This window comes from Microbacterium luticocti DSM 19459, from assembly GCF_000422405.1.
Taxonomy (GTDB): domain Bacteria; phylum Actinomycetota; class Actinomycetes; order Actinomycetales; family Microbacteriaceae; genus Microbacterium; species Microbacterium luticocti.
In genome coordinates this window covers 226,424-338,351 of the sequence record NZ_AULS01000001.1, presented here as the reverse complement: position 1 = coordinate 338,351, position 111,928 = coordinate 226,424, and the positions used below count along the sequence as shown (strand labels likewise).

At 70.3% G+C, this 111,928-nt stretch carries 113 protein-coding genes, 4 tRNA genes and 1 other RNA gene (1 of these 118 only partly in view); 84 read left to right on the top strand and 34 right to left on the bottom strand.

All coding sequences use genetic code 11. The features are described 5' to 3' along the window. Positions 1-141: 141 nt before the first annotated feature. The 5 genes from H577_RS0101730 (at position 142) to H577_RS0101710 (ending at position 5,942) form a co-directional block, all read left to right on the top strand. Complete coding sequence (locus tag H577_RS0101730) at positions 142-1,053, top strand: hypothetical protein (RefSeq protein WP_029144486.1); 912 nt, start codon at positions 142-144, stop codon at positions 1,051-1,053. A gap of 165 nt (positions 1,054-1,218) precedes the next feature. Next, positions 1,219-1,785 carry a recombinase family protein gene (locus H577_RS0101725; protein ID WP_245570307.1) on the top strand — a complete coding sequence of 189 codons (567 nt, stop codon included), beginning with the start codon at positions 1,219-1,221 and terminating at the stop codon, positions 1,783-1,785. Continuing rightward, positions 1,782-4,994: a hypothetical protein gene (locus tag H577_RS16840; protein ID WP_051191592.1), complete on the top strand. Its 3,213-nt coding sequence runs from the start codon at positions 1,782-1,784 to the stop codon at positions 4,992-4,994. Before H577_RS0101725 ends, H577_RS16840 begins: the two co-directional genes overlap by 4 nt. Continuing rightward, positions 4,991-5,527: a DUF1643 domain-containing protein gene (locus tag H577_RS14720; protein WP_051191591.1), complete on the top strand. Its 537-nt coding sequence runs from the start codon at positions 4,991-4,993 to the stop codon at positions 5,525-5,527. Before H577_RS16840 ends, H577_RS14720 begins: the two co-directional genes overlap by 4 nt. Before the next feature lie 229 nt (positions 5,528-5,756). Next, entirely contained in the window at positions 5,757-5,942 is a 186-nt protein-coding gene (locus H577_RS0101710; protein WP_029144484.1) for a hypothetical protein, read from the top strand. Positions 5,943-6,146: 204 nt separating this feature from the next. On the opposite strand, the gene H577_RS0101705 is transcribed toward H577_RS0101710, so the two are convergent. Together H577_RS0101705 and H577_RS0101700 are read right to left on the bottom strand one after the other, a co-directional pair. Next, a complete protein-coding gene (locus H577_RS0101705; protein WP_051191589.1) occupies positions 6,147-6,674 on the bottom strand; it encodes a flavin reductase family protein in 528 nt (175 codons plus the stop codon). A 19-nt stretch (positions 6,675-6,693) separates the two neighbouring features. Next, positions 6,694-7,044 (bottom strand): carboxymuconolactone decarboxylase family protein, encoded by a 351-nt coding sequence (locus H577_RS0101700; RefSeq protein ID WP_029144482.1) that lies wholly within the window; start codon positions 7,042-7,044, stop codon positions 6,694-6,696. Positions 7,045-7,127: 83 nt separating this feature from the next. Here H577_RS0101700 and H577_RS0101695 point away from each other — a divergent pair, with 83 nt between their 5' ends. Then, on the top strand, positions 7,128-7,985 hold the full coding sequence (locus tag H577_RS0101695) for a carbon-nitrogen hydrolase family protein (protein ID WP_051191587.1): 858 nt from the start codon (positions 7,128-7,130) through the stop codon (positions 7,983-7,985). A gap of 21 nt (positions 7,986-8,006) precedes the next feature. On the opposite strand, the gene H577_RS0101690 is transcribed toward H577_RS0101695, so the two are convergent. Continuing rightward, a complete protein-coding gene (locus H577_RS0101690; protein ID WP_029144480.1) occupies positions 8,007-9,206 on the bottom strand; it encodes an aminotransferase class I/II-fold pyridoxal phosphate-dependent enzyme in 1,200 nt (399 codons plus the stop codon). A gap of 97 nt (positions 9,207-9,303) precedes the next feature. Between H577_RS0101690 and H577_RS0101685 the strand changes: the two genes are divergently transcribed. From H577_RS0101685 to H577_RS0101675, 3 genes are read left to right on the top strand one after another with little or no spacing between them, the layout of a single operon-like run. Beyond that, a complete protein-coding gene (locus tag H577_RS0101685; protein WP_029144479.1) occupies positions 9,304-11,025 on the top strand; it encodes a S1C family serine protease in 1,722 nt (573 codons plus the stop codon). A gap of 41 nt (positions 11,026-11,066) precedes the next feature. After that, positions 11,067-12,485, top strand: coding sequence for a CDP-glycerol glycerophosphotransferase family protein (locus tag H577_RS14715; protein ID WP_084515725.1), 1,419 nt, complete (start codon positions 11,067-11,069; stop codon positions 12,483-12,485). Further along, entirely contained in the window at positions 12,482-13,927 is a 1,446-nt protein-coding gene (locus H577_RS0101675) for a CDP-glycerol glycerophosphotransferase family protein (protein ID WP_029144478.1), read from the top strand. Before H577_RS14715 ends, H577_RS0101675 begins: the two co-directional genes overlap by 4 nt. 14 nt (positions 13,928-13,941) lie before the next feature. On the opposite strand, the gene H577_RS0101670 is transcribed toward H577_RS0101675, so the two are convergent. The 6 genes from H577_RS0101670 to H577_RS0101645 all read right to left on the bottom strand — a co-directional run bounded on the left by H577_RS0101670 (position 13,942) and on the right by H577_RS0101645 (position 19,111). Further along, entirely contained in the window at positions 13,942-14,964 is a 1,023-nt protein-coding gene (locus tag H577_RS0101670) for a glycosyltransferase family 2 protein (protein ID WP_051191657.1), read from the bottom strand. Between the two features lie 93 nt (positions 14,965-15,057). Then, positions 15,058-16,335, bottom strand: coding sequence for a DUF4192 family protein (locus H577_RS0101665; protein ID WP_029144476.1), 1,278 nt, complete (start codon positions 16,333-16,335; stop codon positions 15,058-15,060). 243 nt (positions 16,336-16,578) lie between these two features. Continuing rightward, positions 16,579-16,839: a hypothetical protein gene (locus H577_RS14710; protein ID WP_051191585.1), complete on the bottom strand. Its 261-nt coding sequence runs from the start codon at positions 16,837-16,839 to the stop codon at positions 16,579-16,581. Positions 16,840-16,886: 47 nt separating this feature from the next. After that, positions 16,887-17,186 carry a hypothetical protein gene (locus H577_RS0101655; RefSeq protein ID WP_029144475.1) on the bottom strand — a complete coding sequence of 100 codons (300 nt, stop codon included), beginning with the start codon at positions 17,184-17,186 and terminating at the stop codon, positions 16,887-16,889. 211 nt (positions 17,187-17,397) lie between these two features. After that, complete coding sequence (locus tag H577_RS14705; RefSeq protein ID WP_245570306.1) at positions 17,398-18,378, bottom strand: hypothetical protein; 981 nt, start codon at positions 18,376-18,378, stop codon at positions 17,398-17,400. A 40-nt stretch (positions 18,379-18,418) separates the two neighbouring features. Next, positions 18,419-19,111 carry a phosphocholine cytidylyltransferase family protein gene (locus tag H577_RS0101645; protein ID WP_029144474.1) on the bottom strand — a complete coding sequence of 231 codons (693 nt, stop codon included), beginning with the start codon at positions 19,109-19,111 and terminating at the stop codon, positions 18,419-18,421. A 189-nt stretch (positions 19,112-19,300) separates the two neighbouring features. Here H577_RS0101645 and H577_RS18010 point away from each other — a divergent pair, with 189 nt between their 5' ends. From H577_RS18010 to H577_RS0101630, 3 genes are read left to right on the top strand one after another with little or no spacing between them, the layout of a single operon-like run. Beyond that, on the top strand, positions 19,301-21,505 hold the full coding sequence (locus tag H577_RS18010; protein ID WP_245570305.1) for an ABC transporter ATP-binding protein: 2,205 nt from the start codon (positions 19,301-19,303) through the stop codon (positions 21,503-21,505). Continuing rightward, positions 21,481-23,049, top strand: coding sequence for a hypothetical protein (locus tag H577_RS0101635; RefSeq protein ID WP_029144473.1), 1,569 nt, complete (start codon positions 21,481-21,483; stop codon positions 23,047-23,049). The genes H577_RS18010 and H577_RS0101635 overlap by 25 nt, the downstream gene beginning before the upstream one ends. A 30-nt stretch (positions 23,050-23,079) precedes the next feature. Then, positions 23,080-23,346, top strand: a complete 267-nt coding sequence (locus H577_RS0101630) for a DUF3039 domain-containing protein (RefSeq protein WP_029144472.1) — start codon at positions 23,080-23,082, stop codon at positions 23,344-23,346. 15 nt (positions 23,347-23,361) lie between these two features. On the opposite strand, the gene H577_RS0101625 is transcribed toward H577_RS0101630, so the two are convergent. Beyond that, entirely contained in the window at positions 23,362-24,690 is a 1,329-nt protein-coding gene (locus H577_RS0101625) for a nicotinate phosphoribosyltransferase (RefSeq protein ID WP_036283266.1), read from the bottom strand. Positions 24,691-24,732: 42 nt separating this feature from the next. On the opposite strand from H577_RS0101625, the gene murI reads away from it, so the two are divergent. The 4 genes from murI to H577_RS0101605 all read left to right on the top strand — a co-directional run bounded on the left by murI (position 24,733) and on the right by H577_RS0101605 (position 27,942). Continuing rightward, positions 24,733-25,578, top strand: a complete 846-nt coding sequence (gene murI, locus H577_RS0101620) for a glutamate racemase (protein ID WP_029144470.1) — start codon at positions 24,733-24,735, stop codon at positions 25,576-25,578. Further along, positions 25,575-26,315 (top strand): ribonuclease PH, encoded by a 741-nt coding sequence (gene rph, locus H577_RS0101615; protein ID WP_029144469.1) that lies wholly within the window; start codon positions 25,575-25,577, stop codon positions 26,313-26,315. Before murI ends, rph begins: the two co-directional genes overlap by 4 nt. Continuing rightward, on the top strand, positions 26,312-26,908 hold the full coding sequence (gene rdgB / locus H577_RS0101610) for an RdgB/HAM1 family non-canonical purine NTP pyrophosphatase (RefSeq protein WP_029144468.1): 597 nt from the start codon (positions 26,312-26,314) through the stop codon (positions 26,906-26,908). The genes rph and rdgB overlap by 4 nt, the downstream gene beginning before the upstream one ends. 122 nt (positions 26,909-27,030) lie before the next feature. Further along, entirely contained in the window at positions 27,031-27,942 is a 912-nt protein-coding gene (locus H577_RS0101605; protein WP_029144467.1) for a cation diffusion facilitator family transporter, read from the top strand. Positions 27,943-27,972: 30 nt separating this feature from the next. Here H577_RS0101605 and H577_RS0101600 read toward each other — a convergent pair whose 3' ends face one another. Further along, a complete protein-coding gene (locus H577_RS0101600; protein WP_029144466.1) occupies positions 27,973-30,507 on the bottom strand; it encodes an ATP-dependent DNA ligase in 2,535 nt (844 codons plus the stop codon). 113 nt (positions 30,508-30,620) lie between these two features. Between H577_RS0101600 and ku the strand changes: the two genes are divergently transcribed. Further along, complete coding sequence (gene ku, locus H577_RS14695) at positions 30,621-31,460, top strand: non-homologous end joining protein Ku (RefSeq protein ID WP_051191583.1); 840 nt, start codon at positions 30,621-30,623, stop codon at positions 31,458-31,460. Positions 31,461-31,511: 51 nt separating this feature from the next. Here the strand turns inward: ku and H577_RS0101590 are convergent, their stop codons facing one another. Continuing rightward, on the bottom strand, positions 31,512-32,201 hold the full coding sequence (locus H577_RS0101590; protein WP_029144465.1) for a DedA family protein: 690 nt from the start codon (positions 32,199-32,201) through the stop codon (positions 31,512-31,514). A gap of 62 nt (positions 32,202-32,263) precedes the next feature. Then, a tRNA-Leu gene (locus H577_RS0101585) sits at positions 32,264-32,345 on the bottom strand. 183 nt (positions 32,346-32,528) lie between these two features. Between H577_RS0101585 and H577_RS0101580 the strand changes: the two genes are divergently transcribed. From H577_RS0101580 to H577_RS0101550, 7 genes are all read left to right on the top strand, one after another. Then, entirely contained in the window at positions 32,529-33,713 is a 1,185-nt protein-coding gene (locus tag H577_RS0101580) for a TadA family conjugal transfer-associated ATPase (RefSeq protein WP_029144464.1), read from the top strand. Continuing rightward, entirely contained in the window at positions 33,710-34,564 is an 855-nt protein-coding gene (locus H577_RS0101575) for a type II secretion system F family protein (RefSeq protein ID WP_029144463.1), read from the top strand. Before H577_RS0101580 ends, H577_RS0101575 begins: the two co-directional genes overlap by 4 nt. Next, positions 34,561-35,487 carry a type II secretion system F family protein gene (locus H577_RS0101570; protein ID WP_029144462.1) on the top strand — a complete coding sequence of 309 codons (927 nt, stop codon included), beginning with the start codon at positions 34,561-34,563 and terminating at the stop codon, positions 35,485-35,487. The genes H577_RS0101575 and H577_RS0101570 overlap by 4 nt, the downstream gene beginning before the upstream one ends. A 98-nt stretch (positions 35,488-35,585) precedes the next feature. Next, positions 35,586-35,798 carry a hypothetical protein gene (locus tag H577_RS0101565; protein WP_029144461.1) on the top strand — a complete coding sequence of 71 codons (213 nt, stop codon included), beginning with the start codon at positions 35,586-35,588 and terminating at the stop codon, positions 35,796-35,798. A 3-nt stretch (positions 35,799-35,801) separates the two neighbouring features. Further along, entirely contained in the window at positions 35,802-36,200 is a 399-nt protein-coding gene (locus tag H577_RS0101560) for a TadE/TadG family type IV pilus assembly protein (protein WP_036283263.1), read from the top strand. A 22-nt stretch (positions 36,201-36,222) separates the two neighbouring features. Next, on the top strand, positions 36,223-36,708 hold the full coding sequence (locus H577_RS0101555; protein ID WP_245570304.1) for a TadE/TadG family type IV pilus assembly protein: 486 nt from the start codon (positions 36,223-36,225) through the stop codon (positions 36,706-36,708). Continuing rightward, positions 36,708-37,229: a pilus assembly protein TadG-related protein gene (locus H577_RS0101550; protein WP_084515724.1), complete on the top strand. Its 522-nt coding sequence runs from the start codon at positions 36,708-36,710 to the stop codon at positions 37,227-37,229. The genes H577_RS0101555 and H577_RS0101550 overlap by 1 nt, the downstream gene beginning before the upstream one ends. A 133-nt stretch (positions 37,230-37,362) precedes the next feature. Here the strand turns inward: H577_RS0101550 and H577_RS0101545 are convergent, their stop codons facing one another. From H577_RS0101545 to H577_RS0101535, 3 genes are read right to left on the bottom strand one after another with little or no spacing between them, the layout of a single operon-like run. Further along, complete coding sequence (locus H577_RS0101545; RefSeq protein WP_029144457.1) at positions 37,363-37,731, bottom strand: DoxX family protein; 369 nt, start codon at positions 37,729-37,731, stop codon at positions 37,363-37,365. 44 nt (positions 37,732-37,775) lie between these two features. Then, complete coding sequence (locus H577_RS0101540) at positions 37,776-38,651, bottom strand: dioxygenase family protein (protein WP_029144456.1); 876 nt, start codon at positions 38,649-38,651, stop codon at positions 37,776-37,778. A 4-nt stretch (positions 38,652-38,655) separates the two neighbouring features. Next, positions 38,656-39,276, bottom strand: a complete 621-nt coding sequence (locus tag H577_RS0101535) for an NADPH-dependent F420 reductase (protein WP_029144455.1) — start codon at positions 39,274-39,276, stop codon at positions 38,656-38,658. A 92-nt stretch (positions 39,277-39,368) separates the two neighbouring features. Here H577_RS0101535 and H577_RS0101530 point away from each other — a divergent pair, with 92 nt between their 5' ends. Both H577_RS0101530 and H577_RS0101525 read left to right on the top strand, forming a co-directional pair. Next, complete coding sequence (locus H577_RS0101530; RefSeq protein ID WP_245570303.1) at positions 39,369-39,845, top strand: MarR family winged helix-turn-helix transcriptional regulator; 477 nt, start codon at positions 39,369-39,371, stop codon at positions 39,843-39,845. Between the two features lie 68 nt (positions 39,846-39,913). Then, positions 39,914-40,558 (top strand): GyrI-like domain-containing protein, encoded by a 645-nt coding sequence (locus H577_RS0101525; RefSeq protein WP_029144453.1) that lies wholly within the window; start codon positions 39,914-39,916, stop codon positions 40,556-40,558. A 41-nt stretch (positions 40,559-40,599) separates the two neighbouring features. Here H577_RS0101525 and H577_RS0101520 read toward each other — a convergent pair whose 3' ends face one another. Continuing rightward, entirely contained in the window at positions 40,600-41,826 is a 1,227-nt protein-coding gene (locus tag H577_RS0101520; RefSeq protein ID WP_051191655.1) for an MFS transporter, read from the bottom strand. Positions 41,827-41,908: 82 nt separating this feature from the next. On the opposite strand from H577_RS0101520, the gene prfB reads away from it, so the two are divergent. The 5 genes from prfB (at position 41,909) to smpB (ending at position 46,180) form a co-directional block, all read left to right on the top strand. Next, complete coding sequence (gene prfB, locus H577_RS0101515) at positions 41,909-43,021, top strand: peptide chain release factor 2 (RefSeq protein ID WP_029144451.1); 1,113 nt, start codon at positions 41,909-41,911, stop codon at positions 43,019-43,021. A gap of 66 nt (positions 43,022-43,087) precedes the next feature. Beyond that, complete coding sequence (ftsE, locus tag H577_RS0101510) at positions 43,088-44,155, top strand: cell division ATP-binding protein FtsE (protein ID WP_029144450.1); 1,068 nt, start codon at positions 43,088-43,090, stop codon at positions 44,153-44,155. Continuing rightward, positions 44,152-45,066 (top strand): permease-like cell division protein FtsX, encoded by a 915-nt coding sequence (gene ftsX, locus H577_RS0101505; RefSeq protein ID WP_029144449.1) that lies wholly within the window; start codon positions 44,152-44,154, stop codon positions 45,064-45,066. Before ftsE ends, ftsX begins: the two co-directional genes overlap by 4 nt. Positions 45,067-45,194: 128 nt before the next feature. Next, the gene (locus H577_RS0101500; RefSeq protein ID WP_029144448.1) at positions 45,195-45,572 is read left to right on the top strand and encodes a VOC family protein; all 378 of its coding nucleotides are present in this window, start codon (positions 45,195-45,197) and stop codon (positions 45,570-45,572) included. 131 nt (positions 45,573-45,703) lie between these two features. After that, entirely contained in the window at positions 45,704-46,180 is a 477-nt protein-coding gene (smpB, locus tag H577_RS0101495) for an SsrA-binding protein SmpB (protein ID WP_029144447.1), read from the top strand. A gap of 14 nt (positions 46,181-46,194) precedes the next feature. Here the strand turns inward: smpB and H577_RS0101490 are convergent, their stop codons facing one another. From H577_RS0101490 to H577_RS0101480, 3 genes are read right to left on the bottom strand one after another with little or no spacing between them, the layout of a single operon-like run. Next, positions 46,195-47,667, bottom strand: coding sequence for an MFS transporter (locus H577_RS0101490; RefSeq protein WP_029144446.1), 1,473 nt, complete (start codon positions 47,665-47,667; stop codon positions 46,195-46,197). Positions 47,668-47,723: 56 nt separating this feature from the next. Further along, positions 47,724-49,076 (bottom strand): M20/M25/M40 family metallo-hydrolase, encoded by a 1,353-nt coding sequence (locus tag H577_RS0101485; protein WP_051191582.1) that lies wholly within the window; start codon positions 49,074-49,076, stop codon positions 47,724-47,726. Next, on the bottom strand, positions 49,073-49,711 hold the full coding sequence (locus tag H577_RS0101480; protein WP_029144444.1) for an SIMPL domain-containing protein: 639 nt from the start codon (positions 49,709-49,711) through the stop codon (positions 49,073-49,075). The genes H577_RS0101485 and H577_RS0101480 overlap by 4 nt, the downstream gene beginning before the upstream one ends. Before the next feature lie 164 nt (positions 49,712-49,875). On the opposite strand from H577_RS0101480, the gene ssrA reads away from it, so the two are divergent. Beyond that, positions 49,876-50,245: a transfer-messenger RNA gene (gene ssrA, locus H577_RS17215) on the top strand. A 121-nt stretch (positions 50,246-50,366) separates the two neighbouring features. Here the strand turns inward: ssrA and H577_RS14690 are convergent. After that, positions 50,367-50,951: a site-specific integrase gene (locus H577_RS14690; protein WP_051191580.1), complete on the bottom strand. Its 585-nt coding sequence runs from the start codon at positions 50,949-50,951 to the stop codon at positions 50,367-50,369. Between the two features lie 147 nt (positions 50,952-51,098). Between H577_RS14690 and H577_RS18250 the strand changes: the two genes are divergently transcribed. From H577_RS18250 to H577_RS17895, 3 genes are all read left to right on the top strand, one after another. Further along, positions 51,099-51,383 carry an HNH endonuclease gene (locus H577_RS18250; RefSeq protein ID WP_051191578.1) on the top strand — a complete coding sequence of 95 codons (285 nt, stop codon included), beginning with the start codon at positions 51,099-51,101 and terminating at the stop codon, positions 51,381-51,383. Positions 51,384-51,427: 44 nt separating this feature from the next. Beyond that, complete coding sequence (locus H577_RS0101465) at positions 51,428-51,892, top strand: hypothetical protein (protein WP_029144443.1); 465 nt, start codon at positions 51,428-51,430, stop codon at positions 51,890-51,892. A gap of 86 nt (positions 51,893-51,978) precedes the next feature. Then, on the top strand, positions 51,979-52,404 hold the full coding sequence (locus H577_RS17895) for a hypothetical protein (protein ID WP_211217873.1): 426 nt from the start codon (positions 51,979-51,981) through the stop codon (positions 52,402-52,404). Here the strand turns inward: H577_RS17895 and H577_RS0101460 are convergent. Together H577_RS0101460 and H577_RS0101455 are read right to left on the bottom strand one after the other, a co-directional pair. Beyond that, entirely contained in the window at positions 52,344-52,910 is a 567-nt protein-coding gene (locus H577_RS0101460; RefSeq protein ID WP_051191576.1) for a hypothetical protein, read from the bottom strand. The genes H577_RS17895 and H577_RS0101460 overlap by 61 nt on opposite strands. Further along, the gene (locus H577_RS0101455; RefSeq protein WP_425411310.1) at positions 52,907-53,746 is read right to left on the bottom strand and encodes an inositol monophosphatase family protein; all 840 of its coding nucleotides are present in this window, start codon (positions 53,744-53,746) and stop codon (positions 52,907-52,909) included. Before H577_RS0101455 ends, H577_RS0101460 begins: the two co-directional genes overlap by 4 nt. Positions 53,747-53,839: 93 nt before the next feature. Between H577_RS0101455 and H577_RS0101450 the strand changes: the two genes are divergently transcribed. After that, positions 53,840-53,914 (top strand) — tRNA-Lys (locus tag H577_RS0101450). 179 nt (positions 53,915-54,093) lie between these two features. On the opposite strand, the gene H577_RS0101440 is transcribed toward H577_RS0101450, so the two are convergent. From H577_RS0101440 to H577_RS0101430, 3 genes are all read right to left on the bottom strand, one after another. Further along, a complete protein-coding gene (locus H577_RS0101440; protein WP_036283259.1) occupies positions 54,094-54,621 on the bottom strand; it encodes a hypothetical protein in 528 nt (175 codons plus the stop codon). 208 nt (positions 54,622-54,829) lie between these two features. Next, positions 54,830-56,059, bottom strand: a complete 1,230-nt coding sequence (locus H577_RS0101435; RefSeq protein ID WP_029144439.1) for an MFS transporter — start codon at positions 56,057-56,059, stop codon at positions 54,830-54,832. Continuing rightward, entirely contained in the window at positions 56,056-56,508 is a 453-nt protein-coding gene (locus H577_RS0101430) for a MarR family winged helix-turn-helix transcriptional regulator (protein WP_029144438.1), read from the bottom strand. The genes H577_RS0101435 and H577_RS0101430 overlap by 4 nt, the downstream gene beginning before the upstream one ends. 159 nt (positions 56,509-56,667) lie before the next feature. Here H577_RS0101430 and H577_RS0101425 point away from each other — a divergent pair, with 159 nt between their 5' ends. The 9 genes from H577_RS0101425 to H577_RS0101385 are packed head-to-tail and all read left to right on the top strand — an operon-like array spanning position 56,668 to position 65,288. Further along, complete coding sequence (locus H577_RS0101425) at positions 56,668-57,861, top strand: substrate-binding domain-containing protein (protein WP_029144437.1); 1,194 nt, start codon at positions 56,668-56,670, stop codon at positions 57,859-57,861. Between the two features lies 1 nt (position 57,862). Beyond that, complete coding sequence (locus tag H577_RS0101420) at positions 57,863-58,627, top strand: ABC transporter ATP-binding protein (RefSeq protein WP_029144436.1); 765 nt, start codon at positions 57,863-57,865, stop codon at positions 58,625-58,627. Beyond that, positions 58,624-59,379 (top strand): ABC transporter ATP-binding protein, encoded by a 756-nt coding sequence (locus H577_RS14680; protein ID WP_051191574.1) that lies wholly within the window; start codon positions 58,624-58,626, stop codon positions 59,377-59,379. The genes H577_RS0101420 and H577_RS14680 overlap by 4 nt, the downstream gene beginning before the upstream one ends. After that, the gene (locus tag H577_RS0101410) at positions 59,376-60,251 is read left to right on the top strand and encodes a branched-chain amino acid ABC transporter permease (RefSeq protein WP_029144435.1); all 876 of its coding nucleotides are present in this window, start codon (positions 59,376-59,378) and stop codon (positions 60,249-60,251) included. Before H577_RS14680 ends, H577_RS0101410 begins: the two co-directional genes overlap by 4 nt. Then, positions 60,248-61,393: a branched-chain amino acid ABC transporter permease gene (locus H577_RS0101405; protein ID WP_051191572.1), complete on the top strand. Its 1,146-nt coding sequence runs from the start codon at positions 60,248-60,250 to the stop codon at positions 61,391-61,393. The genes H577_RS0101410 and H577_RS0101405 overlap by 4 nt, the downstream gene beginning before the upstream one ends. Further along, on the top strand, positions 61,390-62,967 hold the full coding sequence (locus H577_RS0101400; RefSeq protein ID WP_029144433.1) for a class I adenylate-forming enzyme family protein: 1,578 nt from the start codon (positions 61,390-61,392) through the stop codon (positions 62,965-62,967). The genes H577_RS0101405 and H577_RS0101400 overlap by 4 nt, the downstream gene beginning before the upstream one ends. Then, entirely contained in the window at positions 62,951-63,631 is a 681-nt protein-coding gene (locus H577_RS0101395; RefSeq protein WP_051191571.1) for a TetR/AcrR family transcriptional regulator, read from the top strand. The genes H577_RS0101400 and H577_RS0101395 overlap by 17 nt, the downstream gene beginning before the upstream one ends. Then, entirely contained in the window at positions 63,628-64,380 is a 753-nt protein-coding gene (locus H577_RS0101390; protein WP_029144431.1) for a 3-hydroxybutyrate dehydrogenase, read from the top strand. Before H577_RS0101395 ends, H577_RS0101390 begins: the two co-directional genes overlap by 4 nt. Further along, on the top strand, positions 64,377-65,288 hold the full coding sequence (locus H577_RS0101385; RefSeq protein ID WP_342664738.1) for an alpha/beta hydrolase: 912 nt from the start codon (positions 64,377-64,379) through the stop codon (positions 65,286-65,288). Before H577_RS0101390 ends, H577_RS0101385 begins: the two co-directional genes overlap by 4 nt. A gap of 83 nt (positions 65,289-65,371) precedes the next feature. On the opposite strand, the gene H577_RS0101380 is transcribed toward H577_RS0101385, so the two are convergent. Then, positions 65,372-66,157 (bottom strand): IclR family transcriptional regulator, encoded by a 786-nt coding sequence (locus tag H577_RS0101380; protein ID WP_029144429.1) that lies wholly within the window; start codon positions 66,155-66,157, stop codon positions 65,372-65,374. Positions 66,158-66,274: 117 nt separating this feature from the next. Between H577_RS0101380 and H577_RS0101375 the strand changes: the two genes are divergently transcribed. Genes H577_RS0101375 through H577_RS0101365 form a run of 3 tightly spaced genes read left to right on the top strand, consistent with a single transcriptional unit; the run spans position 66,275 to position 68,890 of the window. Then, a complete protein-coding gene (locus H577_RS0101375) occupies positions 66,275-67,054 on the top strand; it encodes a CoA transferase subunit A (protein ID WP_029144428.1) in 780 nt (259 codons plus the stop codon). A gap of 1 nt (position 67,055) precedes the next feature. Beyond that, positions 67,056-67,709, top strand: a complete 654-nt coding sequence (locus H577_RS0101370) for a CoA transferase subunit B (protein ID WP_029144427.1) — start codon at positions 67,056-67,058, stop codon at positions 67,707-67,709. Then, positions 67,706-68,890 carry an acetyl-CoA C-acetyltransferase gene (locus H577_RS0101365; protein WP_029144426.1) on the top strand — a complete coding sequence of 395 codons (1,185 nt, stop codon included), beginning with the start codon at positions 67,706-67,708 and terminating at the stop codon, positions 68,888-68,890. Before H577_RS0101370 ends, H577_RS0101365 begins: the two co-directional genes overlap by 4 nt. A gap of 17 nt (positions 68,891-68,907) precedes the next feature. Here H577_RS0101365 and H577_RS0101360 read toward each other — a convergent pair whose 3' ends face one another. Then, positions 68,908-69,162, bottom strand: a complete 255-nt coding sequence (locus H577_RS0101360; RefSeq protein WP_029144425.1) for a hypothetical protein — start codon at positions 69,160-69,162, stop codon at positions 68,908-68,910. Positions 69,163-69,265: 103 nt separating this feature from the next. On the opposite strand from H577_RS0101360, the gene H577_RS0101355 reads away from it, so the two are divergent. From H577_RS0101355 to ilvC, 6 genes are all read left to right on the top strand, one after another. Continuing rightward, a complete protein-coding gene (locus H577_RS0101355) occupies positions 69,266-70,672 on the top strand; it encodes an alpha,alpha-trehalose-phosphate synthase (UDP-forming) (protein WP_029144424.1) in 1,407 nt (468 codons plus the stop codon). Next, positions 70,669-71,469, top strand: a complete 801-nt coding sequence (gene otsB, locus H577_RS0101350) for a trehalose-phosphatase (RefSeq protein ID WP_029144423.1) — start codon at positions 70,669-70,671, stop codon at positions 71,467-71,469. Before H577_RS0101355 ends, otsB begins: the two co-directional genes overlap by 4 nt. A gap of 91 nt (positions 71,470-71,560) precedes the next feature. After that, complete coding sequence (gene ilvD / locus H577_RS0101345; protein ID WP_029144422.1) at positions 71,561-73,267, top strand: dihydroxy-acid dehydratase; 1,707 nt, start codon at positions 71,561-71,563, stop codon at positions 73,265-73,267. 47 nt (positions 73,268-73,314) lie between these two features. Further along, the gene (locus H577_RS0101340) at positions 73,315-75,120 is read left to right on the top strand and encodes an acetolactate synthase large subunit (protein WP_029144421.1); all 1,806 of its coding nucleotides are present in this window, start codon (positions 73,315-73,317) and stop codon (positions 75,118-75,120) included. A gap of 10 nt (positions 75,121-75,130) precedes the next feature. Beyond that, a complete protein-coding gene (gene ilvN, locus H577_RS0101335; RefSeq protein WP_029144420.1) occupies positions 75,131-75,640 on the top strand; it encodes an acetolactate synthase small subunit in 510 nt (169 codons plus the stop codon). Between the two features lie 3 nt (positions 75,641-75,643). Next, entirely contained in the window at positions 75,644-76,741 is a 1,098-nt protein-coding gene (ilvC, locus tag H577_RS0101330; protein WP_281166844.1) for a ketol-acid reductoisomerase, read from the top strand. Positions 76,742-76,811: 70 nt separating this feature from the next. Here the strand turns inward: ilvC and H577_RS0101325 are convergent, their stop codons facing one another. Continuing rightward, positions 76,812-77,999, bottom strand: coding sequence for an ROK family transcriptional regulator (locus H577_RS0101325; protein ID WP_029144418.1), 1,188 nt, complete (start codon positions 77,997-77,999; stop codon positions 76,812-76,814). Between the two features lie 299 nt (positions 78,000-78,298). Between H577_RS0101325 and H577_RS0101320 the strand changes: the two genes are divergently transcribed. The 9 genes from H577_RS0101320 (at position 78,299) to serA (ending at position 86,774) form a co-directional block, all read left to right on the top strand. Beyond that, positions 78,299-79,243, top strand: a complete 945-nt coding sequence (locus H577_RS0101320; protein ID WP_029144417.1) for a glutamate ABC transporter substrate-binding protein — start codon at positions 78,299-78,301, stop codon at positions 79,241-79,243. A 58-nt stretch (positions 79,244-79,301) separates the two neighbouring features. Beyond that, positions 79,302-79,946 (top strand): amino acid ABC transporter permease, encoded by a 645-nt coding sequence (locus tag H577_RS0101315; protein WP_029144416.1) that lies wholly within the window; start codon positions 79,302-79,304, stop codon positions 79,944-79,946. Next, on the top strand, positions 79,943-80,830 hold the full coding sequence (locus H577_RS14675) for an amino acid ABC transporter permease (protein WP_051191568.1): 888 nt from the start codon (positions 79,943-79,945) through the stop codon (positions 80,828-80,830). The genes H577_RS0101315 and H577_RS14675 overlap by 4 nt, the downstream gene beginning before the upstream one ends. Then, positions 80,823-81,767, top strand: a complete 945-nt coding sequence (locus tag H577_RS0101305) for an ROK family protein (protein ID WP_036283432.1) — start codon at positions 80,823-80,825, stop codon at positions 81,765-81,767. The genes H577_RS14675 and H577_RS0101305 overlap by 8 nt, the downstream gene beginning before the upstream one ends. Further along, the gene (locus tag H577_RS0101300) at positions 81,764-83,335 is read left to right on the top strand and encodes a M81 family metallopeptidase (RefSeq protein ID WP_029144414.1); all 1,572 of its coding nucleotides are present in this window, start codon (positions 81,764-81,766) and stop codon (positions 83,333-83,335) included. The genes H577_RS0101305 and H577_RS0101300 overlap by 4 nt, the downstream gene beginning before the upstream one ends. A gap of 4 nt (positions 83,336-83,339) precedes the next feature. Next, entirely contained in the window at positions 83,340-84,128 is a 789-nt protein-coding gene (locus tag H577_RS0101295; RefSeq protein ID WP_051191567.1) for a copper homeostasis protein CutC, read from the top strand. Between the two features lie 10 nt (positions 84,129-84,138). Then, positions 84,139-84,702, top strand: coding sequence for a hypothetical protein (locus H577_RS0101290; protein ID WP_036283251.1), 564 nt, complete (start codon positions 84,139-84,141; stop codon positions 84,700-84,702). Then, entirely contained in the window at positions 84,699-85,043 is a 345-nt protein-coding gene (locus H577_RS0101285) for a hypothetical protein (RefSeq protein ID WP_029144411.1), read from the top strand. Before H577_RS0101290 ends, H577_RS0101285 begins: the two co-directional genes overlap by 4 nt. Before the next feature lie 126 nt (positions 85,044-85,169). Next, positions 85,170-86,774: a phosphoglycerate dehydrogenase gene (gene serA / locus H577_RS0101280; RefSeq protein WP_029144410.1), complete on the top strand. Its 1,605-nt coding sequence runs from the start codon at positions 85,170-85,172 to the stop codon at positions 86,772-86,774. Between the two features lie 18 nt (positions 86,775-86,792). Here serA and H577_RS0101275 read toward each other — a convergent pair whose 3' ends face one another. Then, complete coding sequence (locus H577_RS0101275; RefSeq protein WP_029144409.1) at positions 86,793-87,338, bottom strand: TetR/AcrR family transcriptional regulator; 546 nt, start codon at positions 87,336-87,338, stop codon at positions 86,793-86,795. 79 nt (positions 87,339-87,417) lie between these two features. On the opposite strand from H577_RS0101275, the gene H577_RS0101270 reads away from it, so the two are divergent. The 9 genes from H577_RS0101270 (at position 87,418) to H577_RS0101230 (ending at position 96,789) form a co-directional block, all read left to right on the top strand. Beyond that, entirely contained in the window at positions 87,418-88,956 is a 1,539-nt protein-coding gene (locus H577_RS0101270; RefSeq protein ID WP_029144408.1) for an MFS transporter, read from the top strand. A 16-nt stretch (positions 88,957-88,972) separates the two neighbouring features. Continuing rightward, entirely contained in the window at positions 88,973-90,025 is a 1,053-nt protein-coding gene (locus H577_RS0101265; protein ID WP_029144407.1) for a 3-isopropylmalate dehydrogenase, read from the top strand. Between the two features lie 44 nt (positions 90,026-90,069). After that, on the top strand, positions 90,070-91,161 hold the full coding sequence (locus H577_RS0101260; protein WP_029144406.1) for a branched-chain amino acid aminotransferase: 1,092 nt from the start codon (positions 90,070-90,072) through the stop codon (positions 91,159-91,161). 203 nt (positions 91,162-91,364) lie between these two features. Beyond that, complete coding sequence (locus H577_RS0101255; RefSeq protein ID WP_029144405.1) at positions 91,365-92,132, top strand: fumarylacetoacetate hydrolase family protein; 768 nt, start codon at positions 91,365-91,367, stop codon at positions 92,130-92,132. Positions 92,133-92,139: 7 nt separating this feature from the next. Continuing rightward, the gene (locus tag H577_RS0101250) at positions 92,140-93,399 is read left to right on the top strand and encodes an MFS transporter (protein WP_036283248.1); all 1,260 of its coding nucleotides are present in this window, start codon (positions 92,140-92,142) and stop codon (positions 93,397-93,399) included. Between the two features lie 12 nt (positions 93,400-93,411). Continuing rightward, positions 93,412-94,926, top strand: a complete 1,515-nt coding sequence (gene gltX, locus H577_RS0101245) for a glutamate--tRNA ligase (protein WP_029144403.1) — start codon at positions 93,412-93,414, stop codon at positions 94,924-94,926. 115 nt (positions 94,927-95,041) lie between these two features. After that, a tRNA-Gln gene (locus H577_RS0101240) sits at positions 95,042-95,113 on the top strand. A 225-nt stretch (positions 95,114-95,338) separates the two neighbouring features. Next, positions 95,339-95,872, top strand: coding sequence for a type IV toxin-antitoxin system AbiEi family antitoxin domain-containing protein (locus tag H577_RS0101235; protein ID WP_029144402.1), 534 nt, complete (start codon positions 95,339-95,341; stop codon positions 95,870-95,872). Beyond that, positions 95,869-96,789 carry a nucleotidyl transferase AbiEii/AbiGii toxin family protein gene (locus H577_RS0101230; protein ID WP_245570302.1) on the top strand — a complete coding sequence of 307 codons (921 nt, stop codon included), beginning with the start codon at positions 95,869-95,871 and terminating at the stop codon, positions 96,787-96,789. The genes H577_RS0101235 and H577_RS0101230 overlap by 4 nt, the downstream gene beginning before the upstream one ends. A gap of 84 nt (positions 96,790-96,873) precedes the next feature. Here the strand turns inward: H577_RS0101230 and H577_RS0101225 are convergent, their stop codons facing one another. Beyond that, positions 96,874-97,455 (bottom strand): type IV toxin-antitoxin system AbiEi family antitoxin domain-containing protein, encoded by a 582-nt coding sequence (locus tag H577_RS0101225; RefSeq protein WP_036283429.1) that lies wholly within the window; start codon positions 97,453-97,455, stop codon positions 96,874-96,876. Between the two features lie 489 nt (positions 97,456-97,944). Here H577_RS0101225 and H577_RS0101220 point away from each other — a divergent pair, with 489 nt between their 5' ends. Both H577_RS0101220 and H577_RS0101215 read left to right on the top strand, forming a co-directional pair. Continuing rightward, complete coding sequence (locus H577_RS0101220; protein ID WP_211217872.1) at positions 97,945-99,318, top strand: aspartate aminotransferase family protein; 1,374 nt, start codon at positions 97,945-97,947, stop codon at positions 99,316-99,318. Between the two features lie 37 nt (positions 99,319-99,355). Then, on the top strand, positions 99,356-99,631 hold the full coding sequence (locus tag H577_RS0101215; RefSeq protein ID WP_029144398.1) for a hypothetical protein: 276 nt from the start codon (positions 99,356-99,358) through the stop codon (positions 99,629-99,631). A 65-nt stretch (positions 99,632-99,696) separates the two neighbouring features. On the opposite strand, the gene H577_RS18150 is transcribed toward H577_RS0101215, so the two are convergent. Together H577_RS18150 and H577_RS0101205 are read right to left on the bottom strand one after the other, a co-directional pair. Beyond that, on the bottom strand, positions 99,697-101,769 hold the full coding sequence (locus H577_RS18150; RefSeq protein ID WP_051191563.1) for an ArnT family glycosyltransferase: 2,073 nt from the start codon (positions 101,767-101,769) through the stop codon (positions 99,697-99,699). Between the two features lie 87 nt (positions 101,770-101,856). Continuing rightward, positions 101,857-102,495, bottom strand: coding sequence for an MBL fold metallo-hydrolase (locus H577_RS0101205; RefSeq protein ID WP_029144397.1), 639 nt, complete (start codon positions 102,493-102,495; stop codon positions 101,857-101,859). 115 nt (positions 102,496-102,610) lie between these two features. On the opposite strand from H577_RS0101205, the gene H577_RS0101200 reads away from it, so the two are divergent. From H577_RS0101200 to H577_RS0101155, 9 genes are all read left to right on the top strand, one after another. After that, positions 102,611-102,686 (top strand) — tRNA-Glu (locus H577_RS0101200). Positions 102,687-102,996: 310 nt separating this feature from the next. Next, positions 102,997-103,650 (top strand): phosphatase PAP2 family protein, encoded by a 654-nt coding sequence (locus tag H577_RS14665; RefSeq protein ID WP_051191561.1) that lies wholly within the window; start codon positions 102,997-102,999, stop codon positions 103,648-103,650. Positions 103,651-103,783: 133 nt separating this feature from the next. After that, the gene (locus H577_RS0101185) at positions 103,784-104,782 is read left to right on the top strand and encodes a TerC/Alx family metal homeostasis membrane protein (protein WP_029144396.1); all 999 of its coding nucleotides are present in this window, start codon (positions 103,784-103,786) and stop codon (positions 104,780-104,782) included. Positions 104,783-104,947: 165 nt separating this feature from the next. Continuing rightward, positions 104,948-106,423: a 3-isopropylmalate dehydratase large subunit gene (gene leuC, locus H577_RS0101180; RefSeq protein ID WP_029144395.1), complete on the top strand. Its 1,476-nt coding sequence runs from the start codon at positions 104,948-104,950 to the stop codon at positions 106,421-106,423. Positions 106,424-106,426: 3 nt separating this feature from the next. Further along, positions 106,427-107,038 carry a 3-isopropylmalate dehydratase small subunit gene (leuD, locus tag H577_RS0101175; protein ID WP_029144394.1) on the top strand — a complete coding sequence of 204 codons (612 nt, stop codon included), beginning with the start codon at positions 106,427-106,429 and terminating at the stop codon, positions 107,036-107,038. A 24-nt stretch (positions 107,039-107,062) separates the two neighbouring features. Beyond that, complete coding sequence (gene murA / locus H577_RS0101170) at positions 107,063-108,427, top strand: UDP-N-acetylglucosamine 1-carboxyvinyltransferase (protein WP_051191560.1); 1,365 nt, start codon at positions 107,063-107,065, stop codon at positions 108,425-108,427. Between the two features lies 1 nt (position 108,428). Continuing rightward, positions 108,429-109,190: a lysophospholipid acyltransferase family protein gene (locus H577_RS0101165; RefSeq protein ID WP_029144392.1), complete on the top strand. Its 762-nt coding sequence runs from the start codon at positions 108,429-108,431 to the stop codon at positions 109,188-109,190. Further along, positions 109,180-110,322 carry an NAD(P)H-dependent glycerol-3-phosphate dehydrogenase gene (locus tag H577_RS0101160; protein ID WP_036283245.1) on the top strand — a complete coding sequence of 381 codons (1,143 nt, stop codon included), beginning with the start codon at positions 109,180-109,182 and terminating at the stop codon, positions 110,320-110,322. Before H577_RS0101165 ends, H577_RS0101160 begins: the two co-directional genes overlap by 11 nt. After that, entirely contained in the window at positions 110,222-111,307 is a 1,086-nt protein-coding gene (locus H577_RS0101155) for a D-alanine--D-alanine ligase family protein (protein ID WP_084515720.1), read from the top strand. The genes H577_RS0101160 and H577_RS0101155 overlap by 101 nt, the downstream gene beginning before the upstream one ends. Positions 111,308-111,310: 3 nt before the next feature. On the opposite strand, the gene H577_RS0101150 is transcribed toward H577_RS0101155, so the two are convergent. Next, positions 111,311-111,847, bottom strand: coding sequence for a DUF3515 family protein (locus tag H577_RS0101150; protein WP_029144389.1), 537 nt, complete (start codon positions 111,845-111,847; stop codon positions 111,311-111,313). Positions 111,848-111,912: 65 nt separating this feature from the next. Between H577_RS0101150 and thiL the strand changes: the two genes are divergently transcribed. Beyond that, positions 111,913-111,928 carry the beginning of a thiamine-phosphate kinase gene (gene thiL, locus H577_RS0101145; RefSeq protein ID WP_029144388.1) on the top strand. It continues 986 nt past the right edge of the window, so the window shows 16 of its 1,002 coding nt (coding positions 1-16); its start codon is at positions 111,913-111,915; its stop codon lies beyond the right edge, outside the window.

Genomic DNA, 111,928 nt, shown 5'->3' with positions numbered 1-111,928 from the left:
CCGCAGGAGACACGGCTAGGCTCGGGCTCAGTGTGAGGGTGGACGCGCCGCTGTTGCGGTGGTTGGGTCCTGATCACTGGTTATCTGGCTCGTAGGCTCGGTGCCGCCCGTTCGCGGGTTGGCGTGCACGATGATGGCTGTGTGAACCACCCCGCGATCACAGAGCCGGCCGAGGACGAAGAGCGGCTTCAGCTGGCTGCGCGCACCGCGCAGCGCATCATCACCCAGTGCCGGGCCCACGCGCAGACCGTGGTCGGAAAGCTTTCCGACCGGATCAAGAGCACATCCGTCAGCACTCCGTGCGGACAGGACGTCGCCGCAGGACGTGCGGGATCCCACCGGGTCGCTTTTCAAGAGCGTCTCGACATCCTGGAGTCGATGAGCAACGCCGTCGTCTCGTACCTGTGCGGTCTTGAAGTGCTTCTCAAGCACGAGACCTTGTATTCGCTGTCGACCGTCCCGATCCTTCGGTCTCTAGCTGAAGTCGCCGCGACGTGCCACTGGATGCTGGAACCAGGACTCACAGCCGACGATCGCGCCGCTCGCGGATACGCCTCACTGTTCCACACCGTGGAGCAGAACAGAGCGCTTGTGGAGGACTACGCCAAAGTTCGTGAGCAGCTGGTGGAGATCGTGACCGAGAGCGGCGGGAAGATCCAGCGACGCGTCCGTGACGGTGAGACTACCGAAGAGGTCGGCACGGTGCGGGTCGGACGCGCTCACGCCAAGACCGCCTTCAAGTACCACCACCGCCTCGAGCAGCAGATCCCGGCGATCAGCTCCATGTATTCAGGCATGTCGGCGATGATCCACGGGGAGACGGCCGCGCTCGGCCTTGCGTGGGACAGCGCCGATGTGCTGTTGCGCATGGTGGCGAAGGTCGCTCTGGAGTCGACGCGGGCGTGGTCTGAGGCAGTGAACACGTGGACCGGCACCGAGTACCAAGCGCCCTTCGTCAACGAGGCCGACGCGGCGAACATCATCAGATCGATGCCGCCGGAGCTGATCGCAGAGTTCGAAGCCGAGCTGCGTCAGGCGCAGGATGGCCGCTGACGCTGTTCAGAAATCGGTCGTCTGCTGAACATTCAGGAGGTGGTCGAAAAGACACGCCCAAGGTGGCCTCAAGTGTTCAAATACTCGTTCATAAACAGGTAGGCTCGGGAATGACAACTGAACACGTTTATTGAACGGAGAGCCGTCGTGGCCCTAGTAGGACTGGTGCGCGTCAGCACCCAGAAGCAGGAGACCCAGCGGCAGCACGACGCGCTGGACCCGATCTGCGTGAAGGTCTTCGAGGAGAAGGTCAGCGGGAAGCTGAAGATCGAGGACCGGCCGGGCCTCGAGGAGGCCCTGGGCTACATGCGCGAGGGCGACATGCTGACCGTGCAGGAGGTCGACCGGCTGGGCCGCAACCTGCTCGAAGGGCTGATCGTGCTCAACGACCTGTTCGAGCAGGGTAAGGCGGTGAAGGTGCTCGAAGGCATCGCGGCCGGCGAGCACACGGAGCGGACCTTCCTGCTCGACCTCGCCCTGGCGCTCGCGGAGGACCGCCGCCGAGACATCGTCAAGAAGACGAAGAACGGACTGGAGGCGGCCCGAGCCCGGGGGAAGGTCGGAGGACGGCCTCGCGTCGTCGACGACGACAAGCGCGCGGTGATCCTGACCCGCCGCGAGAAGGGGCAGTCGATCAGGGTCATCGCCGACGCCGTGGGCGTCTCCGTGGGCACCGTGAGCAGTGTGCTGAAAGACGCAGCGGTCACGGACGATGCGGAGGCCCAGCCATGAGCCTGACGACTGAGCTGCGCGAGGCGGGGTCGCCCATCCGCGCATACCTCGACGGGGTCTCGCCCGTTCTGGCAGCGACGCGCGGGAGCAGCAGCACCGCGCGGCAGATGGCCAGCGCTCTTGGCCTGGTCGACCTCACCAGCAAGCCGCTGATCGTGGCCCGCGACGATGCCGCGGACGGACGTCTGTCCGGGACGGCGTTCGACATCCGGACGCGGATCGAGCTCGGGGGTTTCCACCCGGCGGCCTCGACATCCGCCGCTGGTGTCGAAGCGCTGCCAGGCGTTGCGGCGCTGGTCGAGAATGGCGAGCATCGTGCGGCAGTGCTCGGCGAGGCGTTCCGCATCGGCGAGGAGCTTCTGCGGGATCCCGGCGACCCTTCCGACCTGACGAGGGCCTCGATCCTCCTCGCGTACTGCGAGCAGGTCTACAGGCGCGGTTCAGAGGCGCTGTCCGGGTCGCTCGGAGCGGCCTGCGACGCCGTGGAGGACGGGCTTGGGCTGGCGCGAGCGATCCCGCAATCGGCGGTTGACGACGTCGAAGCACTGCTGGAAGCGAGTCGTCCGCAGATCGACGCGTGGAGGGACCACGTCGCGGCCGGAACGCGCTTCGAGCCGAACCCGGGCTTCAGCGGGGCGAGGCTCCTGGGCGGGGCCGACGGCGACTGGATGATCGGCGGCACGCTCATCGACTGCAAGGTCTACAGCGAGCTGAGCGTCGCCAAGCTGCGCGACTTCCTCCGCCAGCTCCTCGGATACGTCATGCTCGACCTCGAAGACGCATGGGGCATCCGCGGGGTCGGCGTCTGGCTGCCGCGGCAGCAGACGCTGAAGACGTGGACGCTCGAGCAGCTGCTCGGCGGGGATCCTGAGGCGCTCCTGCCGAAGCTGCGCGAGGGCTTCGTCGGCGCGACCGCGCGCAACCAGATCGCCGTGCACGTTCCGGTGTCGGAGCGCCGCAAGCTGCAGCTCCTCGCCGACAATCGCCATACGCCGCACGCCATGCTCATGGCGCTGGCGGCGGGCGACGACACCGATCTCCGGTTCCGGGTCGGGCGCAACGCCTCGTCCCCGACGGACATCGTGAGGCGGCTCGCGCGAGACCGCTACGCCCGTGTGCGCGAAGGCGTCGCCATGAACACGGCAGCGCCAGCCGAGCTGCTGCAGCGGCTCGCTGAGGACAGCAGCGTGATGGTTCGCCGCGCGGTCGCCGCGAACCCGTCGTCGGGCAGTGCAGCGGCACGGTCGCAGACGCAGCTCGCAGGTCGCGCGGACGGCCAGGCTCCTGTCGGGCCGAAGGCGGGCGAGGTCGTGCTGCTCGACGAGCGCCCATCGTCCGAGATCGACATCCGCCGGGTCGAGATCAACCAGGATCGCGATCGGAACGGGACTCCGGGTGTCGTTCTCAACGCGATCCTCCTGGCGATGATGCACGGATCCGGAGACCGAGCGCTCGACAACTGCTTGCCCGAAGCGAGCCGGATCTGGTCCTGGAAGTCAGACAGATCCCTCCGCCTCCCGACGGGGGCATCGCAGGGCCTCCCCGTCGAGATCATCGCGGACCTGATGTCGGACCAGCGTCCCGCGTACGTGCGTCGGATCGCGGCAGGCTCGCTGCCCCTCGGGCACACGGCAGTCCGCCGCGAGCTCTTCGCCGACAACGATCCGGGCATCCGCTGGGATGCCCTCAAACGATCGATGGCCGATCCCGACCCGCTGCTCGGCGAAGTCCTCGCAGAGCTCGGCAGTTCTCGCGCTGCACGAATCGAGTTCGCCGCTGGAGGGCTCGAGCCCCACCAGCGCTGGCGCACGCCGACCGAGTACAGTGACCAGGTCGCACAGCTCGTCGCGCGCCATCCTGCGACACCGACCGAGGTGCTGGCCGATCTGGTCTCAGAGAAGTCACCTGAGGTGCTGCTCGCGTTGGTGAGCAACCCCGCCCTCGGCGAGGAGTCGATGGACGCACTGTGCAGGAAGATGATCAGCATGCGGGCTGGGGCCACGCGCGAGCTGTTCGCCGACTCGGCTTTGACGCCGGCCACGGTGCTCGAAGATCTGTCTGCGGACAAGAGGATCCACCTCCGCGCCGCTGTGGCAGGCAATCCTTCCGCTCCGCTGCACGTACTGTCGCAGCTGGCGCAGGACGAATCGGCCGATGTCCGCCTGGCGGTCATGACGAGCCCTCGGGCACCCAGAGAGCTTGCAGCTTCCATCGCGGAGGCGCTCGTGGCTTCTTCGAACGACCTCGCTCTGCACTCGGTCCTCGTCGAGGTGGAGCGAAGACCGGACCTGGCTGTGCCTGATGACCTGATGGAGGATGCGCTCGACCGCCTCTCGAAGAGCAGGGTCCGCGATCCCGACCTCAGGCGGTATGCGGCGAGGCATCGCCGCACAGGCGTCAGTGCGCTGGAACGCCTTGCGAACAGCAAGCACGCGAAGGTGAGGATCGCGGTTTCGACGAATCCGCGCACCCCATTGAGCGTCCTCGAAGCGCTGGCCCAGGACAAGGCGGCCTCTGTTCGCGCAAGCGTCGCGCGCAACGAGCTGCTCTCGCAGGACACGTTGAACGCTCTTCTCCTTGATGACGATCTGGACGTCCGGATCGCGGCGTATCGAGATCCGACTGCGGACGCAGGAGGGGACAACGCACGCGAATCTCGATCGTTGGGCGAGGTCATCGCAGCGCGGACTCCAACGCCGACGGTTGCAGAGCTGCAGGAGATGGCCGCGAACTCGAGAGCCGAAGTGCGCATCAGGGTCGCGTACAGCGAGCACGCCACGCCGGACATCCTGGCGTTCCTCGGAGGCGAGCGGCGCAGCGCGAAGGTCCGACGGGCCGTCGCCGCGCATCCGAAGACGCCGCCGGAGATCCTCGGATCGCTGGCGACGCGGGACGACGCCGACACGCTCATGTCGATAGCGTTCAATCCAGGCGCGCCGGCCGACGTGCTCGCCGACCTCGCCGGTCGCAGCGCCGAACTGGCGGTAATGGTGGCACTGAATCCGGACGCTCCGATCGAGGTGCTCGAAGCACTGGCGAACGACTCGGACCTGCTCGTCAGGTTCGTCGCGAGGGCTCAGATTGAGGAGCGCCTGCAAGAGGTCGGAGCAGGGGACCCTGATCAAGACCTTGGCATCGGGGATCTGCGAAGGGACCTGGGCATCCGCACGAACTCGCTAGTCGCTGAATCAAAGCGGGCAGAGTCGTGATCGAGTACCTCTTCGGCCACGAGCCCGACTTCTGGGAGCCGAACCCCGGCGTGCCGACGCACCGATTCGCCCTCGGCAGCGCGTCGCGGGCGAGCACAGGCGCGCCGCCGCTGATCGCGATCGGCATGAACCCCTCGCACGCCGCGGAGACGCAGGCCGACAGGACTGTGAACAGGCTCATTGAGGCGAGCGTGCGGCACGGGTACTCGGGCTGGATCATGCTGAACCTCTACCCAGAGCGCTCACCTAAGCCAAGCCAGCTCTCGCCATTCGACCCGGTGCTGTCCGCGCAGAACTGCGCAGCCATCGAGCAGGTAATACGGAGGCACGGCGCGGCCGAGGTGCTCGGCGCGTGGGGCGACATGCCGCACAAGACACTGAAGCGTGCGAAGCGCGACGTCCAGGCACTACTCGACCGCATGGACGTGCGGGTGTTTACGTGGGACCCGCTGACAAAGCAGGGCAATCCGCGGCACCCGAGCCCGCCAGGCAGGCCGTTGCCGATGCTCGGGCCGAAGGTCTACCTGAGCTGAGATCGAGCCTGCGCCGTCACGCCCGCTCGACGAAGCGGAGCACGGCGTGTGCGGGTAGTACGCGAGCCCATGGGCTTCGGTGCACGGGCTCGTGCCGCTGCATATCGGATGGGCCTTCAGGAGGATGTACTCCTCGAAGGTCGGGTACCTGTCGCTGCTGACGCGCAGGGCGCCGAGCTGCGTCCGACGACGAGCACGCGATCGGCTCGCCGCACGACGCTCGCAAGCCGTGGGGCGGGGCAACCGCAAAGAAGCCGCAAAGGAACTGTACCTTGAGCTGTTCAGGGAGCTGAAGGTCCCCGCGTTCGAGAACGAGCGGGCCCACCTGTGGCGCACCACGTTGCATTCGCTGTGCGGGAGCAACGTGCCCACGGCGGTGCTGGGCTCGCAGTTCGGCAACAGCGAGAAGATCTGAGCCGCGCACTAGACGGACGCCTCGGACCTGAGCTCCCTCGCTGATCAGGGGTTGAGCCGGTGGGCGTGAGAAGTGGACACAAGACTGGACACAAACGCGTCCGCTCAGCAATCCCGAAGGAGCCCGGCCGGGACCGGCCGGGGCGCTGGGGACCGTTGATATGATGCGGCAGCCCCCGCGCAGCGGCGTGTGTGCGGGCGTCGTTCAGCTCTGGTAGCGGCCGCGCCAGCGCACCAGCGGGCGTGCATCCCACGGCATCCGCTCGCTCATCGCGGTGACCTGCCCGACCACCAGCAGATGCGTCGCCGCCCGGTGCACGGCGTGCACCCGCAGGTCGAACCACGCCAGCGCCCCCTCGATCAGCGCCGGGCCGTGCGGGTCGCGGCGCAGGTGCGGCACCTGGTCGAGCAGCCCCACCAGGGGTGCGCCGGGCTCGCCGAGCCAGTCGGCGATGCGGCGCTGCCGGTCGGTGAGCAGACTCACCCCGAACCGCCCCGACGCGACGATCGCGTCGGCCACCCGCGACAGCTCGTACACGCTCACCAGCATCGTCGGCGGGTCGTACGACACCGACAGGTGGTCGGTGACGGTGACCGCGTGATCCCAGCGTCCGTCGTGCGCGGTCACCGCCGCCACCCCCTTCGCGGCCAGAGACGAGACCTGCTTGTACGCCTCTTGGTCGCCGAGGGTGGGGGTGGATGCCAGTACCCGCCCGATCGACGCGTCGTCCATGCCGGTGCCGCCTGGGAGCTCAGCCGTCGTGACGGTGGCCGTGCACCGCGTCCAACGCGTTCAGCGCGACCAGCGAGTGCGCGAAGGCACCGCCCGCGCGCATCTCGGCGGCGACCCAGATCGCCTCCATGATCTCTTCGTCGCTGGCGCCGGCGCGGGAGGCCTGCTTGGTGTGCCCGTCGATGCAGTACGGGCACTGCGTGACATGGGCGACCGCCACCGCGAGCAACTGCTTGGTCTTGGCGTCGAGCGCGCCGGGCGCGAACACCTGTGCGCTGAACGCCTCGAACGCCGCAGCGGTGTCGGGCACCAGCTCTGTGCGGCGACGAACCAGGTCGGGGGTGCGCTTCGGATACGGGGAATCGTTCATGTCGGTCCTTTCCGCGGCCTGTGGCCGCCTTCCCAGGCTATTGCCGGGTTGCCGGGTCGGGGCCGGGGCGCGAGGATGTGACCATGACCGATCGCGCCGACCCCGCAGCATCCGCCGCCCCGCCCGCCGAGGCGGAGTCGGACGGCGTGCCTGTGGGGGTGGTGCAGTTCGCGCCCACCGCCGAACCCGACGCGAACCTCGCCGAGATCGCCCGGCTGACCCGCCTCGCGGTGGGGCGGGGAGCACAGCTGATCGTGTTCCCCGAATACTCCAGCGCCTTCGTCGACCCCTTCGACGAGACCCTCGCCGCGCTCGCGCAACCGCTGGACGGTCCGTTCACCCGTGCGCTGACCGTCATCGCCGCCGAGCACGACGTGACACTGGTCGCGGGACTGCTCGAGCACGGCAACGACCCCGCCCGGGTGCGCAACACCGTCGTCGCCGTGGACGCCGGCGGGGTGCGTGCCACGTACCGCAAGCTGCACCTGTACGACGCGTTCGGGCAGCGCGAGTCGGACTGGGTCGAACCCGGCGAGCCCGGCTCACCCGAACTGTTCCGGGCCGGCGGGCTGACGTTCGGCATGCAGACCTGCTACGACCTGCGCTTTCCCGAGGTCACCCGCACCCTGGTCGACGCCGGAGCCGAGGCGGTGCTGGTGCCGGCGGAGTGGGTGCGCGGGCCGCTCAAAGAACACCACTGGCGTACCCTGCTGCAGGCGCGCGCGATCGAGAACACCGTCTACGTCGCCGGCGCCGACCACCCGCCGCCGCTGGGGGTCGGGCACTCGATGATCGTCGACCCGCAGGGTGTGTCAATCGCCGCGGTGGGCACCGGTACCGATGTCGCGGTGGCGCACCTGGACGGCGACGCCATCGACCGGGTGCGACGGGTGAACCCGTCCCTGGCGCTGCGCCGCTTCACGGTCACCCCGCGCGGGTGAGCCGATCGGGCCCGGGCGCGATCAGGCCAGCGCGCGCAGCCGCCGCGCCGCCTCGGCGATCACCTCGACCCGCTTGCACGCCGCGAACCGCACGAGGGTCGCATAGTCGCGGCGATGCGCGGCCGTCACGAACGCGGTCAGCGGGATGGCGACCACCCCGACACGCTCGGGCAGGGCACGGCAGAAGTCCGCGGCATCCCTCGCCCCGAGCCCTGCCGCATCGGCGAGGGTGAAGTACGAACCGGCCGCCGGCGACACGGCGAAACCGGCGTCACGCAGCCCGTCGGCGAGCAGGTCGCGCTTGGCGCGCAGGGTGTCGGCGATGCCGGTGAAGAACGCGTCGGGCAGGCGCAGCCCGGCGGCGATCGCGGGCTGGAACGGCGCGCCGCCTGCGTAGGTGAGGAACTGTTTGACCGCGAGCACCGCGTCGACCAGGTCGGCGGGGCCGGTCACCCAGCCGATCTTCCAGCCGGTGGTCGAGAACGTCTTGCCCGCCGACGAGATGCTCACCGTGCGCTCCCACGCCCCCGGCAGCGTCGCGATCGGTGTGTGCGGGCCGTCGAAGATCAGATGCTCGTACACCTCGTCGGTGACGATGAGTGCATCGTGCCGCTCGGCCAGCCGCACGATCTCGGCGCGGGTGGCAGCGTCCAGCACCGCACCGGTGGGGTTGTGCGGGTCGTTCACCAGGATCAGGCGGGTACGGTCGCCGACCGCGGCCCGCAGGTCGTCGAGGTCGGGTGCGAACGCCGGCGGGCGCAGCGGCACCGTGACCAGTCGGGCCCCCGACAGCGCGACACACGCGGCGTACGCGTCGTAGTACGGCTCGAACACCACGACCTCGTCGTCGGGCCCGTCGACCAGCGCCAGCAGCGTCGCGGCGAGCGCCTCGGTCGCTCCGGCGGTCACGAGCACGTTCCGCTGCGGGTCGGGCCGCAGCCCGTAGAAGCGGTGCTGGTGCTCGGCGATCGCCTCGCACAGTTCCGGGATGCCTCGGCCCGGCGGATACTGGTTGACCCCGTCGGCGATCGCCCGGCGTGCCGTCTCGAGCACGATGGCCGGCCCGTCCTCGTCGGGGAAGCCCTGACCGAGGTTGATCGCACCGGTGCGCACGGCCAGTGCGCTCATCTCGGCGAAGATCGTGGGCGCACTGCGCCCGTCTTCGCCGAGCAATCCGGCTCCTTCGGCCACTCGCCGCCACGCTCCCGCACGCTCTTGCACGCGATCCACGTTACCCGCATAGAGTCATCCCAATCTCGGCATAAGCAACGCACAGAAACGCCCGTCATGCTGGCACTGTCAGCCAGAAGGAGCACCCATGAGCGAGAACCAGGACCTTCGTCCCGAGAACATTCCCGCGGCCCCCGCCGCGCCCGACGCGGCGCCCGCACAGCCGGTGACGCCGGTGCCCGATGCAGCTGCCACCCAGAGCTCTCCCGCGGCTCCCGCCGCCGGGTCCCAGGACGCGGCCGCACCGGCCGACCGGAGTGTCTCGGGGCAGCAGCCCGCGTCGACACCGAGCACCCCCGCGGCGCCCGCCGTGCCCGCACAGCCCGTGCCCACGGCATCCACGTCCGCCGCACCGGCGTCACCCGCGCAGCCGGCGGCCCCCGCGGCCACGCCGGCGTCACCCGCACCCGCCGCGCACGCCGGCACCGGGGCGCCGGCCGCAGCCGCGGCAGCCACGCCCGGCGCACCGCAGACCCATCCCACGCTGCCGTACCCGGGAGCGGGCTTCGGTGTTCCGCCGCAGCCGACTGCGCCCACCCAGCCCGTACCGCCGATCGCCGGCAACGGCTCGGGCTTTGCGGCGGCGGGCGCCGCCACCGCGGCGACGGGCCAGAAGAAGTCCGGCGCCGGCAAGATCGCCGGGCTGCTCGTGGCGGCGGCGATCGTCGGCGGCGCGGCGGGCATCGGCGGCGCCTGGGCGGGCTCCGCGCTGTGGGGTCCGGTCGACGGCTCGTCGGCCTCGAGCCCGAGCGTGGTCACCGTCAACAACCCCGACAGCGTCAACGCCACCACGGCGATCGCGGCCAAGGTCGTGCCGAGCGTGGTCACCATCGACGTCTCGTCGGGCAGCGGCACCGGCGGCACCGGGTCGGGCGTCATCCTCAGCAAGGACGGCTACGTGCTCACCAACACGCACGTGGTCACCCTCGACGGCGAGACCGGCCACCCCACCATCTCGGTCACCACCAGCGACGGGCACATCTACCAGGCCCGCATCGTCGGCACCGACCCGGTGTACGACCTCGCCGTGATCAAGCTCGAGGGCGCGAGCGACCTCACACCGATCACATGGGGCGAGGCCGACAAGCTCAACGTCGGCGACCAGACCGTCGCCATCGGCGCGCCCCTCGGCCTGTCGAACACCGTGACGACCGGCATCGTGAGCGCTCTGAACCGCTCGATCGAGATCTCGTCGTCGGCCGCGCCCGAAGGGAGCGGCGGCGACGAGGGCGACGGCGGGCAGAACGGTGAGAGCCCGTTCTTCTTCGACTTCGGTCAGCAGCAGCAGAGCCCGCAGACCAAGGAGTCGATCAAGATCGCGGTCATCCAGACCGACGCGCCGATCAACCCGGGCAACTCGGGAGGAGCCTTGGTCGACGCCCAGGGGCGGCTGGTGGGCATCAACGTCGCCATCGCCTCGACCGGCTCGTCGTCGTCGGGCCAGAGCGGCTCGATCGGCGTCGGGTTCGCGATCCCGTCCGACGTGGCACACCGGGTCGCCGAAGAGATCATCAAGGACGGCAAGGCCACGCACGGACTGCTGGGGGCCACGGTCCGCGATGCGGCCGCCGTGCAGGGCGCGACCATCACCGGCGCCGAGATCGCCGACGTCACCGCCGACGGCGCGGCCGCCAAGGCGGGGCTGCGCCAGGGCGACATCGTCACCGCGTTCAACGGCACGCCGATCTCGGGTGCGGTCGACCTCACCGCCCAGGTGCGGGCGGCGGCGGCCGGCAGCAAGGCCACGGTCACCTACGTGCGAGACGGCGCCACCCACACCGTCGACGTCACCCTCGGCACCCTCAAGTAGGCGCTGCAAAACCGGACGCCACCCCGCGATAGGCTCGCGGGGTGGCGTCTTTCTCGTTCGGTGCGGGCAACGCGGCAAAGCTCCTCCGCATCCCGTTGTACGCCGCCGGGCGGCTGGCCACACTCGTGATCCCGCGCACCGCCGACGAGTGGGTCTTCGGTTGCGGCGTCGGCATCGGCGACGGTGCTCTGGCGATGTGGGACGAGGTGGCCGCACACGGCCACCGGGCCGTCTGGCTGGTGTCGGACGAGCGGGCCGCGCGCGACGCGGCAGCCCGCGGCATCCCGACTGTGCGCACCGGATCGCTGCGCGGCTTCTGGCGCACCGCCCGCGCGCGCGTCGCGGTCGTCACGCACGGGTTCGGTGACGTGAACCGCTACGCGATCGCGGGGGCGTTCATCGTGCAGCTGTGGCACGGCATCCCGCTCAAGCGCATCGGCATCGACTCACCCGAAACGGTGCAGCTGCCCGGACCGATGCGACGGATGCCGCCGGCCGCGCTGTTGCGCCGGCTGCTGGCCGTCGCCTACCGGCGCACGACGCGCCAGATCGACCTCATCCCCGCGGCATCCCACCTGGTGCGCGGGCGGCTGGAATCGGCCTTCTCGTTGCCGGACCGGTGCGTGCCGGTCACCGGCGAGCCGCGGGTGGACGTGCTCTCGCGCGGCGACGCCGCCACGCGCCGGCACCGCGCGCGGCACCGGATCGAGCAGGTCGTCGGCGAGGTCGGCGATCGGCGGCTCGTGCTGTACGCGCCGACGTGGCGCGACGGCGAGGCCGATCCGGCCGTGCCGGACCCGGACGAATGGCGGCGGATCGTCGCCGTGCTGGAGCGGCACGACGCGGTGCTGCTGGTGCGTTCGCACCCTCTCGGCGCGGGCGGGTACACGCCGCCGGTGGCCACGACGCGGGTGCGGGCGCTGGGCAGCGACCGCGTGGTCGACGCCACACCGTTGCTGTCGGGGATCGACGTGCTGGTGACCGACTATTCGTCGATGGCGTTCGATGCCGCGCTCGTGCCGGTGCCGGTGGTGTGGTTCGCGCCCGATCTTGAGTCGTACCTCGCCCGCCGCGGCATGTACGGCACCTACGCCGAGGTCGCCGGATCGGACTGGGCGACCGACTGGGCGGGCACGCTCCGGCAGCTGGACGCGGTGCTCGGCGACGACGCCGAACGCGCCATGCGGGTGCGGCAGGCCGCCGCGCTCGGCGCGCACGTGCATGCGTACGCCGACGGGTGTAACACTCAGCGGGTGTACCAGGCGGTGCAGGCGCGGCTGACCGGTGACCGCACGCGGCGGGATGCCACGGGGCGCACGCGGCGGGGTGCCACGGCCCGTGCGCGGCGGGATGCCGCCGGCCGTGCGCGACGGGATGCCGCGGGCCGTGCGCGTCGGGATGCCGCGGGCCGTGCGCGACGGGATGCCGCGGGCCGTGCGCGCCGGGGAGGACGGGGATGATCCAGGCACGGTTCCAGACGCAGCCGGCCCCCGCGCTCGTGCTGACCGGAACGGGGGCGAGACCTGCCGCGGTGCGGTTGGAGGGCCCGCGTGCACACACGGTCGCCCGGCTGCGCGGTCGCGGTCGCACCTGGACGGCGGTGGTGCCGCTGCAGGCGTCGCGGTGGGGCGGGCCGTTGCTGCCGGTGCCGACCGGTGCCTATCGTGTGCACATCGACGGCGAGCACGGCGCCGAGCCGCTCGACGCGCAACTGCCCGAGACGATGCTGGGTGGCCTACGCGCGCGGCTCGACGGTGACACCGTGCAGGTGGGGCCGCCGCTGGACCCCGCCTATGCGTCGGGGGAGGGACAGGCCGCGCTCGAGCGCCGCTACGTCAACCGCCGCACCGACCGGCTTGAGAACGCGGTGTTCTTCGAGAGCTTCTACGGGCGCAACGCCGGCGACAACCCGCGGGCGATCGACCGTGAGCTGGCGCGCCGCGCGCCCGACGTGCAGCGGTACTGGAGCGTGGTCGACCTGTCGGTCGCGGTGCCCGACGGCGCCATCCCGGTGGTCGAGGGCAGCCCGCAGTGGTGGCGCGCGCGAGGCGCGGCCCGGCTCCTGGTGGTCAACGACTGGTTGCGTCGGCGCTTCGAACGCCGACCGGGACAGCGGGTGGTGCAGACCTGGCACGGCACACCGCTGAAGCGTCTTGCGCTCCACCGCGGCTTCGCGCCGCGACGGGCCGTGGCGGTGGTGCGCGAGGCGCGGCGCTGGGACGTGCTGCTCGCGCAGAACCCGTACGCCGAGCACATCCTGCGCCGCGCCTACGCGTTCGGGCGACGGCCGATCTGGGTGGAGGGGTACCCGCGCAACGACCTTCTCGTGACCGGCGATGCGGCACCGGTGCGTGCGGCGCTGGGGATCGGGCCGCACGAGCGGGTGCTGCTGTACGCGCCGACGTGGCGCGACGACCGCGAGCGGATGGTCGACTTCCTCGACCTGACGATGCTGGCCGAGCGCACCGGCGCCGTCGTGCTGGTGCGCGGCCACTCCCGCACCCTGCTGCCGGGGGCGGACGCCGCGGGCCCGCGCGTGATCGACGTGACCGGGTACCCGGATGCCGCACCGCTGATGCTGGCCGCCGACGCACTGATCACCGACTATTCGTCGGTGATGTTCGATTTCGCCGTCACCGGCAAGCCGATGTATTTCCATGTGCCCGACCTGGAACGCTTCCGTGGTGAGCTGCGCGGGTTCTACTTCGACCTGGCGGCACACGCCCCCGGCCCGTTGGTGCGCACCGACGCCGAGTTGATCGCCGCGATCGACGCCGCGGACCAGACGCCCTATGCGCACAGGTACGCGGCGTGGCGCGCGCGGTTCACCGCGCGTGAGGACGGGCATGCCGCCGAGCGCGTGGTGAACCGCATCCTCGACCAGGGCTTCGTGACACGGTAGCGAGGTCCACGCGGCTAAGGCAGCGGTGTGTTCCGGTCGTCGACCCGGGAGGTGTCGACGGTGCCCGACGCCCCCGCCAGCAGCCCGGCGTAGAAGCCGGCGCCCCAGCACAGGTGCATGGTGGGAAGCACCGCGAGCGTCCACAGCCGGTCACGCCAGCCTCCGCCTCGCGGCGCTGAAGCCAGACCGAGCACGAGCAGCGCGTACGCGACGATCGGCAGGTACACCGCCGACGCGATCAGCGCGCCGACGCCCGTGAGCACGTGACCTGCCTGCAGGATGCCGATCAGCATGGCCAGCACGATGACGGCGACCAGCGCGGGCGGTGCGAAGAACCGCAGCGCATTGCGCCGACCGTAGCGGCGCACCAGTTCACCCCGCCACGCCCCGGTGGCGCGGAACTGGCGGGCAAGGCGCATCCAGCTCTCGCGCGGCCAGTACGTCACCGACAGGGCCGGGTCGAACCAGACGCGGTACCCGGCGCGACGGATCCGCAGGTTCAGTTCCCAGTCCTCGCCCCGGCGGATCGACTCGTCGAACATGCCCACCTCGTCGAGGACGGAGCGTCGCATGACGCCCAGGTACGCCGACTCGGCCGCTCCGGCGTGTGCGCCGCCGTGGTAGGCGGCACCGCCGAGACCGACCGGCGAGTTGTAGGCGCGGGCGACCGCGCGCTGGAACGGGGTGCGTCCGTCGGCGCGCATGACACCGCCGACGTTGGCTGCGCGGGTGCGGGCGAGGATCGTCAGGGCGGTGCGCGTATAGCCGTCCGACAGTTCGGAGTGGGCGTCCACGCGCACCACGGTGGGGTACCGGCTCGCACGGATGGCACGGTTCAGGCCGGTGGGGATGTCGACGTCGGGATTGTCGACCAGCACGATCCGCGGGTCTGTGGCCGCAAGCCGCCGTGCCAGCTCGGTGGTGCCGTCGACGGAGGGGCCGAGAGCGAGTACGAGCTCGGTGGGACCGTCGACGTCCTGGGTGAGCACGGTGCGCACCGCCTGCTCGAGGTAGGCCTGCTCGTTGAGCACCGGCATGACGAACGACACACCGGCGCCGGGCGGCGGTACCGGGGCGTCCCGGTGTCCTGCCGTGTCGTCCTGCACCAGTCGATCATGCCATGACCCGCCTCATCGCCGTGCCGCACGGCGGCGGGCACGCTCGGCCTTGTGCGCACGGCGGCGGGCCAGTGACGCGGCATCCGACCTGCTTCGGGCATCGCGGGTCGCGACGCGGTCGTTGTGCATGCGGAAGATCCATTCCGGCAGCCGACCGCCCCCGATCAGCATGCGTACGTTCTGCGCCATGCGGTGGTCGGGGTCGATGCGCAGCGCGGTGTCGATGTGGATACCGGCGGGCGTGCCTTCGCCGATCGCCCAGTGCAGCCACGCCAGCATGCACAGCAGGTCGGGGCGCAGGTCGACGCTCAGGTGCGCGACGACATGGCGGAGGATCTCGATCCCGCGGCGGATGCGGTCGACGTCGGGAACCTGATCGCCCAGACCGAGCAGCAGGGTGCCGGGCCCGTCGTGCAGCACGGCGGGGTCGGCGTCGATCGCGCATCGGACTTCGTCGTCCATGCTGCGCCCCGACTCGCGGCAGCGCTGGTGCCATCGGTCGGAATCGGCCCGCGCGCGCACGCCGATCTCGCGGCCGAACGCGATCTGCAGGGTCATCTCGTCGCGCCGCGCGGGCAGCATGGCCAGCGCGGCCAGCCCGGTCAGCTGCGGGAACGGGACGGCGTCGGGCTCGTGGGCGAGCAGCCGTTCGACGAGCTCGACGCCATCGGGCAGCTCGGCCGGCATCATCCGCCCGAACGCGTCGCTGCGCACACCGTCCACGAGCAGGTCTTCGACCGCCGCGACCAGACGGGCGGCAAGGGCCGGATCAGGGTCCGGGAGCACGGCGACGGCGCGGTGCGGGGCGAGCGCGCGGCCACCATCGGCTTGTGCGGCTTGGGCGGCGAGGGGATTGTCGTCGATGTCGCTCAGCGGATGACCGTCGAACGGTGCCTCGTCGTCGTACCAGCTGGCGTAGCCGTCGGCCGCGACGCACAGGGCGTCTTTCACCCGGAACCCCGCAGCCTCCAGTGCATCGCCCATCACGCGTACCGACTCGTCCCAGGCTGCGTAGGCGACGGGGAACGTGTCGCCGGTGTAGACCGCGATGGCCGCGCCGTCGCATTCGGTCAGGCGGCTGAGCATGCCGACGGCCACCGCGGCCAGTCCTTCGGCCCAGGCCTGGTCGTCGGGGCCCTGTAGGTCGAGCCGGATCACCGACATCGTCCGCTTGCCACGGAACGGGACGATGACCAGGCTCTCGCTCAGGGTGTGGCCGGCCAGGACCGGCAGGATCGCCAGCAGATCGGCGCTGGTGCGGGATCTCAGGATGGTGGGTTCTGTGCTCATGCCCCCATCGTGGTGGTGCCCGGTCGCGTCGTGGGGGCCGGGACCCGGATCCGTGGAGAACTCGCCACCGACCCCGGGCTGTGGAGGAGTCGGCGCCACCCCGCCTGCGCCGGGCGCGCATGGCGGCGCCGCACCGCCGGCGGGCCGGAATGACCCACGCGTCGGAACGTCAGGCTCGATCGGTCCGCAGCCCCACAGTCGGTCGGGCCCGCAGGCGGATCAGTCCTGCTCGTCTGTCTGAAGTCAGGCGTCCGTGTGAGATGAGGCGTCCGTCTGAGATGCGGCGTCCGTCTGGGATGCGGCGTCCGTCGGAGATGTGGCATCCGCGTGGGATGTGGCATCCGTCACCGGCACGTCGATCGTGATCGAGGTGCCGCCGGCGATGGCGAACGGGTCGACCGGCGTCGCCTCGAGCAGTTCGGCCTCGTTCCGCGGGCGCAACGGTTCGGACGGCAGCCCCGCCCATTCGATCGTGGATTCCGGGCGCGATGCGAAAAGACCCATGACGCCATTGTGCCTCGACCCGTCGGACGGTGGGGCCGACCGGCCGATCACATGCGGAACGCCCAGGTCAGCTCGGCACCGTCTTCGGGCCGGAACCACAACAGCCGCACGAGTGGGTGGGCGTCGTGCGCACAGACGCACAATTCAGCGGTCTCGCCCGGCAGCATCTGCCCCCAGTGCGCGATCGCGGCCACCCGACGCCGACCGGGCGGCCTCGCGTCGACGACCGCCTGGACGAAGTCGACGGGGTGCTGCCCGGTGTGGGTGACGAGCGCATGGGTGTCGTACAGGCGGTCGACCCGCCAGGGCAGGGCCGCCGCCCGGTCGCGGTGGTTGTCTCGGAGCATGGCGCACACGGTACGAGCCGGCGCCGACGCAGACGGGACGTGCCGGGCTGCGCAGGTCGGGCATTGTGGATGTCGACCCAGAGGCCGGATGTGGGGAGGAATCGGCGCGATCTACCACGGCGCCGGTGGGTCCTGCCGAACGAGCGCCCCGGACATGCAGGTCGGGCACACCGGCTCGCTCCGTCGGCGGACGGCGAGGATGCCCCGTGGATCAGCGCTCGTGTGCGCCGCCGCCGCCCGAGCCGCGGCCGATCGTGCCGGCGGCGGAGCGCGCGACGTTCACCGCCCCCACCACCGCGGTACCGGCCGCGCCGGCCACCGAGCGTCCCACAGCGGCCGCGCCGGTCACGGCCACTCCGGCCGCCCCGGTAACCGCTCCGCTCGCCCGGCGCAGCCCGTGGGCGACCGAGTGCTCGACGCGGCGCGCACCCGGACGCGGTTCGATCTCGGCCGGAAGGACGACAGGTGGCATCCCGAACGCCCGACGTGACCCGACGACGACGCGGCGGCCGAGGATGCCGTTGCCGACGCCGCCGATGGCCGCACCGACCCCGAACGGCATCGCCTTGCCGACCCACGACGCGCCGCCCACGGTGGCGAAACGACGGATGAACGCCGTCTTCAGCCTGTCGACGAGCGGTCCGACTGCGGCACGGGGGAGCGAGGTGGTGATCAGTTCGCCCCAGTACGCGCTGCGCGCCGGGCCCGTGCCGGTGGCCTGACGCGCCAGTTGCGTGACCAGCTGGACACCTTCGGTTCCCAGCATGAGCGTGAGCACCAGTGCACGGGCGCGGTCGGGGTTCTCGACGCGGATGCCGTGCACCTCGGCCATCGACTGGGCGAACAGTGCGGTGGCCTCCATGAACGCCACCGTCTCCACGCCCCCCAGTGCGAGGGTCACGCCGGTGGTCACCCCGGGAATCACCGCCGTCGCACCGACCGCGGCGCCCCCGGTGGCCACCGCCGCCAGGTAGCGGCGTTCCAGGATCCGTACGATCTGTGCGGCCGTGGCATCCGGATGCCGCAACCGGATGCTGCGCAGGTGCGCCAGCACCGCCGGGCGCTGGACGGCCAGTACCCGATCCAGCGCGCGGATCAACCGGGGGTGCTCGCTCGACCCCTCGGGCGGCAGCCCACCCGCCCACGGCGCATCGGCCGGGAGCGAGTCGATGCGGTGCACCTTCTTCGACATCAACGCCGATCCTAGATCGCGCAGGTGCGCGCCGGGGCGATCAGACGTACAGGTTCGCGCGCTCGAGGTCTTCGGCGAAGTCGACCTCGACGGCGAACAGGTCCGAGATGTCCAGGGGCAGCAGCTTCAAGCCGTCTTCGGCGATCGCCAGTTCGAGGCCCCGCTCGAAGTAGTCCTGGTCGCCGACCCGGTGCAGCTGACGGATCAGGGCCTTCTTGTCGGCGCGTGAGATGTAGTTGATGCCGACGGCCTCGCCGATACCGCCCTGGACGGTCTTCGACAGCTCGTGGATGCAGCCGTCGGCGGCGATCGTGTACTTGACCTCTTCGTCGCTGACCTTCGCGGTGTTGACCGTCACGAACGAGCGGTCCTGCTCGATCAGCGAGATCGCCCGGCCGAGGATGCGCGGGTCGAAGACGACGTCACCGTTCATCCACAGCACCCCGGACCGGCCGGTCGCCACGAGCGCTCGCAGCAGACTCTTGGACGTGTTGGTCTGGTCGTAGCGGTCGTTGTAGACGTAGTCGGCGTCCGGAAAGGCCTCGACGATCGTCTCGGCGCGGTAGCCGACGACCGTGGTGATGCGCACGTCGTCGCCGAACGCGGCATGGATGTTGTCGTGCTGCTGGCCCATGATCGTGCGGCCGTCGTTCAGTCGCGTGAGCGGCTTGGGCAGGCTCCGGCCGAGGCGGGAACCCATGCCGGCGGCGAGGATGACGGTCTGAAGTGCCACGATCAACTCCTGGAGGGTCTGTCTGGGGAATCCGGCGCAGGCCGGAAAGACACCTCGTCGTGCTCTGTTCATGGTAGCGAACGACCGCCGAACGGCCTGGGAAGGGCCGGTGACGTTGCGGTTTCGTGATCAAGCGCACGGGAACCTCACAGGAACACCCGTGGGGGATGCGCTTGATACCGTGGATCGGTGACAGCCTCACTGCCGCTTCCGCAGGACCCTCGCCACGGCGAGGAGGATGCCGTGAACGCCGCAGAGTCCAGCGGTCCGGTACCCGTGCCGCCCCGCCCCTCGGTGTCGGCGGCCGAGGCGGCGCGCAGGCTGCAGCAGGCGCATGCCGCATCGGGTGGCGACGCCGTCACGTCGGACGAGGATGCCACTGAGGGCGGGGCGGCTGGGCCGCGCACGAGCTCGAAGGGTTCCCGCACGCCGAGGGCGACGAAGGGTTCCCGACCGTCGTCCGCGCGCGGTGCGACAGCGCGCGGTGGCACAAAGGCCCCGAACACCAAGAGCGTCGGCGGCGCGGGCGCGACCAGCGGTGGCGCGAAGACGACCGGGGCGGGCGCGCAGAAGACCGGTGCCGCGGCGAAGACGACCGGTGCGGCGGCGAAGACGACCGGGGCGGCCGCGAAGGCGACCGGAGCGTCCGGTAAGACGGGTGGGGCTACCGGAGCTGCGGGGAAGGCGACCGGTGCGGCCGCGAAGAAGGCCGGTGCTGCGGGGAAGGCGGCCGGGGGCAAGCGCACCACCGCCGGCGCCGCACGGACGCCGAAGAAGCGCACGCCCGCGACATCCACGACGCAGCCCACGCCCGCAGTCGTGTCGGATGCCGCCGGCGAGCAGGACGAACTCAAGATCCCGCCGAAACCGCCGGCACCCGTTCCGATGCCCCCGCCGCTGCCGCCTCGGCCCGAGGACGCACCCGTCGCCGCCGAGCCGGACACCGTGACCTCCGATGCCTCCGATGAAGAAGGCTCCAGCAAGGCGGGAACGCAGATCTCAGGAACCACGCGTGAGACCACGGCGACCGGGACACCTGAGCGCTCCGAGGCGGTGACCAGTCAGTCGGCCGACTCGCTCACCGGCACCGCGTCCGAGTCCGGCGACCATGTCGCCGATGCCGAGGCTGCGCCCGTCGGCACGGATGACGGCCAGGTCGTGGCCGTCACAGCGAGTGAGCCGGATGCGTCCCCTCTCCCGTCGGCGACCGGCGGCACGGAAGTCGCCACAGGTGACGACGCGGAGCCCGAAGCATCCGTCGACGACGAGACCGCGGCATCGGTCGACGAGCAGTCCGCGGCAGCGCTCGTCGCCGACGAGCAGGCCGGAGCATCCGTTGAGGCGCAGCCCGAAGCATCCGGCGACGATGAGTCCAAGGTATCCGTCGACGACGAGTCCGCGGCGTCGGCCCACGCGCAGCCCGCAGCAGCGCCGGTTGCCGACGAGCAACCCGAAGCTCCCGTCGCCGACACGCAACCCGAAGCACCCGTCGCCGAGGAGCAATCCGAAGCACCCGTCGCCGAGGAGCAACCCGAAGCACCCGTCGCCGACGAGCAGGCCGAGGCATCCGTCGACGACGCGCAGGCCGAGGCATCCGTCGTCGACATCGGTGATGAAGCCGCGGCAGACAGCGCGCAGCCGGCCCTGGCGGTGCGCGGCCTGGTCAAGTCGTTCTCGGGTACGGCGGCGGTCGGCGGCATCGATCTGACCGTGCCGGCCGGTACCTTCTATGGTCTGGTCGGTCCCAACGGTGCGGGCAAGACCACCACGCTGTCGATGATCGCGGGGCTGCTGCGGCCCGACCAGGGCAGCATCCGCATCAACGGCATCGACGCCGCCGCACACCCCCGTGACGCGAAACGCCTCATCGGTGTGCTGCCCGACCGGCTGCGCACCTTCGACCGGCTCACCGGCCGGCAGCTGCTGTACTACTGCGGTGTGCTGCGCGGACTCGACCCCGCCCTCGTGCACACCCGCACCGCCGACCTCGCCCGCGCGTTCGACCTCGGCGACGCGCTCGGCCGCCGGGTGTCGGACTACTCCGCCGGCATGACCAAGAAGGTCATGCTGGCCGGCGCGATGATCCACTCGCCGCGGTTGCTCGTGCTCGACGAACCGTTCGAGGCCGTCGACCCGGTCTCGGCCGCGGTCATCCTCGACATCCTCGGCGCCTACGTCCGGCACGGTGGCACCGTCATCCTCTCCAGCCACGGCATGGAGATGATCGAACGGGTCTGCACGCGGGTCGCGGTGCTGGTGGGCGGGCAGGTGCTCGCCGAGGGTCCGGTCGACCAGGTACGCGGCGAGCTCACCCTCGAACAGCGTCTGGTGCAGCTGACCGGCGGACTGTCGGACGTGGAGGGCCTGGAGTGGTTGCACACGTTCTCGGGCTGAGGCTGCGCATGCTCGTCGCCGGGCTGTACGGCGACGCCCGCCAGGTCGCGCGTACGGCGCTGAAGCTCGTCGTCCTCGCCGCGGCGACGGCGATCGGATGCTGGGGCCTGCTGTCCGAACGCGGTGGCACGGCCGAGGTGGCCATGGTCGTCACCGTGCTCGGCGGCAGCGCACTCACGCTCGGTTTCGCCGCGGCCCCCCTGGTGGCGGGGACCGTCGACCCACTGGATGCGCGACGGTTCGCCGTCTTCGACATCCCCGCCGCACCGCTCGCCGGCGCCCTGGCGCTGGCCGGCGTGATCAGTGTGCCGGTCGCCGCGATCACCGCCCTCGCCGTGTGCGCCGTGGTGCTCTGGCAGGCACTCGGCGTCCCGTGGCCGCTTGCCGCCCTCGGCGCCGTGCTGGGAGTGCTCACCTGTGCGCTGCTGGCGCGGGTCTGCGCGGCGCTTGCCGCCCTGTTCCTGCGCGAGCGTCGATCCCGCGAGCTCACCGGGCTGTTCGTGCTCGCGATCCTCGTCGTCGTCGTGCCGGTCGGCGTGTTCCTCGCCTCGCTGCAGTGGGGCGGTGCCGTGCCGCAACAACTCGTGCAGGCGGCGCGCATCCTCGGCGACAGCCCGCTCGGCGCCGCCTGGGCGATCCCCGCACGCGCCGCCGACGGGCCCGGCGCGCTCGCCGCGTGCATCAGTATCGCCGTCGGCACGGTCGTCGCCCTGGCGGCCGGCTGGGCGGCACTCGTGCACCACGCGCTGCACAGCGTGGAACGCCCGGTCGTCGCCCGCGGAAGCGGTCGGCTCGGCTGGTTCGCCGTCACTCCGGGCACCCCCGGCGGTGCGATCGCGGCGCGCAGCCTTCTCTACTGGCTGGGCGACCGCCGCTACCTGGTCAACCTCCTGGTCATCCCGCTCGCCGGCCTTTTCGCCATGGTGCCGCTGCTGATCGTCGGGGTGCCGGTCTCGACGGTCGTGCTGTTGCCGGTGCCGATCATGGCCCTCTTCTTGGGATGGCTGCCGCACAACGATCTCGCGTACGACTCGACCGCCATCTGGTTGCACCTGGCCTCGGGCGTGCGCGGCATCTCGGACCGGATCGGCCGGCTGGTTCCGGTGACCGTGGTGGGGGTGCCGCTGTTGGCGGTCACCGTGCCGATCGCCATCGCCGTGCACGGGCGGTGGTCGCTGCTGCCGGCGCTGGTCGGAGTGTGCGCGAGCCTGTTCCTGTGCGGCCTGGGCCTGTCGAGCATCTCGTCGGCGCTCGCGCCCTACCCGGTCACCCGCCCCGGAGACAGTCCGTTCCGCCAGCCCGAGCGCTCGGGCGCACTGCCCGCTCTCGCCCAGGCGCTCGTGCTGCTGGGGACACTCGCGCTCTCGGCGCCGGCACTGGGGTGGGGCGTGCTCGCGTTCGCCTCCGACATCTCATACGCGCCGTTCGCGCTGTGGGGCGGGCTGGTCGTCGGGCTGCTCGTGCTCGCCGTCGGGGTGGCGGCCGGGTCGGCCGTGTTCGAGCGCCGCGGGCCGCGCCTGCTCGAGTTCGCCGAATCGGCCTGACCGACACGGCCCGCGATTACACTGGGCGAAATGAGCACCCCGATCGACCAGCCCGACAGCGGGGGAGTGGCGACCCTCGACCGCGAGCTCGAAGAGCTGCTGCGCGAAGAGCACATCGAGCCGGGCGACCACGAGCGCTTCTCGCACTACGTGAAGAAGGAGAAGATCCTCGAGTCGGCGCTCACCGGCAAGCCGGTGCGGGCGCTGTGCGGCAAGAAGTGGACCCCGGGTCGCGACCCCGAGAAGTTCCCGGTGTGCCCCGCCTGCAAAGAGATCTACGAGTCGTTGCGCGGCTGATCCTGACCGCCCGCCTCACCCGGCGTCGACGTAGACGGTCGGGATCGCCGGGTCGGCCCGGCTGAGCGCGAGCGCGCGCACCGGCAGTTCCTCACGGACGCGCGCGTGGTGGACGCGGGCCGCTGCGACACCGGCGACGCCCTCGAACGCGGCATCCGGCTCGCCGTCGTGCACCAGCGTCACCTGCAGCGGCCGGGCGTCGGGATGCTGCGCAGGCGTCTCGACCTGTTCGAACCCGTCCGAGACGGCGATGAGCTCCTGGGTGGCGGTCCCCGCGTCCAGCGTGCGGAACGCCGCCTTCCGTCCGCCCTTCGACACCTTGTCGGTCGAGGTCTTGGCCACCGCCACCCACGACCCGTCGGCGGCCTGCCGGGCCACCAGCTTGTAGACCATGCCCGCCGTCGGCGTGCCCGAACCGGTGACCAGCGAGGTACCGACCCCGTACGAGTCCACCGGGGCGGCGGCGAGCGTCGCGATCGCGTACTCGTCGAGGTCGCTGGTCACCGTGATCTTCGTTCCCGTCGCGCCCAGCTCGTCCAGCTGCGCCCGCACCTCAGCGGCGACGATCGGCAGGTCACCCGAGTCGATGCGCACCCCGCCGAGGTCGGTGCCCGCCACTCGCACCGCCGTGGCGACCCCCTCGCGGATGTCGTAGGTGTCCACCAGCAGCGTGGTCTGCGTGCCCAACGCCGCGATCTGTGAACGGAACGCGTCTTCTTCAGTGTCGTGCAACAGGGTGAACGCGTGGGCGGCTGTGCCCATGGTCGGGATGCCCCAGGCCCGGCCCGCCTCGAGGTTGCTGGTCGCGTCGAAACCGGCGATGTAGGCGGCCCGGGCCGCAGCCACGGCGGCGTGCTCACCGGTGCGCCGCGATCCCATCTCGGCCAGCGGCCGGTCGCCGGCGGCGATCGACATGCGGGCCGCCGCCGTGGCCACAGCCGAATCATGGTTCATCACGCTCAGCGCGATCGTCTCCAGCACCACGGCCTCGGCGAACGAGCCCTCCACGGTGAGGATCGGCGAGCCCGGAAAGTACAGCTCGCCCTCGCGGTACCCGGTGATCGTGCCGCCGAAGCGGTAGTCCTCGAGAAAGCGCACGGTGGTGGCATCCACCACCCGGTCATCGCGCAGATGCCGCAACTCGTCGTCACCGAAACGGAACTCGCGCAGCAGGTGCAGCAGCCGTCCGGTACCGGCGACCACGCCGAACCGGCGGCCGCCCGACAGTCGGCGCCCGAACAGCTCGAACACGCACCGACGTGTGGCGGTGCCGTCCCGCAGGGCGGCCTCGAGCATCGTGAGCTCGTAGCGGTCGGTGAACAGGGCGGTGCTGCGCGTGCTCATGCCGGTCAGCCTACCGGGCACGCGCGGGTAGGCTGGGGGACTGTGAACGACGCGCCGATCGGCATCTTCGACTCCGGGGTCGGCGGTCTCACCGTCGCCCGTGCGATCTCGGCACTGCTGCCGCGTGAGTCGCTGCGCTACATCGGCGACACCGCACATTCGCCCTACGGCCCCAAGCCGATCGCCGATGTGCGCCGGTACGGGCTCGAGGTGCTCGACACCCTCGTCGACCAGGGCGTGAAGATGCTCGTGATCGCCTGCAACACCGCGTCGGCGGCGCTGCTGCGCGACGCGCGGGAACGCTACGACGTGCCGGTCGTCGAGGTGATCGGCCCGGCCGTACGCACCGCGATGTCGACCACCCGCAACGGGCGGGTGGGTGTCATCGGTACCGACGGCACGATCGGGTCGGGCGTCTATCAGGACATGCTCGGCGTGAACGAACGGCTCACCGTGTTCACCCGGCCGTGCCCGCGGTTCGTGGAGTTCGTCGAGGCGGGCGTCACCGACACCCCCGAGGTGCTCGCCGTCGCCGAGGACTACTTGGCGCCGCTGCGGCATGCCGGCGTCGACACCCTCGTGCTCGGCTGCACGCACTACCCGTTCCTCGAGGGGGCGATCAGCTACGTCATGGGGGCGGAGGTGTCGCTGGTCTCGAGTGACACCGAGACGGCCAAAGACGTGTACCGCCAACTGGTCTCGCGCGATCTGCTGGCCGGTCCCGCCGCCGACGCACACCACGAGTACGAGGCGACCGGCGACTCCGCTCAGGACTTCCTGAGCCTGGCGCACCGCCTGATGGGCCGGGAGGTACGCACCGTCACGCTCGTGCAGACCGGCGTGATCGACCTGCCGCAGCACGCGGCATCCACCCGAGGAGAGAGATGACCGACGTGATCCGCGCCGACGGGCGCACCCCGGACCAGCTGCGCCGGGTGACGATCGAACGCGGCTGGAGCGCCCAGGCCGAAGGGTCGGCCCTGATCGCCTTCGGCGGCACCAAGGTGCTGTGCACCGCGTCGTTCACGGGCGGCGTGCCGCGGTGGCTGACCGGCAAGGGCAAGGGGTGGGTGACCGCCGAATACGCGATGCTCCCGCGTGCGACCAACACCCGCAACGACCGTGAGTCGGTCAAGGGACGCATCGGCGGGCGCACCCACGAGATCTCACGACTGATCGGCCGCGCCCTGCGCGCGGTCGTGGACACCAAGGCGCTGGGCGAGAACACCATCGTGATCGACTGCGACGTGCTGCAGGCCGACGGTGGCACCCGCACCGCCGCGATCACCGGGGCGTACGTGGCGCTGGCCGATGCGATCGCGTGGGGGCGCGAGAAGAAGTTCATCGCGCAGCGCAGCGACGTGCTGCTCGATTCGGTCTCGGCGGTCTCGGTCGGGATCATCGACGGTGAGCCCATGCTCGATCTGGCATATGTCGAGGACGTACGCGCCGAGACGGACATGAACGTCGTGGTCACCGGCCGTGGCCTGTTCGTCGAGGTGCAGGGCACCGCCGAGGGCGCGCCGTTCGACAAGCGTGAGCTGGACGCGCTGCTCGAGCTCGGCATGAACGGGTGCGCGCAGCTGCGCGAGCTGCAGCGGGCGGCGCTGGAGGCGGCCTCATGACCCGGGCGGTGTTGGCCACCCACAACCCGCACAAGGTCACCGAGTTCGCACAGATCGTCGCGGCATCCCGCCCCGACTTCGAGCTCATCGGCTACGACGGGCCGGAACCGATCGAGGACGGCGTCAGCTTCGCCGACAACGCACTCATCAAGGCTCGGGCGGCGTGCGCCCACACCGGTCTACCGTCGTTCGCCGACGACTCCGGGGTGTGCGTGGACGTGCTCGGCGGAGCACCCGGCATCTTCTCGGCGTACTGGGCCGGGCACGCCAAAGACCCGGTCGCCAACCTGCACCTGCTGCTCGACCAGATCAGCGACATCGCCGACCCGCACCGCACCGCACACTTCACCTCGGTCATCGCCCTGGTGCTGCCCGGCGGCGACGAGCATGTCGTCGAGGGCATCTGGCCGGGCCGCATCGCCACCGCCCCGCGGGGCGACGGCGGGTTCGGTTACGACCCGATCTTCATCCCCGACGACCAGCCCACCGCGACAGAGCGAACCGTCGGCGAATGGACCGACGACGAGAAGGCCGCCCACTCGCACCGGGCCCGGGCGTTCCGCGCACTCCAGCCGCTGCTGGCCCTGCTGTAGGCACGCGCACCGGGCCCGGTATCCGGGCGTGCGCGCGGCGGCCACGGATGATGAGAATCAGCATCATTCCCGACTGGACCGCGCGGGCCGGGTCGTGGCATCCGTCGCCGTAGCCTGAAGGCATGCACGACCACGCCCCCACCGGCATCCGCGGCGCCGACAACCGGCGCCTGCTGGCGATCTCGCTGGCGATCACCTCGTCGGTCATGGTCGTGCAGGTGGTCGGGGCCGCCGTGTCGGGATCGCTCGCGCTGCTCGCCGACGCCGCGCACATGTTCACGGATGCCGCGGCCCTGGTGATCGCGCTGATCGCGAGCATCGTGGCGGCCCGGCCGGCCAACGACCGGCGCACCTTCGGATATCAGCGCGCCGAGGCGCTGGGCGCCCTGCTGAACGGCGCGATCCTGCTGGTGCTGTCGGTGTGGGTGGCGGTCGAGGCGGTGCTGCGCCTGGTCCACCCCGCCGACGTGGATGTCGCAGGCGTGCCGATGCTGGTGGTCGCCGTGATCGGGCTGTGCGCGAACGGGGTGGCGATGTGGTTGCTGTCTGCCGCGCAGAAGGGGAGCCTGAACGTGCGCGGCGCGTACCTCGAGGTGATGGGCGACCTCATCGGATCGGCCGCGGTGATCGCCGCCGCGATCGTCGTGCTGCTGACCGGGTTCATGCCCGCCGACGCGATCGCGTCGCTGCTGATCGCGGCGATGATCGTGCCACGGGCGATCACGCTGCTGCGCGAGGTGATCTCGGTGCTCGGCGAGTCGGCGCCGCGCGACGTGCATGTGCGTGAGATCCGCGACCACATCCTGGCCACCCCCGGTGTGCGCGGTGTCCACGACGTGCACGTGTGGCAGCTCACCCGCGGGGCTCCGGTGTTCAGCGCGCACGTCGTCGTGGACGAGGCGACGCTGCGCGAGGGGCGCACCGGTGACATCCTCACCCGGTTGCAGGGATGCCTCGCCCATCACTTCGACGTCGACCACTCCACATTCCAGCTCGAGCCCGCCGGTCACGTCGAGCACGACCCCCACGCGTGAGCCGGGCCCGGCAGGTTGCACGGTCGCCGGTCAGGACTCGAAGCGCACCTCGGCGGGGGACTTGTCGGGACGCAGGCCCCGCCAACGGGCGTGGCGCAGGATGCCGCCGGGGCTGAACTCGGCGAACTCCACCTCGGCCACCAGCTCCGGCCGCACCCACAGCGCGTCCGCGGCGGCGGCGGCCGGCACCCCAACGAACGGGTTGCGGTCCTCGCGCAATGGCTGCAGCATCCCGTCGAGCCGGGCCAGCTCGCTCTCGCTGAACCCGGTGCCCACCCGGCCCGCGTACCGCAGGCCGTCCGGCGACGGCAGGCCCACCAGCAGCGACCCGATCCGCCCGGTGCGCCCACCCCGCCCGGGCCGGATGCCGCCGATCACCACCTCCTGCGCGGTCGTGAACTTGACCTTGAGCCACTCATCGGTGCGCGCTCCGGGCCGGTACCGGGAGGCCGGGTTCTTGACCACGATCCCCTCCAGGCCCAGGCGGCGGCTCAATGAAAGGGCCTCGTCCACATCGGTCAGCTGCGGCGGCACCGCGACCGGTGCGGGCGCGGAGCCGGCGATCTGCTCGAGCAGGCGGCGACGCTCGGTCAACGGCCGGGCGGTGAGGTCGGCGCCGTCGGCCTGCAGCAGATCGAACAGGTGGTAACGCACCGGCGTCAGCTGTCGCTGCGCCTCGATCTGGGCGGGCTTGGTCAGGTGCATCCGGTTCTGCAGGCGGGTGAAGCTCGGGCGTCCAGTGGCATCCAGCGCCACGATCTCGCCGTCGACGACGGCGGATGCCGCGTCCAGCCGCACGGTGCCGTCGCTGAGCTCGGGATAGCGCGCGGTGATGTCGGTGCCGCTGCGGGCGTAGAGCCGCAGCCGCTGCCCGTCCCACACGCCGATCGCACGGATGCCATCCCACTTCAACTCCGCCCACGGCTGCCAGCGTTCCGCCGCGCGCCGGGCGATCGCGGGCGTGGCGGCGGTCGCGAGCATCGGCGCCCGCGCAGCCGCAGGAGCGGGCGCGGATCCGGGGCCACCACGTTCGGCTCCGGCGTGGGCGCGATCGCCCTGACCTGCGGCACCGTCGCCCTGCGCCACGGTGTCGTCGGCGTGGGCCCGATCGCCCTGCCCCGCGGCACCGTCGGCCTGCGCCGAGGCGGTGACCGGCGTGCCCGCCGCCTGCGGGCGGCCCGAGGCATCCGTCTTGGTGCGGTGCAGCAGCCAGCTCGACTTCTCACCCGACCCGGTGGTGCGGATCAGGGCGATGCGCACCGTGCCCAGCGGCCCGCCCGGCCGGCCGTGCAGCGTGGCGATGATCTCGTCGTCGCGCCACTTCTCGAGGTCGTAGCGGCCGTCGTCCCAGATCGTGACGGTGCCGGCCCCGTATTCGCCGCGGGGGATGGCGCCTTCGAACGAGCCGTACTCCAGCGGGTGGTCCTCGGTCATCACGGCCAGGTTGTTGCGGTCGGACGTCGGCGGCACGCCGCGCGGCACCGCCCAGCTGACGAACACGCCGTCGTGCTCGAGCCGCAGGTCCCAGTGCAGCCGTCGGGCATGGTGCTCCTGAATCACGAACCGGGGCGGCTGTCCGGGCGGCGTGGGAGCGGCCAATGGGTCGTCCGGCACCGGCTCGGGCGTGCGCGCCGGGTCACGCTTGGCGATGTACGCCGACAGGGGGCCGGATGCCGCGACCCGGCCGCCGGCGCGGAACCCGAGCACGCCCATCGGGTCGCCGAGGCGTTCGGCACGCTCGAGCACCGTGCGATAGTCCAGCTGCGCCAGGTGCGGGTCGTCGAGCTCGTCCCAGGTGCGCGGTGCGGCGACGGTGGGGTGGGCCCGGCCGCGCAGCGAGTACGGGGCGATCGTCGTCTTGGCGGCGTTGTTCTGGCTCCAGTCGATGAACACCCGGCCGTCGCGCAGCTGCTTCGACATCCGGCTCACCACGAGATCGGGATGGTCGGCCTCGAGCGCGCGCGCCAGCTCGCGCGCCACCGCCGACGCCTCGTCGCTGGTGTGGGTGCCGTCGAGGCCGGCATACAGGTGGATGCCCTTGCTTCCGCTGGTGACCGGGAAGGCGTCCAGCCCCATGTCGGTGAGCACGGCGCGCACCCACCGGGCGACCTGCGCGCAGTCGGCAAGTCCCGTCCCCGGGCCGGGGTCGAGGTCGAACACCATCCGGTCGGGCCGGCCGCGGTCGCCGGCGGGCGTGAACCGCCACTGCGGCACGTGCAGCTCGAGGCTCGCCATCTGCGCGAGGTACACCAGCGTGGCGACGTCGTCGACGAGCGGATACTCCTTGGTGCCGGTCGAGTGCAGGATCGGCAGCCGCCGCACCCACGGGGGTGCGCCGCGCTCGAGCGCCTTGACGAAGAACGGCTCGGCCTCGACCCCGTCGGGCCAGCGCTTGCGGGTGACGGGCCGGTCGGCGATGTGTGGGATCAGCAGCGGCGCGATGCGCGTGAGATAGTCGATCACCTCGCCCTTGGTGGTGCCGGTGGCGGGGTACAGCACCTTGTCGAGGCGGGTGAGCCGCAGCCTGCGCCCGCCGATCTGCACCGTCTGGGCCTCGTCCGGCATGGCACCATCCTGCCGCGAACCGCGCCCAGGCGCAGTGAGCGCGCTGTGCGGGGGCGACGGGGAGCGGGCGGGATGCCGTTGCCCTGCGCGTCGGGTCGGTGTGTACTGGGGTGATGAGGGCGATCTGGAAGGGTGCGCTCACCTTCGGCCTGGTGAACGTGCCGGTCAAGGTGTATGCGGCCACCGAGGACCACGACGTGCCCCTGCATCAGGTGCACGAGAGCGACGGCGGCCGCATCCGTTACCAGCGGGTGTGCGAGCTGGACGGCGAGGTCGTGCCGTACGCCGACATCGCCCGCGCCTACGACGACGGCGAGCACACCGTGGTGCTGACCAAGGAGGACCTGGCGTCGTTGCCCGCCGAGCGCAGCCGCGAGATCGAGGTGGTGGAGTTCGTGCCGAGCGACCAGCTCGACCCGCTGCTGCTGGAGAGCCCGTATTTCCTCGAGCCCGACTCGACGTCGCCGAAGGCGTACGCGCTGCTGCGCGAGACGCTGCAGCGCACCGACCGCACCGCGATCGTGCGCTTCTCGCTGCGGCAGAAGACGCGGCTGGCCGCGTTGCGGGTGCGCGGCGATGTGCTCACGCTGCAGACACTGCGCTGGGCGGACGAGATCCGCGAGGCGGCGTTCCCGGCGCTCGACGAGCCGGTGAAGATCTCGGACAAGGAACTGGAGCTGTCGGCGGCGCTGGTCGACGGGTTCGCCGCCGACTTCGACCCCGACGCGTTCACCGACGAGTACCAGGAGGAGTTGCGCACGCTCATCGACGCCAAGCTGCGCAAGGGCGAGGCCATCGACACCGCCGAGACGTTCGGCGAGGCCGAGGAACAGTCCGGCGGCGAGGTGATCGACCTGATGGAAGCGCTGCGGGCCAGCGTGGAGCGCACCCGCACACAGCGCGGTGCCGGCGACGGCGGCGAGGGCAGGCCGAAGAAGAAGAAGCGCGCCTGAACCGGGCGGGGCGGCCCGCGTGCGTGAGCGCGTCGTCGGGGGCGGCATGCCTCAGTCGCGCGGCGTCGTCTCGCCCGGCGTCGGATCGGCGGCCTCGCGGCGCGCCTTGGCGCGCTCGCGGACGTAATGCCAGGCGGTGACCGCGATGGTCAGCACGACGACCCCGATGAGGATCAGCTCGATGTACTTGGTCACCAGGTCTCTGATCACAGGGATGAAGCCGATGCCGTAGCCGAGCATGGTCAATCCGAAGCCCCACAGCAGGGCCCCGATCAGGTTGTACAGCGAATAGCGGCGCCACGGCATGTGCCCCACGCCGGCCGCGACCGGGGCGAAGGTGCGCACCACCGGCACGAACCGGGCCAGCACCACCGTCATCCCGCCGTATCGTTCGAAGAACGCGTTGGTGCGTTCCACGTTGTGACGGCTGAACAGGCCCGATTCCCTGCGCTCGAACACGCGCGGCCCGCCCTTGTGCCCGATGTAGTAACCGACCTCGCCGCCCACGAACGCGGCCAGGGCGATCAGCAGTGCGACGATCCAGATGTTGAGGCCGAAGATGTCGGTGGTCTTGGTGAGCAGGCCCGAGATCACCAGCAGCGTGTCGCCGGGGAACAGGAACCCGATGAGCAACCCGGTCTCGGCGAAGATGACCAGGCAGACCACCAGCAGTGCCCACGGCCCGGCTGCGGCGATGATGTTCTCGGGGCTGAGCCAGGGGATGAGTCCGGCAGCGTGCACGTGGATCCCGTCAGGTCGGTGGAAAGCGGGTGGATGTCGCGGCCGCGCGAGGCGGCGACCCGTGCGGAAGGGGGGAGTCGAACCCCCACGCCCGAAGGCACAGGAACCTAAATCCTGCGTGTCTGCCGATTTCACCACTCCCGCGGGCCTCTCAGTCTACTGAGCCGGCTGTGCGGATGCTGTGGGGAAAGCCCCCGTCGTCGACGCCGGAAAACCCGCGCCGGCGGACGCGATTCCCAGTTCGGAAGGCGCGCCTCGCAAGACCTGCCGGACCATGCCTGTGGATAACTTCTGCGGCGTCGACGCGAATCTTGCAAGGATGGCGGAATGAGCCTGGCCACAGCCCCGGACGGCATCGCACCGCTGGCGCATCGTGTCGCCCAGCGGGTACGGGATCGCCTGCGTGAAGAGCAGGCTGACCCCACCCGCGACCCGGAACGGGCCGCCCGCATCGCCTGGGCCGAGGTGCGCCGCCACAATGACGTCGCACTGGCGCGGGGCTGGCAGCTCATCGACGACGAGGCCGGCTGTGTGCGTGAGGTGCTGGCCCGGGTCGCCGGGTTCGGGCCGCTGCAGGCGTATCTGGACGACCCGACCATCGAGGAGATCTGGCTGAACGCGCCGGACCGGATCTTCATCGCACGCGACGGCGTCGCCCAGCGGGTGCCGTTGGCGCTCACCGACGCCGCCGTCCGCGACCTGGTCGAGCGGATGCTGCAGTCCACCGGACGCCGCGTCGATCTGAGCCAGCCGTTCGTCGACGCGTCGTTGCCGGACGGGTCGCGGCTGCACGTGGTCATCCCCGACATCACGCGGCGGCACTGGGCGGTCAACATCCGCAAGTTCCTGCCCGCCTACCGCGACCTCGACCGGCTGGTCGAGAGCGGTTCGCTCGCGCCCGAGGCCGCGCGCACGCTGCGCGATGCGATGCTCGCCGGCCGCAGCATCCTGATCTCCGGCGCCACCCACGCCGGCAAGACCACGCTGCTGGGTGCGCTGGTGGCCGCGGCCGCGCGCCGACAGCGGATCGTCACCGTGGAGGAGACGTTCGAGCTCGCCGTCGACGCGCCCGACCTGGTCGCGCTGCAGGGGCGGCAGCCGAGTCTCGAAGGCACCGGCGAGGTCACGCTCAGACGCCTGGTCAAAGAGGCGTTGCGGATGCGCCCGGACCGGCTGGTGGTCGGTGAGGTGCGCGACGCCGAGGCACTCGACCTCGTCCTCGCGCTCAACACCGGGGTGCCGGGCGCGGCCACCGTCCACGCGAACTCGGCCCGTGAGGCACTGGCCAAGCTCGCGGCGCTGCCGCTGCTGGCCGGGCGCAACATCGACTCCGCGTTCATCCTCCCCGCCATCGCCGGTTCCGTGCACCTGGTGGCGCACTGCGTGCGGGGCGAATCCGGCCGCCGCTACGTGGCCGAGATCGTCGCACCGACCGGCCGGGTCACCGACGGCGGCATCGACACCCGCACCGTGTACCGGGCGGACGGGGCGCGGACGGAGGTGCCGGCGTGACCGTGTTCTGGGGCGCCCTTCTGGCCGCCGGCATCCTGCTCACCCTGTCGCCGTGGTTGTGGCCGCGTCGCACCGCGCGGGCGGCGCGCGAACCGGGCGCCCTCGACCGGCTGATGGATGACGCCGGCTTCGCGCACGTGCCCGTCAAGGTGCCGGTGACGGCCGCCGCGCTGGCAGCCGTGGTCGCCGGAGCGGTGGCGTGGCTGGTGATCCCGGTGCCGATCATCGCCGTGCTGGCGGCGACGGCGGGCGGTGCGGCGCCGTTCCTCTGGCTGCGTGGTCGCCGACTGCGGCTGCGCCGGCAGCGGCGCGCGCTCTGGCCGGACGTGTGCGACCTGCTCATCGCCTCGGTGCGCGCGGGAATGAGCCTGCCGGACGCCGTCGCGTCGCTGCAGACGTCGGGGCCGCCGGCGCTGCGGCCGGCGTTCGCCGCGTTCGCGCGGGACGTCGCGGCATCCGGTCACTTCGACTCCAGCGCGGTGAGGCTGAAGACCGCGCTGAGCGATCCGATCGCCGACCGCATCATCGAAACACTGCGGATGGCACGTCAGGTCGGCGGCACCGAGCTGGTGCCCGTGCTGCGTGCGCTGGCTGCGTCGGTGCGGGCCGACGCCGCACTTCGGTCCGAGGTCGAGGCACGTCAATCGTGGATCCGCGGTGCCGCCGTGCTCGGGGTGGTCGCACCGTGGGTGATCCTCGCGCTGCTGGCGATGCGTCCCGAGGGCGCGCGGGCCTACAGCAGCCCCGAGGGCATCGCCCTGATCATCGCCGGCGCGGCGGTGTCGTTCGTCGCGTACCGGATCATGATCCGGCTCGGTCGCCTGCCCGAGCCGCGGAGGTGGTTCGGATGACCTGGGCGACGGATGCCGCGTTGGCGGTCGTGCTCGGCGGGGCGCTGGGCGGTGGCATGTGTCTGCTGCTGGTGCTGTTGCCGCGCTGGGGCGCGCCCAGCCTGGAACGACGCATCGGCCCGTACATCCGCGACATCGCCGATCCGCAGGGGCTGACCCCGCTGACACCGGTCGCGGTCGGCGCACCGTGGGCGGGGCTGGGGGAGCGGCTCGGCCGGATGCTGGGCGGATCGGACGCCGTCGCCCGGCGTCTGCGGCAGGCGGGCCGCCGCGCAGATCGGGCGGGGGTGTCGGCGTTCCGTGCCCGGCAGCTCGGATTCCTGCTCGCAGGGCTTGCGGCCGGCGGACTGCTGCTGGTGACGATCGTGCTCACCGGACGGTTCACCCCGGTCGCCGTGCTGGTGCCGCCGGTGGCCGCTGCAGCCGGGGCGGCGGCGTGCGACCTGCTGCTCGGCCACGCAGCGCGCACACGCATGGCGCGGGTCGAGGAGGAACTGCCCACCGTGCTCGAGTTCCTCGCGCTGTGCCTGTCGGCCGGTGAAGGGATCCTCGACTCGCTGCGACGGGTGGGCCAGGTGGGCGCAGGCGAATTGACCGCGGAACTGCGGGTGCTGGTGCTGGCGGTGGGCACCGGGTCGCCACTGTCCGAAGCGCTCACCGACCTCGGCCATCAGTTGCAGCTGCCGCCGTTGACGCGCGCGATCGACCACATCGCGGCCGCACTCGATCGGGGCGCGCCGCTGGCACAGGTGCTGCAAGCACAGGCGCAGGATGCCCGGGAAGACGCGAAACGGAGCCTGATCGAACGGGCCGGGCGCAAAGAGATCCTGATGCTGCTGCCTTTGGTCTTCTTGATCCTGCCGCTGTCGGTGCTGTTCGCGGTGTTCCCCGGTGTGTTCATGCTGCGACTGGGGATCGGATGACCGAGCGGTGCGAGCACGGCGCGGCACGGCGACGACCGGCGGCGGCCACAGCCGCCGGTGGCACGAGATGTGAAAGTGAGGAGAACACCATGCGAGAGATGACACGGCACACCGTCCGACGGTTGCGCACGGCGTGGGGGAGTGTGCGGCACCGACTGCTCAGCGACGTCGCCGACGATCGCGGCGACGTGCCCGGGTGGGTGCTCATCACGTTGATGACAGCCGGCTTGGTCGTGGTGATCTGGGCCCTCGCCGGGCCGGCGCTGGCCGACCTGTTCCAGCAGGCCATCGCGAAGGTCTCCGGGCTCTGAGACATGATCGGTCGCGGCGTGTCTGCCGGTGACGACCGGGGCTCGAGTCCGGTCGAGTTCGTGCTCGTGGGTGCCCTGCTGACCGTGCTCACCCTCGGGGTGCTGCAGTTCGGCCTGGTCGTCTACGTGCGCAACGTCGTGCACGACGCCGCCGTCGAAGGCGCGTACCGCGCGGCGCTGGCAGACGAGACCGTCGCCGACGGCGTCGCGCGCACCCGAGCGCTGATCACGCGGGCCGTCGGTCCCGCCTACGCACGCGAGGTGACCGGCGACGAGGTCGTGATGGGCGGGGCGCCCGCGGTGCGGATCACGGTGCAGGCGCCGTTGCCGCTGGTGGGGCTGCTCGGCGCCCCGCGGACGCTGGAGGTGAGCGCCGATGCCCCGGCCGAGAGCTTCGACTGACCGCACCGTGCCGAATCCCACCGTGCCGAATCCCACAGTGCCGCATCCCACCGTGCCGCATCCCACGGATGCCGCAGCCGACGCCGAGCGCGGGTCGGCCGCTCTGGAGTTCATCCTGGTCGGCCTGCTGCTGCTCGTGCCGATCGTCTACCTGATCGTGTCGCTCGGGATGATCCAGGAGCAGTCCCTCGGCGCGGAGTCCGGGGCACGGCACATCGCCCGCGCCGTCGCGACCGCACCGGACGCCGACACGGCACGCGCTCGCGCCGAGGCGGTGCTGCAGTCGATCACACGCGAGTACGGCATGGCGCCGGGCACGGTGGGTCTGTCGATCTCGTGCGGAGGCGGCGGCGACTGTCCGCGGGCGGGAGCGACGATGGTGGTCACCGTCCGCACCCGTGTCACGCTGCCGCTGGTGCCGCCGGTGCTCGGGCTCGACCGCATGGCGAGCATCCCCGTCGAGGCGTCGGCGCCGCAGCGGGTGTCGCAGTACTGGGGGACGCCCTGATGCTCCGACGCCTGCGTGATGCGATCCGTCGCCGTGCCTTCGGTGGTGCCGGCTCCGGTGGCGCCGGCCCCGGCTCCGACAAGCCGAGCGTCGACGAGCCGGGTCTCGACGAGCCGAGTGCCGACGACGACGGCAGCGTGCTGCTGCTGACGATCGGCTATGCGGTGCTGGCGCTCGTGCTGGTGCTGGTATGCGCTGACGCCACCTCGCTGTACCTCGAGCAGAAGAAGCTCGACGCGGTGGCGGATGCTGCGGCCCTCGCCGGTGCGGACGGCTGGTCGCTCGACGCGAACGGCGACAACGCGAGCACCGGGCTGAGCGACGACGCGGTGCGCGAGCAGGCCGTGGCGCTGGTGGCCGACGTCGGCGAGGGCGCGCAGGTCGTCGAAGCCGACACCCCCGACGGAACGTCGGCACGGGTGCGCGTGACGATCCAGTGGCATCCGCCGGTCGTCACGTTGTTCGTGCCCGACGGCTTCACCCTGCAGTCTACCGCCACCAGCCGCACCGCGCTGCACTGAGCGAGCGCGCGCGCCGACGCCGCCGCGGCCGGTCGCAGGAGGTATCGCCGGCGGGAACGCCGCGGGCGATCAGCTGGTCGATGACGATCCGGCCGAACGGCCGGTCGCGCCGGTGACGCCGTAGATCGTCATGTCAGGCTCCGATCAGGAGGAAGCCGAGCACGGCGGCCGCGACCGAAAGCAGAAGCAGGATGAGCGGCGGGATGAACGGCTCCTTGCGTCCGATGTGCACGACGATCGCGCCGATCATGATGACGGCGAGGCAGATCGCGGCGGTCGGGCTGAGGATCACGGCGATGCTCAGCGCCATGGGGAGGATGAGGCCGATGGCGCCGAGGACCTCGGCGAGGCCGATGAGCTTGATCTGCCAGCCGGCGAAGTCCTCCACATACGCCATGCCGGACTGCTGGAGCGTGTCCTTGGGGCGGGCGAGCTTCATGATGCCGGCGCCGAGGAAGGCGAGGGCGGCCAGGCCGGCGACGACGAAGTAGGCGATCAGCATGACGGTAAGGATCCATTCGGTGAGTGCAGGTGCGGGTCGTTCGGTCAGGAGAGCTGGAAGGAGCGGCGGGAGAACCCGGCCATGTAGCCGTCGACGCGGGTCACCGGCCGGTTCGCCTCAGGGTCGCCGGCGCCGAGGGTGATGAACATCGGCACGAAGTGGTCGGCGGTGGGGTGCGCGTAGGGCATGCCGGGGGCGCGGTGGCGGTAGTCGAGCAGCTCGTCGATCGCGCCGCGGTCGAGCGCCTCGGTCGCCCACGCGTCGAAGTCGATCGACCAGGTCGGGACGACGTCGCCGTGGAGCATCTCGCGGGTGACGAACGGGATGCCGTGCGTCATGTGGCCGGAACCGATGACGAGCACGCCCTGCTCGCGCAGCGCGCGCAGCCGCCGTCCGATCGCGAACAGCGCGTCGGGGTGCTCGGTGGGCATCGAGAGCTGCAGGACGGGAACGTCGGCGAGCGGGTACATGACCTTCAGCGGCACCCAGGCGCCGTGGTCCAGGCCCCGGCGCTGCTCGTGGGCCCCGACATCCGAGAACAGCCCTGTCACCTCCCTCGCGAGCGCGGTCGCGTCCGGCGTGTCGTACCGCATCTCGTAGTAGCGGGGGTGGAAGCCCCCGAAGTCGTAGACCAGCGGCGTGCCCGCATCCGGGCTCGAGATCGCCAGCGGCGCGTCCTCCCAGTGCGCGGAGACGATGAGGACCGCCGTCGGCTTCGGCAGCGAGAGCGCCCAGTCGGCGAGCATCCGGATCCACTCCGGATCGTCGAACACCGGCGGCGCGCCGTGGGAGAGGAACAGCGCCGGCATCGGCCCGTCCGCCGACGTCCACCGGCGCTGGGCGGCCGAGGCGGCGGCGCCGGCGACGAAAAAGTCGTCGAACGCGCCGGCCGGCCGCGTCGGGTTCAGGACGAAAGCCATCGGGTCACTTCCGCAGCGCGAAGCCGCCGCTCCAGCCGATGACGTTCTGCGCGGCGAGCACCATCTGCAGGAAACCGAACGCCTCGAGTTCACGCGCCCGCTTGAGCGGCCCGACGACGGCCGCGGCGAGACCGCCGGCCTGGATCAGCTCGACCAGGCGGGCGGCGGCATCCGCGTCGCCGGCCACCAGCACCGTCGCCGGCACATCGCCGGTGACCCCGGTGGCGACCGTGCCGGCGAAGTTCGTGTTGAACGCCTTGAGGACCGTCGCGCCCGGCACCGCCGCCTGCAGCTCGGCCGCCGCCGAGGAGTCCGCCGGCACGGTGAGCCCGTCGAACGTCGCGAAGTCGACCGGATTCGTCACGTCCACGAGGATCCGGCCATCGAAGCGCGCACCGTAGGTCGCGGCGAGCTCCGCGAGCGCCGGGTACGGGACCGCCAGCACGACGAAGTCCCCCGCGGGGTCGTCGCCCACCACCCCCGCCGTGCCGCCGACCCGCTCGGCCAGCGCCTGCGCCTTCGCGAGGTCCCGGGCGAGGACCTGCACCTGCGCACCGGCCTTCGCGGCGAGCGCCGCGACCGCGCTTCCCACGTTCCCCGCACCGATCACGGTGACGCTGCTCATACGTTCGCTCCCATCCGCCCCAACAAGTCGTTGCATGGGCAACAACATAACCCTATTCAGTTGCCTCGGCAACTTGTTTGGTATCCTGGGGCGTGCCCTTCACCGCGCCGAGGATGAATCCCGTCGAATCGCGGGCGTGGCTCGCCCTCGTCGCGACGAGTCAGCTCCTGCCTACGGCGCTGGACGCCCAGCTGCAGGCCGATTCGGGCATCTCCCACTTCGATTACATGATCCTCGGCTCGCTCAACCTCGCCCCCGAGCGCACCATGCGGATGAAGGAGCTCGCGAGCGCGATGAACGCGGCACCCCCGCGCCTGTCGAAGGCCGTGCAACGCCTCGAGCAGCGCGGCTACGTCGAGCGGGTCCCCGATTCCGAGGACGGGCGGGCGACGAATGCCGTGCTCACGCAAGCCGGCCGGCGCGCGATGATCCTCGCCACCCCGGGGCATATCGAGACGGTACGACGCGGGGTGCTCGACCGGCTCAGCCCAGAGCAGCTCGTCGCGCTCGCGGACGCCCTCGAGCCGATCCTCGCCGGGCTGGATCCGGAGCAGCACTTCTGTGACTGAGCAGGACCGTGAGAGCACCGATGCGTACTGCACGGGCTTCGCGCACCGGATCGGACACAGGGCTTGCGATGACGGACAAGATCGACTTCACCAAGACCCTCGACGCCTACCAGGCGCGACGAGGGGCGTTCCGACTCGTCGAGGTCCCCGAGATGCGGTACCTCATGGTGGACGGGCACGGGGATCCGAACGGCGATCCGGCCTACCGCGAAGCGCTCGAGACGGTATACCCGCTCGCGTACCGGCTGAAGTTCGCAAGCAAGAGGGAACTCGGCCGCGACTACGTCGTGCCGCCGCTGGAAGGACTGTGGTGGGCCGACGACATGGAAGCGTTCACCGGCTCCCGCGACAAGTCGCGCTGGGACTGGACGATGATGATCATGGTGCCCGAGTGGATCGACCGCGACCTTCTCGCGCAGACCATCGAGCGCCTTCGCGCCAAGGCCCCGCCTCCCCGGCTCGACGACCTCCGGCTCGAAGCCGTCGCCGAGGGGCTGAGCGTGCAGACCCTGCACGTCGGCCCCTTCGACGACGAGGGTCCGGTGCTCGAGCGGATGCACCACGACTTCATCCCAGCGAACGGTCTGCGACCGAATGGGAAGCACCACGAGATCTACCTCAGCGACGTCCGCAAGACCGCACCGGAGAAGCTGCGCACCGTGCTCCGGCAACCGGTGAGCAGGACCACCCCATCGCCGCTCACGCTCCGGTAAGCCGGCGAGGCCGTCCCTGGCCTCCCGGCGCGATCGGGCGTTCAGCTGTGCGGCACGTAGCGGGGGATCCAGCGCAGGAACCCGAGCGCCCCGAGCAGGCCGATGACCCCGATCGCCCCGGTCGCGACCGACAGCGAGAACACGGCGGTGAGCGCCGAGATCAGCAGCGGGGCGGCCGCCGCGCCGCCGTCGGTCAGCGTGCGCCACGACCCCAGGAACGCGGCCGGGTCGCGTTGCGGCGCCAGATCCGCACCGAGGGTCATCAGGATGCCACTGGACAGGCCGTTGCCGACGCCCAGTACCGCGGCGAACAGTGCGAACCACATGGCCGCCTGTGATGAACCGTGTGTGAACGACAGGGCCAGGAACCCGGCCCCCATCAGCAGCATCGCCGGGAGCGCCGCCCACAGCCGGCCGAACCGGTCCATCACCTGGCCCGACGCGTAGAACAGCGCGAAGTCGAGGGCGCCCGAGATGCCGACGACCAGCGCGATCGTCTGCGCGTCGAGCCCGATCGACACGCCCCACAGCGGCAACGCCACCTGCCGTGCCGAGCGCACCGACGACAGCACCGCAGCGGCTGCCCCGAGCCGGGCCAGCACCGAACGATTGCGCCACATGGTGCGGAACACCCCGGTCGGCGGCGACGCCGTGCGCACCGGGCCGGTGATGACCTCGCCGGTGTCTTCGTCGGGCACCGTCTCGGACGCCGTGCGTGCGAGCGCTGCCGCGGCATCCTTCTCGGGGTCCGGGCCCAGCAGCACCAGCAGCACCACGCCGACCAGGCACACCAGGGCGAACCAGATCGCCGAGTGCTCGTCGCCGAACACACCGAGCAGCCCCGCGGCGATGAACGGGCCGACGAACACGCCGAGCCGGAACGACCCGCCCAGCAGCGACAGCGCCCGTGCCCGGAAAGCCAGCGGGATGCGGGTGGTCATGAACGAGTGGCGTGCCAACCCGAACACCGCCGCGCAGAACCCGAGCACGAACACGGCGATCGTCAGCGTCACCAGATTGGGGGCGGCGATCAGCCCGACACCGGCGAGGATCGCGGCGGTGCCGCCGATCGCCATGGTGATCCGCTCGCCGATGCGCGCCACCGCCCATCCGGCCGGCAGGTTACCGCACAACTGGCCGACCACCAGCGCCGACGAGACCAGAGCGGCCACGGCGACTCCGGCGCCGAGCTTCGAGGCGATCACCGGGATCAGCGGGATGACGGCGCCCTCGCCGAGCGAGAACAGCACGGTCGGTCCGTAGATCATCGGCCCGAAGCGCCACAGCACACTCCCGACGCGCAGGGAGGAGGAATCGCCGGTCACCGCATCCACGTTAGTCTGGAGTGTCATGCTCGAACTCGATCTGTCCACCGACATCCAGGCCCTGCGCACCACCTTCGCCGACATCAAGGCGGTGGTGGACGTGCCGCGGCTGCAGGACGAGATCGCCCGACTCAGCGAACAGGCCGGTGCCCCCGACCTGTGGGACGACCCCGAGCAGGCGCAGAAGGTCACCAGCAGCCTGAGCCACCGGCAGGCCGAGCTCAAACGGGTCACCGACATCGAACGACGCCTGGACGACCTCGAGGTCCTGGTCGAGCTCGCCAACGAGATGGACGACCAGGACTCGGCCGACGAGGCCCGGCGCGAGCTGAGCGACCTGCAGGACGCCATCGGCCAGCTCGAGGTGCAGACCCTGCTCGACGGCGAATACGACGACCGCGCCGCCGTGGTCACCATCCGCTCGGGCGCCGGCGGCGACGACGCCACCGACTTCGCCGAGATGCTCATGCGCATGTACCTGCGCTGGGCCGAGCGCCACAAGTACCCGGTGAAGGTCATGGACACCTCCTACGCCGAAGGGGCGGGCATCAAGTCCGCGACCTTCGAGATCGACGCGCCCTACGCGTACGGCACGCTGTCGGTGGAGGCCGGCACGCACCGGCTCGCCCGCATCAGCCCGTTCGGCGCCGCCGACAAGCGGCAGACCAGCTTCGCCGCCGTCGAGGTCATCCCGGTGATGGAGGAGGCCGTCGAGGTCGAAGTCCCCGAGACCGACATCCGCGTCGACGTGTTCCGCTCGTCGGGGCCCGGCGGCCAGTCGGTCAACACCACCGACTCGGCGGTGCGGATCACCCACATCCCGACCGGCATCGTCGTGTCGATGCAGAACGAGAAGAGCCAGATCCAGAACCGCGCCGCCGCGATGCGCGTGCTGCAGACGCGGCTGCTGCTGCTCAAGCGCGAAGAAGAGGCCGCCAAGAAGAAGGAGCTCGCGGGCACCATCACCGCCAGCTGGGGCGACCAGATGCGCTCGTACTTCCTCTACGGCCAGCAACTCGTGAAAGACCTGCGCACCGGGTACGAGGTGGGCAACCCCGCCACCGTGTTCGACGGCGACCTCGACGGCTTCATCGCGGCCGGCATCCGGTGGCGCAAGCGCAAGGACGACGACGACTGACACGATCCCGGGCGCGGCGGTGTCGCTCCCGGCAATCGTGACCGCGCCGCTTAGGCTCGTTGAGCCATGATCCGGTTCGAGAACGTCACCAAGCGGTATCGCGGCACCGCGAATCCCGCGCTGCAGAACGTGGACTTCGAGGTGCAGCGCGGGGAGTTCGTGTTCCTCGTCGGCCCGTCGGGGTCGGGAAAGTCCACCTGCCTGCGCATGATCCTGCGCGAAGAGACACCCAGCGAGGGGCGTGTCGTCGTGCTGGGGCGCGACCTGCGGGCGCTGCCCTCGCGCAAGGTGCCGTACTTCCGCCGGCACATCGGGGCGGTGTTCCAGGACTTCCGGCTGCTGCCGACCAAGACGGTCTTCCAGAACGTGGCGTTCGCGCTGCAGGTGATCGGGTCCTCACGCGCGTTCATCCGGCAGGCGGTGCCCGAGGCGCTGGCGCTGGTCGGCCTGGACGGCAAAGGCAAGCGCCTGCCCCACGAGTTGTCGGGCGGCGAGCAACAGCGCGTCGCCATCGCCCGCGCCATCGTCAACCGGCCGCAGGTGCTGCTGGCCGACGAACCCACCGGCAACCTCGACCCGGGCACCTCGGTCGACATCATGCAACTGCTGGCGCGCATCAACGCCACCGGCACCACCGTCGTCATGGCCACGCACGAGGCCGGGTTCGTCGACCAGATGAAGCGCCGCGTGATCGAACTGCACGAGGGACGCATGCTGCGCGACGAGCACCATGGCGGGTACGGCGACACGTCCAGCCTGCCGAGCCTCGCGCCCGGACCCGAACGCGGCGCGGCATCGGTAGCGGCACTGACCGCCGTGCTCGAAGTGCACCGGCAGACCGTCGATGCCGCACCGCAGACGACGGGTGACGCATCGCGGGCGACGGATGCCACAGCCCGCGCACAGACGCAGGACTCGGGCACCGGCGCCTCGGAGGTCGACACCGGTGCGACCGACACCGACGTTGTGGCATCCGCGCCCGCCGTGCCGCCGAGCCAGGCGGCACCTGCGGCCGAGGCCGAGGCATCCGCCGCCGGGAGCCCGGGCGTGCCCCAGGTGCAGCTGGACGAGCTGGGACTGGCCGATCGGCTGGGACTGGATGAGCGCGACGACGAGGTGGGACCCACGCGATGAGGGCCGGACTGATCATCGGCGAGGCACTCACCGGCCTTCGTCGCAACGCATCGATGGTCATCTCGATCGTGCTGGTCACGTTCGTGTCGCTGACCTTCGTCGGTGCCGCGATCCTCATGCAGGCGCAGATCGGCACCATGCGCGACTTCTGGACGGGGCGTGCCCAGGTGCAGGTGTCGATGTGCGTGGACGGTGCCCGTGAGGCGACCTGTCAGGACGGTGCGGCCACCGAGAAGCAGATCGAGGCGGTGCGTGACCGGCTCGAAGGCTCGGGTCTGAAACCGCTCATCAGCAAGATCCGGTACGAAGACCCGAAGCAGGCATACGAGAACGCGCTCGACCTGCTCGGCGACGACTACAAAGACATCCTCACGCCCGCGCAGTTCGGTGGCAGCTTCTACATCAACCTCGTCGACCCCACCAACTCGGCGGTGATCACCGAGGCGTTCGCCGGCGAGCCCGGGGTGCAGACCGTGCAAGACCAGATGGAGCTGCTGCAGCCGCTGTTCTCGGCGCTGACGGTCGCCACCTACATCGCCGTCGGCATCGCGGCCCTCATGCTCGTGGCGGCCGTGCTGCTGATCTCGACCACCATCCGATTGTCGGCGTACGCGCGCCGGAAAGAACTGCGGATCATGCGGCTGGTCGGCGCCTCGAACCGGTTCATCCAGACCCCGTTCATCCTCGAGGGCGTGTTCGCCGCGCTCATTGGCTCGATCCTCGCGGGCGTCGCCGTCTGGGCCGGCGTGCAGTTCGGCGTGCACGGGTACCTGCGCGAACGGATCGACTTCATCACGACCTGGGTGGGTATGCGCGACGTCGCCTATGTGATCCCGATCCTGATCGGCATCGGTGTCGTGCTCGCCGCGATCTCGGCCGGGTTCGCCATCCGCCGCTGGTTGCGCGCGTAGACCGGGGGCCCGTCGACTCCAGACGCGTCCCCCTGTCGAGGCTGCCATCGTCTGCGGCGATCACAAGGGAGGCGAGAGGTCTTTCCTTTCCACGCGCGCAGCCATATCGTGCTCGTAGGAGGGGGACGATGGATTTCAAACCGGAGAACTACCCGTCGATGAGCCCGTATCTGATCTGTGGCGACGGGACGGCGTTGATCGCCTTCGTGGAAGAAGCCTTCGGCGGGGTTGTGCAACGGCGATTCGATCGTCCCGACGGATCACTGAAGCACGCAGAGGTCCTGATCGACGACAGCATCCTGATGATCGGCGGCGGCGCCACCTCTGCCCAGTCGGTCACGCCGCACATCCATCTCTATGTGCCCGACCCGGTGGCCGTCATCGACCGGGCGCTTGCTGCCGGGGCGACGATCGTGCAGGAACCGGAGAGGAAAAGCGACGACGACGACCTGCGCGGCGGGGTGCGAGACCCCTCCGGGACGACATGGTGGATCGCATCGCAATAGCAGTCGGGCACGCAGAGCTGCGTGATACCGCAGGGCCGTATGCCGCGGCTGCGGTATGCTGATGGGCTGCCGTCCGCGGGCCGGGCGGCAGCATCCGTCATCGCATCACACGACACGTCAGGGGAACGATCATGCCCAGGGAACGCGGCGAGAAGGTCGTCGCGACCAACCGTCGCGCGCGCCACGACTACCTCATCGAGAAGACGTATGAGGCGGGCCTGGTGCTCACCGGCACCGAGGTGAAGTCGCTGCGCGAGGGCCGCGCGAACCTGACCGACGGGTACGCCTACATCAAGGACGGCGAGGCGTTCCTCGACGCGGTGAACATCCCGCAGTACCTGCAGGGCAACTGGACCAACCACGCCGCCAAGCGCGTGCGCAAGCTGCTGCTGCACAAGGAAGAGATCGTGCGGCTCTCGCACGCCGTCTCGGCCGGCGGCTACACGCTCGTGCCGCTGCGGCTGTACTTCTCGGACGGGCGCGCCAAGGTCGAGATCGCGGTCGCCAAGGGCAAGCGCGAGTTCGACAAGCGGCAGACGCTGCGGGAGCGCCAGGACCGCCGCGAGGCCGAGCGCGCCATGCGCACCCGCAACCGGCTGGGCGAATAGCGCCGGCGCCGGGTTCAGGCGATCGGTTCGACCTCTGTCACCGGGTGCATGGCCCGGTCGCTGAACGCCGTCTTCGGCACGACCAGCAACAGTGCCGCCGCGGCCAGCGCCGTCACGCCGCACACCACCCATACCGTGACGTACCCCGCGAACGAGCCGGCGGTGCCCTCGGCCGCGGCGCCGGCCGTGCCGTGCAGCAGGGCGATGCCGAACACGCACGATGCGATCGCACCGCCCACGGTCTTGACCGAGTTGGTCAGCCCGGTCGCCACCCCGGTCTGCGTGTGCGCAGCGGCGGATGCCGCGGCCGCCGGCAGCGCGGCCACCAGCGCACCCGATCCGATGCCCACGACGACCATGTTCACGATCACCTGCAGGTAGGTCTCATGCAGCGGCAGGAACATCAGAAAGCCGACACCGACCAGCAGCGCCGCCACGATCAAAGCGATCCGTGGCGCCGTGAGCCGGGATGCCAGTGGGTAGAGCAGGGCGCCGGTGATCATCGCGATCAGGTAGACACCGATGATCAGCGATGTCGCGAACCCGCTCGTTCCCAGGCCGTACCCGTAGACGGCCGGGTCGGTGCGGGCGAACGTCGACAGCGGCGCCTGGGCGCCCAGCACGCTGACGCCGAACAGCCCCGCCGTCAGGAACACCGGGCCCAGGGCGGGGGAGCGGAACATCCGCACGTCGATGAGCGGATCATCCTGCCGCAGCTCCCACAGCGCGAACGGCACCACCAGTACGACCCCGAGCGCGACCACCAGCCACGAGACGACGTCGCCCGGGCCGTTCAGCCGCAGCAGGCTCAGCCCGCCGGTGAACGCGATCAGCGCGAGCGAGATGAGCACGACGCCGACGGTGTCGAACCGGCCGCCGGTCGGTTCGGGGGACTCTGCCACCCCGAACAGCACGACGAAGAAGCAGATCACGATCATCACCGCCGGCACCAGCAGCACGATCCACAGCGGCAGCACGTCCACCAGTGCGCCACCGGCCAGCGCGCCGATGATCGCGCCCGATTCCAGCGCCGCGACGAGGAACCCCGACGCGCGCGCGGTGATGGTGGACCGGCCTTCCAGCCGGCGGGCGCGCGACCAGATCAGCGCGATCTCCAGCGGCAGCCACACCACGTAGAAGCCCATCAACGCCCAACCGACCAGGAACACCGCGAACGAGGCGGTGAACGGCAGCACGAAGGATGCCGCAGCCGTCACCGCCGTCGAGATGAGCAGCATCCGCTTGTGCCCGATCATGTCGCCGAGCTTCGCGAACGCCGGCACCACCAGCGCCGACAGCATCAGCTGGGTGCCTTCGAGCCAGTTGACGTCGGCGTCGTGGATCGACAGGTGCCGGGCGATGTTCGTGAGCATGGGTGTGTAGTAGCCCTGCAGCACACCGCTGGTGAACTCCACGAACGCGAGGAAGCCGACCACACCGGCGAGGGTGCCGATCGAGACGCGGGTGGGCGTGTCGGCGCGCGTCATGCGTGCTCCTTCGCAGGCGGGGTCCGGGGGCGATCACTGCAGAGGTTCGGGTGCGATCACTCTAGCCCCTGGATCAGGGCGCGGTGGAACCGTTCGCCCTGCTGAAGAGAGGTGATCTCGACCCGCTCGTCGACACCGTGGATGCCTGCACGCTGCGCGGCCGACATCCGCAGCGGCGCGAACCGGTACACGGCCGGCGAGAAGCGGTGGAAGTGACGTGAATCGCTGGCCTGCATCATGATGTACGGCACCGGATCGGCATCCGGATACGCGGTGTGCACCGCCCGCGCGAGCGCCGCGAACGCGGGCCCGTCGACCGGGGACTCCGGTGAGGGGTCATCGCCTTCGATCACCGTGATCTCGACCCTGCGGTCGGCGATGCGCCGGCGCACCCGCGCCACGGTCGCCTCGACGGTCTCGCCGATCGCGATGCGCAGGTTCACGGTCGCCGACGCCTGTGAGGGCAGCACGTTCGCCGCGGTGCCCCCCGAGGCCATGGTGGCGGCCACGGTGGTGCGTACGAACGCGGCGGTCTCGCCGCCGAGCAGGGCGAACACCCGCCCCGCCAGCCAGGGCGCGGCCGCGAGGGCGCGGTACAGCGGTCGTGCCGGCCCGGTCGCGCGCGACGCGAAGGCGCCCAGCATCCGGCTTATCGCCTGCGGCGTGCGCGGCCGGAACGTGCGCGCATCGAGTCGGTCCACGGCCCGGGCGATGCGCCGCACCGCGGTCATCGTCGGCGGGGCGGATGCGTGCCCGCCTTCCCCGCGGGTGGACAGCCGCAGCGTCAACACGCCCTTTTCGGCCACGCCGATCATCGCCGCCTCGCCGCTCACGAACGGCAGGGGTGCATCGACGACGGCCCCGCCCTCGTCGAGCACGAGCCACGGGATCTCGCCCCGGTCGCGGAAGGATGCGGCGATCTCGCGCGCCGCGGCACCGTAGGTCTCTTCGTTTCCGCCGAACGACAGGCACACGTCGCGGGCGGGCCGGAACCCGGCGGCGAGCAGGTTCTCGACGGCTTCGAGGATCACGATGAGCGGGCCCTTGTCGTCGAGGGTGCCGCGGCCGTACACCCAGCCGCCTTCGATGCGGCCCTCGAACGGCGGGTGGGTCCACGGGTCGGACTCGTCGACCGGCACGACGTCGAAGTGCGCCATCAGCACGAGCGGGCCGTCCGCGGCGGCGCGCCGCCCCTTCCAGCGGAACATCAGTCCGAGGTCGGTGTACCGGGTCAGTTCGAGGTGCTCGTGCACCAGCGGGTACAGCTCGCGGATGAGGGTAATGAACGCGTCGAACGGCGCCATGCCGCGTTGATCGAGCTCGGCCGAGACCGTCGGCAGGGCGATCATGCGGCTCAGCCTGTCGGCGATGCCGGGGCGGGCCGTGATGTCGTCGGTGGTGCCGGTCATCGTGCGGTGAACCTCGCTTCGACCGTGGCGGCGACCACGATGTCATCGGGCTGCAGGGCGAGCCCGGGGTCGTCGGCGGGTGCCGCGGCCATTCGCATGAGCGGTATGGCCGGTGCATGCAGGCTGGCGTCCGAGAGCTCGACCGGGGTGATGTGCGACATTCCAAGGGCCTGTGCGTACGCGGTGGCGCGTTCCACCGCGACGTGCACGGCGTGCGTGGCGGCCTCGCGCTCGAGTGTCGAGCGCGTCTCGCGCGTGAGACGCCAGTCGATTTCGCCGACCTGCACGCCGTCGCGGGCCGCGACCTCGCCGAGCCACCAGCTCAGCGCGGCGACATCCGTGAAAGTGGCGGTGAACTCGACCGACGCGTGGTGCACGGGGGCGAGCAGCTTGCCCTCGGCATTCCACGGGCGGTCCGTCCACACCGAGACCCGCTGGCTCGACCAGTCGGTGAGACCGCCGGCGTCCTGGCGTGCCGCGAGATCGTCGCGGACGGGGGCGGCCAGGGCGGCGATGCGCTCGACGACGGCACCGCGGTCGGGTCCTTCGCAGCCCACGGTGATGTGCGCGACGGCCTCTTCGGGAGCACGGCGCACCTCGTGCTCGCCACGCACGGTGATGGTGACCTCGGGCATACGAGGAGCCTACGCGGACCCGCCGACACCGACGAGTGCGAGCCGGGAATGGCCGGTGTCGGCGAAGCGTTGTATGCTGTGATGCTCGGATGCTGCGGCATCCGACTGGCAACTCCACAGTGTGACAGCGGCCGCTTCCCGGAACACCCACCGGGAGCAGACACGGGGATGATCGGTTTCGACATCGCCTGTCTATTCACGAGAAGCGGGCCGAGGATGCAGGGTTATCTCGTGAACGCTCCCTGCACAACAATAAGTGCCAATGCAAAGCGCACTGACTTCGCCCTCGCTGCCTAAGCGAGCCCGATAGTCCGTCAGACCGTGTGTGATTCCGGCACGGATCCTGGCGTCATCTAGGAATCTTGCTGCGTGACGGCGTCTGGACGTCGCGCGGGACTCTTCCCAGACTGGGCCTGTCGACTTGGGTGTCTGTGACAAAGGTCGGGGCCGAGCAGAACGTCTGCACAGACTGCGCCCGGAGAAGGCGTGGAGATTCAGCGATGGACGGGGGTTCGATTCCCCCCATCTCCACCAGCCGCTGTCGCTCGGAGGAAGCCCCTCGACCCCTTGGAAACACTGGGATCGGGGGGCTTTCGTCATTCCTGGGAGAAGTGCGCGCGCGGGCCGTCTGCCCACACTTTGCCCACATTCGGGATCACGCGGCGACGCCGACAGCCGCAAGGACCGTGGCCGCGTACTGGGCGCCGCGGGTGTCCATGCGTTCGGCGATGTCGTCGAGATTCCCGTCGAACAGGTCCGCGTACGTGTCGAGGGTCATGGCCGCGGACTCGTGGCCGAGCATCTTCTGCACGACCTTCACGTGCGCGCCCGACGCGACCGCGAGCGATGCGGCCGTGTGCCGCAGGTCGTGCAGCGTGAGCCGTTCGAGGCCGGCGCGCGTGCTCGCGAGCCGATACCAGGACGTCGAGTCCTCCGCCGTCGTCGGCCGACGCTGGTACCCGTCGAGGTCACTGGGAAAGATCAGGTCGTCTGGTCCCTTGCCGTTGCAGAGCGCGTCGAGCAGCGTGTCGAGGAACGCCGGGTAGGGGACGGTGCGCTTCTCCCACGATTTCGGCGCGCCGAGCTCGATCTTTCCCTCGACCTCGACGGCGTTGCGGCGTACGTGCAGGCGGCGCTTCAGCTGGTTCCTGTCGCGCACGCGCAGAGCGACGCATTCGCCCCACCGGACGCCGGTGTAGGCGAGCGTGTAGACGAGCGTGGCGCGGGTGAGGTCGCGCACCGCGGCGGCGAGCTGCGCGACCTCCTCATTGGTCAGGTCGCGACGATCCTTCTCGGAGTGGTTCCGTGGCTGGCCCTTCAGCCCGGGCGGGGTTGCGGGCGATGCTCACCACTCAACGACGAAGACGATCTGATCCGGTGAGGGCACGTGGGCACCAGACACACCAGGGCATACACGGACCTTCGCGAACAGCTGCGCGACTGGTGGGCGCGTACCAACGCCCCCTGCTGGCTCTGCGGGCAGCCCATCGACTACGACGCGCCCGCGCACGACCCCGCCGCACTCGACCTCGACCACGCGAAGCCCATCGAGACACACCCGCACCTCGCGCTTGACAGCTCGAACTGCCGCCCCTCGCACTGCCGCTGCAACCGGTCACGTGGCAGCCGCGCACCCCGCCCTGAGATGGGCATGGTGACCGAGGACTGGTAACCAGGGGACTGTCCCTTGTCGGACCCTCTCCGTAATCTACGAATATGGTCAACCGCACAGCAAAGATCGCAACACTGCTCGCCGGCGCCTGGCTCGCGGCCGCGGCGCTCGCCGGATGCACCTCATCGCCCGCGGACACGCCTACCGCCGCCGCCCCGCCCCACGCCGCGCACGCCGCCGCCGTGGCGGTAGAGTCGCCCACGCCAGAGCCGTCGTACGCACCGGACGAGTGCCGCCCGACGAAGAACGGCGTCTATGACCGCGGACCCCGGGAGGGCGCACGCGGCGAGGTGACGCGTGACAGCAACAGCGATCCCATCGCCTACACCGTTGCCGCGGGCGACGGACAGCAGCCGATCTCGGCCCGCTTCTGCATCCCGAATGTGGCGACCCTCAACGCGGACTTCCTCTACTGCCCGCCGAACAACCATGTACTCCATCCCGGCGACGTGCTCTCCCTCGACCCCGCCGCATACCCGGTCCAGGAGTGCCCGGAACGGCACGAGTAACCCCCCGACCCAAGACCTGAACGCCCGCCCCCTCAATGAGGTGGGCGTTTCACGTTCCATTCAACCCCGAATCAAGGAGAACCAACATGACATGGACACGGGTCAGCCCGTGCGCCACTCAGGCGATAGCCGGCTCGAAAGTCATCTGGTCCACTTACCGGACCATCGGCGGCAACGTCCAGGTGCGCGGCACCGACATCCTCGCAATAGCGAGCCCAGGTGGCTACGTGAACCAGTGGACGAAAGCGAAGCTCACCATCGAACTGCTCGATTCGTCGAACGTCCTCCGGTCCAAAGCGGTGCCCTCAACAAGACGTGGGGAACAAAACACCCTGGGTGATGTGCAGCTTCTCTGCCGCGCGGGTGAAGTTCAGTTCCGGCGCCACCACGACGAACTAACGCAACAGGCGTGCGTCGGGTTCCATGGAAGAGAGACGATGTCCGGTGCCGCTCAGTGCGGAGGCCACTGGATGAGCAGCAGCCCCTGTTTGGTGTCGGCGAAGATGATCTGACCGTCGGTGATGCGGTAGGTCATGCCGTAGCCGTCGTCGTCGGGATTCATGATCATGGTGCCGGTCGCGGTGAGATAGACGGCGCCGTCCTCGCTGAACTCCTTCCAGCCCGAGTCCAGCAGTTCCTTCTCGACCTGGCCGGCGGTCTCGGCGTCGATCGGCGCCCAGCCGAACACCTGCACCTGGTCGCTGGCCACGGTGGCGTCGCCCCAGGTGCATTGGATGCCGCCGGCCAACTCGATGTTGCCGACATAGAACGGGTCCTGACGCGAGGTCCAACCGGCCTGGGTGAACGCGTCGACGGTGGTCTGCGGGATGATCCGCTCGCAGGTCGGGTCTCCGACCGGTGTGGGGGAGGCATCCGGCCGCGGCGAGGCGTCGTGGTTTTGCGGTGTCACCAGCGGCAGCGTGGGGGAGGCGGTCGGGGCGGGCTCGCCGGTGCAGCCGGCGACAAGCAGCACCGCGCCGAGCGTCACCGTGGCCAGGATCGGGCGGATACAGGTCACGGTGCTCCCTGCACGAGCCGCAGGAACGCTTCGTGCAACACGCCGTTGCTGGCCAGCGACGAGCGGGTCGCGATCGTGTCGGCGCCGTCGATGTCGGTGAACCGGCCGCCGGCCTCGCGCACGATCGGCACGTGTGCGGCAATGTCGTACTCCTTGACGTCGAACTCGGCCACCATCTCGAGGCGCCCCTCGGCCAGCAGCATGTACGGCCAGGCGTCGCCGTATCCGCGATCGCGCCACACCGCACGGCTCAGGCGCAGCAGGTCGTCGGCGCGGCCGACCTCGTCCCACTGCGCGATGCTCTGAAAGCTCACGCTCGCCCGGTCGATCTCGTCGACGGCCGACACCTGCAGCCGCCGGGCGCCGTCGGTCCCGTTCGTCCAGGCGCCGAGCCCGGTCGCCGCCCACCAACGTCTGCCGATCGCCGGCTGACTGACCACGCCGACCTGGGGCACGCCGTCGACGGCCAGGGCGATCAGGGTCGTCCACATCGGGATGCCTTTGAGGTAGTTCGCCGTGCCGTCGATGGGATCGATGATCCACTGACGCGCGCCCGACCCGACCTGACCGAACTCCTCGCCGAACACGCCGTCGTCCGGACGTTCGGTGTTCAGGATGTCGCGGATCGCCCGCTCGGTGGCCAGATCGGCTTCGGTGACGTGCGTGGCATCGGCCTTCAGACGCACCTGCAGGTCGGGGGCGTCGAAGCGGCGCATGGATGCCTCGTCCGCCGCATCCGCGAGCCGCAGCGCCAGTGCCAGGTCGGCCTCCAGCCCCGGCGCCGCGCCGCCGGTGTGTGCGGCTGCGGCGGGTGTCTCGGGCGCGGGGAACGTCACCTGGCCAGGATACCGGCCAACGCCCGGACGATTTCGCGATGCGTCATCCGGAGTGCTAATGTTGATCCTCGGTTCGCCCCTCGGGCGAGCCGAGCGCCTCTAGCTCAACGGCAGAGCAATTGACTCTTAATCAATGGGTTCTGGGTTCGAATCCCAGGGGGCGCACCACAGTAGGACACATGCCCGGTCACGATGCGGCCGGGCATGGTCGTTCCCGGTGTCCGCTGGCGGAAGCCGTTCGTGTCGTTCCTGTCAAGCGGCCGCCACCGCGCCGCACACGACGGCCGGTCGGCGCCGCCGCTGATGGGCGGGTGCGGCGCCATCGATGAGCTCGACGGGTGAGGGGTCTATTTCTCGCGATTGAACCGCGCGATCGATTCCCACTGGCCGAACTCCGGCACGGGCTCCCAATGGGTGCTGACGTCGATATCGCGGTAGTCGGCTTCTTCAATCCGGTTGGCTACCTTGTGGGAGCGATACCAGTGCATCGTCCCGTCCGGCCGATACCGATAGTTCGTCATCACGAGGCATTTGTTGCGGGGAACGTAGACATCGTCATCCGCGTATGTCCAGTCCGTGATCTCCACCAGGAACAGCGCATCAGCGTTCTCCTGCTGCCGAAAAGTGAAGCTATGCCTCGCGCGGTAGATCTGGTCGTAGAAGGATGTGCGGGCAAAGACACCCTTCGGCGCTACCTCAAGCGTGAACTCCGGGACACCATCATCTGGCACGCCATCTGCATATGCGCCGACAGTGAACCAGTCGTCTTCGCTGCCGTCCGCGTAACGCTGACGAGCCTCGTCTTCTGATATCAGCCCGCCCAGCACAAGCCGCTTGTGGTTCCAGGCCCGCCCGTACAGATACCGGTTCATCATGGTCCTTCTCGTTCTACTCGTGACGTGCGACATCAATCGTGATGGGTGGTTCGAAGGGATGTGGCCGGGCATCATCGTTCCTGCGCTCAGGGCTGAACGCGGCGCTGTGCATCGGGGCGGACTCCGCGTGGCGACACGATACGCCCGAAGAGAAGACGGCCACGTGGACCCCGTTGTCCACGTGAGCCGCCGGCTCGGTCGGGCCCCGTCAGGCGGCGTCGCCGATGAGCACCGCGGCACCTTCTTCGGCGGCATCCGCCCGGTGAACGTCGATGCGTGCCAGCACCCGGCGCCCGAGCGCCACCGCGAGCGTCGCGATCAGCACCGACAGTGCCGCGAACAGGTACGGCACGGTGGCGTCGAACGCGTGCCAGAGTGCGGCGGCGATCGGCGGCGCCACCGCACCGCCGATGAACCGCACCGCCGAGTACGCCGACGACGCCACCGACCGGGGCAGGTCGGTCGCCTCCATCACGGCCTCGGTGAGCACGGTGTTCATGACGCCCAGCAGCAGCCCGCCGACGATGATGCAGACCACGAGCGCCGTCGCCGAGGCCACCAGCAGGCCCGCCACGATCAGATCGATCGCCAGCAGCGGCAGCACGATCAGGATGACGGTGGTCCGTGCCATCCGTCGCAGCAGCAGCGGTGCCACCCACACGCTCGTGATCGCCAGCGCCACGCCCCATCCGAAGAAGGTGAGACCGATGCCCATCGCCGTGAACCCCAGCGGGAACGGTGAGAACGCGAGCAGCACGAAGAACCCGATGTTGTAGAACAGGGCCGCCACCGCGAGGACCGCCAGCGCCGGGATGCGCAGCGCGCGGAACGGCGCCGACAGCGGCACCGGCTGACGCTTCTCGCCCGGGCCTCGGAGCAGCACCAGTACCGCGATGAACGCGATCGCCATGAGCGCCACGACGCCGAAGAACGGACCGCGCCAGCTCATCTCGCCGAGCAGCCCGCCCAGCAGCGGGCCGATCGCGATGCCGATGCCCAGCGCCGCCTCGTACAGCACGATCGCCGCCTCGCTGCCGCCCGCGGCGGCACCGACGATCGTGGCCAGCGCGGTCGAGATGAACAGCGCGTTGCCCAGGCCCCACCCGGCGCGGAAGCCGATGATCGCGTCGACGCTGCCGCTGAGCGCGCACAACAGCGAGAACGCCACGATCAGCCCGAGACCGGCCAGCAGCGTCGCCTTCGCCCCGATGCGGCTGGAGATCCAGCTGGTGATGAGCATCGCCACGCCGGTCACCAGCAGATAGCTGGTGAACAGCAGCTCGGTCTGCACCGCATCGGCCTCCAGCGACTCGGCGATCGTCGGCAGGATCGGGTCGACCAGACCGATCCCCATGAAGGCGACCACACAGGCGAAGGCGACGGCCCAGACCTGCGGCGGCTGACGCCAGATCGATCCGGATGCGGAAGCTGATGTCATCGAGTGACTCCTTGCGAACGGGGGGTGGACGGGGAAGAGGAGGTGCGCGAGGTCAGGATGTGCGCCACACGCGACAGTGCCGCCCAGTCGTCGTCGTCGAGATCGGCGAACAGCGGCATGAGCGCGTCGCGCAATTCCTGACGCCACCCGGCGAGGGCGACCCGCCCTGCTTCGGTGACGCTCACGACGGTGGCGCGCGAATCGCCCGGATCGCTCTGGCGGCTCACCAGCCCCGCCGCGACGAGCTGACCCACCAGCCGGGTCATCCCCGGTTGCGTGGTGCGGCTCGCCGCCGCCAACTCGCCGACACGCAGCGGGCCGTCCGAGACGAGAACGCTCAGCGCGCGCCACTGGGCTGCGGGGGCGTCGTTGTGCGTCTCGAGCGCCGCCAGTCGGGTGAGAGTGTGTGCGGCGGTGACGATCTCAGCGAGGTCTTCGGAGCGGGGCACCCGGAAAGTATATACCCAAGATATATACCTCCGTGATCTATCGACGCCGGTCGCGATACGCCCCGTCGGCGCACGTTGACATCGGGATGCCGCACCCGTAGCATTCCCTATACCTGAATCGGGTCTCAGGTAATCCTTCCGACGGCGAAAGGCACCACCATGCGGGTTACGAAGAAGAAGCTGCTGCTCACAGCGCTGACGGCCACGGCCGCCGTTGCGCTCGCGGCCTGTGCGCCCACCGGCGCAGACTCCGCCCCCTCGGCGGGCGGTGAGATCAGTGTCGGCGTGATCACCAGTGAGACCGGCCCGCTCGCCGGGTACGGCACGCAATACCTCGACGCTTTCAAAGCAGGTCTTGACTACGCGACCGACGGCACCGGGGCCGTCGACGGGCAGACCCTGAAGATCGACTACCGCGACGACGCCGGGGACCCCGACACCGCTGTCACCGCCGCGAAAGACCTGATCGGCAAGGGGACCAAGATCCTGCTCGGCAGCGCGTCGTCGGGCGGCGCCCTCGCCGTGGCCGAGCAGGCGGCACAGAACGAGGTGCTGTTCATCTCGGGCCCCGCCGCCGTCGACACCCTCACCGGCGTCAACAAGTACACGTTCCGGTCGGGCCGGCAGAGCGCGCAGGACGTCGCCACCGCGGGAACGTTCCTCGATGACCTGGACGGCAAGAAGATCACCGTCTTCGCCCAGAACACCGCGTTCGGCCAGGGCAACGACGCCGCCGTCAAGGCGATCCTCGGCGGCAAGGGTGCCACGGTCCAGAGTGTGCTGGTGCCCGAGGATGCCACCGAGTTCACCCCGTTCGCCCAGCAGATCCTGCAGGCCAAGCCCGACCTCGTGTTCGTGGCCTGGGCCGGCGCCACCAGCGGCGCGATGTGGCAGGCGCTGTCGCAGCAGGGCGTGCTCGAGGCGATCCCGGTGGTCACCGGCCTGGGCGACTCGCCGACCTTCGGCGCCTACGGCGAGGCCAGCGAGAAGATCAAGTTCCTCAGCCACTACTTCCCGACCGCCAACGACGACAAGGTCAACACGGCGATGATCCAGAAGATCGAGGCCGCCGGCGGCACGCCCGACCTGTTCAGCCCCGACGGCTTCAACGCGGCCATCATGCTCGTCCACGCCGTCAAAGAGGGCAAGGGCGACGTGGATGCCATGGTGAAAGCGCTCGAGGGCTTCAGCTTCGACGGGCCCAAGGGCACGACCACGGTGCGGGCCTCGGACCACGCGCTGATCCAGGAGATGTACCAGGCCAAGCTGGTCGCCAAGGACGGCTCGTTCGTGCCCGAGCTGGTCGTCGCGGTGCCGGCCGACGAGGTCGCTCCGGCCGAGGCGGGCAAATAGCATGACCGCACCCGTCCCGCCCGCCCTGCGCATCCGCGGCCTCGGCCTGCAGATCGGCGGCATCGGCATCCTGCACGACGTCGACCTCGACGTCGAGCCCGGTGCTCTGATCGGCGTGATCGGCCCGAACGGCGCCGGCAAGACGACGCTGTTCAACGCCGTCTCGGGTGTGGTCCGGCCCACCGCCGGCAGCATCGAGATGGACGGTGCCGACATCACACGGGCCACGATCGCCCGGCGCGCGCGGGCGGGGCTGGGGCGCACCTTTCAGACCTCGAGTCTGTTCCCGGCACTGAGCGTGATCGAGAACGTCCGACTCGCGGCCCAGGCGGCGCTCGGCGGCAGCTACTCGCTGCTGCGATTTCCGCGGGCCGGCGACGAGGCGACCGTCATCGCGCACGAGAAGCTGCAGGCGGTCGGGCTCTCGCACCGCGCCGACGCACGTGCCGGCGACATCTCGCACGGCGACAAGCGCAAGCTCGAAATCGCGGTGCTGCTGGCCGGTCGCGCACGCCTCATCCTGCTCGACGAGCCGATGGCCGGCGTGGGCTCGGGTGACGTGGCGGGCCTGGTCGACAGCATCCGTCGCCTGCATGCGGCCACCGGCTGCACCGTGCTCATGGTCGAGCACCACATCGACGTGCTGATGGGGCTGGTGCACAAGGTCGCCGTGATGTCGGCCGGCTCGATCATCGCGTTCGACACTCCCGCGAAGATCATGGCCGATCCGCTCGTGCAGAGCGCGTACCTGGGGAGCGCCGCATGAGCGATGAGGCACCGATCCTGCAGGTGCGGGGCCTGCGTGCCTGGATCGCCGGACAGCAGGTCGTCGAAGACGTGTCGTTCGACGTGCCCGCGCGCGGCATCACCGCCGTGCTCGGCCGCAACGGCGTCGGCAAGACCTCCACCCTGCGCGCGATCATGGGGCTGATCGGCCGCCGCGGCGAGGTGCGTCTTGGGGGCGAACGCATCGACCGGCTGCTCACCCACCGCATCGTGCAGCGTGGTGTCGGCTACGTGCCCGAAGACCGTGAGGTGTTCGCCGGGCTGACCGTGGCCGAGAACCTCGCGCTCGCCGAACGCACCCGCGCGCCCCGGCGCGAACTGGTCGCCGAGCTGTTCCCCGACCTGACCCGACGCGCGCAGCAGCGCGCCGGGACGCTGTCGGGCGGCCAGCAGCAGATGGTCTCGATCGCCCGGGCGCTGATCAACGACAACCGGGTGCTGTTGGTCGACGAGCCCACCAAGGGGCTGGCACCCAAAGTCGTCGACGAGGTGGCCGCGGCCCTGGAACGCGCCGCACACACCGTGCCCATCGTGCTCGTCGAACAGAACCTGCAGGTGGTGCGGCGGCTGGCCGACCGCGCCGTGGTGATCGCCGCCGGCCGGGTCGTCCACACCGCCGGCGCCGCCGAGATCCTCGACGACCCCGAGCTGACCCGGCGCCTGTTGGGCGTGCACACCGACGGACCCGCGCCCGCCGTCGTCGCGGACGCGGCCGGAAAGGCGCAGCCATGAGCACCCTCGTCCTCGCGTTGCTGACCGGCATCGGCCTGGGCGCGCTGTACTTTCTGATCTCCAGCGGGCTCAGCCTCATCTACGGGCTCATGCACGTGCTGAACTTCGCGCACGGTGTGTTCCTGTCGCTGAGCGCCTTCGTCGGGTGGGAAGTGGCGCGTCGCATGGATGCCACCACCTGGGGCGGATTCGCCTCCTCGGTGCTGGTCGGAGCCCTGGTCGGGGCGGTGTTCGCCGCGCTCACCGAACTCGCGCTCATCCGGCCGCTGTACGAACGGCACATCGAGCAGGTGCTCGTCACGGTCGGACTCTCGTTCGCGGCGGTCGCCCTGTTCGACGGCATCTGGGGCACCGACCCGGTCTACGTGTCGGGGCCGGCCTGGCTGCGCGCGACGACCACCGTGCTGGGGGCGAAGGTGCCGAACGTGTACTGGCTGCTCATGGTCGCCGCCGTGGTCGTGCTGGCACTGCTGGTGCTGTTCCTCCGGCGCACCCGGTACGGCATCATCATCCGCGCCGGTGTAGAGAACCGGGCCATGGTGACCGCCCTCGGCATCGACGTGCGCCGGTCGTTCACCCTCGTGTTCGCCATCGGGGGAGCCGCCGCCGGCATCGGCGGTGTGCTCGCCGCGCAGTGGGCCGGCTACGTCTCGAGCGGTCTCGGTCAGACGCTGTTGATCTTCGCGTTCATCGTCACCATCATCGGCGGACTGGGATCGCTGCCCGGCGCCGCACTGGCCTCGGTGCTGGTGGCCGTGCTGCAGCAGTTCGCAAACTTCTTCTTCGCCGGCACCGGTGACTTCATCGTCGTCGTGCTGCTGGCCGTGGTGCTACTGATCCGTCCGTCGGGACTTCTCGGGAGGACCGCATGACCGTGCCCGTCCGGCCCCACGCCGCCGCCGGCACCCGCCGCCTGCGCGCGGCGACCCCCGTCCTGGTCGGTGTCGCCGTCGTGGTCGTGCTCGCCGTGCTTCCGCTGCTGAACATCTCGATCCCCGGCATCCTGCCCGGTCCCACGTACACGCCCGGCACCCTGGCGCTGCTGTCGCTGTGCATGGTCTATGCCGCGCTCGCCCTCTCGTACAACATGCTGCTGGGCACCGCCGGGATGCTCTCGTTCGGGCACGCGCTCTCGTTCGGCGCGGGGGCGTACGGCCTGGGCATCGTGCTGCAGGCGATGCAGGTGCCGCTGTGGACCGGTATCGCCGTGGCCGTGCTCGGCGGGCTCGTCATCGCCGTAGTCACCGGCGCGGTCAGCCTGCGCGTGAACGGCATCCCGTTCGCCATGGTCACCCTGGCGTTCGCGCAGGCCGCCTCGGTGCTGGTGCGCCGGAATGCACAGCTGACCGGGGGAGAGGAGGGCCTGAGCCTTGCCACCGCGCACGTGCCCGACTGGCTGGTCGGGGTGGTCAACACCCGCAACCTCTACTGGTTCGCCCTGGCCGTGGTCGTGATCGCCTACCTGATCGCGGTGTGGGTCGACCGCTCCCGGCTCGGGCACCTGGCCCGCGCCGCGCGCGAGAACGAGTTGCGGGTGCGCGTACTCGGGCTCAGCCCGTACCGGGCCAAGCTCGTGGTGTTCACCGCGGCGGCGGTCGCGGCATCCCTCGCCGGCATCGCCTACCTGCTGCTGCAAAGCGGCACCCAGCCGCACGCCATCTCGGCCGATCTGACCATCACCATCCTCGTGATGGTGGTGCTGGGCGGGGTCGGGTTCCGCTGGGGCGCGGTGGTCGGCGGCGTCGTCTACACGCTGCTCGACCAGCGTCTGACCGTGCTCGCCCGCTCGGACGCGATCGCAGGGCTGCCCGACGTGCTGCGCATCCCGCTGTCCGAGCCGCTGTTCCTGCTGGGCGTACTGTTCATCATCGTGGTGATGTTCGTTCCCGGCGGGATCGCCGGCACCGTCGACGCCCTGGTGCACGGGCGGATCGGGCGGCGCCGCACGCGCGCGCCGCAGGCGTTCGCCGACGCCGAGGCGGCCGACCAGTCCGAGGCCGAGGTGAGGGCATGAACGACGTCGTCGACGGGCACGGCGACGGCCCGCACACGATCGGTCGGTGGCTTCTCGGCCGGGCCGCGTGCGCCCCCGGGCGCACCGCCATCGACGACCGCGGCGTCACCATCGACTATGCGGGCCTCCAGGCGCGCGCGAGCACGCTCGCCGAGCGGCTGCGCCACGCCGGATACGGCCCGGGCGACCGCATCGCCACGCTCTCGGGCAACGCCATCGACCACGTCGTCGCGTTCTTCGCCTGTGCGCGCACCGGCATCGCGTTCGTGCCGCTGTCGTGGCGGCTTGCAGCCGCCGAACTCGCCGACATCGTCGCCCGCACCGACCCGGTGCTGCTGCTGGTCGAGGACGACTACGCGGGCCTTCACGCCGACACGTTGCGACGGATGCCACGACCCGCACCCGCCGTGCCGTTGGGCGTGGCCGGGGTCGAGGCGCACGTGCCCGAGCGTGCCGAGCGGTTCGGACCCGCGCCGGCGGCGCGGGCCGTGCGCGACGACGACGTCGCCCTGGTGATCTTCACCTCCGGCAGCGAGGGCGTGCCCAAGGGCGTCATGCTCACCCATGCGAACTGTTTCTGGAACAACCTCGCCCTTGCCGGTGCCGTGCAGCTGACCGCCGCCGATGTCGTGCTGTGCACGCTGCCGCAGTTCCACGTCGCCGCCTGGAACGTGCAGCCGCTGCTGGCGTGGTGGACCGGCGCGACCGTGGTGCTCGAACGCTCGTTCCAGCCCGATCGGGTGCTGCAGTTGATCGCCGAGCGCGGTGTGACCGCCATGATGGGCGTGCCGACGCAGTACCGGCTGCTGGCCGACGACCCCCGCTTCGCCACCACCGACCTGTCGTCACTGCGCATCGCCCAGGTCGGCGGCGCCGAACTGGACGACGACGTGCGCGCACGCTGGGCCGCGCGCGGCATCGGGCTGCTCGCCGGGTACGGGCTCACCGAGGCCGGGCCGAACGTGCTCACCGTCGTGCCCGGCGACACCGCCGCCGCCGGCACCGTCGGCGCCCCCTACCCGCACGTCGACGTCTGCCTGGCCGACCCGACGACCGGCCTGCCGCTGGACGGCGAGTGCACCGGCGAGCTCTGGGTGCGCGGGCCGAGCGTGTTCGCCGGGTACCTCGGCGACCCCGAGGCGGCCGCCCGGGCGTTCACCGGACCCTGGCTGCGCACCGGCGACCTCGCCCACCTGGACCGGACCGGGCGCTACCGGATCGTCGACCGCATCAAGGACATCTACATCTCGGGCGGCGAGAACATCGCACCCGCCGAGGTCGAGCGGGCACTGTGCGCCCACCCGCGGGTGCGCGCGGCGGTCGCCGTCGGCGTGCCCGACCGGGTCTGGGGTGAACGCGGTGTCGCCTTCGTCGAGCTGCACCCGGGTGCGGCATGCTCAGAAGACGAGTTGGTCGCGCACGCCCGCTCCCGGCTGGCCGGCTACAAGGTGCCGGTGCGTATCGCCGTGGTCGACGAGCTGCCACGGTCGGCGATCGACAAGCTCGCCCGCTCCCGGCTGCGCGCCCGCGCCCGGACGCTCATCGAAGAGGAGACCAATGTCGATGCAGGATGAGCAGACGTCGCTGAACGTGTCGCAGGTCACCGGCCGCCCGCTCACCAAGCGCGGCGAGGCCACCCGACGGCGCCTGCTCGAGGCCGCCGAGCACGTGTTCGCCGACCAGGGTTACCACGAGGCATCCATCGTGAAGATCACCGAGCGCGCCGGCATAGGCTTGGGAACCTTCTACCTGTACTTCGACAGCAAGCAGGCCGTGTTCGAGTCGCTCGTGGTCGACCTCAACCAGCGCGTGCGGCACTCGATGGCCGAAGCCATGGCCGGCGCCGCCACCCGCATCGACGCCGAACGGGCCGGGTTCGCGGGCTTCTTCCGGTTCACGGCCGAACACCCCGCCCTGTACCGGATCGTGCGCGAGGCCGAGTTCGTCTCGCCCGAGATGCTGCGGCTGCACTACACCCGCATCGTCGAGGGGTACGAAGCGGGGCTGCGCCGCGCCCAACAGGCCGGCGAGATCGACGCCGCGCTCGACCCGGCCGTCACCGCCTGGGCGCTCATGGGAATGGGTGAGCTGATCGGCATGCGGTTTCTGCTGTGGGAGCGCGACGAGGACGGTCTGGGCCCGCAGCGACTGCCCGACGACGTCTTCGACGACATGATGCGATTCATCCGGAACGCCCTCGCCCCGCGCGAGGCCACACAGGAAGGCGGACGATCATGACCGAATCGGACCTGCACGGCAAGCGCGCCGTGATCACCGGGGGAGCCAGCGGCATCGGGCTGGCCTGCGCGCGCGAACTCGCCTCACGCGGCGCGCACGTGGTCATCGCCGATCTGAACGAGCAGGCGGCGCAGGACGCGGCATCCGATCTCGGAGGTGAGGCGTGGGTGGTCGATCTCTCCGACACCCGCGCGCTGGACGAGCTGCGGCTGGATGCCGACATCCTGGTCAACAACGCCGGCATCCAGCGGGTCGCCCCCATCGTCGAGTTCGACCCCGAGGCGTTCCGGCTCATCCAGCGGATCATGGTCGAAGCGCCGTTTCTGCTGATCCGCGCCGTGCTACCCGGAATGTACGCGCGGGGCTGGGGGCGCATCGTCAACATCTCCAGCGCGCACGGGCTGCGGGCCAGCGCCTTCAAATCCGCGTACGTGACGGCCAAGCACGCGCTCGAGGGGCTGTCGAAGGTCACCGCGCTCGAAGGCGCCGAGCACGGCGTCACCAGCAACTGCGTCAACCCGGCCTATGTGCGTACCCCACTGGTCGAAAAGCAGATCGCCGACCAGGCGGCGGTGCACGGCATCCCCGAGTCCGAGGTGGTCGAGAAGATCATGCTCACCGAGACCGCCGTCAAGCGGCTCGTCGAGCCCGAGGAGGTGGCCTCGCTGGTCGGCTGGCTGGTCGGCCCGCACTCGGGCATGACCACCGGCGCCTCGTACACCATCGACGGCGGATGGACCGCCCGGTGAGCCGCCCGCACCGCGAGGTCGACGTCCCGGTCGCCGGCGGCGCGCTGCACGTGGGCGTCTGGGACGGCGCGGCGCCGGATGCCCCCACCGCCCTGCTGGTGCACGGGGTCACCTCGTCGCACCGCGCCTGGCCGTTTCTGGCCGACCGGCTGCCCGGCGTGCGCCTGATCGCCCCCGATCTGCGCGGCCGTGGGCGCAGCAACACCGTGGCCGGTCCTGCCGGCATGGCCGCGCACGCCGGCGATATGGCCGCCGTGCTCGACGCGTTCGGCGTCGACCGCACCGTGGTGGTGGGGCACTCGATGGGCGGCTTCGTGTCGGTCGTGCTGGCCGACCGGCATCCCGACCGGGTCTCGCGCCTCGTGCTGATCGACGGTGGGTTGCCACTGCCGGTGCCACCGGGCCTCGACCCCGAGCAGGTGGTGCACCTGGTGCTCGGGCCGACGGCCGAGCGGTTGACGATGCGGTTCGCGTCGGTCGCCGCCTACCTCGACTTCTGGCGCGCGCACCCCGCCTTCCGCGGCGCGTGGACGGACGAGCTCGAGGACTACCTCGCCTACGATCTCGTCGACGACGGTGACGGGATGTACCGGCCTGCGACCGCGTACGCCACGGTCGTCGACGACACCGTCGACATGAACACCGGCACCGCGTTGCCCGACGCCCTGAGCCGGCTGCGGCATCCCACCCGGCTGGTCACGGTGCCGCGCGGTCTGCAGGACGAGACGCCCGGCCTGTACCCGCCCGCACACCGTGAGCGCGTGCTGGCGCAGCATCCCGGCATCCGCCACACCCACCTCGACGGCTTCAACCACTACACGATCGTGATGTCACCGGCCGGTGCCGACGCGATCGCACCGATGATCACCGCCGCGGTGGACGAGGCCGAGAACCCGCGCGAGAGCTGACGGCGCGGCCCGGACCGGCCCGGCACCGGGGAGCGTCGGTGCCCGGCCGGATCGGGTGCCATGAGCATCGACCACAGGCCGCGTCAGCGCCGCGCGGACGCGATCCGCGAGGTGAGCTGGTGCGCGTGCGCGAGCAGCGTGCGCCCCAGCTCGGGCAGGCGGTCGGGGCCGAACCGGAACTCCACGCCGTTCAGGCTCAGCGCCCACTGCGGGTGGCCCTCGCGGGTGAACACCGCCGCGCCGATGCCGTAGCTGCCCTCGACGATCAGACCCGGGTTGAGCGAATAGCCGCGCTCGGTCGTCTCGCCCAGGCGCCGGCGCAACCGCCGCTCGCTGTGCGCCTCGCCGTAGCGATCGGGCAGCTCCGGATGCCGCTCGAAATAGGCGTCCACATCGTGGGGCGACAGAAAGGCTAGGATCGCCAGTCCTGCCGACGCGACGCCCAGCGGAAACCGGGACCCCTCGTGCAGCACGAACGACCGGATCGGGAAGCTCCCCTCCTCGTGGACCAGGCACACGGTCTCATCGCCCCGGCGCACCGACAAGAACGCGCTCTCTTCGGTGCGCACCGCCAGCGATCGCACGATGTCGCGGGCGATCTCGGTGATGTCGTATCGGGCCGCCGCGACGTTGCCCATCAAGAAGAGCTCGGGACCGGGCATCCACAATCCGGTCCGCTCGTCCTGGTCGACCAGCCCCTCGTGCCGCAGCGCGCTCAGCAGCCGATGCGTCGTGGGGCGGGTGAGTTCGGCGGTTCGGGCGAGCTCGCTCACGGTGACCCCGTCCGATCCGGATGCGGTCACCAGGCGCAGCAGGGCGGCCGCGCGCGCGATCGCCTGCGCTCCCGGCACCGATGCCCTGCTGTCCACGATATGAACACTACGACCGGGTTCATCCACATCGCAAACGGGATCGTGCGTACCGGCGTGCGCAGGCGCATGCTGAAAGGGACGCGCCGACGAGGGCGCGGGACGAAGGAGGTCCGCGTGATCGACAAGCAGGTGGCATCCGCCGCGCAGGCGGTGGCAGACATCCCGGACGGCGCGACGATCGCCGTGGGCGGGTTCGGCCTGAGCGGCAACCCGATGGCGCTCATCGAGGCGTTGCTGGCACAGGGCACGAGCGACCTGTCGATCATCTCGAACAACTGCGGCGTCGACGACTGGGGGCTGGGGCTGCTGCTGGGCGCCCGCCGCATCCGCAAGATGACCTCGTCGTACGTCGGCGAGAACAAGGAGTTCGAGCGGCAGTTCCTCGAAGGCGACCTCGAGCTCGAACTGACCCCGCAGGGCACCCTGGCCGAGAAGCTGCGGGCGGGCGGCGCCGGGATCGCCGCGTTCTTCACTCCGACCGGCGTGGGCACCCAGGTCGCCGAGGGCGGGCTGCCGCGTCGCTACGACGGATCCGGGGGCGTGGCCGTGGCATCCCCGCCGAAAGAGACCCGCAGCTTCACCGTGGGCGGCGTCGAGCGCGACTACGTGCTCGAAGAGGGCATCGTCGCCGACTATGCGCTGGTGCACGCGCTGCGCGGCGACCGACACGGCAACCTCGTGTTCAACAAGGCCGCCCGCAACTTCAACCCGCTCGCCGCCATGGCCGGACGGGTCTGCATCGCGCAGGTGGAAGAGCTGGTCGAACCCGGCCGGATCGACCCGGATGCCGTGCACCTGCCCGGCATCTATGTGCACCGCGTCGTCGAGGTCGGCCCCGGCATCGAGAAGCGCATCGAGCGTCGCACCGTGCAGGCGCCCGCGGAAGGAGCATGAGATGGCACTGACCCGCCAGCAGATGGCCGCGCGCGCAGCCGAGGAGCTGCCCGACGGCGCCTACGTCAACCTCGGCATCGGACTGCCGACCCTGGTGCCGAACTACGTGCCCGCCGGCGTCACGGTGGTGTTGCAGTCCGAGAACGGCATCCTCGGGGTCGGACCGTACCCGGCCGAGGACGCCGTCGACCCTGATCTGATCAACGCGGGCAAAGAGACCGTGACGGTCCTTCCCGGCGCCGCCTTCTTCGACTCCGCGACGAGCTTCGGCATGATCCGCGGCGGCAAGATCGACGCCGCGATCCTCGGCGCCATGCAGGTGTCGAAGGACGGCGACCTGGCCAACTGGATGATCCCCGGCAAGATGGTCAAGGGTCCCGGGGGCGCGATGGACCTGGTGCACGGCGCCGGGAGACTCATCGTGCTGATGGAGCACGTCGCCAAGGACGGCTCGGCCAAGATCGTGGACGAGTGCTCGCTGCCGCTCACCGGCCGCCGGGTCGTGGACCGCATCATCACCGACCTCGCCGTGATCGACGTCACCGAGAACGGCCTGGTGCTGGTCGAGACCGCGCCGGGCGTGTCGGTCGACGACGTGATCGCGGCCACCGAACCGGAGTTGACCATTTCGAACGAGCTTGAGGTGAAGGCATGAACAGGGACGACGTCGTCATCGTGGCGGCCGCGCGCACGCCGCAGGGCCGCCTGAAGGGGCAGTTGGCACCGCTGACCGCCGTGCAGCTGGGCAGCGCCGCGATCGCCGGCGCGCTGCAGAAGGGCGGCATCCCCGCCGACGCGGTCGACGCCGTGCTGGTCGGGCAGGTGCTGCCCGCCGGCGCCGGTCAGAACCCGGCCCGGCAGGCCGCGGTCGGCGCGGGCATCCCGTGGACGGTGCACGCCGGATCGGTCAACAAGGTGTGCCTGTCGGGACTGACCGCCGTCATCGACGCGGCGCGGATGCTGCGGCTGGGGGACGCGGCCGTGGTGGTCGCCGCCGGCATGGAGTCCATGACCCGTGCCCCCCACCTGCTCATGGGCTCACGCGACGGATGGTCGTACGGCACCGTGGAGGTGCTCGACCACATGGCCTACGACGGTCTCACCGACGCGTACGACCGCGAGAGCATGGGCGCGTCCACCGAGCGCCTCAACGAGCGGTTCGAGGTGACCCGCCAGCAGCAGGACGCCGTGGCTGCGCGCTCGCATCAGCGGGCGGCGGCGGCGTGGGATGCGGGTGTGTTCGAGGCCGAGATCGTGCCGGTGCAGATCCCGCAGCGCCGCGGCGAGCCGGTGACGGTGACCCGTGACGAGGGCATCCGCCCCGACACCACCGTCGATTCGCTGGCCGCCCTGCGCCCGGCGTTCGCCGAGGGCGGCTCGATCACGGCCGGCAACTCGTCGCAGATCTCCGACGGGGCATCCGCCGTCGTGCTCACCACCCGCTCGCACGCCGATGCGAACGGCTGGGACGTGCTCGCCGTGGTCGGGGCGTCCGGTCAGGTCGCCGGGCCCGACAACTCGCTGCACGCCCAGCCCGCCGGCGCGATCCGCCAGGCGGTCGACAAGCAGGGCATCGCCGTGTCGGACCTGGACGTCGTCGAGATCAACGAGGCGTTCGGCGCCGTCGTGGCCCGCTCGCAGCGCGAACTGGGTCTCGACGACGACATCGTCAACATCCACGGCGGCGGCATCGCCATCGGTCACCCTATCGGCGCCAGCGGCAACCGGCTGGTCGTGCACATGGTGCACGAGCTGGTGCGTCGCGGCTCCGGCACGGCCGCGGTCGCGCTGTGCGGCGGCGGCGGCCAGGGCGACGCTTTGATCCTCACCCGCTGAGGCGGTGCCCGCGCCGGTCAGCGCTCCAGGTTCTGCGTGAGGTACTTCGTCTCGTGGCCCGACACGGGGGAGTCCTCGGGTACGAGGTGTCCCTGACCGGCGCGGCGCACGTCGACGATCGTGCCGATCGCCAGCGCCAGCGTGATCGCCCAGCTCAGCCAGGCCAACCCGGTGCGCCAGGTGAACGGCTCTTTGTCGCGCAGCGCCCGCAGCAGCGTCATGCCGCTGGTGACCGCGCCGATGATGCCCGTGCCGAAGACGTACTTGCGCATCCCCCCACGCTAGCGCGCGGCACCGGTGTCGCAGAACCCGGCACCGCGCGCCGCGCTGTTAGCCTGAGAGAGGCATCTCGCGATACGAAAGCAGGCGCTGGACATGACGCAAGCAGAACTCGTCGTCGTCGCGAACCGACTGCCCGTCGACCGCGACGACGCCGGCGGATGGCGCACCTCGCCGGGCGGACTGGTCACCGCGCTCGAGCCGGTGATGCGACGCACCCAGGGCGCATGGGTGGGCTGGCCGGGCCAGGCTGAACTGCACCTCGAAGAGTTCGACTTCGAGGGCACGCACCTGGTGCCGGTCACCCTCAGCGCCGAAGACGTCGAGCTGTACTACGAGGGCTTCTCGAACGACACCATCTGGCCGCTCTACCACGACGTCATCGCCGCGCCGCGATACCGCCGGGAATGGTGGAACGCGTACGTCGCGGTCAACAGCAGATTCGCGGATGCCGCCGCCGCCGCGGCCGCGCCGGGGGCGACCGTCTGGGTGCAGGACTATCAACTGCAGCTGGTGCCGAAGATGGTCCGCGAGCTGCGGCCCGACGTGACGATCGGGTACTTCCATCACATTCCGTTTCCGGCATACGGCCTGTTCTCGCAATTGCCGTGGCGGCGGCAGGTGCTCGAGGGCCTGCTCGGCGCCGACGTGATCGGGTTCCAGCGCACCGGTGACGCCGGCAACTTCGCGCGGGCCGTGCATCGGCAACTGCGGTACGAGACCCGGGCCAGCGGCATCCGCATCCCGCAGGACGACGGGTCGGTGCGCATCGCCCTCGCCAAGGCGTTCCCCATCTCCATCGATGCGTCCGCGTACGTCCGGATGGCGCAGCGTCCCGACATCCAGGCCCGCGCCCGGCAGATCCGCGACGAGCTCGGCAACCCCGAGAAGATCCTGCTCGGGGTCGACCGGCTCGACTACACCAAAGGCATCCGCCACCGCATGAAGGCGTTCGGCGAGCTGCTGCGCGACGACCGGCTGTCGGTCGAACGGGCCACGCTCGTGCAGGTGGCCAGCCCCAGCCGGGAACGGGTGGCCGCGTACATGCAGCTGCGCGACGAGATCGAGCTCACGGTCGGTCGCATCAACGGCACGTACGACACCATGGAGCACACCGCCATCCGCTACCTGCACCAGGCGTTCCCGCGCGAAGAGATGGTCGCCCTGTACCTGGCGGCCGACGTCATGCTGGTGACCGCACTGCGCGACGGCATGAACCTGGTCGCCAAGGAGTACATCGCCAGCCGTCTCGACAACCGCGGTGTGCTCGTGCTCAGCGAGTTCACCGGCGCCGCCGACGAGCTCGGCAGCGCGATCCGCATCAACCCGCATGACATCGAGGGCCTGAAGGACGCCATCATGCAGGCCGTCGACATGCCGCCCGCCGAGCAGGGCCGCCGCATGCGCAAGCTGCGCCGCCGAGTGCAGGAGCACGACGTCGAGGCATGGTCGCAGGCCTTCCTCGCGGCGCTTCACGACGCCCACCGGGCGAACGCGTCGTGACGCCCGTCGAGACCCGGGCGCTCGACCGGCTCGCCGCGGCGCGGCGGCTGCTGGTCGCGCTCGATTTCGACGGCACCCTGTCACCGTTGCAGAACGACCCGATGCGCTCGCGCATGCTGCCGGCGGCGCGCACTGCCGTCGAGGCGTTGGCGGGGCGCCCCTGCACCTGGGTCGCGCTGGTGTCGGGTCGCAGCCTGAAAGACCTGCGCCTCATCGCCGAGCACCGCGACGACTCGGCGGTGCTGCTGGCAGGCTCGCACGGCGCCGAGTTCTGGACACCGGCCGCAGGGGTCATCGCCCCAGACGACGACCCCGCCGACATCGTGCTGCGCGATCGGCTTCGCGCCGCGACCGAGCAGGCCACCCGGCATCTGCCCGGGGTGTGGATCGAACCGAAGACGTTCGGGTTCGGCGTGCACACCCGGCGTGCCTCGAGGTCCGACGCGCAGGCCGCGAACGATGCCGCCGACGCGATCGTGGCCACCGCAGCCGGACACTGGCGGCGCCGCACCGGGCGCGACATCGTCGAGTATGCGTTCCGTGACGAGGGCAAAGACAGCGCCGTCGCCCACCTACGGCAGCTGGTGCACGCCGATGCGGTGCTCTTCGCCGGCGACGACGTCACCGACGAGGACGCCCTGCGCAGCCTCGGCGAGACGGATGTGGGCGTGCATGTCGGCCCGGTGGGCACCACTGCGGCGACGGTGCTGATGCCCGGCATCGACGAGTTCGCACGGTTTCTGGCATCCCTCGCCGCACGCCGACGCGACCGCGCGTGCGACGAGAGCCCGGCGTGAGCGCGCGCCGCCGTGCGCGAACGAACGCCGACGGACATCGTGCGGTGTCATGACCGAGGGAGCGGACGGGTCGGCGCAATAGACTTCGAGCATGGCTGAGTCCGAGAAGGCGATCGACATCAAGCCCCGCAGCCGCGTCGTCACTGACGGCATCGAGGCGACCACTTCGCGAGGCATGCTGCGCGGAGTCGGCATGGGCGACGACGACTGGGACAAGCCGCAGATCGGCATCGCGTCGAGCTGGAACGAGATCACCCCCTGCAACCTCAGCCTCGACCGGCTCGCCCAGGGTGCGAAGCAGGGGGTGCACGCCGGCGGCGGCTATCCGTTGCAGTTCGGCACCATCTCGGTGTCGGACGGCATCTCGATGGGCCACGAGGGCATGCACTTCTCGCTGGTCAGCCGTGAGGTGATCGCCGACTCGGTCGAGACGGTGGTGATGGCCGAACGCCTGGACGGCACCGTCCTGCTGGCCGGCTGCGACAAGTCGATTCCCGGGATGCTGATGGCCAGCGCCCGGCTGAACCTGTCGAGCGTGTTCCTGTACGCCGGGTCGATCGCCCCCGGCTGGGTGAAGCTGTCGGACGGCACCGAGAAGGAGATCACCATCATCGACTCCTTCGAGGGGGTCGGGGCGTGCCTTGCGGGCCGGATGACCGAAGAAGACCTGCACCACATCGAGTGCTCGTTCGCCCCGGGCGAGGGGGCCTGCGGCGGCATGTACACGGCGAACACGATGGCGTCGGTCGCCGAGGCGCTCGGCCTGAGCCTGCCCGGGTCGGCGGCGCCGCCGTCGGCGGACCGCCGCCGCGACATGTTCGCCAGGCGTTCCGGGGAGGCGGTGGTGAACCTGCTGCGGCAGGGCATCACCACCCGAGACATCCTCACGATCGAGGCGTTCGAGAACGCCATCGCGTTGGCGATGGCGCTCGGCGGCTCGACCAACGTGGTGCTGCATCTGCTGGCGATCGCGAGCGAGGCGGGCGTGGAACTGAGCCTGCACGACTTCAACCGCATCGGCGCCAAGGTGCCGCACGTGGCCGACATGAAACCCTACGGCCAGTTCGTCATGAACGACGTCGACCGGCACGGTGGCATCCCGGTCGTCATGAAGGCGATGCTCGACGAAGGGCTGCTGCACGGCGACGCCCTCACCGTCACCGGCAAGACGCTCGCCGAGAACCTCGCCGAGTTGAGCCCGGGACCGGTCGACGGCACCGTCATCCACACCTTCGACGACCCGATCCACGCCACCGGGGGACTCACCATCCTGCACGGCTCGCTCGCCCCCGACGGCGCCGTGGTCAAGACCGCCGGGTTCGACGCCGCGGTGTTCGAGGGCCCTGCCCGCGTGTTCGAGCGCGAGCGCGCCGCCATGGACGCACTCGAGGCCGGCGAGATCACCGCCGGCGACGTGGTCGTGATCCGCTACGAGGGGCCCAAGGGCGGGCCGGGCATGCGCGAGATGCTTGCGATCACCGCGGCCATCAAGGGCGCGGGCCTCGGAAAAGATGTATTACTCTTGACGGACGGTCGATTCTCCGGCGGCACAACCGGCCTGTGCATCGGCCACATAGCACCCGAAGCGGTGGACTCCGGTCCCATCGCCTTCGTGCGCGATGGTGATCTGATACGGGTCGATATCGCGGCTCGCACTCTCGACCTACTCGTCGACACGTCCGAGCTGGGCTCCCGCGCAGTGGGATGGGAGCCGCTGGAACCGCGCTACACCCGAGGCGTCTTGGCCAAGTACTCCAAGCTCGTGCGCTCTGCCGCGCAGGGCGCCGTCACGGGGTAGCGGCCACACGATCCCCTGTCAGCCCGATCAATCGAGGAAACATCACCATGCCTGCAGACACCGCTGCGGCCGTACCACGGCCACACGCCCCCCGCACCGCGTCCGCGCCCGTGCTCACGGGTGCACAGGCGGTCGTCCGATCGCTCGAGCTGCTCGGGATCACCGACGTGTTCGGCCTGCCCGGCGGCGCCATCCTCCCGGTCTACGACCCGCTGATGGACGCCTCCGAGATCCGACACATCCTGGTGCGGCACGAGCAGGGCGCCGGGCACGCGGCCGAAGGCTACGCGTCGGCGTCGGGCAAGGTGGGCGTGGCCATCGCCACCTCGGGACCGGGCGCCACCAACCTGGTCACGGCGATCGCCGACGCCTACATGGACTCGGTGCCGCTGCTGGCGATCACCGGGCAGGTGTTCAGCACGCTGATGGGCACCGACGCGTTCCAAGAGGCCGACATCGTGGGGATCACGATGCCGATCACCAAGCACTCGTTCCTCGTCCGGCGCGCCGAAGACATCCCCGGGGCGCTGGCCGCGGCGTATGAGATCGCCACGACCGGCCGGCCCGGCCCGGTGCTCGTGGACATCACCAAGGATGCGCAGCAGAACGAGGCGCCGTTCATCTGGCCGCCCAAGGTCGACCTGCCCGGGTACCGTCCGGTGACCAAGGCGCACGGCAAGCAGATCCAGGCCGCGGCCCGCCTGCTCGCGCACGCCTCCAAGCCGGTGCTGTACGTCGGCGGCGGTGTGGTGCGGGCCCGGGCGGCCGACGAACTGCGCACCCTGGCCGAGTCCACCGGCGCGCCGGTGGTGACCACCCTGATGGCACGGGGCGCCTTCCCCGACTCGCACCGGCAGCACCTGGGCATGCCCGGCATGCACGGCACCGTCCCCGCGGTGTTGGCGCTGCAGGAGGCCGACCTGATCGTGGCGCTGGGCGCGAGGTTCGATGACCGCGTCACCGGCAAGGCGGCGCTGTTCGCCCCGCACGCCAAGGTCGTGCACGTCGACATCGATCCGGCCGAGATCTCGAAGATCCGGGTCGCCGACGTGCCGATCGTGGGCGACCTGAAAGACGTCCTCGTCGACCTCGACGTGGCCTTCCGCGGCGTCGCGTCGGCATCGCGCCCCGGCATCGCCGACTGGTGGTCGTACCTGGACGGGCTGCGCGACGAGTTCCCGCTCGGGTTCGCGCCCACCAGTGACGGCCTGCTGTCGCCCCAGCACGTGATCCAGCGCATCGGCGAGCTGACCGGTCCCGAGGCGGTGTACGCCGCCGGTGTCGGCCAGCATCAGATGTGGGCGGCCCAGTTCATCCGGTACGAGCGGCCGAACGCGTGGCTGAACTCCGGTGGTGCGGGAACCATGGGCTATGCCGTTCCGGCCGCGATGGGGGCGAAGGTCGCCGAGCCCGACCGCGTGGTGTGGGCGATCGACGGCGACGGCTGCTTCCAGATGACCAACCAGGAGTTGGCCACCTGCGTGATCAACGACATCCCGATCAAGGTGGCGATCATCAACAACTCGTCGCTGGGCATGGTGCGTCAGTGGCAGACCCTGTTCTACGACGGGCGGCACTCGCACACCGACCTGAACACGGGGCACGGCACCGTCCGGGTGCCCGACTTCGTCAAGCTCGCCGAGGCGTACGGATGCCTCGCGCTGCGCGTCGAGCGCGAAGAAGACGTGGATGCCGCCATCGAGACGGCGCTGGCGACCAACGACCGTCCGGTCGTGATCGACTTCGTGGTCAGCGCCGACGCGATGGTGTGGCCGATGGTGCCACAGGGCGTGAGCAACAGCTACGTCCAGTACGCCCGCGACCACGCACCCGCATTCGAGCAGGAAGACTGAGGAGGACGACATGCCCAACCACGTGCTGAGCCTTCTCGTGGAGGACAAGCCCGGTCTGCTGACCCGGGTCGCCGGCCTGTTCGCCCGGCGCAGCTTCAACATCTCGTCCCTGGCGGTGGGCGTCACCGAGGTGCCGGGCCTGAGCCGCATCACGGTCGTCGTCGACGTCGACGAACAGCCGCTCGAGCAGGTGACCAAGCAGCTGAACAAGCTGGTGAACGTCATCAAGATCGTCGAGCTGGAGCCGGCGGCATCCGTGCAACGCGAGCACATGCTCGTGAAGGTGCGTGCCGACAACGCGAACCGCTCGAACGTGCTCGAGGTGGTGAACCTGTTCCGCGCGTCCGTCGTCGACTACGCGCCCGACGCGCTCGTGGTCGAGGTCACCGGCGACCAGGGCAAGGTCGAGGCGCTGCTGCGGGCGCTCGAACCGTTCGGCATCAAAGAGCTCGCGCAGTCGGGGCTGCTGGCCATCGGCCGAGGCGGCAAGAGCATCACCGAACGCGTGCTGCGCGGCTGAGGCATCCGCGCCACCCGTCACCGGCGGACCGGCGCAGCGACACGAAACGACACAACCCAAGGAGAAACCCACATGACCACCGAGATCTTCCACGACTCCGACGCCGACCTGTCGATCATCCAGAACAAGAAGGTCGCGATCGTCGGCTACGGCTCGCAGGGCCACGCCCACGCGCTGAACCTGCGCGACTCGGGCGTTGAGGTCGTCATCGCCCTCAAAGAGGGGTCGCGCTCGATCCAGAAGGCGCAGGAGGCCGGCTTCGAGGTCAAGACGGTGGCGGATGCCGCCGACTGGGCGGACGTCATCGTCATCCTCGCGCCCGACCAGCACCAGCGCGGCATCTACGCCGACTCGATCAAGGAGCACCTGGCGCCCGGCAAGACGCTGCTGTTCGCGCACGGTTTCAACATCCGGTTCGGCTACATCCAGGCGCCCGAGGGCGTGGACGTCGTCATGGTCGCCCCCAAGGGCCCGGGTCACACCGTGCGCCGCGAGTACGAGGCCGGCCGCGGCGTGCCGGTGATCGTCGCCGTCGAGGTGGATGCCTCGGGTTCGGCGTGGGACACCGCCTGGTCGTACGCCAAGGCGATCGGCGGCCTGCGCGCCGGCGGCATCAAGACCACGTTCACCGAAGAGACCGAGACCGACCTGTTCGGCGAGCAGGCGGTGCTGTGCGGCGGCATGTCGCACCTGGTGCAGTACGGCTTCGAGACGCTGGTCGAGGCCGGCTACCAGCCCCAGATCGCGTACTTCGAGGTGCTGCACGAGCTCAAGCTCATCGTCGACCTGATGTGGGAGGGCGGCATCGCCAAGCAGCGCTGGTCGATCTCGGACACCGCTGAGTACGGCGACTACGTGTCGGGCCCGCGCGTGATCGACCCGCACGTCAAGGAGAACATGAAGGCTGTGCTCGCCGACATCCAGTCCGGTGCCTTCGCGCAGCGCTTCATCGACGACCAGGACGCCGGGGCTCCCGAGTTCCTCGCGCTGCGCGAGAAGGAGGCGCAGCACCCGATCGAGGCGGTCGGCAAGGAGCTGCGCGCCCTGTTCGCCTGGAAGCAGCAGGACGAGGACTACACCGAGGGCTCGGCCGCGCGCTGAGCCACCGTCGCGAACGGGCCGGGGGAGCGCTCCTCCGGCCCGTTCGCGTGGGCGGCTGCGGCGACAGACGTCAGGATGCCGTCGGCCGCAGGCCGTCCAGACGCTGCGGCGTGAACAACTCGTCGAGGATCAACCGCGCGGCACCCAGAACGCCCGCGCTTTCTCGGGCGCGACTGGTCGTGACCTCCAGCTCGTCGGTCACCATCGGCAGGCATTGGGAGTAGATGGACGAGCGAACACCGGCGACGAACGCCTCTGCCTGGCTCAGGATGCCGCCGAGGATCAGACTGCGCGGGTTGTAGAAGTTCATGATCGTGGACAGGATGACGCCGAGCCTGAGGCCCGCCTCGCGCAATGCCTGCGTCGCCTGCGGATGGGCATCGCCGGCCAGGGCGACCACGTCGCCGGCATCGGAGACCGACACACCCTCGGCCTGCAGGGCACGGACCAGGGCGGACCCTCCCGCCACGGCATCGAGGCACGCCGTCCGCCCGCACGAACACAGCACGGCGGGCGCATCGGCCACGGTGACGTGGCTGATATCGCCGGCCATGCCGCGGTGGCCACGGTAGATCCGGCCCGAGGCGATGACGCCGCACCCGATGCTCGACCCGGCCTTCACGAACACGAAGTGATCCTCGTCGTGGTCACGTACCGTCGATTCGCCGAGGGCCATCAGGTTGGCATCGTTGTCGGCCTGCACGGTGAGCCCGGTCATCTCAGCGAGTCGTTCACCCGGCCGCAGTCCGTTCCAGCCCGGCATCCGCGACGGTGAGACCATGGCGCGCGTGCGCGCGTCGACCGGACCCGGAAGGCCGATGCCGATGCCCCGCAGCTGCCAGTCAGGACGGTGATGCGCCGAGAGTGTGCGCGCGGTTGCGGCCACCCATCCGAGCACATGCTCCGGCCCCGCGGTGATGTCGATCGGCTCGGTGCGGTCGGCGAGTCGGTGCCCGGCCAGGTCGAACAGGCCGAAGTTCGCATGGTGGGAGCCGAGGTCCACCGCACAGACCACGGCTCCGTCGCCGTTGATCTCCAAGTGGCGGGGGCGCCGTCCCACGCCACCGGCTTCGCCGTCGGTCTCGCGTACGAGCCCCGCGGCCACCAGCTCGTCGACGCGCTGTGCAACGGTGGACGGGCTGAGTCCGGTCAGACGTGCCAGCTGGGCGCGTGAATGCGCCGCATCGCCCCGAATCAGCGACAACAGCTTCGCGGCATCCGCTCGCTTGGGCGAGCCGACCTGCCCGGTGGCGACCATGGCGACCTCCTCGTGACCGAGGTCAGTCTACGCAATTCTCCGAAACTGGAGAATATTAGGCCCAATCTTGCATCTATCCGATCCGTCCGAATACGCTCACCGAAACTCACCTGCGAGACAGCTGGGAATGCAATGAGCGCATCGAACACGCCGATGGTGGCGCTGCCGGTCGTGGACACGTACTCCGGTGATCTGTGCGTGCCACGGTGCGTCGACCTCGAGGTGGCGCCGAGCGGGCCCGGGCACGGCGGTGGCGATCTCTCGCGCACGATCACAACCCAACAGAGAGGAATGCCCTGATGTGGCATGGAAAGAGATGGACGAAGCCGGCGCTGGCCGTCGCAGCTCTGGCAGTCGTGACGATGGGCGTGGCGGCGTGCGCGTCGAACGCGAGTCTGCCGCCCGAGGACGGGAGCACGAACGCGGCCGACCAGAACCCGGTGTTCGCCGATGCGCCCGTGGCGGGGGCAGACCTGATCGTGCCGGGGTCGACGATGGAGCGGATCAAGAAGCGGGGCAAGCTCATCGTCGCCGAGGCGCTCGACGCACCGCTGCTGTCGCAGCAGGATCCGACCAATCCCGACCAGGTCGAGGGCTTCGATGCCGACCTGGCGAAGCTGCTGGCGATCTACATCCTCGGCAAGCCGAGCGTCGAGATCGTGCCGCCGGCCTCCGAGACCCGTGAGGCGATGCTGCAGAACGGCACCGTCGATGTGGTCTTCAACACGTACACGATCACCCCGGAGCGCGCCGAGCAGGTCTCGTTCGCGGGGCCCTACTTCGAGTCGGGGCTCGCCGTGGCCGTCAAGAGCGACAACAACGACATCACGAGCGAGAAGGACCTGGACGGCAAGACCGTGATCGTCGGTGCGAACACACCGGCGGTCACCGAGGTGCCGAAGGTGGCACCGTCGGCGACCGTGGTCTCGTTCGCCACCGATCCCGCCGCGGTCCAGGCACTGATCCAGGGGCGCGGCGACGCGTATGTGCAGGACTACACGCTGCTGGCCAGCGACGCGGCCAGCGAGAAGCAGATCAAGGTGGTGGGCGCGCCGTTCACCACCGAGCCCTATGGGATCGGTCTGAAGCACGGCGACGACGACTTCAAGTCCTTCATCAACGATTGGCTCCTGAAGATCCAGGATGGCGGTCAGTGGGGTCAGGCGTGGAAGACCACGCTCGGCACCGTGACCGACTCCGACATCCCGACGCCGCCGAAGATCGGCTCGGTTCCGGGCTCCTGATCACGTCGAGGGGTGGAAGGCGAGATCTTCCACCCCTCCCCATCCCGGGAGACAGTCCATGAATCCCCTCATCGAGAATGCCGGTGCGATCGCGCAGGCCCTCGGCACCACCCTGATGATGGCGGTGATCGCCGGGATCGGCTCGATCGTGCTGGGCGTGCTGGTGACGGTCGCGCGCGTCAGTCCGATACCGATCCTGCGCTTCGCGGCGTTCTGCTACACGCAGTTCTTCATCAACGTGCCCCTGTTGGCGCTGTTGCTGCTTGCCGTGTTCGCCCTGCCCGACGCGGGACTGCTGCTTCCGCTGACGCCGACCGCCATCATCGTGTTGACCGCCTATGAATCGGCGTACGTCGCCGAGGCGGTGCGTTCGGGTGTCAACACCGTGCCGCCCGGTCAGATCGAGGCGGCACGCGCGCTCGGGATGACGTTCGGGCTGAGCCTGAGACGGGTGATCGTGCCGCAGGCGCTGCGATCGGTCGTCCAGCCGATCGGCAACGTGATGATCGCGCTCGCGATGAACACCGCGTTGGCTGCGGCGGTGGGCGTGGTGGAGCTGACCGCCGAGGTCAACAAGATCAACCTGGTCGCCGCCCAGCCGATCCTGATCTTCTCGGGCGCCGGCCTGCTCTACATGGCCATTGCGCTGGTGATCGGCCTGGCGGCGGGCTGGGTCGAACGAAGGGTGGCGATCGCCCGATGAGCGTCGACACACTCAAGGCGGCACGCGTCGTCCGCCGCGCCGGCGCGCACTACGACGCGTCGTTCATGTATGACGTGCCCGGGCCCAGGGGCCGGCGCAACATCATGCTCGGTTCGATCGTCAGCTGCCTGGTGCTCGGTGGCATCCTCGCCGCCGGTCTGTGGCAGTTCGCCGCGCACGGGCAGTTGGCGCCGGACCGCTGGGCTCCGTTCACCACGTGGCCGATCTGGCGCTACCTGCTCGATGGACTGCTCGGCACCCTCGAGGCCGCGGCCGTCGTCGCCGTGCTCGGTGGTGTCCTCGGCGTGCTGCTCGCCCTCGGGCGCACCGGACGCATCCGCCCGGTGCGCTGGCTCTGCACGGCCTACATCGAGATCGCACGCACGGTGCCGGTGCTGCTCATGATCTATCTCATGCTGTTCGGGCTGCCCCAGCTCGGACTCACCCTGCCGCGGCTGTGGCAGCTGGTGATTCCGCTCACGGTCGCCAACGCCGCCGTGTTCGCCGAGATCGTCCGGGCCGGCATCGCCAGTCTTCCGCGTGGGCAGCAGGAGGCGGCGCTGAGTCTGGGCATGCGTCGGTCCCAAGCCATGCGATACGTCGTGCTTCCGCAGGCCTTCCGCAACGTGGCCCCGTCATTGATCACCCAGTTCGTCAGTCTGCTCAAGGACACCTCACTCGGTTTCATCGTCGCGTTCACCGAGCTGTTGTACCGCGGCCAGGTGCTCGCCTCGTACCTGCACCTGCTCATTCCGACCTATGTGGCCGTCACCGTCATCTACCTCGTCGTCAACGGCAGCCTGACCGCGGTCGCGGCCCGGTTGCAACGGGCGAGAGGACGGCGCGGCGCCGCCGCCGATCCGAAGACCTCCGCCGATGGCTGAGGGCACGCTGATCGCCGGGATCGACATCGGGGGCACGAAGATCTCTGCGTTGTTGGCGGGTGACGACGGCACGGTGCGCTCACGTGGCGCCGTGGCGGCGCCGGCCTCACAGGGTGCTGATGCGATGGCGGATGCCGCAGCCTCGCTGGTGCGTCGACTGGTCCGCGATGCCGAAGCCGATGTCACCGTCGTCGGCGTGGGAACGGCCGGCGTCGTCGATCACCACTCCGGCGCGATCCGGGCGGCATCCGGCACCTTCCCCGGATGGGCCGGCTACCCGTTGGCGCAGGAGTTGTCCGCCCGGCTGGATCTGCCGATCTGTGTGGAGAACGACGTCAATGCGTTCCTTCTCGGAGAGGTGGCCGCCGGTGCCGAATACGGCGACGATGTGCTGGGCGTGATGCTCGGTACGGGCGTGGGCGGAGCGGTGCTGTTGGACGGACGGTTGCGGCACGGCCCTCACGGCGCAGCCGGAGAGATCGGCCATACCCCCGGGTACGGCGACACCCGGTGCACCTGCGGGCAGCGCGGTCACCTCGAAACCGTGGCATCCGGTACGTCACTGTCGCGGCGTTACGCAGAACGTACCCGCGGGGCTGCGCTCGGTGCACGGGAGGTCGCGCGCCGGGCGCGATCGGGCGACGCCGATGCCCGCGCGGTGTTCGACGACGCGGGCCGAGCCCTCGCTCTCGCGTGCGCGAGCGCCGCCGGCATCCTGGACCTGCCTGTCGCGGTCGTCGGCGGGGGAGTGGCACAGGCCTGGGACCTGCTCGAGCCGGCCATCGAACGCACGCTCGTCACCGACTCGCCGGTCTCGGGCGCGGGCCTGCGGATCGTGCGCGGCAGGCTGGGCGAGGACGCCGTCGCGTGGGGGGCTGTCCGTCTCGCGCGCGGTCGGGGTGTCGACGACACCCCTGCAGAGGGAGGAACCCGATGACCGATCGACCGCCGGCATGTCAGGTGTGGCTGGGGCCGCCACCCGACGCGGCGGCGGACGGGCTTGCCCGTCCGCGTATCGGCATCGGCGGGATCTCGATCGAGTCGAGCACGTTCACGCCGCACATCTCCGGTGACGAGGCGTTCACCGTGCGGACGGGCCGGCGACTGCTCGCCGGTTACGGCTTCTTCGACCACGAGCCCGGGTTGCGGGATGCCGCGGACTGGGTGCCGCTCATGCACGCGCGTGCGCTGCCCGGCGGCGCGGTCGCCGCCGACACGTACCGGCGGATGAGGCAGCAGCTCGTCGACGGTATCCGCCGACACGGTCCGTTCGACGGGTTCCTCCTCGACATCCATGGGGCGATGAGCGTCGTCGGGCTCGACGACGCCGATGCCGACCTCGCCGGTGCGGTGCGGCAGGCCGTCGGTGAGGACACGCTGGTCAGCGCCGCCATGGACCTGCACGGCAATGTGTCGCGCGCGCTGCTCGACGCCGTCGACCTCATCACCTGCTACCGGATGGCGCCGCACGAGGACGAACCGAACACCAAGGAGCGGGCTGCGTACAACCTCGTCGCCCGACTGCGTGCCGCCGGGGGGATCGACCCTGTGCGGCGCCGTCCGTACAAGGCGTGGGTGCCGGTTCCGGTGCTGCTGCCCGGCGAGAAGACCAGCACCCGGCTGCAGCCGGCCCGCGGCATCTACGACGACGTCGCCGAGGTCGCCGAGCTGCCCGGGGTGGTCGACGCCGCCGTCTGGGTGGGCTACGCCTGGGCCGACGAGCCCCGCTGCCACGCGGCTGTGGTGGTCACCGGAGACGACCGCGCGGTCATCGCCCGCGAAGCCGAGCGGTTGGCGCGCCGGTACTGGGACGCACGCGACGACTTCGCGTTCGTGGGGCCGACGGCATCCCTCGCCGACGCGCTCGACCGGGCGTTGGCGCCCGGTGCCGCGCGGCCGTACGTGATCTCCGACTCGGGTGACAACCCCACCGCGGGCGGCGCCGGCGACGTGTCCTCCACGCTCGGCGAACTGCTCGCCCGCCCCGATCTCGCCGACGACCGGCGGTGCGTCATCCACGCGTCGATCTTCGATCCCGCGGCCGTGGCGGTCGCTGCCGCGGCCGGCGTCGGCGCGTGGGTGGACGTGTGGGCAGGCGGCCGGGTCGATCCGGGGCCGCGTGGACCGGTACGGCTGCGCGGTCGGGTGTTCTCGCTCACCGACGGCGATCCCGTCGCCGGCGTGCAGGTGGTGATCCGGGCCGGTTCGGTGCACGCGATCCTCACCGAGCGTCGCAAGCCTTTCCACCACCTCGACGACTTCCGCATGCTCGGCCTCGACCCCGAGACGGCAGACGTGCTGATCGTGAAGATCGGCTACCTCGAGCCCGAGCTGTACCAGCTGGCCGCCGACTGGACGCTGGCACTGACCCCCGGCGGCGTCGACCAGGACCTGCTGCGGCTCGGACACCACCGGCTCGCGCCGGGCGTGGTGCCGTTCGACACGTCGGATCCGCATCCCGATCTGGCAGCCGTGGTCACCCGGCGCGGCGAGGGGGAGGATTGAACGTATGACCCCCGCCACCGAGCCCGCAGCCCGCCCCGCCGTCGAGATCGCCGTCGAGATCGCCGTGCAGGACCCGGCCGGCGCCCGTGCCGCGTGCGGGGCCGGCGCCGACCGCGTCGAGCTGTGCCAGGCACTCGGGACGGGCGGGCTCACCCCGTCGATCGGCACCGTCGAGCAGACGATCGCCGCGGTCGGCGCCGACCGCATCGCACCCCTGGTGCGCCCGCGCGGCGGAGGGTTCGTGTACGACGCCGACGAGGTCGCCGTGGTTGCCGCCGACATCCGCCGGCTGTCTGAGATGGGCGTGGCCGCCCTGGTGGTGGGATGCCTCACCCGCACCGGAACCGTCGACCTCGACGCGCTCGCCCGGTGGCGGGATGCCGCGGCCGGCACGCCGCTCGTCTTCCATCGCGCCGTCGACGTCGCGCCCGACCCGACCGCGCTCATCGACCCACTGATCGAGGCGGGCGTCGTGCGCGTGCTCACCTCCGGAGGAGCCGCCCGCAGCATCGACGGCGTCGCCGTGCTGCGCGCCCTCGTGCACCGGGCCGCGGGCCGGATCGAGATCATGGCGGGCGGAGGCATCCGCACCGCCGACATGCCCGACATCGTCCGCACGGGCGTCGACGCGGTGCACCTGTCGGCCCGGGCGGCCGCCGCCGATGCGGCACCCAGCGGACCCGGCGGAGGAGCCGACGCCCACGACGTCACCGATCCGGCGCTCGTGCACAGCGCCGTCACCGCGGTGCACAGCGCCGTCGCCGCCGTGCGCGACGCACACGCTCGCGCCTAGACTGACCTGCATGTCCGATCCCACCCCGCCCGACGACGACGAGGCCCTGCGCTGGGACGGTGACGACGAGGCGCGACCGACGCTGCCTGCCGGCTGGCACGCCAAGGGCCGCGGCGCCGACCTCGTCGAAACCGAGGGGGAGCCGGCTGCGGGGGAGCTGACATCCACCGCGGCCGACACCACCGCGTTCGACGCCACCACATCCGACACCGCCGCGGCCGACACCGCCGCGACCGGTCAGACGGAAGCGACGGCATCGGGTGAGCCGGCGCCTGCGGGCAACGCCGCACTCATCGCCCTCGGCATGCTCGGCGGCGTGTATCTGCTGTTCACGATCGGCTGGGTCGTCGGCGGCCTGCGGCTGCAGCCGGTCGCCGTGCGGGGACTGCTGGTCTCGCCCGCCGCATACATCCCGGCTTTCGTGCTCGCCGTCCTGGCCCCGGCGTTGTGGTTCGTGGTGACCCTGGTGCTCACCCGCCGCCGCGCGGCCTGGGCGCGGTTCGTGTGGCTCGCCGCCGGCGTGCTGCTGCTGGTGCCGTGGCCGTTCGTGATGGTCGGGGCGGTGGGGCAATGAGCGAGCAGGTGCGGCAACGACCGACGATCCCCACATGGCTCGCCGCCGTGATCTCGGGCGGCTTCGGCCTGTTCTACGCGTACGCGGTCTGGAACGCCGTCGCGTTCCTGGTCGCACAGGCCACCGGCCCGCTCGGCCTGAACGGACTGGGCTGGGCGCTGCTGCTGTTCGCGGTGGTGTTCCCGATTGTCGTGTTCGCCGCGGCGTTCGCCCTCGGTCTACGCCGTGGTGCCGGGGCCCTGGCGCTGCTCATGCTCGTCGGTCTCGGCCTGGTCGCGGTGTTCTGGCTGAACGTGCTCGCGTACTCGTGGTCGGGCGGCGCGTCGCTGGTCGGCGGCTGAACGTCACACGGTCGGGGGCGACCGGTACGCCGCGATAGGCTGGCACCGTCCCGCCCGCGTGCGGCGCGGCATCCTCCCACACCGTCGTCGTCGCGCGTGCGACGCCTTTTGCCGAAGGACCCGTCTGTGACCAAGCCCGTCGTCCTGATCGCCGAACAGCTCTCTCCCGCGACGGTGGACGCACTCGGGCCGGATTTCGAGATCCGACAGGTCGATGGCACCGACCGTGCCGCGCTTCTGTCCGCCCTCGCCGACGCCGACGCGGTGCTGATCCGTTCGGCGACGAAGATGGATGCGGAGGCCATCGCCGCCGCGCCGAAACTCAAGGTCATCGCCCGCGCGGGCGTCGGCCTGGACAACGTCGACATCAAGGCCGCGACCGCCGCCGGGGTCATGGTCGTGAACGCACCGACCTCCAACATCATCTCGGCCGCCGAGCTGACCGTCGCCCACATCCTGAGCCTGGCCCGCCACATCCCCGCCGCCGATGCGTCGCTGACGCGCGGAGAGTGGAAGCGCAGCGCCTACACCGGCACCGAGCTGTTCGAGAAGACCGTCGGCATCATCGGCCTCGGCCGCATCGGCAGCCTCATCACCGAGCGACTGCGCGCGTTCGGCGTGCGCGTCATCGGGTACGACCCGTACGTCACCCCCGCACGCGCCCAGCACCTGCAGGTCGAGTTGCTGCCGCTGGACGAGGTGCTGCGACAGAGCGACTTCGTCACCGTGCACATGCCGAAGACCCCCGAGACCACCGGCATGATCGGCGCCGAGCAGCTGGCCATGATGAAGCCGACCGCGGCGATCGTCAACGTCGCCCGCGGCGGGCTGATCGATGAGGACGCCCTCTACGACGCCCTGACCGGCGGCGTGATCGCCGGTGCCGCCCTCGACGTGTTCACCTCCGAGCCGCCCGCAGAAGGCGGCTCGGCACAGCGGTTGCTCAGCCTGCCGAACGCGGTCGTCACCCCCCACCTGGGTGCGTCCACCTACGAGGCGCAGGAGAAGGCGGGCATCTCGGTCGCCCGTTCGGTCAAGCTCGCGCTCGAGGGCGACCTCGTGCCCGACGCCGTGAACGTCGCCGGCGGTGTGATCGACCCGTTCGTGCGGCCGGGCATCGCCCTGGTCGAGATGCTGGGCCAGTTCTTCACCGGGCTCAGCGAGAGCGCACTGACCAGCCTCGACATCGAGGTGCGCGGCGAACTGGCCGCCTACGACGTCAGCGTCTACCGGCTGGCCGCCCTCAAGGGCATCTTCACGAACATCGTCAGCGAGAACGTCTCGTACGTGAACGCTCCGCTGTTCGCCGAGCAGCGCGGCATCGAGACCCGCCTGATCGTCGAGGCCGACAGTCCGCTCTACCGCAACATCACGATCCTGCGCGGCTCGCTCGCCGACGGGTCGGTGCTCACCGTCGCGGGGACGCTGGCCGGCACGCGCATGGTGCCCAAGGTCGTCGGCGTGAACGGCTACGAGATCGAGGTGCCGATCGAGCGTCATCACCTCGTCATGCGCTATGCCGACCGTCCCGGCATCGTCGCGATCTACGGCCGGTTGCTCGGCGACGCCGGCATCAACATCGCCGGGTTGCAGGTCGCGCACCCCGATTCCAGCGGCCGCGCGCTGTCGGTGCTGACCGTGGACTCGCCGGTACCCGACGAGATCGCCGAGGGCATGCGTGAGGCGATCGGCGCCGACCTGCTGCGCCAGATCGAGATCACCGAGTCCTGAGCGCGCACGCGCGCGCCGTCACGGTCGGGTGACGTCGCGCACCAGGGCGGCGAGCGCATCGAGATCGGCGCCGGTGGGCACCACCGAGCCGGATGCCGTCGCGTCGAGCAGGTTGTTGAAGTAGAGGCCGTCCGAGACGAGCAACACGAGATTCAGCGCCGCGTCGTCACGCACATGCGGCCGCACCGCGTCCGCCCACCGCTCCCGCATCCGCTGCAGGGCGTGGCCGGCGGCGGGGTTGCCGGCCTGCGCCAGCCGTGACACCGCCAGCACGGCGCGGTCGAGCGGGTCGCCGACCGAGAGCGACGAGCGGATGTAGTACTCCACCGGTCCCTCCGGCGCCGACGTGATCTCGGCGACGTCCTCGTCCACCAGCGTGTTCAGGCGCTCGATCAATCCTGCTTCGAGGGCGTCCTTCGACGCGAAGTGATAGAGCAGGCCGCCCTTCGAGACGCCGGCGGCGCGGGCGGTGGCATCCATCGTCGCGCCCCGCTCGCCGTCGGCGATGAGGATCTGCTCGAACGCGTCGAGCACGCTCTCGCGGGCGCGGGGAGGGCGGCTCATGGTCTCGATGCTATCCGGACGGGCATATCTGATACTATACCGGCTGGACGGTACAGTATGCCGTCGGAGGGTACGAGAGATGACGACCACAGTGACGGCGCAGACCGCCGACCTGGCACCGCGTGCGGGATGGCGCGGCTGGACGGCGTTGGCGGTGTTGATGCTGCCGGTGCTGCTGGTCTCGGTCGACAACACCGTGCTCAGCTTCGCGCTGCCGATGATCTCGCTCGAACTCGAACCGACGAGCGTCGAGCAACTCTGGATCATCGACGCCTACCCGCTCGTGCTCGCCGCGCTTCTGGTCACCATGGGCACCCTGGGTGATCGGTTCGGGCGGCGACGGATGCTGCTGATCGGGGCCACCGGGTTCGCCGTGGTCTCGGCGGCCACCGCATTCGCCCCGAGTGCCGGCTGGCTCATCGCCGGCCGCGCCGGCGCGGCGGTCTTCGGGGCCATGCTGATGCCGGCGACCCTCTCGCTGATCCGCACGATCTTCGCCGACCGGCAGCAGCGCCGCCTGGCGATCGCGGTGTGGGCGGCGATGTTCTCGGCCGGGTCGGCGCTCGGTCCGATCGTCGGGGGTTTCCTTCTCGAACACTTCGCCTGGGGCTCGGTGTTCCTGATGGCGGTGCCGGTGCTCATTCCGCTGCTGGTGTGCGCCCCGCTGCTGGTGCCCGAAAGCCGTGACCCGCGCCCGGGCCGCATCGACCCGATGAGCATCCTGCTGTCGATGGGCACCATGGTGCCGATCGTCTACGCCATCAAAGAGATGGCGGTCGTCGGACTGGGCGGACTCGTGCTGCCGCTGCTGGTGATCGGCGCGGTGTTCGGGATCATGTTCGTGCGCCGTCAGCTGCGCTCGCACGCGCCGATGCTCGACATGGCGCTGTTCCGCAACCGCGCGTTCAGCGGGGCCCTGCTCGTGAACCTGCTCAGCATCGTCGCACTGGTCGGCTTTCTGTTCTTCGTCGCCCAGCACCTGCAGCTGATCATCGGGCTCACCCCGATGGAAGCCGGGTTCGCGCTGGTGCCGTCGCTGGCGGCGATGATCGTCGCGGGGCTTGTCGTCGTGCCGATCTCGTCACGACTGCCCGCGCGGCTGATCGTGCCCGGAGCCCTGGTGTTCTCGGTCATCGGCTACGTGGGCATCGCGCTGACCACCGGACCGAACACGCTCTGGCCCACGATCCTGGCCTCAGTGAGCCTGGGCATCGGTGTGGGCATGGCCGAGACGGTCTCGAACGAACTGATCGTCTCGTCGGCTCCCGCCGACAAGGCGGGCGCGGCCAGTGCCGTCTCAGAGACCGCCTACGAGGTCGGTGCCGTGCTCGGCACGTCGATCATCGGCGGGCTGCTCACGGCGGTGTACCGGGGCACCCTCGCGATCCCGCAGGGTGTGCCCGCCGACCTGGCCGAGGCATCCCGGCAGACACTGGCCGGCGCCGTGCACGCCGCCGACACCATCGGGGGTGAGCTGGGTGCCGCGCTGCACGCGGCGGCGGCGTCGGCGTTCGACACCGGAGTGGTCGCCGCGGGCCTGATCGGGGCGGGGTTGGTCGTCGTGGCCGGGGTGATCGCGGCCACTACGCTGGGAGGTGGTCGCCGCCGCGCCGAATGAGTCGTCAGGAGTGCACATGTCGCGTGTCGTGAAGCTTGCCGTCATCGCCGGAGACGGCATCGGACCGGAGGTCGTCGCCGAGGCCGAGAAGGTGCTGGATGCCGTCACCGCAGGCTCCGACATCCGCTTCGACAAGACCCGCTTCTCGCTCGGTGCCGCCCGCTACCTGCAGACCGGCGACACCCTGACCGACGACGACCTGAACGCGATCAAGGCGCACGATGCGATCCTGCTCGGCGCGGTCGGGGGGATGCCCGGGGACGAGCGGCTGAAGGACGCCAACATCGAGCGCGGGCTGCTGCTGCGGCTCCGGTTCGAGCTCGACCATTACGTGAACCTGCGCCCCGCGAAGCTGTACCCGGGCGCACCCGGGCCGCTCGCGAACCCCGGCGAGGTCGACTTCGTCGTGGTGCGCGAGGGCACCGAGGGACCGTACGTCGGCAACGGCGGCTCGATCCGGCGCGGCACCGCGCACGAGGTCGCCAACGAGACATCCGTCAACACCGCCTTCGGTGTGGAGCGGGTGGTGCGCTACGCGTTCGAGATCGCCGAGCGCCGCCGCAAGCGTCTCACCCTCGTGCACAAGACGAACGTGCTGGTCAACGCCGGGTCGCTGTGGAAGCGCATCGTCGACGAGGTGGCCGCCGAGCATCCCGATGTCGCCGTAGACTATCTGCACGTCGACGCCGCGACCATCTTCTTGGTCACGAACCCCTCGCGGTTCGACGTGATCGTCACCGACAACCTCTTCGGAGACATCATCACCGACCTTGCCGGCGCCGTCACCGGTGGCATCGGCCTCGCCGCATCCGGGAACATCAACCCCGACGGCGCGTACCCGTCGATGTTCGAGCCCGTGCACGGATCGGCGCCCGACATCGCGGGAAGCCAGAAGGCCGACCCCACCGCCGCGATCCTGTCGGTCGCCCTGCTGCTCGAGCATCTCGGGCGCACCGACGAAGCCGCCCGCATCACCCGTGCGGTCGAGGCCGACATCGCCGGCCGGGACGGCTCGGCCCGCACCACCGCGCAGATCGGCGACGCGATCGCCGCGTCGGTGCAGGCGTAATCTGAAGGAATTCGAGCCTCGCGCTCATCGACGACGGGAAAGACATGACCGCTGACACCTCCACTGCCTCACTCGCGTTCACCGTGACCCGCAACCCGGCCGCCGTCGAGCCCGCACGGCGGGCCGAGTTGCTGCGTGAACCGGCGTTCGGCACCGTGTTCACCGACCACATGGTCGGCATCACCTGGACCGAGCAGGACGGCTGGCACGACGCCCGGGTGCAGCCCTACGGACCGCTCGCGCTCGACCCGGCCGCGGCGGTGCTGCACTACGCGCAGGAGATCTTCGAGGGCATCAAGGCCTACCGGCACGCTGACGGCTCGGTGCACACGTTCCGTCCCGACCAGAACGGTGCCCGCATCCAGCGCAGCGCTCGGCGCCTGGCCCTGCCCGAGCTGCCGGTGGACGTGTTCGTGCAGTCGCTGCGCGAGCTGATCGCCGTCGACGGCGACTGGGTGCCGTCCGGCGCCGACCAGAGCCTGTACCTGCGGCCGTTCATGTTCGCGTCCGAGCCGTTCCTGGGCGTGCGCCCGGCGCACGAGGTCTCGTACTACGTGATCGCCAGTCCGGTCGGCGCCTACTTCAAGGGCGGGGCCAAGCCCGTGTCGATCTGGCTCAGCGAGGACTACGCGCGGGCCGGCAAGGGGGGCACTGGGGCGGCCAAGACCGGTGGCAACTACGCCGCCAGCCTGCTGCCGCAGGCCGAGGCGTACGAGCAGGGCTGCGACCAGGTGGTGTTCCTCGACCAGGACCGCAACGTCGAAGAGCTCGGCGGCATGAACATCGTGTTCGTCCGCAAGGACGGCACGCTGGTGACACCGGCATCCGACTCGATCCTCGAGGGCATCACCCGTGCCTCGCTGCTGCAGCTGGCACGCGATCGCGGGCATGCCGTCGAGCAGCGCCCGGTCTCGATCGACGAATGGCGCGAGGGTGTGGCATCCGGCGACATCGTCGAGGCGTTCGCATGCGGCACCGCCGCCGTGGTCGCGCCGATCGGAGTGCTCAAGGGCCGCGACTTCACGCTCGAGCAGCCGGCCGGCACACTGGCGCTCTCGCTGCGTGAGGAACTCACCGACATCCAGTACGGCCGTCGCGAAGACCGGCACGACTGGCTGCTGCGCCTCGACGCCTGACCGCGTCGCGCACCGCTCGTCCCGCGCGCGCAGCCTCGGTCGCGTCGCGTCGCGTCGCGTCGCGTCGCGCCGCGGCGTGGCACGCCCCGCGAGCGCAGCCTAGGACGCCCCGCGCCGCACCTCGGTTGCGCCGCGCGCGCAGCGCGTCGGAACGGCTTCCGGCGACGACATCCGCTGTCGCACCGGGTCGATAGGCTTGTGCGGTGAGAATCGCTCGATTCAGCCATCAGGACGGCATCCGATACGGCATCGTCGACGAGACCGAGCTCGTGGTGCTGGACGGCGACCCGATGTTCGCCGGGTTCGACACCACGGGGGAGCGCATCCCACTGGCGGACGTCGCGCTGCTGGCACCGGTGATCCCACGGTCGAAGGTGGTGGCGATCGCACGCAACTACCGCGATCACGCCAGCGAACTGGGCAACGAGGTGCCGCCCGAGCCGATGCTGTTCCTCAAGCCCAACACCTCGGTGATCGGCCCCGGCGACTCGATCGTGCTGCCGGCGCAGTCGCAGCGGGTCGACTTCGAGGGCGAACTGGCCGCGGTCATCGGCACCATCGCCAAGAACGTGCCCGCCGAGCGCGCCCTCGACTACGTCTTCGGCTACACCATCGCCGACGACGTCACCGCGCGCGACCTGCAGCGCGCCGACGGCCAGTGGTCGCGGGCGAAGGGCTTCGACACGTTCTGCCCGCTCGGGCCCGCGATCGAGACCGAGTTCGACCCGACCGGCGACGCCGTGATCACCACCCGCGTCGACGGCGAGGTGCGCCAGCAGGGGCCGATCTCCGACATGATCCACTCGGTGGCCGACATCATCGCGTACGCGTCTGCCGCGTTCACGCTGCTGCCCGGCGACGTGATCCTGACCGGCACCCCGGCCGGCGTCGGACCGTTCACCGCGGGGCAGACCGTCGAGGTCGAGATCACCGGACTGGGCGTGCTGCGCAACCCGGCGCGCTCCGCGTGAACGCCGCATGAGCACCGCCGCGCTGGACACGCTGCCCGACCCCGAACGGCTGCAGACGATCCGCCGCCGCACCATCTGGGTGCTGTCGCTGGGGCAGGTGCTCGGCGGGCTCGCGTTCGGTGCGACCGTGTCGCTGGGCGCCGTGCTGGCCGCGAAGCTGTCGGGTGACGAGGCGCTCAGCGGCTGGGCGACGGCCGCGGTCACCCTGGGCACCGCGTTGACGGCGGTGCCTCTGGCATCCCTCGCCCGTCGTGGCGGGCGCCGGCCCGCGCTGGCGACGGGGATGCTGGTGGCCCTGGCCGGCGTCGGCATCGTCGTCGCGGCTGTGGGACTGGACGTGTTCTGGCTGCTGATCACCGGGTTCGTGCTGATCGGGGCCGGCCAGGCGGCGAACCTGCAATCGCGGTTCGCCGCCGCCGACCTGGCCACCGACGCCTCGCGGGCGCGTGACCTGTCGGTGGTGGTGTGGGCCACGACGATCGGTGCGGTGCTCGGACCCAACCTGATCGGGCCGGGCGAGGCGCTCGGCGATGCGCTGCACATGCCCGCGCTCACCGGACCGTACCTGTTCACGGTCGCCGCGCAGGGGCTGGGAGTCGTGCTGTACCTGGTGGCGCTGCGCCCCGACCCGTTGCGGCTGGCGCAGCGGATCACCGCGCACCACGCGGCTGCCGCACGGGCGGTGGCGCACGCGGATCGGCCCGTGGTGGCGCGGTATGCGATGCTCGCGATCGCCGGCGCACACGGCGTGATGGTGTCGGTGATGGCGATGACTCCGGTGCACCTGGTCCACGCGGGCGCGACCCTCGAGATCATCGGGCTCACCATCAGCCTGCACATCGCGGGCATGTACGCGCTGTCGCCGGTGTTCGGCATCCTCGCCGACCGGCTGGGCCGGGTGGCGCTGATCCTTCTCGGTCAGGTGCTGTTGGTCGGTTCGCTGGTGACCGCGGCGGTCGGGCAGCACTCCACCGGGGCGGTCACCGTGGCGCTGGTGCTGTTGGGCCTGGGTTGGAGTGCGACGACCGTGGCCGGGGCGGCACTTCTGACCGAGGCATCCGCCGAACACGTGCGCACCCGCCGGCAGGGACGCAACGACCTGGTGATGAGCCTGGTCGGTGCGGTGGGCGCGATCGTGGCGGGGCTGGTGCTGTCGTGGACCGGGTACGGGGGACTGGCGCTGTGCGCGCTGGCGATCGTGGCGGTGGTGGCGGCGCTGTCGCCGCTGGGTGTGACGCGGCGGGGGAGCACGGAGCCCGCCGCCTAGACTTGAACGGATATGGCTACCGTTCATCCCCTCACCACGACCGCTTCGGGCGCCGATGTGCGCGTTCGCTTCTGCCCCTCGCCGACGGGTCTGCCGCACGTCGGCATGGTGCGCACCGCCCTGTACAACTGGGCGTATGCGCGGCACACCGGCGGCAGGCTGATCTTCCGCGTGGAGGACACCGATGCCGCACGTGACAGCGAAGAGAGCTACCGGCAGCTGGTCGACGCGCTGACCTGGCTGCGGATCGACTGGGACGAGGGGGTCGAGAAGGGCGGACCGCACGAGCCGTACCGGCAGTCGCAGCGCACCGAGATCTATGCCGAGGTGCTGGCGAAGCTGATCGACGCGGGGCTCGTGTACGAGAGCTATTCGACCGCCGAAGAGATCGACGCCCGCAACGAGGCGAACGGGCGGGCGAAGCAGCTCGGCTACGACAACTTCGACCGTGACCTGACCGACGAGCAGAAGGCGGCGTTCCGCACCGAGGGGCGTGAGCCGGCGTGGCGGCTGCGGGTGCCGGACGAGGACCTGACCTACGTCGACCTGATCCGCGGCGAGGTGACGTTCCCGGCGGGGTCATTCCCCGACTTCGTGCTGGTGCGCGCGGGTGGCAAGGCGCTGTATCCGTTCACGAATCCGGTGGATGACGCGCTGATGGGCATCACGCACGTGATCCGCGGTGAGGACCTGATGCCGTCCACGGCGCGGCAGCTGGTGCTGTACGACGCGCTGATCACCGCGGGCGTGACGACGTTCATGCCGCGGTTCGGGCACATGCCGCTGGTGCTGGGCGAGACGGGTACCAAGAAGCTGTCGAAGCGTGACCCGAAGGCCGACCTGTTCTTGCAGCGCGAGAAGGGGTTCATCCATGAGGGGCTGCTGAACTACCTGGCGCTGCTGGGCTGGTCGATCGGTCCCGACCGTGATGTGTTCTCACTCGAGGAGTTCATCGCGGCGTTCGACATCGCCGATGTGAACCCGAACCCGGCACGGTTCGATCAGAAGAAGGCCGAGGCGATCAACGGCGATCACATCCGGTTGCTCGACGGCGCGGACTTCGCCGAGCGGATCGTGCCGTACCTGCAGCAGGCGGGGGTGGTGGGGCCGGATGTCTCGGATGAGCAGCAGTCGCTGATCCGGGCGGTGGCGCCGCTGGTGCAGGAGCGGGTGCAGCTGCTGGGGGAGGTGCCGGGGCTGGTCGGGTTCTTGTTCACGGATGCCGTCGAGTACGCCGACGACGCGATGAAGGGCCTGCCGGGCAACGCCGCCGAGGTGCTGGTGGCGTCGGTGGCGGCGCTCGAAGACGTGCCCGAGGCGGAGTTCACCGCGGCCGCGGTGCAGGAGGCGCTGTCGACCGCGCTCGTGGAGGGGTTGGGCCTGAAGCCGCGGGTCGCATACGGCCCGTTGCGCGTGGCCGTGACCGGTCGCCGGGTGTCGCCGCCGCTGTTCGAGTCGATGGAACTGCTGGGCAAGGCGGAGTCGATCCGGCGTCTGGGCGCGCTCGTGGAGCGGTTGGCGGGCTGAGGCGCGGGCGTGCGGGCGCGCCGCGGGCGGTTGACACGCGCGGGTTGCACGCGTTTTGCCGGGCGCGCCGGCGTCGTCTAGACTGGATCCTCGGTACGACTTCGGTCGGAACCGGTGGGGTATGGTGTAATTGGCAACACGGCTGATTCTGGTTCAGTTGTTCTTGGTTCGAGTCCAGGTACCCCAGCAACAAGTCGCTAGAGTTCTCTAGGAAGTCCGGCTCCCTCCTTACCCCCGTCAATTGGCTCGATCTGGCGTCTCCTGGCCAGAAACGTTCATGAGGTGCGTCTCGCCCTCGTCTCTGCTGATGAGGTACGCACTCACCCCCGTGTACGGGCTTCGCGCTAGCATGGCTGTGCATGCAAGCCAATTGCGTACCATTTATAGTACGGTATTGTCAGGAGGTGACCCCGTGGGTTATCGCCAGGATCTGTGGGAGATTGCCGCATCGCGCAACGGTGTAGTGACCGTCGCCGAGGCGGAGGACGCGGGCGTACCCGCCGTCGAGGTGCGAAAGCTCGCTGCTCGCGGTGCTCTCCGCGGATACGGGCAGGGTGTCTACACGCATCGCGACGTCCCGACGACCCCGTTCACCGAGCCGACGGTTGCCGTGGCTCTTGCTGGGGAAGGCGCGTTCCTGAACCGCGAGTCCGTGCTCGATCTGCTCGGGCTCGGGCAATTCAATCCGCCAAAGGTGCGCGTGGGCACGCGTCGCCGCGTGCGGCGCAGGCTGCCGGAGTGGATGGAGTTGGAGAACCGGCCCGACGTCCCCGATGAGGATCTCACGAACTACGAGGGCGTTCTAGCCACGACGGTTCGGCGGGCGCTAGAGGACATGCGTGATCGGATGCCGCCAGACCGATGGGAGGCCGTGGCCGATGAGGCGCTCAGGCGAGGCTTGATCGGGGAGCAGGACACGGCTGTGTGGAAGGCGGTGTCGGCGTGAGCGAAGTGACCCCGCCGCTCAACGTGACGCAGCTCAATGCTCGGCTCGCCCAGGTCGCCGCCGAACTGGGTATCCCGGTTGCGCGTGCGCGGGTGATGCTCTGCACGCTGATCGTGTCGCAGATGCTTCCCGATGCTGTCGCCGTCAAGGGCGGCATGGGTGTGAAGCTGCGCTTCGGGGAGCGTGGCACGCGCGCCACCTCCGACCTCGATGTCTCCACCCGCGTCCGCGGTGAGGAGTTCGAGCAGGCGTTCCGTACGCGTCTGGCCGAGGGATGGGGAACAGTCCCGGCATCGAAAGGCGCGCTGCGTCGCGACCCGGATGCGCCGCATCGCGTCGCGTTCACCGCGAGCGTTCGGGCCGTGAAGCTCCATGACCCGGGGCTCACTCGACCGGAGTATGTGATGCACCCGTACCGGGTATCGATCGCGTTCCTCGGCAACGCCTGGGGTGCGCTCGATGTCGAGGTCTCCGATCCTGAGATCGATCCGAACGCGCACACACGGAAGGAAATCGATGGGGAGCTCGTGCAGTTCGGAGCCTACTTCGGCTTTGGTGATCTGCAGCCCGTTGAACTGGTCGATCTGGAGTATCAGATCGCGCAGAAGCTCCACGCTGTCACCGATCCCGCCTACGAACGAGCACACGACCTGGTCGACCTGCAACTGCTATGGGGCGCTGATCCCGATCTGACTGTCCTGCAGAGACTGTGCGAGCGGACGTTCGACTGGCGACATCAGCAAGCCTGGCCGCCGCTCCCATTGCGTCCGATGGGCGGCTGGAAACTCGCGTACGCCGACGCGCGGGCAGAGACTGAGGTCGGCGGCACGACGCCGGTATTGCCCGACATCGCTACGGCGCGTGAGTGGCTGACGCAGGTCATCAAGGTCATTTCTTCCTCGCCTGTTCTCGATTGAAGACACAGATCTGTCCGTGTCTGGCGAGCTTTCGAAGGGCAAGGGTCGGCTCGTCCATCGGAGTATCATCCTGCTGCTCCGGGCCTACAGGAGAACCTCCAAGGTTTGCTGGATCACAGCGCGCGCCTTCGGAAAATCCTCGGCCACCGTGAGCAGCGACGTGGGGCTGTTGCCGCGCTGGCGCAACCACTGCTTGAGCGCACCGAGTGCGAGGTCGCCACCCCACGCGTGACGCAGTCGAAATAGATCGATGAGGGTCCGCTCGGGGGAGTAGAGACCGATGGATGATCCGTCCGGCAGCGCATGCTCGGTGCGGCCGATGCTGAACGTGTCGGCGTTGAAGCGGTGCCAGGCGATCGGCGCATAATGCACGGTGACCGGCTGTGTGCCGCGGGGGATGGCGATGTCGCTTCGGGCCGGAATCTCATCGGTCAGCTCGTGCAGCGAGAGCGCTGTCAGCAGACACAGCGTGGCCTCGGGTCTCTTGGTGGCGACCGCGATCCACGCTGCCGTTGTGTCGTCCGTGAGTCCGGATCTGAGGAAGAGGCCAGGGGCGATGCGCTCGAACTCGCCGTTCTCGATCAACCGGTCGAGGCCATGCCGAGTGAGACCCCTTGAGCCCAGATCGTCGTAGCTCAAGAGATCGGGCAGCGTCGCGATATCCATCACCACCTCCGGTCGACAGAATCTGTTACAGATACAGCATACCTGTTATGGTTTCTGCTGAACCGGGCTGGTCCGATCAACCTCGTGGCGCTGGCCGCCGGAGAGGATGACGGTCAGGCGGTCGCCGAGCCCGCCGTCGGCGCCTCGTTGAGGATCCCTGCCAGAGCTTGGCCGAGAAGCAACCAGTCAGGATTCCGTACAGGTTCGGCAGGAGCGCACCCGGACCGTGCGGCGACACGTCGCTCACTCCGACTTCGACGCTGCGATCTTGTCGGCTGCCGGGTCAAGAGCAAGGTCGCCATACAGTTCCACCGCGGTGCCGTCCGACGGGGCGAATTGCCACGGCGGTCCGCTGGCGGCATCCGGGCGCGCTTTGGTATCGTGCAGATGTCCACGGACCGCTCCCGGCGCCAGGCCGACCGGTGAGTGCTTTCCTTCCTGATGGTTGCCGACGCCAGGCCGGTCGGTTCGGTTTCCCAGGAGGAAGCAATGAGTATCGTCATCGACCGCGCCCGCATCGCCGAACTGACCGCCCGCGAGGCCGCCCGGCTCGACGCGCGCACACTGGCATCCCGTGCCATGTACGACCGCGCCCGCGCACACCTGTCCGGCGGCGTGGCCTCGTCGTACCAACTGCGCGACCCGTGGCCCATCTACATCGCCAAGGGCTCCGGCCCCAAGGTGTGGGATGTCGACGGCAACGAGATGTGGGACTTCCACAACGGCTTCGGCTCGATGATCCAGGGACACGCACACCCGGCCATCGGTGCCGCGATCGCCGAGCGCTACCCGCAGGGCACCCACTTCGGCTGCCCGACCGAAGACGACATCGTCGTCGCCGACGAACTGGCGACCCGCTTCGGGCTGCCCAAATGGCGGTACACGAACTCCGGGTCCGAAGCGACGATGGATGCCATCCGCATCGCCCGCGCCTACACCGGGCGTGACACCGTGATGAAGATCTTCGGCTCGTACCACGGCCACCACGACACCGTCATGGTCTCGATCGGCGTGGAATACGACAAGATCGGCGACCGCGAGAACCTCGCCTCGTTGCCCTACGGAGCCGGCATCCCGCAGTCCGTCGTCGACATGACCGTCGCCGTGCCCTTCAACGACGCCGGAGCCATGGAACGTCGCATCGAGCGCCTCGAAGCCGAAGGCCGCAAGCCCGCCTGCGTCATCATGGAAGCCGCCATGATGAACCTCGGGGTCGTGCTGCCCGAGCCCGGCTACCTTCAGGCCGTGCGCGAGATCACCCGCCGCCACGGCATCGTGCTGATCTTCGACGAGGTCAAGACCGGCCTGTGCATCGCCCCCGGCGGCGCCACCGAGAAGTTCGGCGTCACCCCCGACATGGTCACCATGGCCAAGGCGCTCGGCGGCGGCCTGCCCTCGGGCGCCATCGGCGGCACCGAAGAGGTCATGTCGGTCGTCGAAGACGGTTCGGTCTACCAGGTCGGCACCTACAACGGCAACCCGCTGACGATGGCCGCCGCGCGCGCGTCGCTCGAGCAGGTGCTCACCCCCGAGGCCTACGCCCACCTCGACCACCTCAATGACCGCATCGTCACCGGCTGCCAGGCCGTCGTCGACAGGTACGACCTGCCCGGCTACGCCGTCGGCATCGGCTCGAAGGGGTGCGTCACGTTCTCGACCACGAAGGTCGTCGACTACGAGACGTTCAAAGAGAACCAGGACGCCGAACTCGCCGACCTGGCGTGGCTGTTCAACCTCAACCGCGGCATCTTCATGACGCCGGGTCGCGAAGAGGAGTGGACGCTGTCGGTCACCCACACCGACGAGGCCATCGACGCCTACATCGCCGTGTTCGAAGAGCTCGCCGCCGAGCTCACCGCGTGAGATCAGGGTGCGGCCGCGTCGGCGATAGCCTATGAGCATGCTGAGCGGCCGCATCCGTCCCATCGAGACCCGCGAACTGTCGATCGATGCCGAGAGCATCGACGACGCCCGTGCACAGGCCGAGGCGGAGCTGCCCGCGGGGTGGGTGCTCACCGACGCGGCGGCCACGATGGCGAAGGCCTCGACCCGCATCACCCTCAACGTGAAGATGGCCCGACGCGACGGCGTGCGCGACATCGAGGCGGACGACATGCAGTCCCTGTACGCACAGGTGCCCGCCGGCTGGCAGCTGCTCAGCGTCCGCGAGGACTGACCACCAGCGCCTCTCCCACGGTGGGTGGATGCCACGGCCCGGGCGCCGCGGACCGGCCGGGCGCCTCAACCGCCGCACGCGTACAGCCCTGACACCGGCGCATCGGTGTCGTCGACGCAGTTCGCACGCACCCAGCTGAGGATCTGGTCGGAGACACCCGCCCCGCCGCCGAGGCCGGCGCCGCGCCCCGAGGTCAGCACGTAGGGCACATCACCGGCATCCACCATGGCCACGAACGCCTCCAGCGTGGGCACCGGATCGTTGCCGCTGAACCCGCCGATGGGCATCACCGACCCGCCGTCCGAGCCGATGATCAGCGGTGCAGCTGCCTGTGCACCGAACACCGCGACCAGATACCGGGCATCACGGGCGTTCGCGCGCAGATACGAGATCAGCTCGGCATCATCGCCTGACTCGGTGAGCGCCCCGCCGAAGCGTCCGCCCGACCCGGGTGCGGTCTGCGCTGTGCCGTCCGCGCCGCCGTCCGGTGCGCCGCTGCCGGGTCGTGCGCCGCCGGCACCGTCACCCGGTGCGGCACCACCCGATGGTGCCCCGGTCGTCCCGTCGTCACTCGTGGTGCCGCCGCTTACGTCCGGCGCTCCGTCGCCGGGCATCCCGCCGGCCACTGCGCCGCCACCCGGCGCTCCGTCGCCCGGCACCGCGCCATCGAACCCGCCTCCCGGTGCGGCACCGCCACCGAATCTGACACCGCCGAAACCGCCGAACCCGCCGCCGACATCGCTCACGCCGCCCGCGACCGGATTCGTCGCGCTCGGATGTGCGATCGCGGTCGCCGACCACACCGCCGGGGTCAACAGCATCCCGATCACCGCACACGCGACGGCGGGCTGCCGCAGCGGCGTGCGCGACCACGCCCGTGGCACCAGCAGTGCCAGCGCGACCACCGCCACGAACGCCTGGGCGAGAGCGACCGGCACCGAGTAGCCGCCGTACATCAGCGCGATCCCGATCGCCGTCGCCGCCGCCACCGTGACCAGCACCGCCTGCGGCCATCGCCTGCCGGTGCGCCGCGCCCGCCCGAACACCGCACCGATCGCGAGCGCCATCGGGATCGCCAGCGCCGCGGTGTAGAACTGATGCATCCCCGCGACCACGCTGAACATCACCACGAACGTGACCAGCCAGCCGCCCACGAGCACCCACACCGCGGCCCGGAACCGCAGCACCACCATCAGCACGACCGCGACCAGCGCCGCCGGCAGCAGCCACCCGACCTGACCGGCCAGCTGCGTGTTGAACAGACGCAGCACACCCGGCTCACCCGAGAACGGGGGAGTGAACGAGGCGTAGGCCGAGGCATCCGCGGTCGCCTGCCCGAACCGGCCGAGCCCGTTGTACCCGAACACCATCTCCCACGGGTCGTCGTGCAGTGTCGATCCGATGTAGGGGCGGGCGGATGCCGGGATCGCCGCCACGATCGCGACCCACACCACCGACAGTGCCGCGCTGGTCAGGCCCGCGACCGCGACGTGCCAGACCCGGCGCCACACGGGCAGCCGGGTGCACAGGTACGCCGCCGCCAGCGCCGGCCACACCGCCCACGCCTCGAGCATGTACATCTGGAACGCCACTGCCACGAACACCCCGGCGAGCATCAGCCAGCGCAGCTGCGCGCGCCGCACGGCGTGCACGGCAGCCCACGCCGCGAGCGACAGCGCGAGTACGAAGAACGACTCGGGCTGGTTCGAGCGCGACACGGCCACCAGAATCGGGGTGGATGCCACGACCGCACCCGCCACGACACCACCGGTGACCCCGCCCAGGCGGCGGGCGGTCACGGCGGTCACCAGCGTCGCCGCCACCGCGGCGAGTGCGTTCGGCACCACCACGGCGGCTGTCGAGAAGCCGAAGATCCGCACTGCCAGAGCGGGGATCCAGAACGATCCGGGGATCTTGTCCAGCGTCACCGTCCCCGCCGGGTCGAGCACTCCGAAGAAGAACCCCGACAGCGACCGGCTCATCGACAGGGCGACCGCGGCGTAATAGTCCGATCGTGAGCCGTTCGCGGCATCCCACAGCGTCAACGCGCCGGCGAGAACCGCCAGCAGCACCAGCGCGACGATCCAGGCTGCCTGGCCCGGCGGGCGCGCGGTGCGCGTCGAGACGACGTCGTTCATGACATGCGACGGTAGGGGCGCGGCATCAGCGCACGCCCTGCGCCGGCTATGAACGCCGTCAGATGTCGGCGGAGGGGATGAACGCCGTCAGATGTCGGCGGACTCGCCCGGCTCGAGCACGACGAACTCGCCGCCGTGCTGCTCGACCGCCCACTTCAGGCGCTCGCGGCCCATTTCGCGTCCGATCGTCGACAGGGTCATGTCGTGGGTGCCGAATGCCTGGCGCGGTCTGACGGCGAGCACGAAGTCCATCGCCTCACCGATCTTCAGCCACGGGGCTCCGACCGGCGCGGCCAGCAGCGCGACGTCCCGTCCGTGCGGCACGGCATACGAGTCGCCGGGATAGTAGAACGCGCCGTCGACGAGCACACCGACGTTGTCGATGACCGGGATCGACTCGTGGATGACGGCGTGACGCCCGCCGAAGAACTCCAGGGTGAACGGGGCGAGCCGCACGGTGTCACCGGGTGCGACCACGGTGATCTCGAAGCCGGGGGCGGATGCCGCAACCCCGGCCGGGCCGAAGATCGGAATGTCGCCGGCGGCACGGCGGATGCGGGTGAGGTGCTCGGGTGTCCAATGATCGGGATGCTGGTGAGTGATCACGATGGCGACGGCATGGCCGATGTCGGTGATCGGACTCGTATACACGCCGGGGTCGATCACGAGGGCCTTTCCGGCGGTCTCGACGACGAGGGCGGCGTGTTCGTGCTTGGTCACTCGCATGGCGCCAGTCAACCGCGTCGCGCCGGTGTGCAGCAACCCGCGAGGGGGCCCCGCGGCCGGCTCCGCTGATTTTGCACGCACCGGATCGCATGCCATAATTGAACGGTTGTGCGACGGCCCCATCGTATAGCGGCCTAGTACGCCGCCCTCTCACGGCGGTAACGCGGGTTCGAATCCCGCTGGGGTCACCAACAAGAAAACCCCCGGTCATCCGGGGGTTTTCGCATTCCTGCCGCGCGGTGCCGTGCACGCTCTACGCCGCCTTTGGCAACTGATCGGCAACAGTTCTCGTGTCGGGCGCAGCGGCATCCCTTCGGGCAACGTCACCGGATCAGGCGATGTCACCGGATCAGGCGATGTCACCGGATCAGGAGGATATCGCCGGAATTCTCCTGAATCCGCGACATCTCCTGAATCCGTGACACGGATCCGCGCGGCCTCGCCCGCTGCGCGTCGGCCACGCCGCACCGCCCGCACCCGTCCATGTGACAGGCTCGGGTCATGACGACCGCGCGGCCCCGGGTTCTCGCACCCGCGACGATCGGCGTGCTGGTCGTGATCGTGGTGCTGATCGCCGGCCGGGCGATCGCCGCCGACCCGGCGTGGAACGCGACCGAACTGCGCATGATCGCCGCCGCCGGCGGCGGAGGGCCGGTGCTCGATGCGCTCGCCCGCATCATCGACGTCGGCCTCGGTCCCGCCGTGGCGCCGTTGATCGGGCTGCTGGTCGCGGTCTGGGGGATGCTGGTCACCGGCTCGTGGCGCGGTGCCGTGCGCGCCGGCCTGCTGCTCGCGATCCCGTGGGGCGTCGTCGAGGTGATGAAGGTGCTCGTGCGCCGTCCCCGGCCCGACGCGGCCGATCTGCCGTCGCAGCTCGTCCCGCTGCCGGCGTCGTTCAGCTTTCCGAGCGGACACACCGCCTTCGCGGCCGCACTGTGCTGCGCCGTGGTGCTCGTCCTCGCCGGGCACCGCGGCCGCGTGAGCGCCCTGGTCGTCGGTGTCGCCTTCGTGCTGTTGGTCGCCTGGTCGCGCGTGCACCTGGGGGTGCACCATCCCACCGACGTCGTGGCGTCCCTGCTCGTCGTGCCGGCGGTGGCGATCCCGCTCGACGCGGCGTTGCGCCGTTCCCCGTTGCGGCCACGACCCGACCGCTAGACTGTCCGGGCGAGAGGGAGTATCCCACCCACTGCGCGTTCGTCATCACGGGATCCGTCGACGGATCCCCGGGCGCGCTCCGCGACACGCGGGGGAGAGACTTTCGGCATCCGTCGACCCTCGAAAGGCCCCCATGGGATTCGTGATCCCCGCATGGTTCGAGATCACCGCACTCATCGTGCTGGTGCTGATCCTCGCCGCCGACCTGCTGTTGATCCTCAAGCGTCCGCACATCCCCTCGATGAAAGAGGCGAGCCTGTGGGTGGCGTTCTACGTCGGCCTCGCGCTCGTGTTCGCGCTGCTGCTGTTGTGGGCGACCGGCAGCGGGGATGCCGCGGGCGAATTCGTCGCCGGATGGCTCACCGAATACAGCCTGTCGGTCGACAACCTGTTCGTGTTCGTGCTGCTGATGGCGCAGTTCGCGGTACCCCGCCGCTACCAGCAGGAAGTGCTGATGGTCGGCATCATCATCGCCCTCGTGCTGCGCGGAATCTTCATCCTGCTCGGCGCCGCGCTCATCGAGAACTTCAGCTGGATCTTCTACCTGTTCGGTCTGTTCCTGGTGTACACCGCCTGGCGGCAGGCGTTCCCCGGAAAACAGGAAGACGATGCGCAGACCGAGACCGGCGTGGTGCGGTTCCTGCGTCGGTTCGTCGACATCAGCGACCACTACGACGGCTCCAAGCTGCGCACCGTCGTCGAGGGCAAGAAGGTGTTCACGCCGATGCTGTTGGTGTTCATCGCCATCGGCATCACCGACCTGATCTTCGCGATCGACTCGATCCCGGCGATCTTCGGCATCACCCACAGCCCGTTCATCGTGTTCACCGCGAACCTGTTCGCGCTGATGGGGCTGCGCCAGCTCTACTTCCTGCTCGGCGGGCTGCTCGACCGGCTGCGATACCTGCACTACGGCATCGCGTTCATCCTCGCGTTCATCGGAGTCAAGCTGTTCGCGCACGCCCTGCACGTGAACGAACTGCCGTTCCTGAACGGCGGCGAACCGGTCGAATGGGCCCCCGAGATCTCCACCGTGGCATCCCTGGTCGTCATCGTCGTCGCCATGGGCGTCGCCACCGTCGCCAGTCTTCTCGCGTCGCGACGAGAGAAGAAGAAGGATGCCGCGGCCTGACCGGCCACGTCACATGGGGCGGCACGCCCAGAAGGCGGTGGTAGCCTGTGCGGGTGCGGATCGTCCGGCTCCTCCTTAGCAGCCGCGGCGGGCTCTGATCTCAGCCCAGGCTCGTCGCGGAGTTCGTCGTGGGCTTCACCCGCTTCTTCAGGAGAACGAACACCCATGAGCACACCCGCATCGGCGATCCCCGATCATCCCCGCACCCTGGCCGAGAAGGTCTGGGACGACCATGTCGTCGTCAAAGGTGAGGGCGGAGGGCCCGACCTCATCTACATCGACCTGCACCTGGTGCACGAGGTCACCAGCCCCCAGGCGTTCGACGGACTGCGCGCCGAAGGCCGGCCGGTGCGGCGGACCGATCTGACCATCGCCACCGAAGACCACAACACGCCCACGATCGACATCGACAAGCCGATCGCCGATCTGACCAGCCGCACCCAGATCGAGACGCTGCGCCGCAACTGCGCCGAGTTCGGCGTGCGCCTGCACTCGCTCGGTGACAAAGAACAGGGCATCGTGCACGTGGTCGGTCCGCAGCTGGGTCTGACCATGCCCGGCATCACGGTGGTCTGCGGCGACAGTCACACCTCGACGCACGGTGCCTTCGGCGCCATGGCGTTCGGCATCGGCACCAGCGAGGTCGAGCATGTGCTGGCCACGCAGACGCTGCCGCTCAAGCCCTTCAAGACCATGGCCATCACCGTCGAGGGCGAGTTGCGTCCCGGTGTCACCGCGAAAGACATCATCCTCTCCGTGATCGCCAAGATCGGCACCAACGGCGGTCAGGGCTACGTGCTCGAATACCGCGGCAGCGCCATCCGGTCCCTGTCGATGGAGGGCCGCATGACGATCTGCAACATGTCGATCGAAGCCGGCGCCCGCGCGGGCATGGTCGCCCCCGACGAGACCACGTTCGCGTACCTGAAGGGGCGACCGCACGCGCCGACCGGGCAGGACTGGGACGACGCCGTCGCCTACTGGCGCACCCTGCCCTCGGACGAAGGCGCGGTCTACGACGCCGAGGTGTTCATCGATGCGAACGAGCTGGAGCCGTTCGTGACCTGGGGCACCAACCCGGGCCAGGGCGTCTCGCTGAGCGACGTCGTGCCCGCGCCCGAGCAGTTCGACGACCCCAACGATCGCGCTGCGGCGCAGCGTGCGCTGGAGTACATGGACCTGCAGCCGGGCACGCCGATGAAGCAGATCCCGGTCGACGCCGTGTTCATGGGCTCGTGCACCAACAGCCGCATCGAAGACCTGCGTCAGTTCGCCTCGATCGTGCGCGGGCGCACCAAGGCCGACGGGGTGCGCGTCATGGTCGTGCCCGGGTCGGCACGGGTGCGGCTTCAGGCCGAGGCCGAAGGGCTGGACAAGGTCTTCGAACAGTTCGGCGCGGAATGGCGGTTCGCCGGATGCTCGATGTGTCTGGGCATGAACCCCGACCAGCTCGCGCCGGGGGAGCGATGCGCCTCGACCAGCAACCGCAATTTCGAGGGCCGCCAGGGCAAGGGTGGGCGTACGCACCTGGTCTCGCCGCTGGTGGCGGCCGCCACCGCCGTGCGCGGCACGCTGTCGAGCCCGGCAGACCTGGAACCGGTGGCCTCGGCCGCTGTGGCACACGAGGCGAAGGGGGTCTGAGCCATGGAGAAGTTCACCACGCACACGGGTGTCGCCGCCCCGCTGCGCCGCTCGGCCGTCGACACCGACCAGATCATCCCCGCCGTCTACCTCAAGCGGGTGACCAAGACCGGCTTTGAGGATGCCTTGTTCGCGAACTGGCGGCAAGACCCCGACTTCGTGCTGAACCAGGAGCCCTACCGCCGCGCATCCGTGCTCGTCGCCGGCCCCGACTTCGGCACCGGGTCCAGTCGCGAACACGCGGTCTGGGCGCTGCGCGACTACGGCTTCCGGGCCGTGCTCAGCCCGAAGTTCGCCGACATCTTCCGTGGCAACGCCGGCAAGCAGGGGCTGGTCACCGGCGTGGTCTCCGAAGCCGACGTGGAGCGGCTGTGGGCGGCGATCGACGCACAGCCCGGCATGTCGGTGACCGTCGACCTGCAGGCGTGCACCGCCACGCTCGGCGACATCCAGGTGCCCTTCGCGATCGACGATTACACTAGGTGGCGGCTCCTGGAGGGCCTCGACGACATCGGGCTCACCCTCCGCAACGACGAGCAGATCGCCGCCTACGAGGCGCGACGCGCAAGGTGGAGGCCCCGCACCATCCCGGTGCCGCAGCCGACCGCCGACTGAGACCGACATTGTGAGGCACATCGCATGACACTCCTGAACGGCACCACGCACCCCGGCGGTCGCACAGGAGGGTCAGGCGAAGTCCTCGCCATCCGCGGCGGCCGTCCGCTGCGCGGACGTGTGGATGTCAAGGGCGCCAAGAACCTGGTCACCAAGGCCATGGTCGCCGCGCTCCTGGGCGAGAGCCCGAGCATCCTGCACGACGTGCCCGACATCAGCGACGTGGCCGTGGTGCGGTCGCTGCTCGAGGTGCACGGTGTGCGGGTCACCGACGGCGAGCATGAAGGCAGCTTCGTGCTCGATCCCGCGGATGTGGCCTCGGCGCACATGGAGGAGATCGACGCGCACGCCGGGGCCAGCCGCATCCCGATCCTGTTCTGCGGGCCGCTGCTGCACCAGCTCGGCCAGGCGTTCATCCCCGACCTCGGCGGCTGCCGTATCGGCGACCGGCCGATCGATTTCCACCTCGACGCGCTGCGCAAGTTCGGCGCCGCCGTCGAAAAGCTGCCGACCGGCATCCGCCTCTCGGCGCCGAACGGACTGCACGGGGCGAGCATCCATCTGCCCTACCCGAGTGTCGGCGCGACCGAGCAGGTGCTGTTGACCGCGGTGCGCGCGGCCGGTGTCACCGAGCTGCGCAACGCCGCGATCGAGCCCGAGATCATGGACCTGATCGCCGTGCTGCAGAAGATGGGCGCCATCATCTCGTACGAGCCGAACCGGGTCATCCTCATCGAGGGCGTCGACCGGCTCGACGGCTACGAGCACCGGGCGATCTTCGACCGCAACGAGGCCGCCAGCTGGGCGAGCGCGGCATTGGCCACCGACGGCGAGATCTTCGTCGGCGGGGCCCGTCAGCCCGAGATGCTCACGTTCCTGAACGTGCTGCGCAAGGTCGGCGGCGATTTCCAGATCCGCGAAGACGGCATCCTGTTCCGGCGCGGCGGCGACATGCGCCCGGTCACCGTCGAGACCGACGTGCACCCCGGGTTCATGACCGACTGGCAGCAGCCGCTCATCGTGGCCCTCACGCAGGCGCACGGCGAATCGATCGTGCACGAGACGGTCTATGAGAACCGCTTCGGCTTCACCGACGCACTCGTGAAGATGGGCGCCGACATCGTCGTGCACCCGCACGGGCTGCAGGACGGCCCGCGCCGTGTGCCGCGCCGCAACCTCGAACAGGCCGCCGTCATCAACGGTCCGACGCCGCTGACCGGCGCCGACATCACCGTGCCCGACCTGCGCGGCGGCTACAGCCACGTCATCGCCGCATTGACGGCGGCAGGGGAGTCGACGGTGCGCAACGTCGGCATCATCAGCCGCGGCTACGAGAAGTTCTTCGACAAGCTCGCCGCCCTCGGCGCCGACTTCGACGTCCTGGACTGACATGGGCGCCCGCACACGCCCGCGCGCGTCCGCGGAGAAGACCCGGCCGAGCGTGTTCTGGCTGCTCGGTGCGATCATCGTGCCGGTGCTGGGGATCTTCGTGCGCATCGAGATCCGGGGCGGCGAAAAGCTGCCGCGCGCCGGCGCCTACGTGCTGGTGACCAATCATCACAGCGAGATCGACCCGCTCACCGTCGCCGCGTCGGTGTGGCGGCTGGGGCGCGCCCCCCGGTTCATGGCGAAAGAGAGCCTGTTCCGCGTACCGGTGCTCGGCTGGGCCCTGCGCGCCACCGGAATGGTGCCGGTCGCGCGCGCGTCGTCGTCCGCCGCGGCGCGGCACACGCTCGAGACCTCACGTGCGCTCGTCGAGCACGGGCGCGGCGTCATCGTCTACCCCGAGGGAACCCTCACCCGCGACCCCGACCTGTGGCCCATGCGCGGAAAGACCGGTGCCGTGCGCTTGGCGATGAGCGGGGACATCCCGGTCATCCCGCTCGTGCACTGGGGCGAGCAGGAGATCCTGCCCCGCTACGGCAAGCTGCGGCTGTGGCCGCTGCGCAAGCGGGTCGTGGTCGTCGTCGGGGACCCCATCGACCTCAGCGCCTACCACGGCACACAGAACGCGACGCTGACCGCCGCGACCACGGCCGTCATGGACCGGCTGGCCGAGATGCTCGCCGAGCTCCGCGGCATCCCCGCCCCCGCCCGCCGGTGGAACCCGGCCGAGCACGGCCAGAAGGAGACCGGTCGTCTTGACTCCTAAACATGAACGCGGCCGCGAGGCAGGCCACGTCGCCGTGCTGGGTGCGGGCAACTGGGGCACCACGTTCGGCAAGATCCTCGCCGACGGCGGCGCCCACGTGACCATGTGGGCGCGGCGACCGGAGCTGGCCCATGAGATCAGCGAGGCCAAGCGCAACAGCCAGTACCTGCCCGGCATCAACCTGCCGCGCAGCATGACGGCCACCACCGACCTCGCCGCCGCCCTCGACGGGGCACAGCAGGTGTACGTGTGCGTCCCCAGCCAGTCCGCGCGTGAGAACCTCACACCGGTGCGGGCGTTGGTCGCGCACACCGACGTGCCGATCGTGTCGCTGATGAAGGGCATCGAGAAGCGCACCGGCCTGCGGATGAGTCAGGTGCTGCACCAGGTGCTCGACTGCGACCCCGACCGTATCGCCGTGGCATCCGGACCCAACCTGGCACTGGAGATCGCCCGGGAGCAGCCGACCGCCGCCGTCGTGGCATCCACCAGTCAGACCACGGCCGAGGCGGTCGCGCGACGAGCGCGCAACCGGTACTTCCGCACGTATGTGAACACCGACGTGATCGGCACCGAGTTCGGCGGGGTGCTCAAGAACCTCATCGCCGTGGCCATCGGCATCGTCGACGGCGTCGGCTACGGCGAGAACACCAAGGCGTCGATCATCACCCGGGGGCTCGTCGAGATGACCGACTTCGCGGTCGCGCAGGGCGCGCAGCCCGAGACGCTGCAGGGACTGGCCGGGCTCGGCGACCTGATCGCCACCTGCCAGTCACCGCTGAGCCGCAACAACACCGCCGGTCGCCTGCTCGGTCAGGGCTACAAGCTGCAGGACGTGGTCAAGCAGATGCAGCAGACCGCCGAGGGGCTGGCGTCGGTGGCGCCCGTGCTGCAGCTGGCACGGGCCGCGCACGTGGAGATGCCGATCGTCGAGCAGGTCAAACGGGTGCTGGACGGCACGATGGACCCGCGGGACATCGCCCCGCACCTGACCACGGACGACGACACACCGACCGGTGAGAGGACGCAGAATGGACAAGCGCGCGGTGGCGGTGCTCTTTGGCGGTCGATCCAGCGAGCATTCGATCAGCTCCGCGACGGCGGGGGGAGTGCTGCGCGCGATCGACCGTGACCGCTTCGAGGTGATCCCGATCGGCATCACCCGCGAGGGCGCGTTCGTGCTCGAGGACGACGACCCCGACAAGTTCACGCTCGACCCGCATCACCTGCCCGAGGTGGTCGACAACGGCACCCGGGTGATCTGGCCCGATTCGACCCGCAGCCGCGAACTGCGGGTGACGGATGCCACGGGCACGCGCTCGCTCGGCGAGGTCGACGTGGTGCTGCCCATCCTGCACGGCCGGTTCGGTGAAGACGGGACGATCCAGGGCTTTCTGGAACTGCTCGACATGCCCTATGCGGGTGCCGGGCTGCTGATGTCGGCGATCGGCATGGACAAGCACACCACCAAGAACGTGCTGCGGGCGGCGGGGGTGCCGGTGGTGCCGTGGGTCTCGGTCACGCGCACCGGGCTCGCTCGCGACCGCCGGCTGTGGGAGCAGCGGATCCGCGCGCTCGGTCTGCCGGTGTTCGTGAAGCCGGCGCGTGCCGGATCGAGCGTCGGGGTGTCGAAGGTCGACGCGTGGGACGGACTGGACGCCGCGTTCGAGGTCGCGTTCGCCGAGGACGACACCGTGCTGGTCGAGCAGGCCGTGGCCGGGCGGGAACTCGAGTGCGGTGTGCTCGAGGGACGGGACGGCGGCGAACCCCGCGTGAGCGTCGCCGGCGAAGTGGTGATCTCGGGGCGAGACTTCTACGACTTCGCCGCCAAGTACCTGGACGCCCCCGGCATCGACCTGGTCTGCCCGGCCGACCTGCAGGCGGGCGAGTTGCGCGAGATGCAGCGGATCGCCGCACGTGCCTTCGAGGCGGTGGGCGGGCAGGGCCTGGCGCGGGTGGACTTCTTCTTCACCGGCACCGAGTTCTACGTCAACGAGGTGAACACCATGCCCGGGTTCACCCCGATCTCGATGTTCCCGACCTGCTGGATCGCCAGTGGCATGACCTACACCGAACTGATCACCGACGTGATCGACACCGCGCTCACGCGGGGCTGAGTGTCATCCCGCCGGTGTGCCCGCCGGGGTCGTCGCGGGGGTGGGCACCGGTGTCGGCGCGGGGGTGTCATCGGGAGTGGCCGGCGCGGTGCACTGCGCGGTCTGATGCGTGTCCGCCGACACCAGACGTCCCATCTGGGTGAGCACGGCGTTCGGGTCGACGCGTGCGTCGCTGCCGTCGAGGTACAGCTGCACGGCCGGGGTGCGGCCGTAGCTGGTGATGCGGAAGTTCGGTTGCTTCGACTCATCGACCAGCCAGTCGACCCCGCCCAGCGAGACGCACTTCAGCGTGCTCGGCCCCGGCGGGGTCACCCCGCACGCGAAGATGACGCGGGTGGGGGTGCCCCATGCGGCGGTCGACTGGGCATCGGTCCATACCCGCTGCTGATCGGCCAGCGTGTCGGGAAGTCTCACCATGATCGCCGCACAGGCAGGGTCGTTCGCATGCGGCCCCGGCTCGAGGCTCACCGTGGCCGAACATCCGGTCAGTGCGACCCCGAGGGCGGCGAGCGCGACGAACACACGGGGAAGGCGGGGCACCCCTCCAGGCTACCCGCGGCGCGGCCGCCGGTCGGCCAGAATGGAAGGCCAGGGAAGGGGCTGCGGTGACCTCCAGCGATC

What these genes read in the sequence shown, in the direction of transcription:
- H577_RS16840 (WP_051191592.1), top strand. Translation starts at nt 1,782, where the DNA reads ATGAGCCTGACGACTGAGCTGCGCGAGGCGGGGTCGCCCATCCGCGCA.
- H577_RS0101705 (WP_051191589.1), bottom strand. Translation starts at nt 6,674, where the DNA reads ATGGACGACGCGTCGATCGGGCGGGTACTGGCATCCACCCCCACCCTC.
- H577_RS0101700 (WP_029144482.1), bottom strand. Translation starts at nt 7,044, where the DNA reads ATGAACGATTCCCCGTATCCGAAGCGCACCCCCGACCTGGTTCGTCGC.
- H577_RS0101695 (WP_051191587.1), top strand. Translation starts at nt 7,128, where the DNA reads ATGACCGATCGCGCCGACCCCGCAGCATCCGCCGCCCCGCCCGCCGAG.
- H577_RS0101685 (WP_029144479.1), top strand. Translation starts at nt 9,304, where the DNA reads ATGAGCGAGAACCAGGACCTTCGTCCCGAGAACATTCCCGCGGCCCCC.
- H577_RS0101675 (WP_029144478.1), top strand. Translation starts at nt 12,482, where the DNA reads ATGATCCAGGCACGGTTCCAGACGCAGCCGGCCCCCGCGCTCGTGCTG.
- H577_RS0101670 (WP_051191657.1), bottom strand. Translation starts at nt 14,964, where the DNA reads ATGCCGGTGCTCAACGAGCAGGCCTACCTCGAGCAGGCGGTGCGCACC.
- H577_RS0101665 (WP_029144476.1), bottom strand. Translation starts at nt 16,335, where the DNA reads ATGAGCACAGAACCCACCATCCTGAGATCCCGCACCAGCGCCGATCTG.
- H577_RS14710 (WP_051191585.1), bottom strand. Translation starts at nt 16,839, where the DNA reads ATGGGTCTTTTCGCATCGCGCCCGGAATCCACGATCGAATGGGCGGGG.
- H577_RS0101655 (WP_029144475.1), bottom strand. Translation starts at nt 17,186, where the DNA reads ATGCTCCGAGACAACCACCGCGACCGGGCGGCGGCCCTGCCCTGGCGG.
- H577_RS14705 (WP_245570306.1), bottom strand. Translation starts at nt 18,378, where the DNA reads ATGTCGAAGAAGGTGCACCGCATCGACTCGCTCCCGGCCGATGCGCCG.
- H577_RS0101630 (WP_029144472.1), top strand. Translation starts at nt 23,080, where the DNA reads ATGAGCACCCCGATCGACCAGCCCGACAGCGGGGGAGTGGCGACCCTC.
- H577_RS0101625 (WP_036283266.1), bottom strand. Translation starts at nt 24,690, where the DNA reads ATGAGCACGCGCAGCACCGCCCTGTTCACCGACCGCTACGAGCTCACG.
- rph (WP_029144469.1), top strand. Translation starts at nt 25,575, where the DNA reads ATGACCGACGTGATCCGCGCCGACGGGCGCACCCCGGACCAGCTGCGC.
- rdgB (WP_029144468.1), top strand. Translation starts at nt 26,312, where the DNA reads ATGACCCGGGCGGTGTTGGCCACCCACAACCCGCACAAGGTCACCGAG.
- H577_RS0101605 (WP_029144467.1), top strand. Translation starts at nt 27,031, where the DNA reads ATGCACGACCACGCCCCCACCGGCATCCGCGGCGCCGACAACCGGCGC.
- H577_RS0101600 (WP_029144466.1), bottom strand. Translation starts at nt 30,507, where the DNA reads ATGCCGGACGAGGCCCAGACGGTGCAGATCGGCGGGCGCAGGCTGCGG.
- ku (WP_051191583.1), top strand. Translation starts at nt 30,621, where the DNA reads ATGAGGGCGATCTGGAAGGGTGCGCTCACCTTCGGCCTGGTGAACGTG.
- H577_RS0101580 (WP_029144464.1), top strand. Translation starts at nt 32,529, where the DNA reads ATGAGCCTGGCCACAGCCCCGGACGGCATCGCACCGCTGGCGCATCGT.
- H577_RS0101570 (WP_029144462.1), top strand. Translation starts at nt 34,561, where the DNA reads ATGACCTGGGCGACGGATGCCGCGTTGGCGGTCGTGCTCGGCGGGGCG.
- H577_RS0101565 (WP_029144461.1), top strand. Translation starts at nt 35,586, where the DNA reads ATGACACGGCACACCGTCCGACGGTTGCGCACGGCGTGGGGGAGTGTG.
- H577_RS0101560 (WP_036283263.1), top strand. Translation starts at nt 35,802, where the DNA reads ATGATCGGTCGCGGCGTGTCTGCCGGTGACGACCGGGGCTCGAGTCCG.
- H577_RS0101550 (WP_084515724.1), top strand. Translation starts at nt 36,708, where the DNA reads ATGCTCCGACGCCTGCGTGATGCGATCCGTCGCCGTGCCTTCGGTGGT.
- H577_RS0101545 (WP_029144457.1), bottom strand. Translation starts at nt 37,731, where the DNA reads ATGCTGATCGCCTACTTCGTCGTCGCCGGCCTGGCCGCCCTCGCCTTC.
- H577_RS0101540 (WP_029144456.1), bottom strand. Translation starts at nt 38,651, where the DNA reads ATGGCTTTCGTCCTGAACCCGACGCGGCCGGCCGGCGCGTTCGACGAC.
- H577_RS0101535 (WP_029144455.1), bottom strand. Translation starts at nt 39,276, where the DNA reads ATGAGCAGCGTCACCGTGATCGGTGCGGGGAACGTGGGAAGCGCGGTC.
- H577_RS0101525 (WP_029144453.1), top strand. Translation starts at nt 39,914, where the DNA reads ATGACGGACAAGATCGACTTCACCAAGACCCTCGACGCCTACCAGGCG.
- H577_RS0101520 (WP_051191655.1), bottom strand. Translation starts at nt 41,826, where the DNA reads ATGATCTACGGACCGACCGTGCTGTTCTCGCTCGGCGAGGGCGCCGTC.
- prfB (WP_029144451.1), top strand. Translation starts at nt 41,909, where the DNA reads ATGCTCGAACTCGATCTGTCCACCGACATCCAGGCCCTGCGCACCACC.
- ftsE (WP_029144450.1), top strand. Translation starts at nt 43,088, where the DNA reads ATGATCCGGTTCGAGAACGTCACCAAGCGGTATCGCGGCACCGCGAAT.
- ftsX (WP_029144449.1), top strand. Translation starts at nt 44,152, where the DNA reads ATGAGGGCCGGACTGATCATCGGCGAGGCACTCACCGGCCTTCGTCGC.
- H577_RS0101500 (WP_029144448.1), top strand. Translation starts at nt 45,195, where the DNA reads ATGGATTTCAAACCGGAGAACTACCCGTCGATGAGCCCGTATCTGATC.
- smpB (WP_029144447.1), top strand. Translation starts at nt 45,704, where the DNA reads ATGCCCAGGGAACGCGGCGAGAAGGTCGTCGCGACCAACCGTCGCGCG.
- H577_RS0101490 (WP_029144446.1), bottom strand. Translation starts at nt 47,667, where the DNA reads ATGACGCGCGCCGACACGCCCACCCGCGTCTCGATCGGCACCCTCGCC.
- H577_RS0101485 (WP_051191582.1), bottom strand. Translation starts at nt 49,076, where the DNA reads ATGACCGGCACCACCGACGACATCACGGCCCGCCCCGGCATCGCCGAC.
- H577_RS0101480 (WP_029144444.1), bottom strand. Translation starts at nt 49,711, where the DNA reads ATGCCCGAGGTCACCATCACCGTGCGTGGCGAGCACGAGGTGCGCCGT.
- H577_RS0101465 (WP_029144443.1), top strand. Translation starts at nt 51,428, where the DNA reads ATGGTCAACCGCACAGCAAAGATCGCAACACTGCTCGCCGGCGCCTGG.
- H577_RS17895 (WP_211217873.1), top strand. Translation starts at nt 51,979, where the DNA reads ATGACATGGACACGGGTCAGCCCGTGCGCCACTCAGGCGATAGCCGGC.
- H577_RS0101440 (WP_036283259.1), bottom strand. Translation starts at nt 54,621, where the DNA reads ATGATGAACCGGTATCTGTACGGGCGGGCCTGGAACCACAAGCGGCTT.
- H577_RS0101435 (WP_029144439.1), bottom strand. Translation starts at nt 56,059, where the DNA reads ATGACATCAGCTTCCGCATCCGGATCGATCTGGCGTCAGCCGCCGCAG.
- H577_RS0101425 (WP_029144437.1), top strand. Translation starts at nt 56,668, where the DNA reads ATGCGGGTTACGAAGAAGAAGCTGCTGCTCACAGCGCTGACGGCCACG.
- H577_RS0101420 (WP_029144436.1), top strand. Translation starts at nt 57,863, where the DNA reads ATGACCGCACCCGTCCCGCCCGCCCTGCGCATCCGCGGCCTCGGCCTG.
- H577_RS14680 (WP_051191574.1), top strand. Translation starts at nt 58,624, where the DNA reads ATGAGCGATGAGGCACCGATCCTGCAGGTGCGGGGCCTGCGTGCCTGG.
- H577_RS0101410 (WP_029144435.1), top strand. Translation starts at nt 59,376, where the DNA reads ATGAGCACCCTCGTCCTCGCGTTGCTGACCGGCATCGGCCTGGGCGCG.
- H577_RS0101405 (WP_051191572.1), top strand. Translation starts at nt 60,248, where the DNA reads ATGACCGTGCCCGTCCGGCCCCACGCCGCCGCCGGCACCCGCCGCCTG.
- H577_RS0101400 (WP_029144433.1), top strand. Translation starts at nt 61,390, where the DNA reads ATGAACGACGTCGTCGACGGGCACGGCGACGGCCCGCACACGATCGGT.
- H577_RS0101395 (WP_051191571.1), top strand. Translation starts at nt 62,951, where the DNA reads ATGTCGATGCAGGATGAGCAGACGTCGCTGAACGTGTCGCAGGTCACC.
- H577_RS0101390 (WP_029144431.1), top strand. Translation starts at nt 63,628, where the DNA reads ATGACCGAATCGGACCTGCACGGCAAGCGCGCCGTGATCACCGGGGGA.
- H577_RS0101370 (WP_029144427.1), top strand. Translation starts at nt 67,056, where the DNA reads ATGGCACTGACCCGCCAGCAGATGGCCGCGCGCGCAGCCGAGGAGCTG.
- H577_RS0101365 (WP_029144426.1), top strand. Translation starts at nt 67,706, where the DNA reads ATGAACAGGGACGACGTCGTCATCGTGGCGGCCGCGCGCACGCCGCAG.
- H577_RS0101360 (WP_029144425.1), bottom strand. Translation starts at nt 69,162, where the DNA reads ATGCGCAAGTACGTCTTCGGCACGGGCATCATCGGCGCGGTCACCAGC.
- H577_RS0101355 (WP_029144424.1), top strand. Translation starts at nt 69,266, where the DNA reads ATGACGCAAGCAGAACTCGTCGTCGTCGCGAACCGACTGCCCGTCGAC.
- ilvD (WP_029144422.1), top strand. Translation starts at nt 71,561, where the DNA reads ATGGCTGAGTCCGAGAAGGCGATCGACATCAAGCCCCGCAGCCGCGTC.
- H577_RS0101340 (WP_029144421.1), top strand. Translation starts at nt 73,315, where the DNA reads ATGCCTGCAGACACCGCTGCGGCCGTACCACGGCCACACGCCCCCCGC.
- ilvN (WP_029144420.1), top strand. Translation starts at nt 75,131, where the DNA reads ATGCCCAACCACGTGCTGAGCCTTCTCGTGGAGGACAAGCCCGGTCTG.
- H577_RS0101325 (WP_029144418.1), bottom strand. Translation starts at nt 77,999, where the DNA reads ATGGTCGCCACCGGGCAGGTCGGCTCGCCCAAGCGAGCGGATGCCGCG.
- H577_RS0101320 (WP_029144417.1), top strand. Translation starts at nt 78,299, where the DNA reads ATGTGGCATGGAAAGAGATGGACGAAGCCGGCGCTGGCCGTCGCAGCT.
- H577_RS0101315 (WP_029144416.1), top strand. Translation starts at nt 79,302, where the DNA reads ATGAATCCCCTCATCGAGAATGCCGGTGCGATCGCGCAGGCCCTCGGC.
- H577_RS14675 (WP_051191568.1), top strand. Translation starts at nt 79,943, where the DNA reads ATGAGCGTCGACACACTCAAGGCGGCACGCGTCGTCCGCCGCGCCGGC.
- H577_RS0101305 (WP_036283432.1), top strand. Translation starts at nt 80,823, where the DNA reads ATGGCTGAGGGCACGCTGATCGCCGGGATCGACATCGGGGGCACGAAG.
- H577_RS0101300 (WP_029144414.1), top strand. Translation starts at nt 81,764, where the DNA reads ATGACCGATCGACCGCCGGCATGTCAGGTGTGGCTGGGGCCGCCACCC.
- H577_RS0101295 (WP_051191567.1), top strand. Translation starts at nt 83,340, where the DNA reads ATGACCCCCGCCACCGAGCCCGCAGCCCGCCCCGCCGTCGAGATCGCC.
- H577_RS0101290 (WP_036283251.1), top strand. Translation starts at nt 84,139, where the DNA reads ATGTCCGATCCCACCCCGCCCGACGACGACGAGGCCCTGCGCTGGGAC.
- H577_RS0101285 (WP_029144411.1), top strand. Translation starts at nt 84,699, where the DNA reads ATGAGCGAGCAGGTGCGGCAACGACCGACGATCCCCACATGGCTCGCC.
- H577_RS0101275 (WP_029144409.1), bottom strand. Translation starts at nt 87,338, where the DNA reads ATGAGCCGCCCTCCCCGCGCCCGCGAGAGCGTGCTCGACGCGTTCGAG.
- H577_RS0101270 (WP_029144408.1), top strand. Translation starts at nt 87,418, where the DNA reads ATGACGACCACAGTGACGGCGCAGACCGCCGACCTGGCACCGCGTGCG.
- H577_RS0101265 (WP_029144407.1), top strand. Translation starts at nt 88,973, where the DNA reads ATGTCGCGTGTCGTGAAGCTTGCCGTCATCGCCGGAGACGGCATCGGA.
- H577_RS0101260 (WP_029144406.1), top strand. Translation starts at nt 90,070, where the DNA reads ATGACCGCTGACACCTCCACTGCCTCACTCGCGTTCACCGTGACCCGC.
- H577_RS0101250 (WP_036283248.1), top strand. Translation starts at nt 92,140, where the DNA reads ATGAGCACCGCCGCGCTGGACACGCTGCCCGACCCCGAACGGCTGCAG.
- gltX (WP_029144403.1), top strand. Translation starts at nt 93,412, where the DNA reads ATGGCTACCGTTCATCCCCTCACCACGACCGCTTCGGGCGCCGATGTG.
- H577_RS0101225 (WP_036283429.1), bottom strand. Translation starts at nt 97,455, where the DNA reads ATGGATATCGCGACGCTGCCCGATCTCTTGAGCTACGACGATCTGGGC.
- H577_RS0101220 (WP_211217872.1), top strand. Translation starts at nt 97,945, where the DNA reads ATGAGTATCGTCATCGACCGCGCCCGCATCGCCGAACTGACCGCCCGC.
- H577_RS0101215 (WP_029144398.1), top strand. Translation starts at nt 99,356, where the DNA reads ATGCTGAGCGGCCGCATCCGTCCCATCGAGACCCGCGAACTGTCGATC.
- H577_RS18150 (WP_051191563.1), bottom strand. Translation starts at nt 101,769, where the DNA reads ATGAACGACGTCGTCTCGACGCGCACCGCGCGCCCGCCGGGCCAGGCA.
- H577_RS0101205 (WP_029144397.1), bottom strand. Translation starts at nt 102,495, where the DNA reads ATGCGAGTGACCAAGCACGAACACGCCGCCCTCGTCGTCGAGACCGCC.
- H577_RS14665 (WP_051191561.1), top strand. Translation starts at nt 102,997, where the DNA reads ATGACGACCGCGCGGCCCCGGGTTCTCGCACCCGCGACGATCGGCGTG.
- H577_RS0101185 (WP_029144396.1), top strand. Translation starts at nt 103,784, where the DNA reads ATGGGATTCGTGATCCCCGCATGGTTCGAGATCACCGCACTCATCGTG.
- leuC (WP_029144395.1), top strand. Translation starts at nt 104,948, where the DNA reads ATGAGCACACCCGCATCGGCGATCCCCGATCATCCCCGCACCCTGGCC.
- leuD (WP_029144394.1), top strand. Translation starts at nt 106,427, where the DNA reads ATGGAGAAGTTCACCACGCACACGGGTGTCGCCGCCCCGCTGCGCCGC.
- murA (WP_051191560.1), top strand. Translation starts at nt 107,063, where the DNA reads ATGACACTCCTGAACGGCACCACGCACCCCGGCGGTCGCACAGGAGGG.
- H577_RS0101165 (WP_029144392.1), top strand. Translation starts at nt 108,429, where the DNA reads ATGGGCGCCCGCACACGCCCGCGCGCGTCCGCGGAGAAGACCCGGCCG.
- H577_RS0101155 (WP_084515720.1), top strand. Translation starts at nt 110,222, where the DNA reads ATGGACAAGCGCGCGGTGGCGGTGCTCTTTGGCGGTCGATCCAGCGAG.